This is a genomic window from Vreelandella sp. L-15, assembly GCF_056857635.1.
In genome coordinates, this window is record NZ_JBSXNN010000101.1 from 1 (window position 1) to 99,606 (window position 99,606).

Consider the following 99,606-nt stretch of genomic DNA (forward strand, 5'->3'; position numbering starts at 1 on the left):
GGGGTTAGCCTGTGGAGCGACCGGAGCGGAGGGCAGCGGCCTAGCTGCTATCTAGTGAAGGCGTGTGGAAGCAGGAAGGTTCTGGGGGTGATCTCAGAACCCTCGCCCAAAGCGCGAAGCGCGGCGGGCGGGGAGTGTCAGCGCAAAGATGGCACGCCGTTCTGGAACGACTTATATGTGTCTCCAGTGCGGGATGACCAAGGGCATATCACCCACTTTGTAGGTGTACAGCACGATATCTCACAGCATAAAGCTTATGAGGCACGCCTTGCTTATCATGCCACCCACGATGACCTCACTCGCTTACCCAACCGTATGCAGTTTGAAGAAAAGCTGCATCAACGGTTCGCCCATGCCCAAGAAAGTGGTGAGCGCATTAGCGTGTTGTTTGTAGATCTAGATGATTTCAAGCCAATCAATGACACGCTAGGGCACGCAGTGGGCGACCAAGTATTGATAGAGGTCGCTAAGCGCCTGCATGCTGCCCTGCGGCAAGCGGATACGGTTGCCCGGCTAGGGGGCGATGAATTTGTACTACTGCTTACTAATATCGTTGATAAAGGGCAAGTGATTGACGTGGCGGAGCGTTTATTGCCAGCGCTCGCTAAGCCTTACTGCATCGATGGCCATGAGCTGTATTTGACCGCCAGCGTGGGTATTGCCATGAGCCAGCCCGATACTCCCCAGCCACAAACCCTGATTCAGCAAGCGGATATGGCGATGTACAAAGCCAAGCAGCAAGGCCGTAACGCCTATGCGTGGTTCAGCCACGACATCAACGAAGTGGCCAACGAGCGGGTCAGCCTGCGTAACGACCTGCAGGAAGCCATCGACCACCAAGGCTTTGAATTGCATTATCAGCCGCTGTTTAACCGGCATGGGCGAATCGACAGCGTGGAAGCACTGCTGCGCTGGCCGCACCCTATTAAAGGTTATATTTCCCCTGCCCGCTTTATTCCCTTGGCGGAGGCTACTGGGCAAATTATGCCGATTAGCGAATGGGTGCTGCAGCGGGCCTGTAAGGATATGCTCAAGTTGCAGCGCAGCGGGTTGGGGGAGCTGCGGGTCGCGGTGAATCTTTCGCCTTTGCAGTTCCACCGTGACAGTTTTCTAGCCACGCTGCGTCAAACGTTATTGGATACTGGATTGCCAGCAGAGCAGTTGGCCCTAGAGTTGACCGAAGGCATCCTGATGGATAATACCGACGCAGCAATCAATATTCTTAATGAGTTACACACTATGCAGGTCAGTGTGTCGATTGATGACTTTGGTACTGGCTACTCAAGTTTGAGCTATCTCAAGCACTTGCCGATCAGCACGATCAAAATTGATCGCAGTTTTATCAGTGAGATCACCAACAGCGACGGTGATTCAGCTATTGTGCAGGGGGTGATCTCCATGGCTCATCACCTAGGCCTTAATGTGGTGGCTGAAGGCGTGGAAACCAACGAGCAGCATCAGCGACTGTTGGCGTACCGCTGTGATTTATTCCAAGGTTTTGGGCTAGCGAAACCCATGCCGCTGGCAGAGCTTGAGCGTTTAATGGCCGAACAGGAAGTGTCTACCTCTACGAACAGCTAACGAGCCGCTATGGAAAACACAGCCACTTCTCCATGGTATTTGTACCTGCTTGAGTGTAGGCGCGGTACCTATGTAGGGATTACTAACAACCTCGCCAAACGCTACCAAGCCCACGCGACGGGTAAAGGCGCGCGCTATACCCGGGCAAACCCGCCACTAGCGTTACTGGGCGCGCAACCCTTTGCCGACCGTGCCGCTGCCAGCCGTGCTGAGTATCAGTTAAAGCAGCAGACCCCAGCCCAAAAGCGTCGCTGGGCAGCTGACTGGCCGTATCACGCATAAAGAAGGAAACCGCATGCTAACGTTTTTTTCCGAAGGTAGCCGCCAGCGCCAAGCCCGTAGCGAACTCCACGATGGCGCTTTAGTTACCCCCTTTGAGTGCCCCGAGCGGATGGATTTGGTATTGGCTGCCTTGAGCAAAGCCGCGTTTGAAGTTCGTTCGCCCAGTGACTACGGCCTTGCGCCCGTGCTGGCGGTTCACGATGCTGATTACGTCGCGTTCTTGGAAAACTGCTGGCAGGCATGGCAAGCGGCGGGCCACGCGGGCGAGGCCATCCCCAATATCTGGCCAGCCCGTACGATGCGCGGTGACCGTATTCCCCAGTCGGTGAGCGGCCAGTTGGGCTACTACGCCCTTGCTGCTGAAACTTCGATTACGGAAGGCACCTTTGCCGCTGCCATGGCAAGTAAAGATACCGCGCTGGCGGCAACCGATCATACCCTCGCTACTGGTGAGCCGACCTTCGGCCTGTGCCGTCCGCCGGGCCACCACGCGGCGGTGGATCAATTCGGCGGCTACTGCTTTTTTAATAATGCCGCCATCGCTGCCCAGCGCGCGCTGGACGCTGGCAAGCGCCGTGTCGCGATTCTCGACGTGGATTTTCATCACGGTAACGGCACCCAGCAGATCTTCTATCGCCGTGACGACGTGCTGTTCGCCTCGCTCCACGGCGACCCTGACGTGACCTTCCCTTACTTTTCGGGCTACAGCGACGAAACCGGCGAAGGAGTAGGTGAAGGCTTCACGATCAATTACCCGCTGCCGCCGGGCACCTCCGTTGCGACGTGGATGGCCGCGTTGGATGAGGCGCTGGCGCATATCCATAGAGCAGAGTGTGAATTGCTGGTGGTATCGCTGGGTGTGGATATTTTTGAAGGTGACCCGATCAGCGCCTTTACCTTTCAGCACGTCGACTTTATTGCCCTTGGGCAACGTCTCGCGGCCGCTGGGCTACCCTGCGTGTTTTTAATGGAAGGGGGCTACGCCGTTGAGGATATCGGGGTCAACGTGGTGAACGTCTTACAAGGGTTTGAGGAGGTCATGCAGGGCGCGAAATAAGGCATTAAGGTGACAGTTGCACGAAATTCGGGCAGTCTTATGCCTTTTTGGCCTATGCTATAGGTCGTTTTCTCTTTTTTAATTTGATCGTTCAACGCGGGAGCGGCACGTGGCAGTTTACGGCGGTATTCAGGCACATGAAGTGGAGCGTTGGCTAAATGCCCTCACCAACGCGGCCTATGACCGACGCTGCCCGCTTTCCAAAGTGCACGGGGGAAACGCCCGTGCTCGCACTGCCCGCCAGGATTTGCTTCACCTGGCGACCGCGTTTCGAGGCGGCGAACGCAGTCGCGACGCCGTGGCCGATGGCCTCAGCCGCTGGTGCCAGCACTATCTCACCGAAGCAGAGTGGTATGTGCTGGTCGGCGGGCGCAGGCCAGCTGCCCAAGCGAAGCCTGCCCCGCGCGTGAGCGAGCCATCCTCTGACACACCGAACGCCGACGAGCAAGCCGCTGACGATGCCTTGGAAGTGCTTTACCAACACCGCGTGGGTTAACCCACGACTGCTTGCACTGTTACAATGGATGCATGAACAGTGCCTCTGCCGCTCCGGCGACCGCCTCCCTCGATGATCCTGTCTACTACTTAGCGAATTTTCGCTTTGTAGTCGCGTGGGTGCAGGCGCGCCACGGAGATTTACTCAGTGCCGATGAGCATCACACGCTCCAGCAGTGGTCGCAGCTGCCCCGCGCTTCTCAAGCGCTGTTAGTGCGGATGGTGATGCGTAAGGGCGAGCTGTTTCGCGTGGATAAGCTCAGCTACCCCGAAATTGGCGATACCCATCTGGCGTTGGCACCGCTGATGGCGCTTGGCTGGGTGGATGACGCGCCGCTGTTAAACGTGAAGGAACTGTTTCGGCTGCTGCGCTTAAGCGAGCTGCGCCACGCCTTGCAAGCTCCTATCAGCGCCGCTGGGCTGTCGTCTAATGCCACCAAAACGGCGCTCCAAGCCGCGTTAATGCCGGTGCTTACCGATTCAATACCGCTGCGCCAGTGGTGGCCTGCCGCAACAACGCACATCGTGCGGCTCAACGTCATGGCGCTGTGCGACCGCCTGCGGCTGATGTTCTTTGGCAACCTGCGCCAAGATTGGGCTGAGTTCGTGCTCACCGAGCTTGGCTTGCAGCGTTTTGAACAAGTGCCGCTGACCGCAGAGTCTCGCGCGTTTCAGCGCCGGGAAGAGGTGGATACCTACCTCACGCTGCACCGCCTGCGCGAGCGCCTGGAGAGCGGCGAGCCGCCAGATCGACTGGCCGCTGATGTGCCCGCAGCCTCCGGCAACCGCTGGCTAGACGCACGCCGTTCGCGGCTGCTGCTGACCCTGGGGCAAACGGCGGAACGCAGCGGTGAAGCAGAACAAGCGCTTTTGCTGTACGCCGAATCGACTAACAGCGAGGCACGCATACGCAGGCTGCGAGTATTGGAACGCCTGAAGCGCTACTCAGAAGCTTATGAACTCGCTCAGGCCGCGCGCGAGCAGGCGAGAGAGAGCGAAACCCAAGCGCTTGGGCGCTTGTTGCCGCGCTTGGCGCGCAAGTTGAACCAGCCCGCCCCCCAGGTAGTGAAAGCAGCCGAGGCCCCGACCTACGTGCTGGAGCTTCCTGGCCCTCAATCGGTAGAGCGCGCCGTTGCCGAACACTTATCCACCGCCAGTACTCCGGTGTTCTATGTGGAAAACTGCCTAATTACCGGGCTTTTTGGCCTGTTGCTCTGGCCAGCGATTTTCAAACCGCTGCCGGGGGCGTTTTTTCATCCGTTTCATAGTGGGCCTGCGGATTTGTACCGCGAGGACTTTGTTCGCCAGCGCCAAGCCGAGATCGACGCCTGCCTGGCGCAGCTAGACGACGGGCGCTACCGCGAGACGATGCGAGCGACTTGGCACGCGAAGCAGGGCATTACCTCGCCGTTTGTGCACTGGGGTGTCTTGAGCGAACCGCTGTTAACAGCCGCGCTTAGCTGCCTGCCCGCCGCGCACCTACGCGCCTGCTTTATCCGCTTGCTAAGTGACCTAAAGCACAATCGGGCAGGCCTGCCGGATCTTATTCAGCTAATGCCCGATGCGCCCGCCGGGAAGCCTCGCTACCGTATGATCGAAGTGAAAGGCCCCGGTGACCGTCTGCAGGATAACCAGCGCCGCTGGATTGATTTCTTCTGCCGCCACGACATGCCGGTTGAGGTGTGCCACGTGCGCTGGCAGCCCACTTCATGAGCCGCTATCGGGTCGCGGTGCGTACGCTGTGCGATTTCACCGCACGCCAAGGCGACCTCGACCACCGTTTTACCCCCGCTCCCAGCGCCCAAGAGGGCATTGAAGGCCACGCGCTGGTGGCCAAACGGCGGGAAAACATAGCGGGCTACCTGGCCGAATTACCGCTCTCCGGCGAATATCAGGGGCTACGCGTGGCGGGCCGCGCCGATGGCTTCGATGTGGCGGCGAATTGCGTTGAAGAGGTCAAGACCCATCGCAGCAGCCTAGCGCGCATGGCGGATAACCAGCGAGCACTGCATTGGGCTCAGGTGAGGGTATACGGCGCGCTGCTCTGCGCCGAGCGCGGCCTTTCACACATCACGCTGGCGCTGGTGTACCTGGATATTGCCAGCGGCCAGGAAACCCGGCTGACGCTTGATGCCCGTGCCGAGGAGCTAGCGGCGTTTTTTGCCGACCAGTGCCAGCGCTTTTTAGCCTGGGCCGAGCAGGAGGCCGCCCACCGCGAGTGCCGCGATGCGTGGCTCGCCACGCTGACCTTTCCCCACGTGGACTTTCGTCCAGGGCAGCGGGCGTTGGCCGAAGATGTGTTCAAAGCCGCCAGCACCGGACGCTGCCTGCTGGCCCAAGCGCCCACCGGCATTGGCAAAACCCTGGGCACGCTGTTTCCCATGCTCTCCGCGATGCCCCGCCAGCGGCTCGACCGCATCGCTTTTCTCACTATGAAAACCCCTGGCCGCCGCCTCGCGCTGGATGCCTTGGCGAGCCTAGATGCCCCCGCGCAGCCGTTGAAGGTGCTGGAACTCGTCGCCCGCGATAAAGCCTGTGAATACCCCGGTACCGCCTGTCAAGGCGATGCCTGCCCTTTAGCAAAAGGGTTTTACGACCGTTTGCCTGCCGCCCGCCAAGCGGCGGTGGAAAAAGGCTGGCTAGCGCGCGATGCGCTGCGCGAAGTGGCGCTGGCGCATCAGGTTTGCCCCTACTATTTGGGTCAGGAGCTGGCCCGCTGGGCCGATGTGACGGTGGGGGATGTAAACCACTGGTTCGATAGCCACGCGCTGCTGCACGGGCTTGCTCAAGCCAACGACTGGCGAGTGGGGCTGCTGGTAGATGAGGCGCATAACCTGGTAGACCGTGCTCGCGGCATGTACAGCGCCGCGCTCTCCCAGCAGCGCTTGAGCTTCCTGCGCCGTCACTCCCCGCCCGCCTTAGCCAAGCCGCTGGCCCGCGTAGGCAGGCAGTGGCAGGCGCTCAATAAAGAGGTGGCCGCCCAAGCGCCGGAGCGGCGTTACCACTTGCTAGAAACGCTGCCCACCAAACTGGTGAGCGCACTGCATACCCTGGCCGGGGCTATCTCGGATTATCTCGTGGAGCACCCCGACGGCGCGAATCAGGCACTCCAGGAACTGCTGTTCGAAGCGCTTGCATTCTGCCGCTTGGCGGAATCGTTCGGCGACCACTCGCTGTGCGATTTGGAGATTCAAGGCAAGGGAAGTGCAGTGCTTGGGCTGCGCAATGTGATTCCGGCGGACTTTCTCGCCCCGCGCTTTAAGCGCGCCCACTGTACGGTGCTGTTTTCCGCCACGCTGTCGCCGTTTCACTACTACCGCGACTTACTGGGGTTACCGGAGTGCAGCGTATGGCGCGAGGTGGAATCTCCCTTCGTGGCGCAGCAGCTAGAGGTCCATGTGCGTAGCGATATCTCTACCCGTTACCATCAGCGCACGGCGTCGGTGCCTCCGATTGTTGCGACACTGGCGGCGCACTATCAGCACAAGCCGGGGCACTACCTGGCGTTTTTCAGCAGTTTTGCTTACCTCGAACAGGTGATGGACGCATTCGAGCAGGCGCACCCTGAGATTCCCGTTTTCGCGCAAACGCGCAGCATGCAGGAGCCTGAGCGTGAGGCGTTTTTGGCGCGCTTTGCCCCCGGCGGTAAAGGCATCGGTTTTGCCGTGTTGGGTGGTGCCTTCGCGGAGGGCATTGACCTGCCCGGTGAGCGATTGATCGGTGCCTTTGTGGCAACACTGGGCTTGCCGCCGTTTAACGACTTTAACGAAGCGCTGAAAGCCCGATTGCAGGCGCGCTTTGGCCGGGGAGGCGACTATACCTACCGTATTCCTGGGGTGATCAAGGTGATACAGGCCGCTGGGCGAGTGATCCGCAGCCCCGACGATGAAGGGGTTGTGGTATTAATGGATGACCGTTTTGCCCATGCCCAGGTGCGCGCACTGCTGCCGCGCTGGTGGCAGTTAGTCTGATCCCATCACTGTAAGGAAACCTATCAACGCTATGGCAGATTTACTTTGGTATCAGTACGTGCTGATTGGGCTTATCTTTGCCTGGAGCGGTTTTGTGCGCACCAGTCTTGGCTTTGGTGGCGCGGTCTTGGCGCTGCCGTTTCTCCTGCTCGTCGTCAACGAACCATTGGTGTTCCTGCCGATTATTGCTATTCATCTGCTGATTTTTTCCAGTTGGATTGCCTGGAATGGGCATCGTCAGCTGCAGCAGGCGGGCAGCAGCGCTGCGGTTCAGAGCAACATCGACTGGGGCTATTTAGGCAAAGCGCTCAAGATCATGATCGTGCCCAAGCTGGTGGGGGTGGTTGGGTTGCTCACCCTGCCCGCCAATGTGATGACCAGTATTATCTTCGGTATCGTGATCATCTACGCCATCGGCTATGTGCTAAATAAGCCGTTTAGAAGTAACAATAAGTACGTGGATTATGTACTGCTGGGGCTGGGGGGCTACGTTAGCGGCACGTCGCTGATTGGCGCACCGCTGATTGTGTCCGTGTTCGCCACTCATGTCGCGAAAGAGCAGTTACGCGACACCATGTTTGTGCTGTGGTTTATTTTGGTCGTGATCAAAATGGTGTCGTTTGTGATTGCGGGCGTTGACCTACAGCTCATTCATCAACTGTGGCTGCTGCCCTGTGCCTTTATCGGCCACTTGCTTGGTGAAAAAGCCCACCGCTACTTGCTTAATGCCGATACGGGGCTGTTTTTTCGCGTATTGGGCGCAGTGCTGATTGTGGTCAGTGTGGTAGGGCTGATTCACCCGCCGGGGTAACTTGCACACAAACAAAAACGGCCACTTGCTCTAAAAGCTAAGTGGCCGTTTTCATTGAATTCTTGGTCGGAATAGCAGGATTCGAACCTACGACCTCTGCCTCCCGAAGGCAGCGCTCTACCAAGCTGAGCTATATTCCGAAAGTTGCTGAGGCGTGCCCAACAACGGGACGAATCATACGCAGGCGAAGGGCTTTTTTCAAGCCTCTTTTTTCACGCCCTTTCTTTGTACAACGCGAAAAGCGTTGTCGGTTACGCTTGGCGATCTACGGCTAAGCGGGCAAGTTGAGCCATGCTATCGCGATAAGGGCTAGGGGGCAGGGCATCCAGTTCGGCTAGCGCTTTATCCGCCATCTCTTCTGCCCGTACGCGGGTGTACGCCAGCGCCCCGGTGTCGTGAATAATCGCCAGTACGTCGTCTAGCTGTTCAAGACCGCCTTTGCGAATCACCTGACGAATCAGCTTGGCTTGCTCAGGAGTGCCGCGCTCCATGGCGTGAATGAGCGGTAGCGTGGGCTTGCCTTCGGCCAAGTCGTCGCCAACGTTTTTGCCCATCGCCTCGGCGTCGCCTTGATAGTCCAGCAAGTCGTCAATCAGTTGGAAAGCGAGACCCAGGTAGCGGCCGTAATGCTGCAGGGCGCGCTCCTGCTCCGGCGTAGCTTCGGCGAGCACCGCGCCGCTGTGGGAGGCGGCTTCAAACAGCATCGCGGTTTTACCCTGGATGGTCTCGAAGTAATCCGCCTCGGAAATACTGGGGTTGCCAATGTTGGTCAACTGCAGCACTTCACCTTCTGCGATCACGCAGGTGGCTCCGGATAGGATCGCCATGATGCGCATGGAGCCTACATCCACCATCATCTGGAACGAGCGGGAGTAGAGGAAATCACCCACCAGCACGGAAGGCGCATTGCCCCAGGCGTCGTTGGCGGTTTTCTTGCCACGGCGCATGTGCGACTCATCCACCACGTCATCGTGCAACAGAGTGGAGGTATGCATAAACTCGATCAGCGTGGCGAGGGTAATATGCTTGTCGCCCTCGTAGCCCAACGAGCGCGCTGCCAACAGTACCAGTAGCGGGCGCAGGCGTTTACCGCCGCTTTCGATGATGTACTGGCCGATGGTTTCCACCAGCGGCACGCGAGAATTCAACTGCGTCACAATGGTGCGGTTGACGGCCTCAAAATCGTCGGCCACCACGGCGTGCAGCGGTGAAGGCGAAGGGCTGGCAGGCGGGATTGAGGAGACGTTGGCTGTCATGGGTTCCGTTCATCGCGGCAGGTAAGAGTGGAGCTCATGCTATGGGGCTGCCTGTAAGGCGTCAAGGCATAGCCGCGCTAAGCAGGCCCAGGCCGGCGTTTGGAAGATTGACAAGCCCCGGTGGCCTTGTGGTATGAAGCGATAGTCGTTATAATCCGCGACCCACTCATCATGCTCCCTGTCAGATGGCTGCCAAAAGAGGCGCCACTCGCAGCAGGTCGATAAGAGCGGAAGGCGATGAGCGTTGGTTACGCGGGGCGTAACCGGCATTAACGACAAGTCCGGAGAGCGACATGTACGCAGTTATTAAAAGCGGTGGTAAACAGTACCGCGTTCAAGAAGGTCAAACCCTCAAGCTCGAGAAAATCGAAGTCGCTACCGGCGAAACGATTGAGTTTGATGAAGTGCTGCTGGTTGCAGACGGCGATGACGTAAACATTGGCGCACCTTTCATTAGCGGTGCCAAAGTTTCCGCTGAAATCGTTTCCCACGGCCGTGGCGATAAAGTGACGATCATCAAATTCCGTCGCCGGAAGCACCACATGAAGCGTCAGGGCCACCGTCAGTGGTTCACTGAAGTCAAAATTACCGGAATTTCTGCGTAAGCAGCCAATTCCCTTTAGGAGGATTTTGCAATGGCACATAAAAAGGCAGCCGGCTCCACGCGTAACGGTCGCGATTCCGAATCCAAACGCCTTGGTGTGAAACTCTTCGGTGGCCAAGCGGCAACCGCAGGTAACATCATCGTTCGTCAGCGTGGCACTCGTTTCCACGCAGGCACTGGCGTTGGCCTGGGTCGTGATCACACGCTGTTCGCTCTGAACGACGGCTTCGTGAAGTTCGAGACCAAAGGTCCGAACAACCGTAAATTCGTCAGCATCGTTTCTGCCTAAGCAACCTCGGTTGCTTTGAGTAAGTTGGTTGGTATGACTTATGCAGTGCGAAGATGACGAAAGAAAAGCCCCGCCATGGCGGGGCTTTTTTGTCTTTTCGATCCCTTTTGCCCGCATGAGGCGGGTGGGGATAGTGCAGTGAGGGCGGCGGAAGCGGCCGGGAGAATCCAATGCAGTTCGTCGATGAAGCCTCGATTATTGTTGAGGCAGGTAAAGGCGGCAATGGCTGTCTGAGCTTTCGCCGCGAGAAATATGTGCCCAAGGGTGGCCCCGATGGTGGTGATGGCGGCCACGGTGGCAGCGTTTATCTGATTGGTGATGACTCGCTCAACACCTTGATTGATTTCAAATTTCAGCGCTTCTACAAAGCTGAAAATGGGCAAGGCGGCATGGGCCGCCAGATGAGCGGTAAAGCTGGTGAAGACCTGCACGTCAAAGTGCCGGTAGGCACCACGGTGATTGATGAAGACACCCTTGAGGTGATTGCCGACGTGACCGAAATTGGTCAGGTCGTGCTGGTAGCAGAAGGCGGCCGCCGTGGGTTAGGGAATATTCACTTTAAATCCTCCACCAACCGTGCGCCTCGGCGCACCACGCCGGGCACCGAAGGCGACCGTCGCAACCTGCGCCTGGAAATGAAAGTGATGGCGGATGTGGGCCTGCTGGGCATGCCCAACGCCGGTAAGTCGACGCTGATTCGTTCGGTCTCTGCGGCCAAGCCCAAAGTGGCTAACTACCCGTTCACTACGCTGGTGCCAAACCTGGGCGTGGTGAAGCTGGGGATGCATGAGCACTTTGTAATGGCCGACGTACCGGGGCTGATTGAAGGTGCCTCCGACGGTGCTGGCCTGGGGCTGCGCTTCTTGAAGCACCTGACCCGCACGCGGCTGCTGTTCCACGTGGTTGATGTGGCGCCGTTTGATGAGTCCGACCCGGTGGAAGCCGCGCAGGCGATTATTCACGAGCTTGGTCAGTTCTCTCCGGCGCTCTCCGAGCGGCCCCGCTGGCTGGTGTTGAACAAGTTCGACCTGCTGCCGGAAGAGGAGCGCGAGGCGCGCGCCCAGGCGATCATTGATGCGCTGAACTGGGATGGCCCCGTCTTCCGTATTTCGGCGATCAGCAATGAAGGCACCGATAAGCTGGTGCAAGCCGCTTACCGCTGGCTCACCGAGCAGCAGCGCTTAGAAAACGAAGACGAAGAGGCCCATGCCCGCGAGCAGGAGATGCGCCGTCGCATGGAAGAGGAGTCGGTGGCCCGTACCGAAGCCCGCCTTGGCCGTCGTCGTAAGCGCGATGATGAAGAAGACGATGACGATTTCGACGACGATGATTACGATGTCGAAGTGGAGTACGCCCCGTAAGCCAGCGGCGTACTAGCTAGGATAAATCGCGTGAGCGCAATGGAGTGGGAGAGTCGCGACGTGGAAAGCAACGAGCAGTTGCCGGGCCGTGAGGCGCTGAGTAGCGCCCGCCGGGTAGTGGTCAAAATTGGCAGCGCGCTGCTCACTAATGATGGTCGTGGGCTGGACGAAGCGGCCATTGGCGGCTGGGTGGATCAAATTGCCGCCCTGCATCAGCAGGGTAAAGAGGTGGTGCTGGTCTCCTCCGGTGCGGTGGCAGCTGGCATGGTGCGCCTGGGCTGGCAGGCACGCCCCAGCGCCGTGCACGAGCTGCAGGCGGCCGCCGCCGTGGGCCAAAATGGCCTGACTCAGTGCTACGAGCAGCACTTTGCGCGCCACGGCATGCTCACCGCGCAGATTCTGCTTACCCACGACGACCTCTCTAACCGCAAGCGCTACCTGAATGCGCTCTCGGCATTGCGCACGCTGGTCGAAATGCGCGTGGTACCGGTGATCAACGAAAACGATACCGTCGTCACCGACGAGATCCGCTTTGGCGATAACGACACTCTCGGCGCGCTGGTGGCGAACTTGCTGGAGGCCGATGCGCTGCTGCTGCTCACCGACCAGGAAGGCCTGTTCGATGCCGACCCCCGCCATAATCCTGACGCCACGCTGATTACTGAGGGGCGTGCTGACGACCCCCGCTTGGCCGCCGTGGCAGGCAGCGGCGGAGCGTTGGGCCGGGGAGGGATGAGCACCAAGGTGCGCGCTGCCCAGCTCGCGGCGCGTTCCGGCGCGGTAACCGTGATTGCCAGCGGTCGCCAGCCGCAGGTAATTACTCGGGTAATGAATGGTGAAGCACTCGGCACGCTGCTGCGCCCGGATCAAGCCCCTATGGCAGCGCGCAAGCGCTGGCTAGCGGGTCAGCTTCAGGTGCGCGGTACGCTGGTGCTGGATGCGGGCGCGGTCAACGTGCTGCGTGGTAAAGGCTCTAGCCTGCTGGCCGTTGGCGTGCGTGACGTGCAGGGCAGTTTTAAGCGCGGCGACATGGTGCTGTGTGTGGATGAGCAGGGCACTCGCGTGGCCAAGGGCTTGGTCAATTACGGGGCCGACGAAGCTCGCCAGCTAGCGGGCCAGCCAAGCCACCAAATCGAAGCCATCCTTGGTTACGTGGAAGCCCACGAGCTGATTCATCGCGATAATCTCGTGGTGGTATAAGGCGGGTGGATTAACCACGCCGCTTAGGCGGTAGCGGTACCTGGCGCGGCCAGTCGTTGGGTACCACCATCAACCGCGTTAGCAGTCTCTCCTGGCTACTATTTTCCTGGCAACTCTTTTCCCAGTAGTTCTCTTCCCAGCAGTTCTCTCCTCCCTTCGGGTCGTACAGCATCACTTGCTGCGGCCCGTAGCGGTTGACCTGTGTCATCACGGCCTCCATCCGCTCATTGGCGTTGCCAAATGCGTCGAGCGATGGCGGCGCTAACCAGTGGGGCTTTGCTAGCCACGCGACTTTTAGCGCCGTGCTGTAGCGTTGGGCCACGCTGGGCCAAGCGTGTTGATGGCACCACCACCCCCGCCGATGCTCGGCCGTTGCCCCGACAGGCGGTGGCAAATTGGCCTGCCATGGATAAAACAGTACGCCGGGCATGGCAAGCTGCTGAGTCAGCAGGTTGCTTAGCGTGGTCGCTTCGCCCGTATCTCTGGGCGTTAACCAGTGAGCAATATTCGCCTGCGCCGTGCGAGTACGGGAGAGCGGTAGCTGATGATGGAGCAGGTGGCTGCACTTCAAGGCCAAACTGTCCAAGCCACCGGGCCCAATCCAGCGGCTTTGGCTGTTGGCTTCGCCTGGCCCGTCGGGAAGCCCAAGATAAAACTTGATCGCTACTTCCAAATGCACCGGCACTGGGTTTGTCCGCGTGCGATAAAGCATATCCAGCTCGCCCAGCGTCGTGCGGCGTTGAGTAATACGCAGATTATTGGCCAGCAGGCGGGTATTAGGGGCGTTATCCAGTAACAGCTGCCACAGCCGCTCATGGTAGTGGCCCATGCGCGTCGCTAGCTTGCCATTCAGCGCCTCAACGCCGGGCAGTAGAGCGGTCAGCCACGTATGGTGATTGTCTGTAAGGCCCAGCGTTAAGCCTGTGGGCCGTCCAGGATAAGCGCCAAGGGTGACTAAATCGGGGGTTGCTAACAGCCAAGCGAGATCGCGCAGCACTGTATGGCGTATCGCGTCGCTGACACCTTCGGCGGAGGTCGTCAAAAAGTCTCTCCTATTCGCTAGCTTGAGAGGCGGCTGTGCTAACCGCCGGTGGCTACGCTAACGACATTCATGTGGGATGCCAATCAAATCCTAGTGAATGCGTAGGTACAAAAAAGCGGCGAGCCCGAAGGCCCGCCGCAGAGAGTGTATGAATAGAGTGTATTAACAGAGCGTACTAACAGAATGTACGGCTAGATGTACGAGACGCGAATGCGATTAGTCGCGATCCATCTGGGTGACTTCAAAAGAACCCTGGCGCAGGCTCAGTTCCAGCTCGCGACCGTTTTGCTCGCGGCCTTCAACATCGATGATGCCGCTTTTATCGATATCGATGCTTTCAAATTCGGTCATACCTTCCTGGCTGGCAGCATTGAGTGCTTGGCGAACGTCATCTTCGCTCATACCCCAGGCACCGGTAATCAGGCGCTTACGCTCTTCTTGCAGGGTGTCGCCGTTATCCATGGAGAAGTCCACATCGGCGTACCACTCATCGTCTAACCAGCCTTCTACTTCTACACGGCCACGGTCATCAACATTAATCTCTTCAAGCTGAGTGAACCCGTAGTCGGCAGCGTAGGTCAGAATGTCATCAATCCGGTCGACCGGCTGAGTGTCTGCCTGGGCGCTACCTGCAGCAGCGGCAAGCAGAAGAGCAGAAGTTGGGATCAGCAGCATTTTTTTCATAACGTTCATATCAAATTCCTTCTTTGCTTAGTGAATGCATTGTCGGATGATGCCTAACGAAGGTCAGTTAGCGAATGCGACAGGGTATTTATATCATTGTGGTTCTTTCCTTAACCTGACAAAGCTGTTCATCTAGCGTTCATGTTGCCTTTGGCATCCTACTGTTATGAAAAATACGTCTCTTCTCCCACTCAAGCAGCGCTCCTGGCAACGGCTCCCCTATAAGTTTGCGCTGATGTTGGCGTTGGTGCTCATGCTGATGCTGATGCTGATGGGTAGCGCGACCGGTGACCAACATTGGGAAGCGTTACACAGCGAGGTTCGGCGTGGTGATGTAGTGCCGTTGGAGACCATTCTTGACTGGCTGGACGCCCACTACATCGGTGATGTGTTGGAAGTCGAAATTGATCGTGATGACGGGCTGGTTGAGTATGAAATTAAGCTGCTTGGCCCCCAGGGGCAGGTAGTGGAGTTTGAGTTCGACGGTCACAGTGGCCAGCTTATGCAAATAGAGGGCGTGCGCATCCGCGAGATGCAGCGTTAAGACGTTTGCCTGCGTCCCCCACCTTCCTGCCTCCATTGGGTTTATTGATAAGGTTTTTTTGATGAAGTGTTTACTGGTAGAGGATGACCAGGCGCTTGCCCGTGAGCTGAGTCAAGCGTTGCAAGATGGTGACTGGATCGTTGAGCTGGCGGAAAACGGCCAGGAAGCAGATTTTTTGGTGCGCACGGAGGCGTACGATACGGTCATTTTGGATATTGGCCTGCCCGATGGCGATGGCACTCGCTGGCTCTCTTCTTGGCGGGAGGATGGTATTGATCTGCCGGTACTGATCTTAACGGCCCGTGAACGCTGGGCCGATAAAGCCGCTGGCTTTACCGCCGGGGCCGATGACTACGTCACCAAACCCTTTGAACCCGCCGAAGTGCTGTTTCGCCTGCGGGCCTTGGTGCGCCGTACCCATGGCCATGCGCACCCGGTGCTTAAAGTGGGCGAGCTTAGCCTGGATACTCACACCCAGCATGTCACCTTGGCGGGGCGTCCCGTGAGCTTAACCGCTCAGGAAACCCGCCTATTAAGCTACTTAATGCATGCCGCGCCGCGAGTGGTCAGCCGCAGCGAGCTGTCTGAGCACGTTTACGACCGTGACCACGAGCCCGACTCCAACGTCATTGATGTTCAGGTCAGTCGGTTGCGGCGCAAGCTAGGCGCGTGGCGCATTGCCACGCTGCGCGGTCAGGGGTATCGCCTGTTAGCCGATGAGCCGAGCGATTCATGAGCGCCGATGTGCTCTCTTGGAGTCAGCGCTGGGCTAGCCGCTCCATCAATCTACGCCTGCTGTTGGCGGTGCTGCTCATGGTGCTGCTGGCGCTGCCGGTTGCTGGTTGGCTATTGGCCCACCATTACCGCACCGCTGCGGTCAATGCGTTTGATGAACGGCTGGAAGCGACGCTCAATGTGGTGATTGCTGGGGTCACCTACGACCCGCTGAACCAGCAGCTGAACTATGAGCGCGCCCTGGGCGACTCGCGTTTTGACCATGTCTATTCCGGCTGGTATTGGCAAATCACCGATGAGGCGAACCGCTCGGTCGCATCGCGCTCGTTATGGGATCAGCGTTTGCCGGTGCTGGAGAGCGAGCGGGTGACCGCCCGCACGTTACCAGGCCCAAGGGGACAGCAGTTACGTGTCGTTGAACGCGATATTTATCTAGCGCCTTTAGAAACACCGCTGCACGTGAGCGTGGCTGCGCGGGACGATGATTTACGCGAAGATATTCAGGAGTTTCAGCAGATGCTGTGGCTGGGCCTGCTGGGCCTAGGGGCGCTGCTACTGGGCGTACTGGCGCTTCAGGTACGCTGGGGGTTAGCGCCGCTGCGGCGTATGAATGCTAACCTGCGCGAGGTGGAGCAGGGGCGAGCAGAGCAGTTAGAAACTCGTTTGCCCGACGAGCTGGCCACATTGGCAAAATCCATGAACGCCGTGCTGGCCCGTGACCAGCGGCTCATCGAACGGGGCCGCCACACGGCAGGTAACCTCGCTCACGCCCTAAAAACGCCGATTAGTGTGATGCGGCTGTTGGCCAAACAGCTACCGGGCGAGAGTCGCGATACCTGGGAGGCCGAGCTGTCGCGTATCGACAGTGCCGTGCGCCACCATCTGGCGCGAGCTTCCGCTGCGGGCGAGGGAGTACGCTTTGCTCCGGTGGCTCTCCAAGGCACACTGGCCCCGCTCATCACCGGGCTTGCCCGGCTAGCGCAGCGCCGCCATATTACCCTGCGCCAAACCGTGGATAGCGGCGTGCGGGTGCATATGGATGGTCAGGACCTGCAGGAGATGGTGGGTAATCTACTGGACAACGCCCTGCGCTGGGGCAAAAGCGATGTGCATATCCGCTTGCAGGCTCAAAGCGAGATGCTGTTGCTGGTTGTCAGCGATGACGGCCCCGGCATGACGCCGCAAGAGTGTCAAGCCGCTGTCCAGCGCGGCAGGCGGCTGGATGAGCAGCGCTCTGGCAGCGGATTGGGATTAGCCATCGTGACGGACCTTGTCACGCTTTATCATGGCCAGATGCGTCTTCAGCGCGCCGAGTCTGGCGGTTTAGAGGTAGTCATTGAACTGCCTGTGGTCGCTACTTAACGATCTTAAGAGCGATGCAACACACAGCACAGAGGGTGTGAAATGACACAAATCGCCACGACGTTACCCGACGTACTGGTTGGACCTTTGCTGCGTCGCCTCTCGCCGTCGCGGCTGATTTTATGGCTGGTAGCGACCCGTCCGCTGACCATGCTGCTCGTGCTGAACCCCGAGCAAGAGGAGCAGCAAACCCACGCGTTAGATAACGCCCACCAGCGCGTGGCGATTGGTCGGCATGCTTATATTCACTGTATCGACCTTTCGCTGCCCACCGCGCTGCCCACCGACACCCGCATTGCCTACGACCTGCAGGTACAAAGCACTGATGGCGCGTGGCAGCCCCTGCCGGAGTGGGCGCCGTGGCTATGCCACGATGACTATGACTACCCAGGGTTTGTGTTGGCCTCTCGCCACCACCGTCTGATGCACGGCTCCTGTCGTAAACCCCATCACGATAGCGCCGATGGCTTAGTGCGGGCCGATAACTGGATAGCCGAGCGCCAGGAGTCCCCTACCGAGTGGCCCGCTTGGCTGCTGATGACCGGCGACCAAGTGTACGTGGACGACGTGGCAGGCCCCATGCTGCGGGCGGTTCATGCGCTGATCGCCCGCCTGGGGCTGGTGGATGAGCTGCTTGAGGGCGCTACCGTCGATGACAGCCAAGCGCTGTATAACGCCCCGGAAAGCTACTACCACCGGGAAGCGCTGCTGCCGGATGTCACCAGCAACGCGGCGCTGCGTGAGCGCTTTTTTGGCGGCGTAAAAAAGCCGGTATTCACCTCGGCGAACGCCCAGAACCACCTGATGACGCTGGCCGAGATGCTCGCCATGTACTGCCTAGTGTGGTCGCCCGTGCCGTGGCAGGTGATTGCCTATGACGCCCCGGCGTTAGGCGAAAAAGATGCTGAGGCTTACCAGGAAGAGCAGGCGATCATCGAAGCGTTCGTAGAGGGTCTGCCTCAGTGCGCGCGGCTGATGGCCCACGTGCCCAGCCTGATGATTTTTGATGATCATGATGTCACCGATGACTGGAACCTGACTGCCGACTGGGAGCGCTGTGCCTACGGCCACCCGTTCTCAAAACGTATTATCGGCAACGCGCTGGTGGCGTACCTGCTCTGCCAAGGGTGGGGGAATGCGCCCGATAAACTTAATCCGTTGCTTCACCAAGCGATCACGCTGTTCGACGATGTCGGCCCGCTGAAGCCTGACCGCCAGGACGCGTTTATCGAGCGGCTGCTGCGCTTTCAGGGCTGGGAGTTTCAGGTGCCGGGCACGCCCGTACTCATTGTGCTGGACACCCGTACGCGCCGCTGGCGCAGCGAGCGCAGCCCCAACCGCCCGTCAGGCTTGATGGATTGGGAGGCGCTGATGGAGATGCAGCAGGCGCTGCTGGGTACTAAAAGCGCGGTGATCGTCTCGCCTGCGCCCATGTTTGGCGTCAAGCTGATCGAAAGTATCCAAAAACTCTTCACCCTGGCGGGCAAACCGCTGGTGGTGGATGCCGAGAACTGGATGGCGCACCGCGGTGCGGCCAACGTGCTGCTGCATATCTGGCGGCACTCCAAAACCCCCGGTAACTACGTGATCCTCTCCGGTGATGTTCACTACTCCTTTGCCTACGATATCGTCGTACGCCGCCAGAAGCGGGCTCCAAAGCTATGGCAAATCACTTCGAGTGGGGTGAAAAATACTTTTCCCAAGCAGTTGCTGAATACCTTCGACCGTTTGAACCGTTGGCTCTACGCGCCGTTATCGCCGCTGAACTGGTTCACCAAGCGGCGCAAGCTTAGCATCTACCCCCGGGACCCAGACCAAGCCAGCGCCGGAGAGCGGCTATGGAACGCCAGCGGCATTGGGCTGGTAAGCCTGGATGAGCAGGGCAAGCCCACGGATATTCGCCAGCTCGATGCCAGCGGTGGCGATGTGGTCTTTCCTCCCCCCAAGGTGCCTGTCGACTCGTAGAGAACCGCTGTCTGTCATACAAATGTCATCGCAATGACGCACGCTTGCTGCCCTAGAACCTTCCTCATGGAGCGTTACAAATCATAGGGATAGTGGACGTTTGATAGGGCAGCAGGCATATGACCGCACAAGAAGCGCAGTGGCTAAATAAAATTATTGCGGCAGAAGAGCTGCATGTGCTTTTCCAACCGATTGTGGACGCCAATCAGCAGGCCATTTATGGCTATGAAGCGCTGATCCGCGGGCCAAAAATGTCCCCGCTTCACTCCCCTCTGCGGCTATTTGATGTGGCGACCCAGGCTGGCCTGCTGGTTGAATTGGACTTGCTGTGTCGGCGGCTCGCCATTCGCCGCTTTGCCGAGCTTGAGCTGCCGGGGCTGTTGTTTCTCAACGTGATGCCGTTAACCATCGTGGAGCGTGACTTTCGCGAGGGGCTGACGCTGAGCTTTATTCAAGAGAGCGGCCTGCCCCCTGAGCGCGTGGTCATTGAGTTGACCGAGCACGTGCCCATTCACGACTACGAACTGATGCGTCAAGCGGTGGACCACTACCGCGATATGGGCTTTCAGGTGGCGCTGGATGATTTAGGGGCCGGGCACTCCAGCCTGCGCCACTGGTCAGAGCTGCGGCCCGACTTCGTCAAGTTAGATCGCCACTTTATCTCTGGTATTGATCAAGAGCCTGCCAAGCGCGAGTTTCTGCGCTCCATTTTGGATGTGGCGCGTAGTCTGGATTGCCAGCTCATTGCGGAAGGGGTCGAGACGGCTGCCGAGCATCTCTGCCTATGGGAGCTAGACCGCGGGTTGGCACTGCTGCAGGGGTTTTACTTTGCCCGGCCAAGCCTTCAGCCGCCCATGCAGCTCAATACGCTATTACCCGCGACGACCCAGCTAAAAAGCCCGGCAGGGCGCACTGCGCACTCTATTTTGCGCCCCATTGAGAGTGCATCCGCGACTTACTCGGTGCCAATGCTTGCCGAACGCTTTCGCGAAGACCCGCGTCTGCGCTGCGTGGCGGTGATCGAAGGGGGCGTACCCGTGGCGGTGGTGCGCCGCAATGCCTTCCTCACGCTGTTCACCAATCAGTACAGTCACGCGCTGTACGCCAAGCGCTGCGTGCTGGAGATTGCTGACCCTAAAATGATCGTCGCGGATGCGGATCTCTCCCTGGAGGCGCTTAGCCAGCAGCTCACCGACATCCGCGACATCGAACAGGAAGATTTCGTCATCGTCGATGGCGATGGTCAGTACCTGGGGATGGGGAATATCGTCGACTTGCTGCGAGAAATTACCGCGATTCAAGTGCGCCAAGCGCGCCATGCCAATCCGCTCACCGGGCTGCCCGGCAATATTCTGATCAACGAAACCTTGTCTTCGTATTTATCCCAAGGCAGCGGCTTTGCGGCGGCCTATGTGGATTTAGATAACTTCAAAGCGTTTAACGATGCCTACGGCTACGCCCGCGGCGACCACGTGATTATTTCGCTCTCAAGGCTGCTACAGGCCCAGGTAGAGAGTGCGGGTGGCTTTATCGGCCATATCGGCGGCGACGATTTCATGATGCTGCTACCTCTAGGGCACTGGGAAAGCGTCTGCCAGCAGATTCTCCACTCTTTCGAAGTGATGGCGCCTGGCTTTTACGAGGAGAGTGACCGTCTTCAGGGGGGGATTTCCATTGAAAGCCGCCAGGGCGGCGTGACATTCTTCCCCTTCGTCAGCGTCTCGATTGCCGTCAAGCCGATTACCGACCCCGCCCCTTGCAAGGCGCTGGAGATCGCCGCGCAGCTCTCGGAACTCAAGCGCCAGGCCAAGAAAACCGCGGGTAACAGCCTGTTTGTGGAGCGGCGCGGCTGCTGTGTAGGTGGCTGTCGCTAGGTTGTCACGCAGCCGTAATCAGGGCGTCACGAGAGTGTCCTGCCGCTGTCATATCAAAACATCACTATGGCGTTAACACTTCATAACTCGCTTAGGTGATGCATGCACACTCTCTCTTTCTCTCGTACGCTGTTGAGCGCCGCCGTAGCTGGCACGTTTGCACTGGCAGCGGTCACTGCCTCTGCTGATCTCTCTTCGCGCTACGTGGACAACGACGGCGACATGATCGCCGACGTGCCCAGCGACGAGTCGCAGTGGGTTGACCCGGATACGCTGGTCTTTGCTTATACGCCGGTGGAAGATCCCGCCGTTTATGCCGACGTTTGGGCCGATTTTCTGGACCATCTGAGCGACGCTACCGGTAAAAACGTCCAGTTTTTCCCCGTGCAGTCTAACGCTGCCCAACAGGAAGCGCTGCGCGCCGGTCGTCTTCACGTGGCGGGCTTCAACACGGGCGGTGTGCCGGTGGCGGTCAACTGCGGTGGCTTCCGCCCCTTCGCCATGATGGCGGCGGAAGACGGCAGCTTCGGCTACGAGATGGAAATCATCACCTACCCCGATAGCGGCATTGAGTCGGTGGAAGACCTAGCCGGTCGTCAGCTGGCCTTCACCTCCGAAACGTCCAACTCCGGTTTCCGCGCGCCTTCCGCGCTGCTGCGCTCTGAGTATGGCCTGGAAGCGGGCGAAGATTTCGAGACAGCCTTCTCTGGCTCTCACGACAACTCCATCCTAGGCGTGGTGAACAAAGATTACGACGCGGCCGCCATTGCCAACTCTGTGGCCAAGCGCATGCTGTCACGCGATGTGGTGAGCGAAGGCGATTACAACGTCATCTACACCTCGGAAACCTTCCCCACCACGGCCTATGGCCTGGCGAACAACCTGAATCCTGAGCTTGCCGAGCAGATTCAGGACGCGTTCTTCAGCTACGACTGGGAAGGCAGTGCGCTGGAAGCCGAGTTTGCCAACTCTGGTGAAGCCCAGTTCATTCCGATCACCTACCAAGAGAACTGGTCAGTGATCCGTACCATCGCCGATGCTAACGGTGTGACGTACGACTGCGACTAATCCATCGGTTGGTCCATGATTTTCTCGGCCAGGAGGGCGACCTCCTGGCCGAGCCGCTATGTAGCCATTAGAGAAGTGCTTGTGAACGCAAGCACGAACGCATAAGAGACTGAGGCACCCTCCATGTTGACACTCACCGGCGTTGGCAAACGTTACCCTACCGGCGACCGTGCGCTGACCGATATCCAGCTCTCGCTGCCGAAAGGGCAGGTTATGGCCCTCATTGGCCCGTCTGGCGCGGGAAAGAGCACGTTGATCCGCTGCGTGAACCGCTTGGTAGAACCCACTCAAGGCAGCATTCGCCTGGAAGACGTGGAGCTGACGAAACTCTCTGGCAGCCGCCTGCGCCATGCCCGCCGCTCCATGGGGATGATCTTCCAAGAGTACGCTCTGGTGGACCGCCTGAGCGTGATGGAGAACGTGCTCTCTGGTCAGCTGGGCTATGTAGGTTTCTGGCGCAGCTTTTTACGCCGCTACCCGCAGGAAGCCGTGGCAGAAGCGTTTCGCTTGCTTGAGCGTGTAGGCCTGCCCCACGCGATTGATAAGCGCGCTGATGCGCTCTCCGGTGGCCAGCGCCAGCGGGTGGGCATTGCTCGAGCGCTGCTGCAAAGCCCCAAACTGCTGCTGGTGGATGAACCCACCGCGAGCCTGGACCCTAAAACCTCTCGCCAAATCATGCGCTTGATTCGCGAGCTGTGCGCCGAGCGCGAGCTGGCCGCCATCATTAACATTCATGATGTGGCGTTGGCTCAGCAGTTTGCCGACCGCATCGTTGGGCTGCGTGCCGGGGAGATTGTCTTTGACGGTAAGCCCAGCGATCTGACTAGCGAGATGCTGACCACCATTTACGGCGAAGAGGATTGGGACACGACCCCTGAGCCTGCCGATGATGACGAGGAGGAGAGCAGCGGCGCTACGTTTCATGCCACGCCGCCCCAGGCAGCCACGGCACCACACATGCCGCGCCAGAACCGCTTAGCGAGTGGAGGCGCGCAATGAGCACGACGGACGCTCAAGCTCGCCAGCAGGCCGCCCGCCAAGGCCAGTGGCGGCGACTGCCGCTGATAGAGAGCCGCCGCCTACGTTGGGCGCTGGCGCTGGGTGGCGTGGTGTACCTGATGCTGGCGCTGGCATCGGTGGAAGTGAACTGGGCGCGGGTGGCGGAAGGTGCCGGGCGTGCGCTGAACTTTCTCGGCGCGTTTTTGCAGCCGGACTTCGTCAGCCGCCAGAGCGATATTCTGGCGGGCTTGATGGAAAGCCTGACCATGACGCTGACCTCGACGGTGATCGGCGTTCTGCTGGCCATCCCGGTGGGGCTAGGGGCTGCGCGCAATATCGCGCCTTTACCGATCTACGCGGTGTGCCGGGCCATCATCGCCGTCTCGCGCACTTTTCAAGAGGTGATCATTGCCATTCTGTTTGTGGTGATGTTCGGCTTTGGCCCCTTTGCGGGCATGCTCACGCTGGCCTTTGCCACCATCGGCTTTATGGCCAAGCTGCTGGCAGAAGATATCGAAGACCTCGACTGGAAACAGGTAGAAGCCGTGCGCGCCACCGGGGCGAGCTGGTGGCAAACCATGAACCACGCCGTGCAGCCGCAGGTGATGCCGCGGTTGATCGGGCTTTCTATGTACCGGCTGGATATCAATTTCCGCGAGTCGTCGGTGATCGGCATTGTCGGGGCGGGAGGGATTGGCGCAACGCTCAACACCTCGCTCAGCCGCTACGAGTACGGCACCTCGGCCGCCATTCTGCTGATCATCATCGCCATCGTGCTGATGAGTGAGTACGCCTCCAGCCATGTGCGTCGCTGGACGCAGTAGCGCGCCGTCGCACGCTTGTTGCCAACCCTTTACGTAAAGCCTGAAGGCAAAAGGAATTCTCCATGCCGGTGTCAACTTCCTCAAACGGTATGCCGCAGTGGCAGAGGCGCACCACCCGCGCCCAGTGGCTGCAGTACCTCGCTTGGCTGGCGGGCGTTAGCCTGTTCTTACTCTGCTGGAAAGTGATCTCTGACAACACCATGTGGGTGTTTGTGGAAGACGCTGGCCGCCAGGGTAGTGACCTGATTAGCCGTATGATGCCGCCCCGCTGGGAGTACGCCAGCGAGCTTTGGAAACCCATGTGGGACACGCTCAATATCGCCACCTTGGGCACCGCGCTGGGCATTATAATGGCGTTTCCGGTGGCGTTTTTAGCCGCGCGTAACACCACGCCGCATCCGCTTGTGCGCAGCTTGGCACTGACCATCATCGTCTCGTCGCGTTCGATCAACTCGCTGATTTGGGCGATGCTGCTGGTGACCATTCTTGGCCCTGGCGTGCTGGCGGGCATCATCGCCATCGCGCTGCGCTCGATTGGCTTTGTGGGCAAGCTGCTCTATGAAGCCATTGAGGAGATCCATCCCACACCGGTGGAAGCCATCAGCGCCACGGGCGCTAGCCGCCTGCAGGTGATGAACTACGGCGTGCTGCCGCAAATCATGCCTGCCTTTGCGGGGATCAGCGTGTACCGCTGGGATATTAATATTCGCGAATCGACGGTGTTGGGGCTGGTGGGCGCAGGTGGCATAGGCCTGCAGCTGAACGCCTCCATCAACAGCCTAGCGTGGAATCAGGTCAGCGTTATCTTCGCGTTGATTTTCGCCACGGTACTGGTGTCGGAGTGGGTCTCGGCTCGCGTTCGTCACGCCATTATTTAATCTGTCCGTGAGGGGGAGAACCGCTATGCGCTTTGCCAATGCCGAGATCACAACGATTGACCTGATGCGCCACGGTGAACCGCAGGGTGGGCGAATGCTACGGGGCAGTACCGACCATCCGCTCAGCGATACTGGCTGGCAGCAGGTGACCGATGCAGTGATGCGCCATACGGTGGAGGGTCGGCCACCCTATGATGCCATCGTTAGTTCGCCGCTGGCCCGCTGTCGCGAATTTGCGCTCTGGTTAGGGGAGGAGTTCGACCTGCCGGTGCAGGTGGATGATGATCTGGCCGAGCTGCATCTTGGTGGGTGGGAAGGTAAAACCTATACCCAGGTATACGAGCAGGAAGGCATCGAGCAGATGAGCGCTTTCTGGTTCGACCCCGCCCGCGCCGCACCGCCTGGCGGAGAAACCTACGCCGAGCTGGATGCTCGGGTCAGCGAAGCATGGCGGCGGCTGTTGGCGAATCCGCCCGGCTACCATGTGCTCGTGGTAGCCCATCTGTTCGTCTGCAATGCCTTGTTCCGTCAAGTGTTAGAGCAGCCGTTCAGCAACGGTCTAGTGATGGATCTGCCCTATGCCGCCATGAGCCGCCTACGCCACGAACGCCATGCTATGGGCGAGAGCACATTTATCGAGTGGGTCGGCCGGTAAGCGCGCGTGAAGCAGTATCGGGTCAACGGCGCTTAGGCCATGATAAGAGCAATACGTTTTTTGGAGCGTTGCCATGCCGTTGACTCGCCGCTCATCTCTTTTTGCGCTGCTCATGCTGCTCTTGGCAGGGTGTGCCAGTAACGACGTGGCCATGGCCCCCGCGCCCAGCTCGCCAGCGGGTATGTCGATGGAGCGCGCGTTGATACTCTCCCATGCCCAGCAGGCGATCGGCACGCCTTATCGCTTGGGTGGCAACTCTCCCGACGGTTTGGACTGCTCCGGCCTCGTCGAGATGACCTACCGCGCCGCAGGTATTCGCGTGCCACGCACCGCCGACGGCCAGTTTCGTGCGCTTCCCCAAGTAGATGCCCCACGTCCCGGCGACCTGCTGTTTTTCGGCGATGGCAACAAAGCCACGCACGTTGGCATCTATGGCGGCAATCGTCAGATGATTCATGCTCCCGGCAGTGGCCGAGCGGTGGTCAGCGTGCCGCTGGATATCGACTACTGGCAGCAGCGCTTTTTAGGGGCGGCAGGTCCAGCCCCTTAAATGAGCTGCCAGGGTGATACAGGTCAAGGTATATTTTTCTTATCGCTATACACTCGGACTGTTTTGCCAGCTAATCGTATTTAATTGCCTGGCAAAATGCGGCAAACTTGGTAAATAAAGAGTCTATATAGGCCAATAAAAAAACGAGTACGCCGCTTACCTCCCTGAACGATGTAAATTGAGGCTAAGCAACGCGATGAAAGAGATTCTCCACCGCTTACCGATGCGGTTTAAGTTTGCCCTAGTATTGGTGCTGCCTTTGATAGCGCTGGGATGGTTTGCTGCCAGTGGTGCCATTGCCCGGCAGGCAGCGGTTAACGAGCTGTCACGTATGCAAGCACTAACTGCACTGGCTCAACAGGCAGGGGGCTGGGTACATCAAGTGCAGCGGGAGCGCGGCATGACGGCTGGCTTTTTAGGCAGCCAGGGAAAGGTGTTCGGAGATCGGTTGCGCCAGCAGCGTTCAGATACGGATGCTGCTGCGGAAGCTTTTTTCCAACAGCGTGATCAACTTGATGCAACGCTGCTGACCTCCACGATCAGCTCTCAGTTGGCTGCGGTTGAGCAACAATGGCAGCAAAACCAGTCGCTGCGTGACCAGGTAGACCTGCTTAGTGTGGCAACACCGGAAGCGCTAGGCCACTATACAGGGCTTAATAGCTTGCTGATGGTACTCGTTGGCGAGCTTGCCCACTTAACGGGAGAGGGCGCGATTACCCGTCAACTGGCAGCCTATTATAATTTGTTAGAGGCAAAAGATTTGGCAGGTATTGAGCGTGCGCTTCTTTCAAATGTATTTGCTGCCGATGCGATGCCTGAAGCGACCCTGCAGCGTCTCTTGTCATTAATAGGTGAGGAACGTGCATTTCTAGAAACTTTTCGTGTCTTATCTGGTGCTGCTAACCGTGAGGCACTGGAGGCAGCTTTGAGTGGCCCGGAGGTTGAGCGCGTGCTGGAGCGGCGCGCACTAGCGATTCAGCAAACGGCAGGCTACGGGGTAAACCCAGAAGAGTGGTTCGATTGGCAAACAGTAAAAATTGGCCGCTTAAAGGCGCTGGAGGATAGTGTGTCTGCATCTATCGTGAGCACCGCTGATGAGCTTAAGCGCCAAGCACAGCGAGATCTATGGTGGTACTTAGCGATTGCTGTAGTGACTGCTGTAATTGCCATTGGCATGGCAATACTCATTGTTCGCACCATAACGAGACCGCTTCAGCGAGCGTTAGTAAGCATTGCGGAACGCGGCGATGACTTGACGCAGCGCCTGCCGGTGCCCGGTAGTGATGAGCTTTCTAGGCTTTATCAAGCGGTAAACGATGCGTCAGCGCAAACAGAACAGTTGATTGCTGAAATGAAGCGCAATGCACAGTCGGTAGCGCTTGCCAGCAATGAAATTGCTCAGGGCAACCAAGATCTTGCTCAGCGCACTGAGGAGCAGTCAGCGTCACTCGTGCAGACAGCTTCCAGTATGGAGCAGATGACCGCCACCGTGCGGCAAAATGCGGATAACGCACACCAAGCTCAGCGTATGACTGGTGGCGTTGCTAACCAGGCACAAGAAGCTACTGAGGTGGCAATGCAGGCCCGGCAGGCAATGCAGCACATTCATCAGGCGAATGAGCAAGTGACAACCATCGTAACGGCTATCGATAATATTGCCTTTCAAACTAACCTATTGGCACTGAACGCATCGGTAGAGGCGGCGCGTGCTGGCGAGCATGGGCGAGGGTTTGCAGTAGTCGCTGATGAGGTACGTAAGTTGGCAAGCCGCAGTGCCGAAGAGGCTAGTCAGATCCGCCACTTGGTCAACAATAACGTAGCGCGTATTAACGAAGGTGAAGCGTTAGTTGCCACGACAAGTGACACACTGGAAAAAATTGCTGCGCGTGTGCAGCAGGTGGCGACACTGGTAGACGAGATTGCGACAGCTAGCCATGAACAGTCAGCGGGAGTTGAGCAGATTAGCCATGCGATGGCACAGCTTGAAGATGTTACCCAGCAGAATGCTTCTTTGGTTGAGCAAGTCGCCACGGCAAGCCGCTCGCTAGATGACCAGGCTGAAGAAATGACCACGCTGGTTAGCCGTTTCCGCGTTGCAGAAATATCGCCACGCCATAGTCAGCAGCTTGCCTACAGTTAATGGCGCTAAGTAAAACGCGAAAAAGGGAACCCTGTGTTCCCTTTTTGTGAGGGAGAGGGGCGTTGGCTTATGTCTGCTGAGGCTAAAGTAGCACGTTGATTTAACGCTATTTAATCTAAAACATATGTAGCAAGACGGTGTTAATATAATCGAAAGCCATTAAATTTAACCAGCTTATACGAGGAGAGCAGAGACGTATGCGCCCGCCCTTGAACGACTCGAAGGAGCAGTCTTTGCCTCACCCCGCTGCCCAAGCAGTATCTTGGCCGTTTAGCGCCGCCACAATGTCAGTGACCGATTCTAGTACGCTTTTAGCGCCTGCTGAATCGGCGTTTCGCTACGCTAATGAGGCCATCATCATTACCGATGCTGATAATCTTGTGGTGGATGCTAATCCAGCCTTCTGCGAGCTAACGGGGTTGGCGCTGAGTGAAATTCGAGGCCGGTCGCCGGAAGCGTTTAGCATTTTGCCACTTGATGATAGTCGCACCACGCGTCTGTTACGCGAGGAGCTTCAACTGCGTGACCGCAGTAAAAGTCAGATTAGTTATCGTAGCCACGACGGGCAGTTTTACCCCGGTATGATGTCAATTAACCGGGTACGGGATGAGCAGGGTCGAATTGATCATCATGTGATTGTGCTGGCAGATCTTTCTGCCATTCCTTCCCACGCCCGTCACTTGAACCGTGAAGTCTATTTTGATGCGTTAACAGGGCTGCCAAACCTGCAGCTGCTAACTCAGCTTATCCAAGAGTCTATTCAGCATTCGGAACATCGGCAGCTACCGCTGGCGATTTGTTCTCTGGATATTGATCACTTCCAAGCCATTAATGATCGCCTTGGCCCCCAGATAGGCGATACGTTATTATCAGCATTCGCGCAGCGCATCAGTCATCTGCTGTTTGGTGATGATGTACTTGCTCGTATTGGCGGTGATGAGTTTGTACTGCTGCTTCACCATGGTGTCGAGGACTCGTTTTTTGAAAAGCTGTTGGCCTCCATTCGCCAACCGCTAATCGTTGAAGGCCAAGCAATTTACCTGACTGCCAGTTTAGGCGTTACTTCTTACCCAAGCGATCATGCTCAAGGCGATGTGCTTTTGCGCCATGCCAACCAAGCTATGTATCGCGCCAAGCAGCGCGGCCGGGATACCTACCACCTTTTTGATCCTACCCATGACCTTCTGCTTCAGGTACGCCATGAGCAGCGTCAGCGCTTTATGGATGCACTAAAGCATGGCGAACTACGACTTTTCTATCAGCCGCAGGTAGATATGCGCAGCGGCCAGGTTGTGGGTGTTGAGGCATTAATTCGCTGGCAACATCCCGAGCGTGGGCTGTTATCTCCTGGGCAGTTTTTGTCAACTATAGATGCCACCCCGCTGGAAGTGGATCTAGGCGAGTGGGTGTTAGAGCATGCGCTACAACAGCTGACTCAGTGGCAAAATGACGGTATTGAAATGCCGATTAACGTCAATATCAGCCCTACGCACCTTTTAGTGAGCAACTTTAGCCAACGCTTAGCAGAGCTGCTTGCCCGCTACCCTACGGTGTCGCCTTCACTGTTAAAGCTGGAAGTATTGGAAAGTGCGGCAATGCATGATGTGAAAGCTGCGCTAAAAAATATGGCTAGTTGCCAAGCGCTAGGAGTCAGTTTTGCCATTGATGATTTTGGTACTGGGTTTTCGTCGTTAACTCATTTACGCCAACTGCCTGTCAGTCTAATTAAAATTGATCAAAGCTTTGTGCGCGATATGCTGAGCGACCAGGATGACATGGCAATTGTCGAAAGCGTTATTTATATGGCGAATCGCTTTAAACGTCCAATGCTGGCCGAAGGCGTAGAGACGCTTGAGCATGCCAAGGCGCTAATGGCGCTGGGATGTGAGTTAGCCCAAGGGTATGGTATTGCTCGGCCAATGCCACCAGAAGCCGTATCAGAGTGGCTAACACATTGGACCCAGCGTCATGAGTGGCGAGCGTTAGCCACGCTATAGTCGCTCAAATGATTTAGCGTTTAAGCTGTCTGCTCGGGCGGCTCGTCATTGGCAGGCTCACTATCATGCTCACCACGCGCTTGGTTCATCTCGCTCTGTTTTTGTGCGGCCTCTAGCTTTGCTTCGAGTAAATACTGCCGTGCTTGAGCGGCAACTTGCAGATCCTTTGGCGATGGATCAGCTGGTGCCATGGCGGCTGCAATCACTGTCTGCATCTTTTCGACTGTAGCTTGTGGATCGCCAGGAACCGGACCGTAATCAATCGGCACCTCACCGGCTACTGCATAGCGTTTGCCGTCTGGGCCGACCTCATAATCGTAAGAAGCACCGCCTGTGTAGGGCCCGCCTGCTGTTTGATGAGCCATTTCATGCTGGCGCACTTCTCGATCTGTCTGCTTTAACTGCTCAAGTTGCTGAATCTCTTCCGGGGCTAACGGAGTGCCATCAGGGCGAGTAGGGCCCGCCGTCTTTTCGCTACTCTCTGTACGCTCGTCTGTCTCTTTGCTTGGCTCAGCGTTGGAAAGCGGGCCGTCGGCCTTAGAGCGTTGACTGCTAGCCTCGTTCCGCTCGACCCGCGGAGTAGGCAGGTTGGAAGCCGACCAAGTCGCAGTGGAGCCGGAAAACGCATTTAAAGCAGAAATATCCATAAGCGATTACCGATGTTTAGGCCATTTCAGTTAGTATAGAGTATCTGCGAGCCAGCCGAATTGCGCAACGTTATGCTCTCAATAGACGTCATTATTCATCTAAGTGTCAACGAATGCCTTGCCCACTATGAAGGGCAGTACGACAATGTGCGTACACGAAGTGTAGATGGTCGCTGGGTTGTTTTCCCTGCTCAAGCGCTTAGACGCGTGGTTGGGGAGGAGGGGGTTCATGGTGTTTTTCGGTTAACGTTTACCGAGCAAGGCCGTTTTCACGATATTGTTCCACTTAATCGCCACTGATCCTGCTTATGCCCCAATATAATGCAAAAATGACGCTGAATGAGCTTGTTTACTCCGTCATTCCTAATTTAAACACCGCCGAGCGTTTAGTGTGCAACACCTTAGATAGCTTGATTGAGTCTGCAGAAAACCCTCTTGATGTCTTTAAGCGCACCGAACAGCGCCAAGCATTTAATTTAGAACTACACCGAATCCGCATGAATATTAAGCATTTGCTGGATCGCTATCGCGCCGATGTTGATGAAATAATGCGAAAAAATGGCGGTGTGGATGGGCCGGTGATTGAGCCAGATGCGTTAGAGGCCGATGCCATTCAAAGTGCCATTGATATTTATCAGCATGTTCGAGCGTTTCAGCGTGGCGAGCAGCGTCATCCAATCCCGCGCCGGTGATACATACATGGCATTAATATTGCTTGTATAATGTGGCACGTGCTTCAGGACTACCCGCCTGAATGCTTGCAGCTCGCCTACCCGGCAGCAGCTGCTTACACATTAGGAGATTACCCATGTCTGCCTCACCTGTCACATTGATGGTGGCTCGTCGCGTCGCGAATAGTCGCTACCAAGATTTTAACCGTTGGCTAAATGAAGGTCGTGAACTCGCGGCTGACTTTCCTGGCTACTTGGGGTCCGGTGTATTGGCGCCCCCTAAAGAAGATGATGAGTATCAGATCATTTTTCGCTTTGACAGCCAGGAAACCCTTTCTGCTTGGGAGCATTCGGCCTCTCGCCATGCTTGGCTTGAGCGGGGTAAAGGCCTTTACGATGCGCCCCATGAGCACCGGGCAACAGGCTTGGATGCGTGGTTTAAGGTAAGCCCTGGAGCTACCCCACCACGCTGGAAGCAAGCCGTAGCCGTCTGGCTGGCGTTTTTCCCCATTTCACTACTGTTTCAGTGGACGTTTGGCAGTGTGTTAGCCGAGTGGCCGCTCATTCCGCGGGTGCTGGTGAGTACCATGATGCTGACTCCCGTGATGGTGTTTGTGTTTATCCCGCTTTCAACACGTTTACTAGCGCCGTGGTTACAAGGCAAGTGGTCACCCATGGATCTTTTTGCCCGCTTTCGACAGCAGCATAGAACGTGAGTGTTTATATTGTTCAGCCTCCTTATGATTCGCGTCCACCATCTAGAAAATTTTCGAAGCGTATTAAAGAGCCCGCCCAGTGCACGAGCGCTGGGCGGGCTAGCGTGTTTACCTGCTAAGGCTAGCCAAACAGCGCGAAGCTTTCGGCATTGAGCCACATATGAACCAGGATACTGGCGATATACCCCAGCAAAATCACGGGCGACCAGCGCAAGTGCCCCATAAAGGTATAAGAACCACGCGCTTGACCCATCACGGCCACGCCAGCGGCTGAGCCAATCGATAGCAGGCTACCACCTACGCCCGCCGTCAACGTGATTAGCAGCCAGTGCCCATGAGACATTTCAGGTTCCATGGTAAGTACGGCGAACATGACCGGGATGTTATCAACCACTGCAGACACTACCCCTAGCGCAATATTCGCCCACGTAGCGTTCCAGCCGGTGTAGAGTGCTTCTGAAAGCAGCCCCAGGTAACCCATAAAGCCAAGACCACCGACGCACATCACTACCCCGTAGAAAAACAGCAGTGTGTCCCACTCTGCCCGAGCAACGCGGTTGAAGACATCAAACGGCACGACGCTCCCTAGCTGTTCCAGCTTTTTGTTGTCACCCAGGCGGCTATAGCGTTCCCGCTTGCGTTCCAGTGAGCGGGGTAGGCTCTGGCGTAGGTAGTAACCAAAAAACTGTAAGTAGCCTAGGCCGGTCATCATGCCCAGCACGGGCGGAAGGTGAAGCAGTGTATGACACAGCACCGCTGTGCCAATGGTCAGCAAAAAGAGCGCAATAATGCGTCGCGCTCCGCGCTTGAGCTGTACATCTTCATATACGCTGCTGGGCTTTTGATCTTTAATAAACAGGCTCATTACCATCGCTGGGATCAGGAAGTTAACCAGCGACGGAATAAACAGGATAAAGAATTCCTGGAATTCAATCAGACCGGCCTGCCATACCATCAGCGTTGTAATATCGCCAAACGGACTAAAAGCACCGCCTGCGTTTGCTGCGACCACAATATTGATACAAGCAAGGTTAATAAAGCGTTTGTCGCCTTCGGCTACTTTAGTGATGACGGCACACATTAGCAGCGCAGTGGTTAAGTTGTCGGCAATCGGAGAAAGAATAAAGGCAAGGCCGCCCGTTAGCCAAAAAAGTGTACGATAGTTAAAGCCTTTGCGCAGCATCCAGGAGCGCAGCGCATCAAATACTCGGCGCTCCTCCATGGCGTTGATATACGTCATGGCGACCAGCAGGAACAACATTAGCTCGGTAAACTCCAGAAGCGTCACGCGAAACGCGTACTCGGACGTATCCGACATGCCGTTCTGGACATATACCCAGCCAATGAGTCCCCAAATAATACCGGCGGCCACCAACACAGGCTTGGATTTGCGCATGTGGATTTTCTCTTCGGCCATGACCAAGGAATAGGCCAGGACAAAGATTGCCACCGCGAAGAACCCTACCGCAGAGGTGGTTAAATCAATCTCACCTGTGACCGCGAAAGCGGCTGGGCTAATAAAAAATAATAAGGCCGCTAACAAAAAAGGCCAGCAACGAGTCACTCGAAGCTGGCCTGGGTCATGATGTAACGTCATCATAGTGTGTTTATCCTTATAATGGTTAAAAGAAGGGGGAATAAGCGACGCTAGTTTAGCAAGCGATATTGCGCTGCAATACGGAATAAAACCGAATGAAAGCCTGTGATAAATAAGTTATTGCGTCTTTTTTTTGGAAATTATCCGTTTCGCTAATAGTAAATTTCGCCAGATAATGTAATGAATTTAGGCTGAATTAGTTAGACGATAGTCGGCTATAAGTAACCCTACCATTACCAGTCAATGTGCTAGACACGGCTTATCGGCACAATGAAAGCCACTTCCAGCCGTCTCAGCACTCGTGAGAAATCAAGACGAAGGCCGGTAGGGGGGATCAACACACAGGAGGGGGGGGCGGCATGCACACAGGCATACACGGTGCGCAATGCTGTATAGAGTGATGCGAAAGCATACAGGCACAAAAAAACCCGCACGGGGCGGGCTTTTCAGCGTCATTCAGACCTATATGGGAGCATCTGAATTTAGGTGGGTGGTGGAGGCGGCGGGAATTGAACCCGCGTCCGCCAGCACGCGCCCATTGGCTCTACATGCTTAGATTCCGTCATTTGCTTTAGCGCGACTGACTCCGACGGTCAGGATTCAGCCACGCGAGCCTTCTAAAGTTTAACGGTTGACGAGAAGACACCGCCAACCGCGGTCCTATCAGCTTTAGCTCATATCCCCGCAGTGATGAATAGGCACATCACCTTGGGGCCAGACAAGAAGCTAGCAGGGTTTAAGCTGCCAGCGCGCCTTGAGCGTAGTTTTCGTCGTTTGCGACTATTTTTCGTGATGTGGTATTTACGAGATACATCACGCTCTCGGCATGCACCGCAGGGTTTGTCACCGGCGTCGAAACCATGTCGCCCCCTTAGTCAGAGCCGCATTCTAACGTGCTCATCGCTAATTGACCAGTTATGCCTTGTTATGTTCCCGCATAATTCGACCTTTTTGGCGATTCCAGTCGCGGTCCTTCTCAGTGGCCCGCTTATCATGGATTTTCTTACCGGTCACCAGCGCCAGCTCGCACTTCACCTTGTTGCGCTTCCAGTAGAGCTTGAGCGGTACACAAGTGTGGCCCTTGTCCTGGGTGACCGAAAAGATTTTGGCGATCTCTTTACGGTGAAGCAGCAGCTTACGAGTTCGCGTGGGGTCAGCAATTTCATGGGTGCTGGCCGTGTTCAGCGGCATAATATGGCTGCCCAGCAGGAACGCTTCGCCGTTGCGAATTAAAATGTAGGTGTCGGTGAGCTGCGCTTTACCAGCACGAAGGCTTTTCACTTCCCAGCCAGCCAGCGCTAAACCCGCTTCGAAGGTTTCGTCGATATGGTACTCAAACCGTGCCTTCTTGTTCTGGGCAATGACACTGCTGCCGGGGCCCTTACTGTTACCTTTCTTAGTGGCCATGGAACCTCATCGTTGATCTGTCAGTAGCATCCCCCTTCGTTATGTGGGGAGGCGTGATACCATTCAAGGTCTGAAAAAATGTTTCCCATGATACGCTTTGGGCACTGTGAAGTCAGCGGAGAGGTCAATGCCAACCGTTAATCGTACCGCCTTGGTGCGGCACACCCCCCAACAAATGTTCGATTTGGTCAATGACTTCGAACGTTACCCCGAGTTCCTGCCGGGATGCCGCCGCGCGCGTCTGCTGGAAAAGGACGATCAGCACCTGGTCGGAGAAATGACTCTGGGTCGTGCGGGGGTCGAGCAAACCATCACTACGCGCAACGACCTGCACGCACCAGAGCGGATCGAGCTTTCGCTGGTCAAAGGGCCCTTCAAGCAGCTCAAAGGCCGCTGGCTGTTCATCCCCATGGGGGATGATGCTTGCAAGGTCAGCCTGGAAATGGAGTTCGTATTCGCCAATCGGTTGCTGAGCATGGCGTTTGGCAAACTGTTCCAGCAGATTGCCGGGCAACTGGTCGATGCCTTCACCAAGCGCGCCAACGAACTGTATGGCCGTTGATGACATTGCCGTCGAGGTGGCCTTCGCGCTGCCTCACAAGCAGCGAATCGTCGCGCTGAAGGTACCCAGCGGCACCACTGCCAGAGCAGCCGTTGCCATGGCCGACCTGCCCAGTCTGTTTCAGGAACTGCCCGCCAAGACCTTCGAGCAGGCGCCGCTGGGCATCTTCGGCAAGGCGTTGCGCCACCCCGATAAAGAGCCGCTGCGCGAGGGCGACCGTGTGGAGGTGTATCGCCCGCTGCAGATCGACCCGAAGGTGGCCCGCCTAGAGCGGGCCAAGCGTCAGGCCAAAGAGCAGTAGCCTGGCGCTTACTCGCCAGTGATGATCGGCTGCGGCTCGGGGGCGGTTTCCGGCGTGGGTGTTCGCTGGCTGGGCAGTGCATCTAGCGGGTCGGCACCTTCAACGGCCGGCCCCATACCGCGGTCTGTGCTCACCGGCAGGTCGCGGGATAGGTCTCCCTCCTGCTCAATGTTGACCAGTCGGCTCGCGTCATCAAACGTGAGCGTGACGCGGCGCTGCTCAACATCTCCATAGGCTTTATCGATGCGGTAAACGTAGTCCCATTCGCGGGAGTCGAAGGGCGCTTCCAGCAGTGGGCGGCCCATTACGTAGGCTACCTGCTCTTGAGTCATGCCCGGCTGGAGCTGGCTGACCATCTCCTGGGTGATCAGGTTGCCCTGGGGGATGTCACGCTTATAAACGCCGACATAGCTACAGCCACTGACAATGGTCAGGGCGACGGAAAGGGTAATGATACGAGTCAATTTTTGCATTTGAGCCTGTTCTTCACTATCGTGGTTTCGGTCGATGATACCCGACCTAACCTGTTACTGCGAAGAGCAACCATGGCCGATCAGAACCATGAACTACGCAAAGCCGGGCTGAAAGTGACCCTGCCGCGCGTCAAGATCCTGCAGATTCTCGAAAATGCTTCGGGCCAACACCACCTTAGCGCAGAAGAAGTGTATAAAACACTGATTGATGCGGGCGAGGATGTTGGCCTGGCAACTGTCTACCGCGTGCTGACTCAGTTTGAATCAGCGGGCCTTGTGATTCGTCACAACTTTGACGGTGGCCATGCAGTATTCGAGATGACCCAAGAAGACCACCACGACCATATGGTGTGTCTGGAAAGCGGTGAGATCATCGAATTTGTCGATGACATTATCGAGCGTCGCCAGCAAGAGATCGCCGAAGAGCACGGCTACGAGCTAGTGGACCATGCTCTGGTGCTGTACGTACGCCCTCGCGGGTCTGACGTTACACGCCAGGATAGCGGCCCAACGAATCGCAAATAGTGAATCGTTAAAGCGAATAGCCGCGTAAAAAACGCCCCCAGGGTGCCAGCGAATACTCACTGGCGCTCTGGGGGCGTTTTGTATTCAACGGGGGCTTGGGGTAGGGCGTGCCCGTTTGGTGGAAGTGCGCGCCCGCTTGGTGGATCAGTGAGGCAGGCGCTGGCTGGCGTGAAGCATCTCACGTGCATGGGCCAGGGTCTGGTCGGAAAGTGTCACGCCGCCCAGCATCCTCGCCAGCTCGCTAATCCGGCCGCGTTCGTCCAGCAGCGCCATGTGGGTGAGCGTGGTGTCTCGCTTGGCGCGCTTTTCGATGTGCAGATGCTGGTGCGCCTGGGCAGCCACTTGAGGCAGGTGGGTCACGGTCATTACCTGGCCGTTTTCGCCTAGTTTACGTAGCAGTTGGCCGACGATTTCCGCCGTTGCCCCAGAAATACCCACGTCCACTTCATCGAAGACCAAGCTCGGAATCGTCGAATGCGACGCCGCTACCACCTGAATGGCCAGGCTGATGCGCGACAGCTCGCCACCGGAAGCGACTTTGGTGAGCGGCCGGGCGGGTTGGCCCGGGTTGGCGCTGATCAGGAATTGCACATGGTCCAAGCCCTCGGGGGAAGGCGTTTCGCGTGGGGTGACGTCCACGTCGAAACGTGCTTTGCCCATGGCCAGGAAGGCCAACTGCTGCTGCACCTCTTTGCCCAAGCGAACAGCAGCCTTTTGGCGTGCTTCGGTGAGCTGTTTGGCTTCGCTGCGGTAACGCTCGCGGTACTCGGCCACTTGACTGCTGAGAGCTTCTAAATCATCGTCGCTGGCTTCCAACTGTGCCACTTCCTGTTTGAGCTGGGCGTGCAGCGCGCAAATCTCCTCTGGGGCGACGTGGTGCTTGCGGGCAATGCGATGTACATCGCCCATGCGCTCTTCCACCCATGCCAAGCGCTCAGGATCTAATTCAGTGGTGCTGGCTAAGCGGTGCAGCTCGCTGGCGGCCTCTTCTACCTGAATGCGGGCGTCGCTGAGCATGGTGAGCGTATTGGCAAGCGTGCCTTTATCGCTGCCGGGTAGGGCGCTGAGGTGGGAGTAGGCCTGGTTGAGTAGCGACAGCGCACCGCCTTCATCGCTTTCACAGCAGTCGGCGGCAAACTGGGTTTCGCGCAGTGTTTCTTCGGCGTGGGCCAGCGTGTGCTGCTCCTCTTCGAGGGTTTGCAGCTCTCCTTCTGCCAAGCCTAGCTGATCGAGTTCTTCAACCTGATAGCGCAGCAGCTGGCGTTTGGCTTCTACTTCGCTGCCCTCTTCGCTGAGCTTTTTCAGCCGACGGCGAACGTTGCGCCACTCACGGAATGTTTCAGCAAGCTGGTGGCTGCGTTCGCGTAAACCGGCGTAGTCATCCAGTAGCGCCAAATGCGTTTCTTCGCGCATTAAGGCTTGGTGGGCATGCTGGCCATGAATTTGAATCAGCTGCTCACCCAGGGATTTTAAATCCGCGATAGTCACTGGATGGCCGTTAATCCATGCTTTGGAGCGCCCGTTGGCGGTCACCACTCGGCGCAGCAGGCACTCGTCGGCGGGCAGTTCGCGGGCCACCAGCCATTCGGTAGCGGCGGGCAGGTGCTGGATATCGAAACGGGCGGAGAGGTCGGTTCGCTCGCAGCCGTGGCGCACGCTACCCGCATCGGCGCGCTCGCCCAGGCAGAGCCCCAGAGCACCCAGCAGAATGGATTTACCCGCCCCGGTTTCCCCCGTAATGGCGGTCATGCCACGGGTGAGGTCGAGTTCGAGACGATCAACGATCGCATAGTCTTGGATCGCTAGCTGCGTAAGCATAAGGCCTCCTGAGGCGGTGCGGCACAGAAGCTGGATACTTATCCAATAATTGTTGTTTTATACAGTAGTCGATAACTCACTTCAATGCCCCTCTTGAGATGGCTTTGATGGCCCCCATATAGGCTGCATACGTGGTTAACACCCGCTACTTACCTCAGGTGGCCGCCACCGGCACCGTCACTTATTTCAGGAGCAAGGCATGGCAAAAGAACCGCAAACCCCGTTGGAAGATGAGCTGGCACGCCAAGAGCAGGAAGCAGAGGTCACCGACCAGTCTGCCGAAGAACGGTTGGTGGAAGGCGAACTGGAAGGGCTGATCGATGACGATGCACCGCTGAAAGATAGCGCTGGTAGCCCCGAAGCCGACGTGCTGGCCGCTCAGGTAGAAGAACTCGAGCAGAGCCTGGCGGAAGCCAAAGACCAAGCGCTGCGGGCTGCTGCCGAAGCTCAGAATGTTCGCCGCCGGGCGGAGCAAGAAGCCGAAAAGGCGCGCAAGTTTGCCCTAGAGAAGTTTATCAAAGAGCTGCTGCCCGTGGTGGATAGCTTGGAGAAAGCGCTGGAAAGCATGCAGGACGATGCGTCCGAGGCGCATCGCGAAGGTGTCTCCATGACCCTCAAGATGCAGCTCGACGTGCTGAGCAAGTTTGGCGTCGAAAGCATCGAGCCCCAGGGCGAGCCCTTCGATCCACAGGTGCATGAAGCCATGGCGATGGTGCCGAACCCAGAGCTCGACCCCAACACCGTGATGGATGTGATGCAGAAAGGCTATCTGCTGAACGGCCGCCTCGTGCGCCCCGCCATGGTCGTGGTCAGCCAAAAAGCGAATTAAGCCGCGTTGACGCATTGCCGCAAAAAAAGCCCTTGAAATGCGGCAAGCGGCCCCCAAATAAAGGTCAACCCCGCGGGATAAGCCCGCAACTTGTTTAAAGAGCAAATTTTTTAGTTTTGTAACAACTGAATTCGAGGTTTTTGCTATGGGACGCATTATTGGTATCGACCTGGGCACCACTAACTCTTGTGTGGCCGTGCTCGATGGTGACAGCGCTAAAGTCATTGAAAACGCCGAAGGCGGTCGTACCACGCCTTCTATCATTGCCTACACCGACGACGGTGAAATCCTGGTAGGCCAGGCCGCCAAGCGCCAGGCCGTGACTAACCCGGAAAACACTCTTTACGCCATCAAGCGTCTGATCGGCCGTCGCTTCAAAGACGACGTCGTTCAAAAAGACATCAAGATGGTGCCCTACAAAATCGCCGAAGCCGACAACGGTGACGCGTGGGTAGAAGTAAAAGGCAAAAAAATGGCGCCGCCGCAGGTGAGCGCGGAAGTGCTGAAGAAGATGAAGAAGACCGCCGAAGACTATCTCGGCGAAGCGGTCACCGAAGCGGTCATCACCGTACCGGCCTACTTCAACGACAGCCAGCGTCAGGCTACTAAAGATGCGGGCCGCATTGCCGGTCTGGACGTCAAGCGTATCATCAACGAGCCGACCGCTGCTGCTCTGGCCTACGGCATGGACAAAGCCCGTGGCGACAAAACCATCGCAGTCTACGACTTGGGTGGTGGTACCTTCGATATTTCCATCATCGAAGTCGCCGACGTGGATGGCGAAACGCAGTTCGAAGTATTGGCAACCAACGGTGACACCTTCCTGGGTGGTGAAGATTTCGACCTCGCGTTGATCAACTATCTGGTCGATCAGTTCAAGTCGGACAGCGGTATCGATCTGTCTGGCGACAACCTAGCTATGCAGCGTCTGAAAGAAGCCGCCGAGAAAGCCAAAATCGAGCTTTCCAGCGCGCAGCAGACCGACGTGAACCTGCCGTACATCACCGCCGACAACACTGGCCCGAAACACCTCAACGTGAAGGTGACCCGTGCCAAGCTGGAGTCGCTGGTCGAAGATCTGGTTCAGCGTTCGCTCGAGCCGTGCAAGATGGCGCTGAAAGATGCAGGCCTGTCCGCGTCTGAAATCGACGAAGTGATCCTGGTCGGCGGTCAGACCCGCATGCCGTTGGTTCAGAAGAAAGCGGCAGACTTCTTCGGTAAAGAAGCCCGTAAAGACGTGAACCCGGATGAAGCGGTTGCCGTGGGCGCTGCGATTCAGGGCGGTGTATTGGGTGGCGACGTAAAAGACGTTCTGCTGCTTGACGTTACCCCGCTGACCCTGGGTATCGAAACCCTGGGTGGCGTGATGACGCCGCTGATCGACAAGAACACCACCATCCCGACCAAGAAGACGCAAACCTTCTCGACCGCGGATGACAACCAGACCGCCGTGACCATTCACGTCGTTCAAGGTGAGCGTAAGCAAGTGTCGCAGAACAAGTCGCTGGGTCGCTTCGACCTCGCCGACATTCCGCCGGCACCGCGCGGTGTGCCGCAGATCGAAGTGGCGTTCGACCTCGATGCCAACGGTATTCTGAACGTGTCTGCCAAAGACAAGGCGACCGGTAAAGAGCAGTCCATCGTCATCAAGGCGTCTAGCGGCCTCTCCGATGAAGAGATCGAGCAAATGGTACGTGATGCCGAAGCCCACGCGGACGAAGACAAAAAGTTCGAAGCGCTGGTGCAGCTGCGTAACCAAGCGGACGGCATGATTCACGCCACCCGTAAGACCGTTCAAGAAGCGGGCGATAAGGCCACCGATGACGAGAAACAGGCCATCGAAAACGCCATCGCCGAACTGGAAGAAGCGGTGAAAACCGATGACCAGGACGACATCCAGAAGAAACTGGATGCGCTGACCGAAGTCTCCGGCCAGCTGGCGCAAAAGATGTACGCCGAACAGGCAGAAGCGGCCCAGGCGGGTGGTGAAGGTGCTGAAGAAGCCAACACCAAGCAGGACGATGACGTGGTTGACGCCGAGTACGAAGAAGTCAACGACGACAAGAAGAAGCAGTAACCCACCTCTTTCTGCCAAGGAAAGTGGTGACGCGGGAGGCAACTCCCGCGTTGCTGTTTCCGCGGCCGAGACGCCTATAGTGTGTAGCTAACCAGGAGGCGTAGGACCCATGTCCAAACGCGATTATTACGAAGTCCTGGGTGTCGAAAAAGGGGCCGATCAGAAAGAGATCAAAAAGGCCTATCGCCGTCTGGCGCAAAAATTCCACCCTGATCGAAACCCGGACGATACCTCCGCAGCGGAAAAATTCCGCGAAGTGTCGGAAGCTTACGAAGTTCTGAGCGATGGTGAGAAGCGCGCGGCCTACGACCAGTTCGGCCATGCCGGTGTGGATGGCCAGGGCGGCGGCTTCGGTGGCGGCGGCGCTGGCGATTTCAGCGATATCTTCGGCGATGTGTTTGGCGATATCTTCGGTGGCGGCGGTGGCCGTCGTCGTGGGCCCAACGCACCTGCACGGGGTTCCGACCTGCGCTACAACCTAGAGCTGGATCTAGAGAGCGCAGTGGCGGGCACCACGGTGGATATTCGCGTCCCGCGTCATATTGAGTGTGACCGCTGTGACGGTGGCGGCGCCGAGCCGGGCTCCACCAAAGAGACCTGCCCGACCTGTCATGGTCACGGCCAAGTACGCATGCAGCAGGGCTTCTTTGCGGTTCAGCAAACCTGCCCGACCTGTCACGGCAGTGGCCAGCACATCAAAGTGCCGTGCCACAAATGTAACGGCGAAGGGCGCGTGCGCGAAACCCGCACCCTCTCGGTGAAGATTCCGCCGGGTGTGGATACGGGAGACCGTATTCGTCTCAACGGCGAAGGCGAGAGCGGCGTGAACGGTGGCCCGGCGGGCGATCTGTACGTTCAGGTGTCCATTAAGCCGCACCACATCTTCAAGCGTGACGGTAAGCACCTGCAGTGCGACGTGCCGATCAACTTTGTTGATGCAGCGTTAGGTGGCGAGCTGGAAGTGCCCACGCTAGATGGTCGCGTGAAGCTGAAGATCCCGCCGGAAACCCAAACCGGCAAACTCTTCCGCCTGCGCGGCAAAGGCGTGAAGCCGGTACGCGGCGGTGCCCCCGGCGACCTGCTGTGCAAAGTAGTGTTGGAAACGCCCGTCAACCTCAACGACGAGCAGAAAGACCTGCTTCGCCAGCTGCAAAAGAGCTTTGATGACAGCAATAGTCATAGCCACTCGCCGAAAAAGACTGGCTTCTTCGACAGCGTGAAGAAGTTCTTTGAAGAGATGAAGCCGTAAATTAAACCATCTTAGGAGCCTGTCGTTTGATTATTCGGCAGGCTTTTTTTATGCTTGTCTAAAAATGTATCAGAGTATGCTATGAATATATCTCCGAAAATTACGCCTGATACAGTCAGCAAATACATATATTTCACCACTCCTCGCGAGTTGGATGCTGTCTCAGACGATTGTCAGGGGGTGTACGGATGGTATGCGCCACCACCAAGTAAAATTTCTCCGCCAATTGATGAAAAAACTTACTCACATTATTCTGCTATTTGTAGGTCTGCAGGTAGAGAACTACTAAAAGGCAAGAGATACTCAACTGAAGTTTTTAGACAATCTTTGCCGCAGCAGAGTTATTATGTCAATAAGCTTAGTAATCGTCATGTCATAGAGCTATCAGCTGTGGCCACAGTTTTTTCAGCACCACTTTATGTCGGCAAAGCATGCGGTAAAGAGGGTGTAAAGAGAAGATTGCTTGATGAGTCTAAAAGTGAAGATTTTAAAAGAAAATTTTTAAGACTGGCCGCAGGTAATGATGCGATGCCCAGCTTTAATTTTAAAAATTGTCTAATAAAGTATGTTGACGTAAGGTCTTTGCTTATAGATGGTTTGTCGGTTGAGTTGGAGCAAGTGGATTATATTATCGAAGATGCTTGTAAGTTTCTTGAGCAAGCAGTTTTTTGGGCAGCTTTTCCGCCTCTAAATAAAAAAATGGGAGTATGATATGAATTTTAAAATGTCTTTAGATTCTTTTAAGCAAAAAAAAGAGTCTAGCACTTATTATTGTACGTTTTCTGAGCAAAAATATAATGCGCTACACAAAGTTTATGTTATGTCAGGAGCCACAGAAGTGGCAAATGTCAAGAAAAATAAAGATATAATGCTTGTTGATGATTTGCGCGGCGATGAATTGTGGGGCATGCATCAACTTATACAGCGCAACATATCTCACTCTCGAGTCGATGAAATTGTAGCAAATTATCTTCAAAATTCCACAAAAGCTGTGAAGTTTTTTCCTTCTATTACTGTAGTTTTAGTTCCAAAAGAGGGTAAAAGGCCAGGTAATCGATATGCAAATAGTGATGATAATGGCTTGAATATAGATGGTGTTAGTATTTCACATCCTGGTGCTGAGGATAAAAATAAACTTTTTAATAATGTGCCAGTGGAACTGAAGTGGGACAAAGATAAAATTTCTGCGGTTGTTGTTGATGGTCAACATAGAGTAGAAGCGTTGAGGCGGTTTTACCATGGAGAAGGCTCTGAGGGGGAAAGTAGTATTTCTGTCTCATTTGTTATTTTTGAAAACTCTGATGATTTGCCGGTAGTAGACGCTACTAGACAGCTATTTATTGATGTAAATAATACTCCTAAAAGAGTTTCTGAGCAAAAACTTATTTTTATTGATGATAGAAATCTTCTTAGAAGAATTAGTTCTCGTGCGCTTGGTGCTTTACCACCTGGGGGGAACTCGGAAGAAGATCCTTACCAAAAACTACATAAAAAAGGGTGCTTTTCCTTCACATCACTTGATTATGTGAATAAGTATTTAGTTGGTGAAGATGGTAGTGATGATGAGGATATAAATACAATTTTCAGAAGCCATGAAGGTCTTTTTCCATGGGAAATTACTCACATACTGACATTGCATGATAATTTGATCCAATCAATATTGTTATCAGATAGTGGTGTCGTTGACGGCAATGCTAGCTTAGTTAAAGTATGTCGTATCATTAATGAGAATATCCTTGAGAATTTACTAGATGATGCTCTTTCGGGGTGGCCTGAAAATCTTGATGATTTGCCTGATTTTTTAAGAAATAATGGCTTAGAAGAAGGCGAGCAAGAAGCGTTTATACGCTTAACCGAGCTGCGTTTGAGTTATTTAGAGGCATTAAATGAAATAAACGAATCAGGCGAGTTGAAAAAAGAAAGAGATGAAAAAATTAGAGGCTTGAAGCTACAGTATGCTACTAAGTACGAGTCTTTAAGAGCTTTCGATTTTTCTGTAAAAAGCACTACGAACCTTGTCGGATCTTCGCTGAGTTCAGTTTGTGAAATAGCTTCTAGAGTGTTTAATAGTCTTTGGTTTGTTAGGGAGATACATGATACTTTGACAAATGGAGTAGAGGGTTTTGGCCCAGAAGATGCCTATAAGTTTGTTGTAATGAGTAAGGAGAAGTACTCGTCCTGGAGCCGTAATGGTACGGCTAAGCTAAAAAAAGCTCGTGAAGAGTACGTGAGCATTAATGATTTTAGTGAAGCCAAAAGTTTGGCATTGAAGTCTTTTATACAAAAGCTAGAGTTTCAAACTAGTGGTAATTTATTAAGGACTTTAGTAGGTCAACAAATGCTCTTTGGTTATCTAGATACAAAAGATCGTCTTAAAGATGGTGATTTGTCTTATCTTAATGAGCATTTGGGTGAGCTTGTTCAGCCAATTAATAATTTAGGGTTGGCTGGTTATTTTGATATTAAGAAAGTGGTGAGTTTTACTGTATGTGGATTTGTTTTAGGTTTGTCACCATGGGAAGGATTGATAGTTAAAAATGGTGCTATGAGTCCTGGGCCTAATAATGCTGCAAAAGGTAGTAAATTGTTAAATTTAATTTCTCATGAAGTTAAGATTCGTTCTGATATTTCTAGGAAAAGGGTTGGTATGAGTGATTATAATTCAGTGATTATGTCCTATGGCTCACGCGTGTTTGAAAAGCTTAATGTTGAAATGACCATAGACTCCATATGGAGAGAGCTCATTAATAGTAGTTGTTTGAATTATTTAACGGAAAACGAAGCTAATAACTTTACCTCTCCTGACTTTCCTGATGCCGAGAGTGCATCATACCCTCGGCTGGTTAAAAAAGTTTTAGGCGGCATGTATTATGAGAGGGTCTATGAAGAAATGCTGCCGATAATGAATAATTAGAGGCTGTTTTCAATATGCAGGGCCCATAATAAAGCGGCTTCATCGGGTGATGCAGAGGGGTAGAGGTTCTTTAATGCAACCTCTACCAATGCCTGACACTCACCTAACCAAACTGCTTTATCAAGTTTGATAATCCCCATAGCAGGCCTTTCTAGATCTTTTAAATTTAATATAATGTTGTTTTCTAGTGATAAAAAAAACTTTTCGCTTGCTAACTGGTTAATACTTTCTCCACTGGACTGCTTAATTCGCTTCAAACGATCTTCAGCTTTTTTCGTCAAGGCAATCTTGCGATCAGGAAGCATAGTCAAAATAACCTTCTTTTAACGTTGTGGAGCCAGTAGTTGGGTTGTAAAGCATTTCGTATGTCTTAGAAATGGCCTGGTTGAAGTGCCCAGAGTTATGATGTTCTAACGCTATTTCCGTATCTGTCGAGAGTAAAACGACTTGATGGCTTGCGGTTGGAAAGTAATGATCGATGATCCGTTGGCGATGCTCTGAATCCAGTCGCCCCAGCGGGGTGTCGATAATAATGGGTAAACGCTTGCCAGAGCATTTCCCCAGTGCTTCGAGCATGGCCGTGGCGTAAATTTGCTTTTCACCTGCCGATAACTGGTTACGATCTAGCGTCTTACCGTCAGCGTGCTGCAAATTGACGGCAAAGGTGTGCGGGTTGATTTGCGGCGTAATATGTTCGTAGCTTTTTCGAGATAGGCGTTTGAATGACTCACCGAATGCGTGTTCCAGCTCTTTAACTTTGCTGATTTTGGCCTTCTCGATATAGCTCGACAACATATCCCGCACGTTATTCGCCATCTCTATGGCATGGGCATTATCCGACTGAGACTGATGTTCCGCCTCTAGCTTTCTGAGCTTACGTAGGCAATCCATGGCAGCCCTTAGCTCACGCTTGGCATTTTCACGTTTCTCTTCTATTAGGCTATGTAAGCGGCCTTGTGACAGCTGCGCTTCATGTAATTTTGCATACAGTGGTTTGATACGCTGTTCATCCGGTGCGCGCTCTAAATTGGTCGCGCATTCGCTCAGCTCATGCCGTAAGCGCTCTAGCTTCTCTTCTAAGGTATCTACTTCTTGCTTTTGCCTAGGAGCCTCAACGGTAATTTGGTGCCGTAAGCGCTCAATCTCGCTATCCGATAAGTCGTGAATTAGCTCTATTTTTTCGGGCTCAACTAGGTTTTTACCGAATGCTTTGGCAATCGCTTCATCTAGCTGCTGCTCTTTACCGGCAAGCGCGCTGGCTAGCTCTTTGCGTAGTGCATTAGCCTGACGTTTAGCGGCTTTGTGGGTGATCAACTGCTTACGGTAGTCGCTTTCTTTGTCTAATTGCTCAAGCAGCTTACCTAGCGCGGTAGGTGCAAGGGCCACTGGGTAGAGCGAGCCTTTCAGCGTGCGAATACGTGCTTTAAGACTATGCTGCTCTGCTAGCAAACGCTCCATGCGTTCTTGTTCGGCAGAACGATTTTCATACCAAGCTCCACCGTGCGCTTCGATTTTTTGCTCTTGCTGGGCGATATCAGCTTTTAAGTTATGCAGTTGGTCTTCTAAGGCTTCTTTCGCGTCTCGCTCGATTTGGTAGTTGGTGTAATAGCGTTGGTAATCGCTCTCTAACTGCTCCGCTTCCTTACGAATGGCGTCAGGGAGACGGCCCTTGGCGTGGTTGCGGATATATACGCTCAAGTCAGCCCGTAACTTGCTGACAAGGTCGAGCCCTAGCAAGCGTTCAATAGCGTTCGCCAGTGCAGCATTGCCGTTTGACTCAGCAAGCTCGGCGATTTTTTCGCCATCAAAGAAAAACAGATCCGCAATACCAATAGGGATGAGGTCATTGAGGAAGCTTTGAGCCTGCTCATAGGTTAGTGACTTCAACACTTCATCGTCGCGCGTAATCTGCAGTTTTTCGCTGACCACGCCACTGGTGTCGACGAACCAACTCCGCACGACATCATAGTCATGCGGGTATCCGCCCTTACTGTCGCTAAATTTTAGACGCACGTATGCTCGCCTGTGCGGTGTTTCATTACCGCTAGGCTTATGGATCGAGTCGGCTAGATAGCGATGATAAGTGTCATTGCCTACCTTGTTGCCCAGCGTGCGTCTTCCATACAGGGCAAGTCGCACTGCGGTCAAAATGGAAGTTTTGCCAGCACCATTCAGGCCGCCAAAGAGAATAATCGGCTTTTCCCCACTTAGGCCGTTGGGCCTGAGATCAATTTCGTGGTTGCCGCTATAAACCCTAAAATTGCCTAGCTGGAGTGTATTGAGGATCATTGATCAAGCTCCGCATACTGTAGTTCTAAGCCTGTCAGCAATTCATCATAAACGCTCTTGGCATTACGGGTTTTGCCTTGGTAGGTAGTATTGTCCTGAAACATATCCTGCATCACGCTTTTGGCGTCATGCATGGTAGTCAACGTCATGCTGGCGTCCTGTTTTTTGCTGCGCAGGCTGTCTAAATCACCCCAGTCTTTATTCAGGAGCGTGTCAATGCGTTTAAAAACGCCGTGGCGCTTACTCAATCCATCCAGTGACTGCTCTAGCTGTAACAGCTTGATAGCTAATTCTGTAGGAGTATTGTGCGCACGGCACGCTGAACTGAGGGCTGCTGCATCTTGTTGAGAAAGCACACCCGCTGAATCCTGCATCCATTCCAATTTGTAGCCGTATACGCTGGCATAAATAGAGGGCAGTGTATCAAGAGCATCCGGTTCGTTTGGGTCGTTCAGCCACTCGATGCGGATATGCTTAAGCTCATCTTCATGAATAAGACGGATAGGGTTGCCGTCGTCATTGAGATGTTTTTGAATTTCTAGCAGTTTCTTTACCCATGCTTGGCGATACGACATCCAGTAAGGGCCTGGAATGACCTTTTTTTCGGTAGTGGTGTCGTCGTCAATTTGGCCGCGCGCGTAATGCACCTTACCTGTACGGCGCTTGTGGTTACGGTACTTTGCTTTGTTGTGGGGCTTTGTGGTGCGATAAAGCAGATCCCGAAACGACTTGAGTCGTTTCATCCAAAGCTCGCCTGATTCAATTAACCCTTCCATCGCTCTATCTTTGGTGACAACCGTGCATGTCCAGCAGCCAAAGCGTGAGTTACCACAAGAAGGTGTTTTGGTATCAATCACAATGGGGCATTCGCCCGCATTCGAGTCTTTGTAGAGAGAGAACAGTTGATGGTGTGTTCCACCCCATGGCGTTGGTGCACCCAGTAGGTACATCCACACCTCATCAAAAGACCAATCTTCGATTGGCATGTAGGTGTAGGCGCCAGGAAGTGAGGAGTGTTTAGAGAGCAAAGACCCATCGACTTTGTGTTTGGCAATAACCTGGGCGCGGGAAGCACTTTCTTGGCTGCGGGCCCCCAAAATGACAATCACCTCGCCGTGATGAGTCACCTTATCGAGAATAAAGCTGCTCACCGGATCAATTTTCATCCGCTCCGTACACCACCGAAAATTCTGTGTTGGAGCGGGGTAACCTTTACCTAGTAAATTAACCCAGAAAGTTTCGCTAGCTTTTGGAACGACCTGGTGAGCAGAAAAAGGCAAGTTCTGTTCTTTTGCCCTGGTGTTGATCTGCTCAAGGGTTGTAGAAATCATGTCCACAACGACTGGCGTTTCGACGAGGGTATCCGACGAAACGACGTAAACATGTTTGTGGCGTTCATGAGGCGGTAGCTTTTCTATCGCCGTGTAGATCAGTGACAGCACCGCTGTGGAGTCTTTGCCACCGCTAAAGCCGATGACCCAGGAGCGCTCATCCTCCAAGTATAGAGTTTGAAGCTCTGTAATCAGGTCTGGAAGAGGTCTGCCGGCAAAGCTTTGTGTGGCAAGCATCTCGTCTTGAGAAGCGTAAAGCGTGGCTTCGCTCATGATGTTCTGGCTCCCTCTAGTTCGAGCTGCTTTTCAGACAGGGGGATATCTAGGCGTCGTTTAAAATAACAAGCTAGCAACTCGACAGATGTATGAGATTTAGAAATTCGACCTTCCCGCAGGCAGCGACCTTCCCACTCAGGGTTGGACCTAAGCCAGTTCTCCTCTCTCAAGGGAATAAGCTTTTCTGTGTACCAGTCAGGGTCGAAATTATCTGGTGCTTCATGGCGCAATGAACAACATGCAACCGCAATGGCTTGTAGAAATACGCCATGAGCATGGATGGTGTTTTGACGGAAATGCATAGACTGCTGTCTGCCGTCCATGACAGCCTGCCAATCGCTCATGACGTTACATACCCCCTGCCAGAAGGCGATGCACTGCGAATGCTCAATGGAGCCAACGGCATCACGCTTACGCTTTTCCAAATAGCGCCAGCTAGCATTTTTGATCGCACTCAGCGTAAAAAGCTTCTGTGATTTGAGGGGAAGAGAGCTTTTTTCAACCTCCGTCAGTCGCTTAAAACAGCCTACTTCTTGCATAACGCAGCGTGCCAATGTGGACGCTTCATCGCGCTGGTCAAAAAAGGTATTTAGAGATGGGCTTGGGCGAATTGCATGCCTGTTGAGATCGGCAAACATTTGCTGGCTGCGTCTTAGCCCTTCATCGACAAATAAAAGTACAGGAATGCTGTCATGGCCCAGCTCACGTTTCTTGGTGATCGCGCGTTCAATAGCCGCTCTGCGATGCTGGCCATCGTTGATAAGTAAACGCGCCGAGCGAGGTATGTGTAACGTACCAACTAGTGAAACAATGGTGTTGTCATTGTTCATTGGCTCAAATTCAACTTCCTGATCCAAAGAAGCTGTAATAGCGGGCAGCACGTAGTTATCAGTATTTTGAACCAAATAGTCCGTAATTTCAGGGATGCGCCCTGGATTGATAGCACGCTGAGCACGATCTTCGGCAGGCATGCCGCTGTCGTCATAATGAAACAGCCGGGGTATTAGCCGCAAAGGGCACATGATGGTGTAGCATGCACGCCCTCCTTGCATCCCTCGTAAAGCAGGGAAGTCATGAGTAGTGCTTGCTGGAATCGATGGCTGTCGCATAGTGACGTTTAATTTAACGTAAGTGTACGTTTATTTTAACGTACTGGGCGCTCTATGTGAATCAATTGCACACATAGAATATGAGCTTATATACAGTAATTTATTTTCTTTTATAGAACACGCCGTTGCATCGGATTCTCATTTGCTGCTTGGTTCTTTGCACTGCGAGGATTACGCTAGTGGGTACTTACTCGCTATTGAGATGGAGAGAACACCATGCCGTTATCCCGAGCAGAGATTGCCACCTCGTCTGGTGCGAAATTAATCAACCGCTTGTGCAAGCACTGGTCGCATAAGCTTGAGGTGGAGCACAGTGAGCAGGACGCCAAGATCGTGTTTGCCAGCGGTACTTGCCTGATGCACGCCGAACCTGATTGGCTACTGGTCTCCATCGAAACCCTGGAAGAAGAGCACTTGGACCAGCTAGAGGGCGTAGTCGAGAGCCATCTAATGCGTATGGCGAAAGACGAGTCGCTGGAGATTGTCTGGGAGAATTGAAAGTGCATGAAGGGCGCTGCCGTTAGCGCCGCATCGCTAAGGGTGGTCTGCTATAATTGCGGCCACCTTTTTTGTTTCTAGTTAATGCCAAATAGCGCACGCGTAGGAGTTTCCATGACCCGAATTGCCATTGTAGGCGTAGCTGGCCGCATGGGCCGCACGTTAGTTAACGCTGTTGAGCAACAGGCTGATGCCTCGCTTGCAGGCGGTATTGTGGAGCCGGGCAGCTCCCTGGCGGGCGTAGATATCGGCGAGCTGGCAGGTGTGGGTAAGCGTGGTGTGGCCGCCGTGGATTCGCTCGACGCCATTGTGGATGACTTCGACGTGCTGATCGACTTCACTGCGCCCCAAGTCACCTTGGCGAATCTGGCATTCTGCGCTGAGCACGGTAAGTGCATCGTGATCGGCACCACCGGTATGAACGATGAAGAGCTGGCCGAGCTAGATAGCTACCGCGATAAGGTGGCCATGGTGTTTGCTCCCAACATGAGCGTGGGCGTGAACCTGACGCTCAAGCTACTGGAAACGGCGGCCAAGGCGCTGGGTGATGAAGGCTACGATATTGAGGTGATTGAGTCCCACCACCGCTATAAAGTCGATGCGCCTTCCGGCACGGCCATTAAAATGGGTGAAGTGGTGGCCGAAAGTTTGGGCCGTACCTTGAAAGAGCACGGCGTGTTTGAGCGGGTTGGGCAGTGCGGCCCGCGTACCGATAAAGAGATCGGCTTCGCTACCGTGCGGGCGGGCGATATCGTCGGTGAGCACACGGTGATGTTCGCCACCGAAGGCGAGCGCATCGAAATCACTCATAAAGCTTCCAGCCGTATGACCTTCGCCAAAGGGGCCGTGCGGGCGGCACGCTGGGTGGCCGCTCAGCCGCATGGCCGTTATGACATGCAGGACGTGCTGGCGCTGAGCTGAGCCGTGGGCTTGTGTTAGACCAAGGTCGGCATAAAGCGCTGGCCCTGATGCGCTAAATGCTGTAACATTCCAAAAATTTTGGCCCAGTGGCTGCAAAGAGCAGCAAAATATCTACAGTGAAGAGCTGTAGAGAGAGCACCGCGCTTGTTGCACTGGCCGTTAAGTGGGAAAAGTAGTCAGCTAAATGCTGCGCCATGGCTAACACCGTTATGAAGGCCAAGGAAAGAGAACAACAAGCGGGATGAAACCGATTTTTTATTATCGGCTTCGTCCCGCTTTTTTACGACCCGACGTTTGCACGCAAACGCCGACAACCGGATCGCCGAGCCTGCGCCCACAGGCTCCCACCAGCATGGGAGAACTTGTCTTGAATAACCCCGCATTGAGCAAACCCGCGATATTGGCCCTGGAAGATGGCAGTGTGTTTCATGGAACTGCCATTGGCGCGGATGGAGTCACAAGCGGTGAGGTGGTGTTCAATACAGCCATGACCGGCTACCAGGAAATCCTCACCGACCCCTCTTACACCCGCCAAATCGTCACCCTGACTTACCCGCACATCGGCAACACTGGCATTAACTCTGAAGATGTAGAGTCCGCCTCGATTGCGGCAGCTGGCTTGGTAATTCGCGATCTCCCCCTGCTGGCCAGTAGCTTCCGTTCTGAGCAAACCCTCTCTGATTACCTGAAAAGCCACAACGTGCTGGGTATTGCGGATATCGATACCCGCCGCCTGACGCGTATTTTGCGCGATAAAGGTGCCCAGAACGGTGCGATTCTGGCGGGTGTCGATGCAGAAGGTGAGGATGCCGTCGAGCGGGCGCTGGCGGCGGCGAAGGCATTTCCGGGCTTGAAGGGCATGGATTTAGCCAAGGAAGTCTCCTGCAAAGAGGCTTACGAGTGGTCGGAAGGCGAGTGGGCCTTGGGCGAAGGCTACGCGGATACCACCCAGGGCGAGCGCCCTTACCATGTGGTCGCGTTTGATTACGGCGTGAAGTTCAACATCCTGCGTATGCTGGCGGCGCGCGGCTGCCGCTTGACCGTGGTGCCGGCGCAAACGCCTGCGGCAGAGGTGCTGGCGATGAACCCGGATGGCGTGTTCCTGGCTAACGGCCCCGGCGACCCCGAGCCCTGTGACTACGCCATCAAAGCGATCCAGGAAGTGTTGGAAACCGACACGCCGGTGTTCGGCATTTGCTTGGGCCACCAGCTGCTGGCGCTGGCCTCCGGTGCTAAAACCGTCAAGATGGGCCACGGCCACCACGGTGCCAACCACCCGGTGCAAGACCTGGATACCGGCACGGTGATGATCACCAGTCAGAACCACGGCTTTGCCGCCGATGAAGCGACTCTGCCCAGCAACGTGCGTGCCACGCACCGCTCGCTGTTCGATGGCACCCTGCAGGGCATTGAGCGTACCGACCGCCCGGCGTTTAGCTTTCAGGGCCACCCGGAAGCCAGCCCTGGCCCGCGCGATGTAGCGCCGCTATTTGATCGCTTTATCGCGATGATGCAGGCGCGCCGCTAAGTTAGCCGCGCTGCCTCTCATTGCCTAGTTACGCCGTTTTGATGCTCATCGTCACCACTTTTTGCGGGAACCGTTATGCCTAAGCGTACCGATATCAATAGCATTCTTATCATTGGCGCTGGTCCGATTGTCATCGGCCAGGCCTGCGAATTCGACTACTCTGGCGCTCAGGCGTGTAAAGCGCTGCGCGAAGAGGGTTACCGGGTTATTTTGGTCAACTCTAATCCGGCCACCATCATGACCGACCCTGCCATGGCCGATGCCACCTACATCGAGCCGATTACCTGGCAGGCCGTTGAGAAAATTATCGAAGTCGAGCGCCCGGACGCCATTCTCCCCACCATGGGCGGCCAAACCGCGCTGAACTGTGCGCTGGATCTTGAAAAACATGGCGTACTTGCTAAGTACAGTGTTGAGATGATCGGCGCCAACGCCGACGCCATTAATATGGCGGAAGACCGCGACCTGTTCGACCAAGCCATGAAGCGCATTGGCCTGGAGTGCCCGAAAGCCAAAGTGGCGCACACCATGGACGAGGCGTGGGAAATTCAGGCAGAGCTAGGTTTCCCAACAATTATTCGTCCTTCCTACACCATGGGTGGCTCTGGCGGCGGTGTGGCGTACAACAAGGAAGAGTTCGAAGAGATCTGTACCCGCGGTTTCGAGCTTTCCAATAACCACGAGCTGCTGATTGATGAGTCGCTGCTGGGTTGGAAAGAGTACGAAATGGAAGTGGTGCGCGACAAAAACGATAACTGCATTATCGTTTGCGCCATCGAGAACTTCGACCCCATGGGCGTCCACACCGGCGACTCCATCACTGTCGCGCCGGCACAAACGCTGACCGATAAAGAGTACCAGATCATGCGGGACGCGAGCCTCGCGGTACTGCGTGAAATCGGCGTGGAAACCGGCGGCTCCAACGTGCAGTTTGGTATGGACCCGAAAACCGGTCGTCTGGTCGTGATCGAGATGAACCCGCGTGTGTCGCGCTCGTCGGCGCTGGCATCGAAGGCCACCGGTTTCCCGATTGCTAAAATCGCCGCGAAGCTGGCGGTGGGTTACACCCTTGACGAGCTGCAGAACGATATTACTGGCGGTCAAACACCAGCGTCGTTTGAGCCGTCCATCGACTATGTCGTGACCAAAATTCCGCGCTTTACGTTCGAGAAATTCCCCCAAGCGAACGACCGCCTGACCACCCAGATGAAGTCGGTGGGTGAAGTGATGGCGATTGGCCGCACGTTCCAAGAGTCGCTGCAAAAAGCGCTGCGCGGTATGGAAACCGGTAACGACGGCCTCGACCCGATCATTACCGAGTTCACCGATGAAACGATGGCCCAGATTAAGGGCGAGCTGCAGGCCGCGGGTGCCGAGCGTATCTTCTTTGTGGCTGATGCTATGCGCGCTGGTATGAGCGTGGAAGAGATCTTTGCGCTGACCAACATCGACCGCTGGTTCCTGGTGCAAATGGAAGACCTGATTCTCACCGAAGCCGCCGTGTCCAAGCACGCCCTGGCAGAGTTCTCGGCGCGTGAGCTGTTCCAGCTCAAGCGCAAGGGCTTCTCCGATGCGCGGCTGGCGAAGCTGCTGGGCGTCTCCGAGAAGGAGTTCCGCAAGACGCGTCAGGCAGCAGGCATTCGCCCGGTGTACAAGCGCGTGGACACCTGTGCCGCCGAGTTTGCTTCCGATACCGCCTACATGTACTCCACCTATGAAGAGGAGTGCGAAGCGGACGTGTCGGATCGCCAGAAGATCATGGTGCTGGGCGGTGGCCCGAACCGTATCGGTCAGGGTATCGAGTTCGACTACTGCTGTGTGCACGCCGCCTTCGCCATGCGCGACGACGGCTATGAAACCATCATGGTCAACTGCAACCCGGAAACCGTCTCCACCGACTACGACACCTCCGACCGTCTCTACTTCGAGCCGGTGACGCTGGAAGACGTGCTGGAAATCGCCGACAAGGAGAAGCCGGTGGGCGTCATCGTCCAGTTCGGTGGCCAAACCCCGCTGAAGCTGGCTCGCGAGCTGGAAGCCGCAGGCGTGCCGATCATCGGTACCACGCCGGACGCCATCGATCGCGCCGAAGACCGTGAGCGCTTCCAGGTGATGATCGACAAGCTCGGCCTGAAGCAGCCGCCCAACGCCACGGCCCGGAGCTTCGAAGAAGCCTTCACCAAGGCCGAGAAGATCGGCTACCCGCTGGTCGTGCGCCCCAGCTACGTACTAGGTGGCCGTGCCATGGAGATCGTCTACGATGCCTCCGAGCTCGAAAACTACATGACCAACGCGGTGAAGGTCTCTAACGACTCTCCGGTACTGCTGGATCACTTCCTGAGCGCGGCGGTGGAAGTGGATATCGATGCGGTCTCTGACGGCCAGCAGGTCGTGATTGGCGGTATCATGCAGCACGTCGAGCAAGCGGGCGTTCACTCCGGTGACTCCGCCTGCGCGCTGCCGCCTTACTCGCTGCCTGCCGACGTGCAGGACGAGATGCGCGAGCAGGTCAAGAAAATGGCCGTGGAGCTGGGCGTAAAAGGTCTGATGAACGTGCAGCTCGCGTGGCAGGATGGCGAGATCTACGTGATCGAGGTCAACCCCCGTGCATCGCGTACCGTGCCGTTTGTTTCCAAGTGCATCGGCACCTCGCTGGCCCAGATTGCCGCGCGCTGCATGGCTGGTAAGACGCTGGCCGAGCAGGGCTTCGAACGTGAGATCGTGCCGCACTTCTATAGCGTCAAAGAAGCGGTCTTCCCGTTCAACAAGTTCCAGGGCGTTGATCCAATTCTCTCGCCGGAAATGAAATCCACCGGTGAAGTGATGGGCTCGGGCGATACCTTCGCGGAAGCCTTTTTCAAGGCGCAGCTGGGCGCGGGCGAGGCGATCCCGGCGCTGGATGGCGACCGTAAAGCGTTCCTGTCGGTGCGTGAGCCTGATAAGCAGGGGATTATCGAAGTGGCCCGTTCTCTGCTAACATTGGGCTTCACGCTATGTGCAACACGCGGTACCGCTGCGGCCCTCGAAGCCGCCGGGCTGCCCGTGGAGCACGTCAATAAAGTCTACGAAGGCCGTCCCCATATCGTCGATCTGCTGAAGAACGACGAAATCGCCTACATCGTGAATACCACCGAAGGTCGTCAGGCAATCAACGACTCTTCGATCATTCGCCGTACTGCTCTCGCGCGCAAGGTGCCCTATGCGACCACCTTGGCGGGCGCTAATGCTGTTTGCATGGCGCTAGAGTACGGTAGGGAGATTACGGTGCGGCGCCTTCAGGATCTGCATGCAGGAGCAAGTCAATGAACAAGGTCCCGATGACGGTAGCGGGAGAAAAAAGCCTTCGCGAAGAGCTCAACCACTTGAAGGGCGAAGCTCGCCCTCAGGTGATTGCGGCCATCGCTGAAGCGCGTGAACACGGCGACCTAAAGGAGAACGCCGAGTACCACGCCGCCCGTGAACAACAGGGGTTTATTGAAGGCCGTATTCAGGAAATCGAGAGCAAGCTCTCTGGCGCCCAGGTGATTGATGTCACCAAGCTGCCGAAAACCGGCAAGGTGATTTTTGGGGTGACTGTGTCGCTCTTGAACCTGGATAGTGATGCCAGCGTTACCTATCGCATTGTTGGCGAAGATGAAGCCGACATTAAAGCGGGGCGTATTTCGGTCACTTCACCCATTGCGCGCGCGCTGATTGGTAAAGAAGAGGGCGATGTGGTGGTGGTGAAAACGCCCGGCGGCGACGTTGAGTACGAAATTGAGAGTGTTGAACACCTCTAATGTTGTGCGGATAGCGCCATAAAAAAGGCCCGATGCAGGTAGCTGCTTCGGGCCTTTTGACTTAGCGGCGCTTGGCGCCGTGTCAGCATAGTACTGTGTGCGTTAGTGCCGCCCGTGATGGTTCTCGAAGCGGGTAACGTTGGAGAGCTTGGGGTTAGCCTTTGGGTTGCGGCGATAAAGCAGCGCCATTTTGCCAATGGTTTGCACCAGCTCGGCGTTGCTGTCAGCCAGCAGCTCGTTGATCATCGCAGCGCGGTCATCCCGTTCGGGCAGAGCGAGTTTCACTTTAATCAGCTCGTGATCATTGAGCGCGCGGCTGAGTTCTGCGAGCAAATTTTCGGAGACGCCGTTCTCAGAAACGGTGACCACTGGGTTCAAATGGTGGCCAATGCTACGAAATGCTTTCTTTTGTGCCTGTGACAAGCTCATGGTATCTTGCGGTATCCCGGTTAGCGCTTAACGTTCCATCTTACGGTGAAATGCCGCTAAGTGAAAGCAATCACGTGAACGCGCCCATCTCTTATTCCAGTGTCAGATTCCCACATGCAGCAAAAGCCTCCAAGCCGTAAACATTCAGTGAGCAAAACCAGCAACAACTGGAAGAAAGAACATTTCGACGACCAGTACGTGAAACAGAGCTGGCAGGATGGCTACCGCTCCCGGGCGAGCTATAAGCTGCTAGAGCTGGATGAGAAGGATAAACTGTTTCGTAATGGTATGACGATCATTGATCTGGGGGCAGCCCCCGGTGGATGGAGCCAAATCGCTGCCGAAAAAGTCGGGCCAGAGGGCGTGGTTATCGCCTCTGATATTCTGGAGATGGATGCGCTGGCAGGGGTGGACTTTATTCAGGGCGATTTTACCGAGGAGAGCGTACTTAACGCGATTCTTGAGCGCCTGGGAAATCGTCCGGTAGACCTTGTTATGTCGGACATGGCCCCCAATATGAGTGGTATGGCAGCCATCGATCAGCCACAAGCGATGTATCTTGTCGAGCTGGCGTTGGAGTTGGCCCGTGAAACGCTCTCGCCCAAAGGGCGGTTTTTGGTAAAGGTCTTCCAGGGGGAAGGCTTTGACGCCTACCTAAAAGAGCTGCGCGGCAGTTTTGACCGCGTGGTTACCCGCAAACCGGATGCCTCCCGGGCGCGCTCCCGAGAAGTCTATTTTTTGGCGGAGGGTTTTCGCGGTTAAACCAGTGCTGGCAAGGCCCTGGTGTTATGGCAAAGTGCTATAGCAAAGATTTATCACCACGATTGCCAGACAGGCAAGCGTAAGGTGTGTCACATTATGTACATTGGACGAACGTGACACAGATGGCCCAAAGCCAAATGTGCTTTGGCAATGGTTGAACGTTAAGCTCTAGTGTAAGGTCAGAGTATTAGCGGTTAACTGACGGATTCTTGTAATGAGGGTAGCCCCTTGAACGATATGGCGAAGAACCTGATTCTGTGGTTGGTCATCGCGGCCGTTCTACTGACAGTGTTCAATAATTTCAGTACGGAAAGCGCACCGCAAACCACTAACTACTCCCAGTTTGTGCAGCAGGTGCAAAATCAGCAGATCCGCAGCGTCACCATCGATGGGTATACCATCACCGGTGAGCGGATCGATGGTTCGCAGTTCCAGACCATCCGCCCTGCCGCAGAAGATCCCAAGCTGATCGACGACCTGCTGAGCAACAATGTCACGGTGGTCGGCAAGGCGCCGGAGCAGCAAAGCATCTGGACGCGGCTACTGATTGCCAGTTTCCCGATCCTGCTCATTCTGGCGATCTTCATGTTCTTCATGCGCCAGATGCAAGGCGGTGCCGGTGGTGGCAAGGGTGGCCCGATGAGCTTTGGCAAATCCAAGGCGAAGCTGCTCTCCCAGGATCAGATCAAAACCACCTTTGCCGATGTCGCAGGCTGCGACGAAGCGAAGGAGGAAGTAGAAGAGCTGGTCGACTTCCTGCGCGATCCCACCAAGTTCCAACGCCTGGGTGGTACCATTCCCCGCGGCGTACTGATGGTGGGCCCGCCTGGTACCGGTAAAACGTTGCTGGCCAAGTCCATTGCGGGCGAAGCCAAAGTGCCTTTCTTCTCTATTTCAGGCTCTGACTTCGTTGAAATGTTCGTTGGTGTGGGTGCATCCCGCGTTCGTGACATGTTCGAGCAGGCCAAGAAGCAGGCGCCCTGCATTATCTTTATCGACGAAATCGATGCTGTTGGCCGCTCGCGCGGTACCGGCATGGGTGGTGGTAATGATGAGCGTGAGCAGACGCTGAACCAGCTGTTGGTGGAAATGGACGGCTTTGAAGCCAACGAGGGCATTATTGTCATCGCCGCCACCAACCGCCCGGACGTTCTTGACCCCGCGCTGCTGCGCCCGGGCCGCTTCGACCGTCAGGTAACCGTGGGCTTGCCGGATATCCGTGGCCGTGAGCATATTCTGGGCGTTCACCTGCGCAAGGTGCCGCTGGCGGATGACGTGAAGCCGCAGCTGATTGCCCGTGGTACGCCTGGCTTCTCCGGTGCCGACCTGGCCAACCTGGTGAACGAGGCTGCCCTGTTTGCGGCGCGTCGTAACAAGCGCCTGGTAGGCATGGAAGAGCTTGAGCTGGCCAAGGACAAGATCATGATGGGCGCTGAGCGCAAATCCATGGTCATGACCGATAAAGAGAAGCTCAATACCGCTTATCACGAAGCAGGCCACGCGATTATTGGCTTGGTCATGCCTGAGCACGATCCGGTCTACAAGGTGACGATTATTCCCCGTGGCCGCGCGCTGGGTGTGACGATGTTCCTGCCGGAAGAGGATCGCTACAGCCTGTCGCGCCAGCAAATTATCAGCCAGATCTGCTCGCTGTTTGGCGGTCGTATTGCCGAAGAGATGACGCTGGGTGCTAACGGTGTGACCACTGGTGCATCTAACGACATCAAGCGTGCCACTGAGCTGGCTCACAACATGGTGGCCAAATGGGGTCTCTCGGATGAGATGGGCCCGATCATGTACGATGAGGACGAGTCTCACCAGTTCCTCGGTGGCCCTGGTCAGGGCGGTGGTAAGCTGAAATCTGGAGAAACCACCGCGCGTCTTGATAAAGAAGTGCGCAAGATTATCGATGAGTGTTACGAGCAGGCGCGTCAGATTCTGCATGACAACCGCGACAAGCTGGATGCCATGGCAGAAGCGCTGATGAAGTTTGAAACCATCGACGCCAGCCAGCTTAAAGACATCATGGAAGGACGTGACCCGCGTCCGCCGGAAGGCTGGAACGACGGTGACTCCTCCGGTGGTGGAATGCGCATCAGCGACGATAAGCCAGAAGCGAAAGCGGATGAGCAAGCGCCTAACGCGTCAAGCGATGAAGGCGAAGAGGATGACGATGAGCCTCGCCGTCGCCCATCTGACCCGCTAGGTGGTCCGGCAGGTCCTTAATCAAGCCATACTGCTGGTGTTAGCAAAGGCGTCCCATATTGGGGCGCCTTTTTGTTATGCTGTGGGCCAATAGCAGTTACGTTTCTTTTCTATTTTTAGGCGGTAGCATGACACCGAACGTTGACCCTTCATCGCCTTCGCGCCAAGCAGAGAGTGCTTTGCAGCTGCGCTGTGGGCGCCATACGCTTGATCTTTCGTTTCCACGGGTGATGGGTATTTTGAACGTCACGCCTGATTCGTTCTCCGATGGTGGTCAGCATGTTGCCTTAGACGATGCGCTACGCCACGCCGAGCGCATGCTGGCCGAAGGCGCTGCCTTGATTGATGTGGGCGGCGAATCGACCCGTCCAGGCGCTATGGCGGTTTCTGAGCAGCAAGAGCTAGACCGTGTTGCACCCGTAGTGGAAGCGCTGGTGCGCGAACTAGATGCGTTGGTATCGGTGGATACCAGCAGCGCCACGGTAATTCGTGAAGCCAGCGCCTTAGGGGCGGGGATGATTAACGATGTGCGTGCGCTAGAGCGCGAGGGCGCACTGGCAGCTGCCGCCAGCAGCGGTTTGCCTGTGTGTCTGATGCACCGCCAGGGTGAGCCGCAGAACATGCAGCACTCTCCTGAGTACAGCGAGCCCGTAGAGCGTGCGGTCGCGGCGTATTTATCCGAGCGTATCGATGCTTGTGAAGCGGCAGGGCTGCGCCGTCATCGTCTTTTGATCGACCCTGGCTTTGGGTTTGGCAAAACCGTCGAGCATAACCTGCGTTTGCTCAAGTATATGGAGTCGCTGCTCGCGCTTGATCTGCCGATATTGGTAGGCATGTCACGTAAAAGCATGATTGGCAAAGTACTGGGTCGTCCGGTAGAAGAGCGGTTAGCTGGCGGCTTGGCTTTGTCGGCTATGGCGGTTGAACGTGGGGCGAGCATTCTACGAGTGCATGATGTTGGGCCTACAGTGGATGCTGTGAATATGGCTTGGGCGGTACTACAAGAGGGCTGTGAGCCGCCCGTTGATAAGGAACTCTCGTTATGACACGACGCTATTTTGGTACTGACGGTATTCGCGGTACCGTGGGTCAAGCACCGATTACCGCTGATTTTATGCTCAAGTTGGGGTGGGCCGCTGGGCAGGTGCTGCGCCGTGAAAAGGGCCGCACGCGGGTATTAATTGGTAAAGACACGCGTATTTCTGGCTATATGTTTGAGTCGGCGCTGGAAGCGGGGCTTTCAGCCGCCGGTGTGGATGTTTCCCTGTTAGGGCCGATGCCCACGCCTGGGATCGCTTATCTCACACGTACCTTCCGGGCGGATGCGGGCATTGTGATTTCAGCTTCTCATAATCCGTTTGACGATAACGGCATTAAGTTTTTCTCCGCAGAAGGCAAAAAGCTGCCGGATGACGTGGAAGGCCGCATTGAAGCGATGCTGGAAGCCCCGTTGACCACCGCCGATGCAGCGCAGCTAGGTAAGGCGGCACGCATTGACGATGCCGCAGGCCGCTATATTGAGTTCTGTAAATCTACCCTGCCGGACCGACTTAGTCTGCACGGACTGAAAGTGGTATTGGATTGCGCCCACGGTGCCACTTACCATATCGCGCCCAGCGTTTTTCGCGAGCTAGGGGCGGAAGTGAGCGTGATTGGCGCCGCGCCAGATGGATTAAATATCAACCACCATGTGGGATCGACACACCCAGCAGCGCTGCGGGCGGCGGTAATTCAGCAAGGGGCGGATTTAGGCATTGCTTTCGATGGCGATGGCGACCGTGTACTGCTCGTTGATGCGGATGGTCGTGAGGTCGATGGCGACGATATTTTGTACTTAATCGCCCGTGACCGTTTTGAGCGCGGCCTTCTGGAAGGCGGAGTGGTCGGCACGCTGATGAGTAACTTCGGCCTGGGGATGGCATTAGACCGGCTCGGTATCCCGTTCCAGCGTGCCAAAGTAGGCGACCGCTTCGTGATGGAAATGATGGCAGCCAACGGCTGGGAGCTGGGCGGCGAAGCGTCGGGACACATTGTCTGTGGCCACGTACAAACGACCGGTGATGGTATTGTGTCAGCCTTGCAGGTGCTGGGGTTAATGGTGCGGGAGCAAAAACCGTTACCATCGCTGCTGAAAGGGCTGGAAAAAGTGCCGCAATCACTGGTTAATGTGCGCTTGCCCGCAGGGTTGAATGCCAAAGAGGTTATGGCTGCCCAACCGCTGTTGGATGCTGTGGCTGCATTAGAGGCTGAATTAGGGGACCAAGGGCGGGTACTGCTGCGCCCATCCGGCACCGAGCCATTAATCCGCGTAATGGTGGAAGGACGCGCTCATTTGGATGTGGATCGCTTAGCTAATAAGCTGGCAGGTCAAGTGCAGGCGCTACTCGGCTAGCATGCTGGGTCGTGAATAGCCGTCCTTGCTTGGCAGAGCGCGTCCTGCTTGTCACTGGGCTTGCAACAGCGGTTGTCTTGACAAGGCGGCTCCTATACCATTTTGCTCCACCTTGAGTGAGGATTATCCATGCGTACGCCATTAATCGCCGGTAACTGGAAAATGAACGGTTCTGCGGCGTTGATTGAGTCGTTTGGCAAAACGTTTGCTTCTGCTGCGCTGCCCGCCAATATCGACGTGGTGGTCATTCCGCCGTTTCCCTATCTAGACGCTGCGCGCCATGCGTTCAGCAACACGCCGCTGCAGTTAGGGGCGCAAACGCTTAATCCTCATCACTCCGGGGCACATACCGGGGAAGTGAGCGGTAGCATGCTCAAAGAGTTTGGTGTGGCCTACGTGTTGGTGGGGCATTCTGAGCGCCGCCAGCTTTACCGCGAAAGCGACGAGCAGGTGTTTGACCGTCTGTTGGCAGCCCTTGATACTGGGCTGACGCCTATTCTATGCGTGGGTGAAACGCTGGAAGAGCGCGATGCAGGCCGCACGATGGACGTTGTGTTGCGCCAAGTAGGCTATATCATGGCTCGCTTAGCACCAGAGCAGCGTCTGCAAATCGTTATTGCCTACGAGCCTGTGTGGGCGATAGGTACCGGCCGTACGGCCACGCCAGAGCAGGCGCAAGAGGTCATGGCAGGCATTCGTGCCTATCAGGCAGGGTTTGATGCGTCGCTTGCCGAGCAGCTGAAACTGCTTTACGGCGGTAGCATGAACGCAAGTAACGCGGCTGAGCTGCTCGCCCAGCCGGACATCGACGGCGGTTTAGTGGGCGGTGCCTCGCTTAAAACCGACGATTTCTACGCCATTTGTCAGTCAGCAGGATAACTCCATGCAAGTTGCAATTCTTATGGTTCACGTGGTGATTGCGGTCGCCTTGGTTGTACTCATCCTGCTCCAGCAGGGAAAAGGTGCCGAAGCAGGCGCAGCCTTTGGTGGTGGTGCGTCGCAAACGGTTTTCGGCTCGCGGGGCAGTGGTAACTTCCTGTCGCGTACCACCGGTATTTTAGCCGCTGGCTTTTTTGTGACCTCGATGGCTCTAGCATACTTTGCCACTCAGGCAGGCCAAGCGCCGGAAGCCGGTATTCCTGATGCGCGGCTGATCGAACAGCAGCAAAACATTCCAATGCTTGACGACTCCCCTGCAAGTATGGATAATACCGCGCCAGTGCTAGAGGAAAGCAGCGAGTAACTTCTTGATGTCGCTTTCTTTAGCCTCCCCTGATGCCGAAGTGGTGGAATTGGTAGACACGCTATCTTGAGGGGGTAGTGACCGTATGGTCGTGCGGGTTCAAGTCCCGCCTTCGGCACCATCTGTTTCGCTGGTTTACCAGCTTCCCAGAATGTCAGGATTGGCACCTGAGGCGAAAGACGCATTTGAAAAAGTTTTTGAAACAAGTTCTTGGAATGAGTTCTTGACGTAAGCCTTTCAAGTGTCTATTATCGTCGACCTAGATTGATGCGGGGTGGAGCAGTCTGGTAGCTCGTCGGGCTCATAACCCGAAGGTCATCGGTTCAAATCCGGTCCCCGCTACCATTTATCTAGTAGCATGGTTTAGGATCAATGGCATGTATTAAGGTGCTTTTGAGCTGCGAAAAATTCGCGACATGTTGCTAAAATGGTACTACAGGTTTCTTTTGAAAAGCCCCTTCCTGTGAAGGGGCTTTTTGTTAGTAGCTTTTTGTAACTGGTTTTTTGTAAACAGCTTTTATGAAGAGCTTTTTGCGAGCCAAGCGTGTCTCAAGAGCGGATGTTGTTCGAGTAGCCAGAGACACATTCCCAGGTAATGCCAATCAGCCACCTAGCTTTTCTTACGACTCCTGGCCAGGTGCCTGATGCAACGGCTATAGGAGCTTTGTCTGTGGCCACAAAACACGCTGCGCTTCACGCGCTGATCGAACCTGTCGTTGCCGCCATGGGCTTCGAGCTATGGGGTATCGACCATATTTCCCAGGGCAAGCATTCGCGGCTGGTGATTTACATCGAGCGCGAGAGCGGTGTCAACGTGGAAGACTGCGCTGATATTAGCCGCCAAGTCAGTGCCGTGATGGATGTGGAAGACCCCATTCCCGGCGAATACCGCTTGGAAGTCTCGTCGCCCGGCATGGCACGTCCCCTTTACTCCCTGGATCACTTTATCCGCTATCAGGGCCACCAGGTCGCTCTGAAACTACGCGTCGCGTTCGATGGGCGACGCAAATACCAAGGGCTCCTCGCAGGTGTCGAGGGCGATGAAGTGCTACTGCAACTGGAAGGCGAAGAGTACTGCTTTCCTATCGAAAGCATCGATTCTGCGCACGTTGTCCCGCAGTTCGACGAATAACACGGGTCGCGGCTTCCGGCAGGCGCCGGGATGATGCACAAAAGGACAGGTTTTCTGGCGAGGCAAACGCATGAGTAAAGAAATTTTAATGGTCGTGGACGCGATCTCTAATGAAAAAGGCGTCCCCCGCGATGTCATCTTCGAAGCGGTAGAAGCCGCGCTGGCCAGCGCGTCGCGTAAGCGTTTTGAGCACGAAGAAGCCAATGTGCGCGTTCATATTGATCGCCGCACCGGTGACTACGATACGTTCCGCTACTGGACCGTGGTCGAAGATGACGAATTCGAAACGCCAGACTATGAAATCAAGCAGAGCATTGCCGAGCAGCGCGACCCGCCGCTGAAGCTGGGCGATGTGGTCGAGCAAAAGATCGAAAACGCCGTGTTCGGGCGTATCGCCGCGCAAACTGCCAAGCAGGTCATCGTGCAGAAAGTGCGCGAAGCCGAGCGTGCCGAAGTCGTGCGTCAGTACGCTGACCGTGAAGGCGAACTCGTTGCGGGTATCGTTAAGAAGACCACCCGTGACGGCCTGATCATTGATCTGGGAGAAAACGCCGAAGCGTTTTTGCCGCGTAACGAGATGATCCCCGGCGAGCGCTACCGGATGAACGAGCGTGTTCGCGCGCTGCTGGTCAAGGTTGACCCGGACGCTCGCGGTGCGCAGCTGCAACTCTCACGCACCTGCCCTGAATTCATCATTGAGCTGTTCAAAATTGAGGTGCCGGAAATCGCCGAGCAGCTGATTGAAATCAAAGGTGCTGCTCGCGACCCCGGCTCACGTGCCAAGATCGCAGTGAAAACCAACGACCGCCGCATTGATCCGGTCGGTGCCTGCGTCGGTATGCGTGGCTCACGGGTTCAGGCGGTATCATCTGAGCTGCAAAACGAGCGTGTAGATATCGTTCTGTGGGACGACAACCCGGCTCAACTGGTGATCAACGCCATGGCGCCGGCCGACGTGGCCTCGATCTTGGTGGACGAGGATGCGCACGCTATGGACGTCGCCGTGGCACAGGACAACCTGGCACAGGCCATTGGCCGTAGCGGCCAGAACGTGCGTTTGGCGTCTGAATTGACCGGCTGGCGGATCAACGTCATGACCGAAGATGAAGCGGAGTCCAAGCGCGAGCAGGAAATCGACAGCCTGGTGGATTCCTTTGTTCATCATCTGGGGGTCGATGATGAGGTCGCTCGCCTGCTAGTGGAGGAAGGGTTTACCACCCTGGAAGAAGTTGCCTACGTGCCGCTGGAAGAGATGCTCGAAATCGAAGAGTTCGACGAAGAGCTGGTGGAAGAGCTGCGTGCACGCGCAAAAGACGAGCTGCTGACGATGGCGATTGCCTCGGAAGAAGCGCTGGACGGTGCCCAACCAGCGGATGACCTGCTGGAGATGGACGGTATGGAGCGCCACCTGGCCTTCATTCTGGCCAGCCGCGGTATCGTCACAATGGAAGATCTCGCCGAGCAGTCTGTCGACGATCTGGTCGATATCGAGGAGTTGGACGAAGCGCGCGCAGCGGCACTGATCATGACTGCCCGTGCGCCCTGGTTTGAAGTCGATGACACATCGGATTCAAACACACAGTAAACAGGTCACGGGCTGAGGAGGGTCACTATGTCAGATATGACAGTTAAAGATTTTGCAGTAAAGGTGGGCCGCGATGTGCCCCGCCTATTGGAACAGATGAAAGAAGCTGGCTTGAAGCATGCTTCAGAAAACGACGCCGTGTCTGAAGATGACAAGCAGACACTGCTAAGCTTTTTGAAGAAAAGCCACGGCGGCGGCGACAGCGAACCGAGCAAAAACCGTATTACGCTGACCCGTAAAACCCGCAGCCGCATCAAGACCGGCGAGCGCGGTAAAACGATCGAAGTACAGGTTCGTAAGAAGAAAACCTACGTTAAGCGCGAAGAAGATGAGAAGCCGAAGGCGCCTGAACCCAAGCACTCTGGCCCGCGTCAGTTGGTAGGCGATATGGCGGAAGCAGAAGCAGAGCGTAAAGCGCGCGATGCCCGCGTCGCTGAAGAGAAAGCCGCCGCTGCGAAAGCCAAAGCTGCCGAAGACGCCGCGCGTAAAGAAGCGGAAGAGAAGGCCAAAGCCAAAGCCGCTGCAGTGCCGGATATCGAAGTGCCCGAGCTTGAAATCGACGACACGCCGGTAGCCGATGATCTGCCGCCGGCACCGCCGAAAGAGGGCCGTACCGATCGTCGTACTGCGCCGCCGAAAAAGGCAGCCGCGAAGAAGAAAGGTCGTGACGACGACGATGATCGTGGCGATCGCGAAGAGCGTAAGCGCGGCGGCGGCAAGAAAGTGAAGCGTGCCGAGCGCCGTGGCGGACGTCGTGGTGGTGCTAGCCAAAGTGGTAATGGCAAGCACGGCTTCCAGAAGCCGACGCAGCCGATCGTTCGTGAAGTCTCGATCCCTGAGTCGATCAGCGTTGCTGAGCTGGCCGACAAGATGTCGATCAAGGCCAACGAAGTCATCAAGGCCATGTTCACCATGGGTGCTGCGGTGACCATCAACCAAACAATCGACCAGGATACAGCGGCGATTGTGGTGGAAGAGATGGGCCACAAGGTCAAACTGGTGAAAGATGACGCGCTGGAAACGGAAATGCTGGAAGGCATCTCCTACGAAGGCGAAGAGATCACCCGCTCACCGGTCGTCACCGTCATGGGTCACGTTGACCACGGTAAGACCTCGCTGCTGGACTATATCCGTCGTGCGAAAGTCGCCACTGGCGAAGCGGGCGGTATTACCCAGCACATCGGTGCCTACCATGTGGAAGATGACCACGGTGGCGTGACCTTCCTGGATACCCCGGGTCACGCGGCGTTTACCGCCATGCGTGCTCGCGGTGCGAAAGCCACCGACGTGGTCATCCTGGTGGTGGCGGCCGACGACGGCGTCATGCCGCAAACCATCGAAGCCGTCGAGCACTCGAAAGCTGCTGGTGTACCGATGGTCGTGGCCGTGAACAAGATCGATAAGCCCCAGGCCGATCCTGATCGTGTCAAGAACGAGCTGTCGCAGCACGGCGTTATCTCGGAAGAGTGGGGCGGCGATACGCAGTTCGTTCACGTCTCTGCGAAGAGCGGTGAAGGCATCGAAGATCTGCTGGAAGCCATCCAGCTGGTATCTGAAGTACTCGAGCTCAAAGCCGTTCCGTCGGCACCGGGTAAAGGTGTGGTAGTTGAGTCGCGCTTGGATAAAGGGCGCGGTCCGGTCGCTACCGTGCTGGTTCAAAACGGTACGCTGAAGAAGGGTGATATCGTCCTGGCTGGCCTGCATTACGGTCGCGTACGTGCGCTGACCAACGAGCTAGGCAAGCAGGTCGATACCGCTGGCCCCGCCATGCCGGTCGAGATCCAAGGTCTCGACGGCACACCAGATGCTGGTGACGACTTCATGGTCGTGGCCGACGAGAAGAAAGCCCGCGAAGTAGCTAACTTCCGTCAGGGTAAATACCGCGAAGTACGCCTGGCGCGTCAGCAGAAGGCCAAGCTGGAGAACATGTTCAGCCAGATGGGCCAAGACGAAGTGGCCAAGGTCAACATCGTCCTCAAAGCCGACGTACAGGGCTCGCTGGAAGCGATCAAAGGCGCCTTGGAAGAGCTCTCCACCGAAGAAGTGCAGGTGGCCGTGGTCTCCTCTGGTGTGGGGGGGATCACCGGTACCGACGCCAACTTGGCGCTGGCCTCGGAAGCCATCGTGGTGGGCTTCAACGTCCGTGCCGATGCCGCTGCTCGTGAGATCATCGAGCGTGAAGGTCTGGATCTGCGCTACTACAGTGTCATCTACCACCTGATCGACGAAGTCAAACAGGCGATGAGCGGTATGCTCGCCCCCGAGTGGAAAGAAGAGATCGTGGGTGTGGCCGAAGTACGCGACGTGTTCCGCGCGCCGAAGATCGGTGCGGTGGCTGGCTGTATGGTCGTCGAAGGCACCGTGTCGCGCAGCAAGCGTATCCGCGTTCTGCGTGACAACGTGGTCATCTACGAAGGCGAGCTCGAATCGCTGCGCCGCTTCAAAGACGACGTACAAGAAGTGCGTAACGGCATGGAGTGTGGCATCGGCGTGAAGAACTACAACGATGTCCAGGTCGGCGACAAGATCGAAGTCTTTGACCAAGTGAAGGTCGAGCGCAGCCTGTAAGGCCGCGAGGAGCAAGCATGCGCGAATTTAAGCGTACCGACCGAGTAGCCGACCAGCTCCAAAAGGAGCTGGCGGTACTGATCCAACGCGAAGTGAAAGATCCGCGCTTGGGCATGGTCACGGTGAGCGGGGCCACCGTTAGTCGTGACCTTGGCTACGCCGATATCTACGTCACCCTGCTGGGTGAACAGGATCCCGAGCGTATCAAGGAGAACCTGCAGGTACTGAAACGTGCAGCAGGGTTTCTGAGAAGCCAAATCGCCCAGCGCATCAAGCTGCGTCACGTACCCGAACTGCGCTTTCATTTCGATGAAAGTGTGGTGCGCGGCCAGCACCTCTCATCGCTGATCGACGAAGCGGTCTCTTCTGACCGTGCCCGTCAAGCGGAAGACGAGGGCGGCAGTGAAGAGCAAGGTGAGGAGGCGCGCTAATGCCCCGTCGCCGTCGCGGATTACCGGTCAATGGCGTGGTGCTGCTGGATAAGCCGAAAGGCCTCTCCAGCAATCACGCGCTGCAGCGTGTGCGCCGTCTCTTTGAGGCGCAAAAAGCCGGGCATACCGGCACGCTGGACCCGATGGCGACAGGCTTGCTGCCTATCTGCCTGGGGGAGGCCACCAAGTTTTCCGCGCATCTGCTGGAAGCCGACAAGATGTATCGCACCCGGGTCGAACTGGGGGTGATCACCGATACCGGCGATGCCGAAGGCACTGTGCTGGAGCGGCGCGAGGTGCCAAACCTTGCGGTCGAGGACATCGAATCTGTCTTGACGCGTTTTCGCGGCGAGATCGATCAGGTGCCGCCCATGTACTCGGCGCTCAAGCATCAGGGTAAAAAGCTCTACGAGTTGGCCCGCGAGGGGAAACAGGTTGAACGTGCAGCGCGGCGGGTAAGCGTGTATGATGCGCGCCTGCTTTCGTTCGAGGGCACGGCGTTCGAGCTGGAAGTCAGCTGCAGCAAAGGCACGTACATCCGCACGTTGGCGGAAGACATTGGCCACGCGCTGGGCTGTGGTGCCCATATCAGTCAGCTACGTCGGCTCAAAACCGGGCCGTTCGATGGTGATGCGATGTGGACACTCGAGGCACTGGAAGCACTGGCTAGCCAAGCCGACCGCGAGGCGGAACTGATGCCCGTGGATGTGCTGGTCGATCACCTGCCGTCGCTTAGCGTCGATGACACCTCGTTTGGCCGACTGGCCCACGGACAGTCAGCCGAGCTCACCGTCGATGAATTGGCACCCGATGCGTTGGCACGACTTTATCACGCCGAGACGTTTATCGGCCTTGGCGTTGTAAAAGGGCCGCAGGAAGTGGCCCCCAAGCGGCTGTTAAGTACGGTCGCTCGTTCGTAATATCGCGGTAAAACGTTGCAAGGATGTGGCGATTTGCGCGAAAATGGTCGCCTGAGACTGCAAATATGCGTGGTCTCACCCATTCATTTTTAGGCATATTGCTTACTGGAGAGACAGATGGCATTAACCGCTGAGAAAAAGGCCGAGATCGTCAACGAATACGGCCGCGGCGATAACGATACCGGTTCCCCTGAAGTTCAGGTTGCACTGCTGAGCGCCAACATCAACGGCCTGCAGGACCACTTCAAGACCAACAAGCAGGATCACCACTCTCGTCGTGGTCTGATCCGCATGGTAAACCAGCGTCGTAAGCTGCTGGACTACCTGAAGCGTAAAGATTTCGAACGCTATCAGTCTCTGATTCAGCGTCTGGGTCTGCGCCGCTAAGTTCTTAACGGCAATGATTCGAAACGGGCAGCTCCTTGTGGGCTGCCCGTTTTTTTGTTTCTGGTAGCCGTACGGCGCGTCAACGCCTAGAATGGTGGCGAGTCAAACGACCCAAGCGAAAAGACAAGTAGCTATTAATGTTAAAGGAAGTAGCCGTGAATCCGGTCAAAAAAACGTTCCAATACGGTCGCAGCACCGTCACCCTCGAAACTGGGCGTATCGCTCGCCAAGCCACTGGTGCCGTGATGGTCACCATGGACGAAACCGTCGTGCTGTGTACGGTGGTGGCGAAGAAAGATGTGAACCCAGGCCAGCCCTTTTTCCCGCTCTCGGTACACTACCAAGAGAAGACCTACGCCGTGGGTAAAATCCCCGGCGGCTTCTTTAAGCGTGAAGGTCGCCCGACGGAGAAGGAGACCCTCACGTCGCGTTTGATCGACCGCCCGATTCGCCCGCTGTTTCCGAAAGGCTTCATGAACGAAGTGCAGGTGATCTGTACCGTTCTATCCACCGACCGTAATCACGATCCGGACATCGCGGCCATGCTGGGCACCTCGGCGGCGCTGAGCATTTCTGGCGTACCGTTTAACGGCCCGATTGGCGCTGCTCGCGTTGGTTTCAACGAAGAGCAAGGCTACTTCCTGAATCCCACCGTCGAAGAGCTGACCACCTCCGAGCTGGACATGGTGGTGGCCGGTACCGAAAACGCCGTGCTGATGGTGGAGTCCGAAGCGCAAGAGTTGCTCGAAGACGAAATGCTGGGTGCCGTACTGTTTGGCCACCAGGAGATGCAAGTCGCGATCGACGCCATTAAAGAATTGACTGCCGACGCTGGTAAGCCGCGCTGGGAGTGGCAGGCGCCGGCAGAAAACGTTGCCTTGAAAACGGCCATGGCCGATGCTTTTGAAGCCAAAGTGGGTGAGGCGTACCGCATCACCGATAAAATGCAGCGCCAAGATGCACTCGCAGCGCTGAAAGACGCGGCCGTCGAACAGTTAGCGGCTGCCGAAGGCGAAGAGGAAGCGGAAGGCAAGTTCAGCAAGGATGACGTGAAAGGCGCGTTCGCAGCGCTTGAGAAGCGTGTGGTGCGCTCCCGCGTGGTCAAGGGCGAGCCGCGTATCGATGGCCGCGACAACGTCACCGTGCGTCCGCTGAACATCGAAGTCGGCGTGCTGCCGAAAACTCACGGCTCAGCCATCTTCACCCGTGGTGAGACCCAGGCCATTGCGGTCGCAACACTCGGCACGCTGCGCGATTCGCAGCTCATCGAGTCGCTGGAAGGCGAGCGTAAAGACCGCTTCATGCTGCACTACAACTTCCCTCCCTACTCGGTGGGTGAAGCGGGCTTCATGGGTGGCCCAAAGCGCCGTGAAATCGGCCACGGCCGTTTGGCGCGTCGCGGTGTCCAAGCGATGCTGCCATCCGAAGAAGAGTTCCCCTACACCATCCGTGTGGTGTCGGAAATCACCGAATCCAATGGCTCTAGCTCCATGGCGTCCGTGTGCGGTTCCTCGCTGGCGTTGATGGATGCGGGCGTTCCGCTGAAAGCCCCGGTGGCGGGTATTGCCATGGGCCTCGTCAAAGACGAAGACGGCTACGCGGTGCTGACCGATATCCTGGGTGACGAAGACCACCTGGGTGACATGGACTTCAAAGTGGCCGGTTCTGAAGAGGGCGTCACTGCCCTGCAGATGGACATCAAGATCGAGGGCATCAACGAAGAGATCATGGAGACTGCGCTGCAACAGGCCCACGATGCGCGCATCGGTATCCTGGCGCAGATGAACGCCGTGATCAGCCAGAGCCGTAACGAGGTGTCGGAAAACGCCCCTTCCATGGCGACGATCAAAATCGATCCGGACAAGATTCGCGACGTCATCGGCAAGGGCGGCGCCACCATTCGTAAGATTTGCGAAGACACCGGCGCATCGATCGATCTTGATGACGATGGCACCGTTCGCATCTACGCCGAAGACAAAGCCGCTGCCAAGAAAGCGATCGATACCGTACTGGCGATCACCGCCGAAGCGGAAATCGGCAAGCTGTACAAAGGCAAGGTCGTACGTATCGCCGACTTTGGTGCGTTCGTGAACATCATGCCGGGAACCGATGGCCTGGTGCACATCTCGCAAATCGTCCAGGAGCGCGTCAATAACGTGCGCGACTTCCTGAACGAAGGCGACGATGTCATCGTGAAGGTGTTGGATATCGACAACCGCAACCGCGTGAAGCTCTCGATCAAAGAGATCACCGAAGAAGAGAAAGCAGCGTTTGAAGCTGCCGAGGCGGACGTCGCTAGCTAACGAGTGCTCAGCGTAGGATTTACCGCCCCCGCAGCCCTTGGCTGTGGGGGCGGTGTCGTTTTGATAGGTCAGGAATGTGAGGACATAGCATGGAGCAGCAGGAATCGCCGCGTTGGTGGGCGGTGGTGGCCGTGATGATCGGCATTTTTTTGTTGGTGACCGCAGAGCAACTACCCATCGGTTTGCTCTCTCAGGTGGCAGAATCGATGGGCGTGACCCCAGGTATGGCAGGGTTGATGGTGACGGTGCCCGGCGTCGTGGCGGCGTTTTCAGCGCCGCTGCTACCGGTGGCGGTAGGGCGTCTCGATCGCCGTATCATGCTGACGCTGATGATGGCAGTGATGGTGCTGGGCAGCGTGCTCTCCGCCATGGCCAGCAACTTTGCCCTACTGTTGGCGGCGCGAGTGTTGGTGGGGATCAGTATCGGCGGTTTTTGGGCCATTGCGGGCAGTATTGCGCCACGTCTGGTGCCTAGCGATCAGGTGTCGCGGGCCATGACCATCATTTTTGGCGGCGTGGCGGCGGCCTCGGTGCTCGGCGTACCGTTGGGCACGCTGCTGGGTGATATCAGTAACTGGCGCGTGGCCTTTGGTGCCTTGGGGGGCTTGAGTTTGCTCACGGCGTTGGCGCTTTGGCGCTGGCTACCGCCACTGCCGCCCCGCGAGCCAGTAAGGTTACGGATGCTTGCGCAACAGCTAAAGAATCGTGGCGTGCGGGTAGCGGTGCTGACCACGGGCTTTGTGGTGGTTGGCCACTTTGCCGCTTATACCTTTATCAGCCCGATCCTTCAGGAGATTAGCGGTATTGCCCAGCGTCACGTCGGAAGCTTGCTGTTGCTCTACGGGGCGGCGGGGATTTTGGGCAATATCGCGGCGGGTGTCTTTGCTGGGCGACATCCCTACCGTGCGGTGCTGGCGATTCCCAGCCTACTGCTGGTAGTCGTGGCGCTATTCCCACTATTAGGTGTTCAGCCCACTAGCGGCGTTATGCTGCTGATGGTGTGGGGCGCAGTCTTTGGCAGTGTGTCGGTGAGCATTCAAACTTGGATACTGCGCACCGCGCCTAACACGGAAGCCGCCACGGCGCTGATGGCATTTGTCTTTAATATGTCGATTGGCCTGGGAGCTATGGTAGGTGGCCAAGTGGTTGATACCACCAGCCTGCCCATGGCCATGTGGGCGGCATCAGGGCTGTTTCTGTTGGGGATGCTATTGGTATGGCGCACACCCTCGCGCATTGTGGGGGAGAAGCGTCGCTAATGGCTTGGCAAGACCAGTGAAAAAAATGCCCCCGCGTGGCGGGGGCACTCTCTCTACGTTCCGCTTAAGAGGTGTTACGGACGCTCAATCGCCAGTGCAACCCCTTGGCCACCGCCAATACATAGCGTCGCCAAGCCTTTTTTGGCATCGCGGGCGATCATTTCGTGGAGCAGTGTCACCAGCACGCGGCAGCCCGACGCACCAATAGGGTGACCTAGCGCGATGGCGCCGCCGTTGACGTTCACCTTCGACGTGTCCCAGCCCAGCTCTTTATTGACCGACAGCGCTTGAGCAGCGAAGGCTTCGTTGGCTTCAACGAGGTCCAGGTCATCCAAGCTCCAGCCTGCTTTTTCCAAGCAGCGGCGTGTTGCCGGGGCTGGGCCAATACCCATAATGGCCGGGTCGACGCCTGCGTTGGAGTAGGCGGCAATGCGGGCTAGGGGCTCCAGGCCAAGCTCTTTGGCTTTTTCCGCCGAGCAGAGCATAACCACGGCCGCGCCGTCGTTCAGCGACGAGGCGTTACCCGCCGTCACGGTGCCGTCTTTCTTGAACGCAGGACGCATCCCGGCCAGCTTGTCTGCCGTGACTTCACGAGGGTTTTCGTCGGTATCGAAGACCACCGGGTCGCCTTTACGCTGCGGCACCTCGACCGGGACAATCTGGCTTTTGAATTTGCCCTCTTTGATGGCGGCAGCAGCTTTTTGCTGGGAAGCGGCGGCAAATTCGTCCATGGCTTCTCGCGTGATACCGTACTTCTCTGCCAGGTTCTCGGCCGTGATGCCCATGTGGTAGTTATTGAACGCATCCCACAAGCCATCGTGCACCATGGAGTCGATAGCCTTCCAGTCGCCCATGCGCTGGCCGTTGCGCGAGTTCGGCAGAATATGGGGAGAGGCGGACATGTTCTCCTGACCACCGGCCAGCACGATCTCGGCATCGCCGCAGCGGATGGCTTGAGTCGCCAGGTGCAGCGCTTTGAGGCCAGAGCCACACACTTTGTTGATCGTCATGGCCGGTACGGTGTCTGGCAGGCCTGCCTTGATGGCTGCTTGGCGCGCCGGGTTTTGGCCAACGCCTGCGGTGAGCACTTGGCCCAGTAGCACTTCATCGATTTGCGCAGGAGCCACCCCAGTGGAAGCCATAATATCTTTAATCACTAGTGCGCCCAGGTCGCTGGCAGGAATACCAGCGAGTGATCCACCAAAGCTACCTACGGCGGTGCGGCGTGCCGCCACAATGACCACGTCTTGCATACGATGACTCCTTGAGTAAGTGTTGCATCGTTCCTATGGCAGATAGACGTCGCTGCCTATCCGTTGTTATTAACATCGTTATTAGCGTGTATTGACAGGCTTGGCTATCAGCATAGGGGAAGATTGTGCATTGCGGCAATACGCTTTTTTGGCAAATAAAAACAGGCCGATCAACGGCCCGTTAAATAACAACGCATTCTCAGATGATTAGCTTATGCCAATTGGACCGGAATGGCGTTGCTGGTATGGCTAACGTGGTTGCCTTCTTGGAGATACACCAGCGCAGGCTGATGGTTTTCAAGTTCGGCTTCTGAGTAGTGGGCGTAGCTGCAAATAATGATGCGGTGCCCTGGCGAGGCTAGGTGCGCCGCTGCGCCGTTGATCGAGATCAAACGTGACCCCTCTTCGCCACGAATGGCATAAGTGGTGAAGCGCTCGCCGTTCTCCACGTTATAAATCTGAATCTGTTCATTTTCGCGGATACCGGCCATATCCAGCAGTTCGCCGTCGATGGCGCACGAGCCTTCGTAATTGAGAACGGCGTGGGTAACGCGGGCCATGTGCAGCTTGGCTTTGAGCATAATGGTATGCATAGAAACTCCTGGGTAAAGAGCTAGCCTGACGGGCTAGTCAGTGGCAGCGCTAGGAAGCTGCACGCTGAGATTGTCGATAAGCCGGGCTGGGCCGAGCTTGGCGGCGGCTAAGAGCACGGCATGGCGCGTGGAGACCGCCACAGGTTTTAGGGTGGCATCCCGCAGCTCAAGATAGTCCGGCGTAAAACCGGCATCATACAGCGCGGTTTTACCCCGTTGTAGTACCTGTTCGGCGGATTCGCCTTGGGCCAGCGCATCACGTAGCTCGCACAGCGTACGGTAGAGCGTGGGCGCTATGGCGCGCTCCTGCTCGCTGAGGTAGCCATTACGTGAGGAGAGCGCCAAGCCATCGTCGGCGCGCACAATCGGCACGCCAATAATCTCGATGGGCATGTGCAGATCAGCCACCAGCTTGCGGATCACCGCGAGCTGCTGGTAATCCTTTTCACCAAAACAGGCGACGTCTGGCTGCACTAGGTTAAACAGCATGCTCACTACGGTGGAGACACCGTCAAAATGCCCAGGGCGTGAGCCACCGCAAAGCCCTTCGCCGACCTCAGGTACGTGAACACAGGTTTGAGCTGCCAGCCCGTTGGGGTAGAGGGCGCTGACTGAGGGGGCAAACAGAAGGTCACAGCCTGCTTCGGTGAGCTGGCGCTGGTCAGCTTCAAACGTGCGCGGGTAGGCGTCTAAATCTTCGCCAGGGCCAAACTGCATTGGGTTAACAAACAGACTGGAGACGACCACATCTGCATGCTGGCGGGCGGTCGCAATGAGTGCCAAATGCCCAGCGTGCAGGTTGCCCATGGTAGGCACCAGCGCAATGCGCTGGCCCTTTAGGCGATAGTTGCGCAGAGTGGCGCGTAGCTCGTTAATATCTTGCAAAGTGCGCATAGGGGATTCGCTGTCACTCACTTAAAAACAGTGTTCCAGAGCGGGAAACGTGCGGGTTTTGACCGCTTCATGGTACTGCTCAAACGCACCTTGAATAGAGTGTGCGTCCGCCATAAAGTTCTTCACAAAACGCGGTGTGCGGCCATGGGTAACGCCTAGCACGTCGTGCATTACCAGAATCTGGCCGTCGGTATCCGGGCCTGCGCCGATCCCGATGACGGGGACGTCCAGCGCCTCGGTCACCGCTTTGCCCAAACTGGCGGGTACGCACTCCAGCAAAATGACCGATGCTCCTGCCTCGGCCAGCACTTTGGCATCATTAATGATTTTTTCTGCTTGCTCGGCCTCGCGGCCCTGCACTTTATAACCGCCCAACTGGTAAACGGTTTGCGGCGTCAAGCCTAAGTGGGCGCACACTGGTACGCCACGGCGCGTCAGTTCGCGTATGCCGTCGGCCATCCACGCCTCGCCCTCTACCTTCACCAGCTCCGCACCTGCGCGCATGAGTGCCGCGCCATCTTCCAGCAGGCGTTCGGTGGTGGCGTTGCTCATAAACGGCAGGTCGACCATTAGCAGGCTGTGGCCTTTGCCACGTGCTGCACAGCGGGTGTGGTAGCAGATGTCGTCGATGGTCACAGGGAGAGTGCTGCTATGGCCTTGCAGAACCATGCCCAGGGAGTCGCCTACCAGTAGGACATCAATACCTGCCGCGCTAGCGGCATGGGCAAAGGAGGCATCGTAAGCAGTCAGGCAGCTGAACGTTTCACCGGCGCGCTTATACGCCTGCAGAGTGCTCAGGGTGACGGTTTTCATGGCGTGCTCTCATTCAATCTTTATGGGGCCGATGCGGCAGGGGGGTGTGACACGCCTGCTTTGCTCGGCCATTATTATCGCAGCGTCCCTGCCTGCGCGATGTGGCGTAACCGGCAATTGTTACCTGATTGGGGGCGTGGTGTCGAGATTTGTGTCAGATGGTAGCAGTCGCGGTGACGCCGGTATCATTTAAGTGCCGAATATCGCTCATATTTACAGCTGTTAGCCAGTGATTAAGCGGCTGCTGATGTAGGGTGATGGGGTGCTGAAGCGCTGTGGCCACTTCCACCAGTGGGACTAACACGAAAGCGCGGGCGTGCATCTGCCCATGGGGAACGGTCAAGCGTGGCTGATGAAGCGTGAGTTCGCCGTAGAGCAGCAGGTCTAAATCCAGCGTGCGCGGCCCCCAGTGGCGCAGCCGCCGCCGGCGATGGCGCTGCTCCAGCGCCTGCAGTTGATCCAACAGTGCCAAAGGCGAAAGATGCGTCTCGAGGCAGGCGACCGCGTTGATAAAGTCAGGCTGGTCTTGAGGGCCTACAGGGGGGGTGGCGTAGAGTGACGAGCTAGCCACCAGCCGAGACAAGGGCAGGGCAGCTAGCTCTTGAAGCGCCTGCTGCACCTGACCTTTGGGGTTCTCCAAATTGCTACCAAGGCCGATGTAACTGCGAATGGCGTTATTCACTGTTCGCCTTCCGCGGCTTGCGGCGTTTTTTGCGCCGGCGGTCACCTTGGCTGGCAGGATCGCTGCCGACTTTTTGCAGTAGGCGGAGCTGTTCGTGCTCATCGCCTTTCTGAAATGCCGTCCACCAGTCGCCCAGCCCACGGGGAATTTCACCCGCCTGCTCACGTAGCAACAGGAGGTCATAAGCAGCACGGAAGCGCGGATGCTCGCGGGTTTGGAAAGCCCGTTTGCCCCGGCGCATCGGCAAGCGTGCTTGCAGCTCCCAGATTTCGCGCATGGGGATACCAAAGCGCTTGGGAATGGAGGTGTGCTGAAGCTGGCGCGATACGACCTGCTGAGCTGCGGTTTGCAGGGCGGGCACGGCAGGCATGCCCTCGCGCTCGAGCTCGGCCTGGCGGTGAACGACCGGCGCCCACAGAAATGCTGCCAGCAAAAACGCGGGCGTGACGGGCCGGTCTTCGGCGATACGCTTATCGGTATTGGCGAGTGCCTGCTCAATGAGCTCTTCTGCCCAAGCGGCATCGGCCATGGCTTCTTCTGATTCCGGGAAGAGCATGCCAAACAGATTGTAATGGCTGAGCAGGCGGAAAGTGATTAATCCGTGGCCCGCCATAAACAGCTTGAGCACTTCATCAAACAGGCGCGCAGGTGGAATTTGCAGCAGCAGCGGCGCCAAGTCGTACATCGGCGCTTCGGTGGCGGGCTCGATGGTGAAGTCGAGCTTGGCTGCAAAGCGAACCGCGCGCAGCATCCGTACCGGGTCTTCACGGTAGCGGGTGGCGGGGTCGCCGATCAGCCGCAGCGTGCGCGACTCAATATCCCGCACGCCGTTGGCAAAGTCGTGGATCGTGAAGTCAGCAATATTGTAGTAGAGCGCATTGACGGTAAAGTCACGGCGCAGTGCGTCCTCTTCGATATTGCCCCATACGTTGTCCCGCAGCAGCAAGCCATCGTCCGATTGGTGAGCGATATGGTCGCCGTGCTCGTCCTGGGGTTTGCCGCGGAACGTCGTTACCTCGATGACTTCGCGGCCAAAGCGTACATGCACGATTCGAAAGCGGCGGCCAATCAGGCGTGAGTTGCGAAACAGGTCGCGCACCTGCTCAGGCGTTGCGTTGGTGGCAACATCGAAATCTTTCGGCATTTTGCCCAGCAGCGCGTCGCGAATGCAGCCACCGACAAGATAGGCATCGAAACCAGCCCCATTGAGGCGGTATAGCACCTTGAGCGCGGCTTCACTGATTTGCTGACGAGAGACGGGATGCTCGGAGCGCGGAATAATACGAGGACTGAGCGCATCAGAGGCGCTCTCAGGGGAATCGAGCAGGGATTTCAAGTGCTCTCCCGGGCTATGTAATAAACGGGTAAATCCTTTAAACATGCGGCGATATCGACTCGCAGTGTATCGAAAACAGTTTCGAAAAACGTGACCGTATGGAGGACGGTAAAGGGTTGAGTGTATCCGACCCCCTGGGGCTTGCAAAGAGCGGTTTGCAATGAGCCGTCGGACCTGACGTCAATGCCACCCGTAAACGCGGAAAGGGGAGGCTACGTGAGCCTCCCCTATAAAGCAGACAATCAGCGTCCATGCTGCTGTTTTTATTCATGATGGCACATCGCCCTGAATACGCACCGCAGTCGGCAGGCGTAAAGAATCACTCTGATTCCGACCGCCTCGTATTCAAAACAATAATCCAACCGCGAACTTTTCTCTCCCGGCGAGTTGTTATTGGCTCCGGGGGTGTACACCTATGCTGCTATTGTTGTTGTTTGGGTGCAGACCTTGTGTACGTCGCGTCCTTATTTGGGCACTTGCTGTGTATTGTTATTGTTTGCTGCGCGTTTGCTTGGCTCCGCTAGGTAACCCTGTGCTGCGCGTGCAAGTCATGAGACTCAAGCCTGTTGTTCTTGTTCGTGCCGTTATCTCTACCTGGCCTTGTTGTTTTTGTTTTGGCTCAGGTCGGGGCGGTGTCATGTTGTTTTTGTTAGCGACTAACCGCGCTGCCCAGTTTGTTCTTCTTACCCAGTAATATTGCACTCGCCGTGCCACTCATTTGATACGTTATGTATTTCAATGGTTTGGCGATTTTTTGGTAGGCCGGGGAACTAATTGGAAGGGAAAGTGTTACCCGTTTTTGACCCTATTTTTCGCTTCGTTGTGTGGGAAGGTAACAGTGTCTGGGTAACGATATTTTGAGTATTTCTTATGAAAATCAATCTATTGGACGTTAGTCTTATGATCAGGGGGTAGCCCCTGCAAAAACAGCCAATCGGTACGCTAATTCTGGCGGCGGGCAGTTTTTTTCCGCGGAATGCCCAGTCGCTGGCGACGTTCCCATAAGTTTTTACGGCTAATACCTAGTTTCTGGGCCAGCTCGGTTTCGCTCATTTGGTCCTGGTGTTCCAGCACAAAATGCTGGAAGTAATCTTCGAGGGAAAGGTCGTCTTCGTCAGCCGTCGTGGCGTCGTCATTTGTGGAAGCCCCAGGGCTAACGGCAGGTGGGTGAGGTCGGTTAGTCGCCGGGCCAAGTCCCAAATCATCGGGGTGAATCAAATGCCCTTCGGCGAGAATAACTCCGCGCTCCAGAGCATTTTCAAGCTCGCGCACGTTACCGGGCCAGGGGTAGTCGCGTAGATCCTGACGAGCCGCTCTAGAGAGCCGCAGCCCGGGGCGCTCGTGGCGCTTGCAGGCCTTTTCCAGCAGGATGTCGGCGATTTTAAGTACGTCATCTTCGCGCTCGCGTAGCGGTGGCAGGGCAATCTGCATCACGTTCAGCCGGTAGTACAAATCAAGCCGGAACTCGCCGCTTTTGGAAAGCGCGCGCAGGTCACGGTGAGTGGCGGCAATCAAGCGAACGTCCACATGGCGGGTTTCCACGGAGCCAATTTTGCGGATTTCGCCCTCTTGCAGTACCCGCAGCAATCGCGCCTGGGCGTCCAGGGGCAGCTCGCCAATTTCATCGAGAAAAAGCGTGCCGCCGTCGGCGGCTTCGACCAAGCCGGTGCGCGCCGCGCTGGCACCGGTAAACGCTCCTTTCTCGTGACCAAACAGCTCGGATTCAATCAGCGTTTCGGGGATCGCCGCGCAGTTCACGCAAATCAGCGGCGCTTTGGCGCGCTTGCTTTGTTGATGAATGGCGCGGGCGACCAGCTCCTTACCGGTGCCGGACTCGCCCTGGATCAGCACGGTGACATCGGCAGGCGCGGTTTTGCGAATGCGCGTGTAAACCTCCTGCATGGCGGTGCAGTCGCCAATCATGGTTTGACGGCCGCCGCCTCCGTCGGTGATATCAGGCGGCGTGCCCTGCTGCATCGACTGCTTATGCAGAATGCGTTCAACCGTTTCCAATAGCTCGGTGTGGTCGAAGGGCTTGGCAACATAATCAACGGCGCCCTGCTTGAGCGCATCCACCGCCGAACGCATGCTGGCGTAGCTGGTCATGATCAATACCGGGGCGGGGGCCGCTAGCTCAATGAGCGTCGTGCCCGGCTCCCCCGGCAGGCGCAGGTCGCTGATGATGAGGTCAAAGTCGCTGAGCGGCTGCGTACGGGCCTCTTCGGCGCTGGCCGCTTCGCTGACGCTGTAGTGATGACGTTCCAGTAAGCGCTTTAGCGCGCTGCGAATAATCGCTTCATCTTCAACAATCAGTATCCTGGGCATGGGGCAAGTGATCATCCTGTTGGTAAAGCGGTAGCCATAGCGTAATGGCCGTGCCGCGAGGCTTTCCGGGAGGTGGTGAAGCGACCTCTATTTTGCCTTGGTGCTCATTGATAATTTGATACGCCAACGATAACCCAAGTCCGGTGCCTTCACCCGCCGGTTTGGTGGTGGTGAACGGTTCGAACAGCCGGTGTTTAACGCTGGGATCAATCCCATGGCCGTCATCGACGACGCGCCACCAAGCGTGGCTGGCCTGGGTGCCTGCCTCAATACGTACCGTACCCTGTGGCTGGCAGGCGTCCTTGGCGTTGCTCAGTAAATTTACCATGACTTGGGTCAGGCGCTGTGCATCACCGCGCACCACAATGTCACTTGGGCAGGCGTTGGTAAAGGTGACATCCTCGCCTGAGCGGGCTAAATGGATCAAGTGAAGCGCATCTTCGCTGACCGTTTTCAGCGATGCTGGCGCGGCGGGAAGCGGTAGTGCGGGCCGTCCGCCATGGGCAAACCCCACCAGGGAGTTGACGATTTTAGTCACCCGCTGAGTGAGCTGCTGAATTTGGTCGGCGGTTTCCAGCAACGCCGGGTTTTCGGTGTCGTAGCGCAGGTTTTGCGCCAGCGATGAGATGCCGGTAATCGGGTTGCCAATCTCGTGGGCTACACCAGCGGCGAGCTGGCCAATGGAGGCGAGCCGCGCGGCGTGCACTAGCTCCTCTTCCAGCCATTTCATCTCGGTGTGATCCTCTACCAGAATGACGCTGCCGCCACGACTATCGTGGCCGCTGAGCACCGCTTTGTGCAGCGTCAAAAAGTAGTCTTTGCCGTGCAGCGTGACCGCCTGTTTGTACAGCGGCGTCTGGCTGGCATTCAGCACGCTGCCCAGCAGCGTGGGCCAGGGCGGGGGCAGGCTGTCGCGTCGGGAGCCGATCACGCTTTCGCCGCTGATGCCAGAGAGCTGGGAGAGCGCTTGGTTCCACATCAGCAGCTCATCGTCGTCGCCCAACACGCACAGCCCTACCGGCAGATAGGCCAGGGTTTGCCGATGGTGGCGGCGCAGCCCGTCGAGTTCTCGGGCAAGCCCGGTGAGGCGCGAGCGATAGGCTTCTAAGCGGCTCTCGACAAAGTGGATATCATCGGTAACAGGAGCATCGTCGTGGCGATAGGGCAGGTATCGATCCACAATATCCCGCGCCACCGACGGCCCCATCAGCCCTGATAAGTTGGCCTGAATACGGTCGCGTAAACGGCGCAGCGCATAGGGGCGGCGCTCTTGCGGGGTCAGGTTGAGCGCTTTCAGGGCGCGATCCACTTCTCGGCTGGCGGCTTCATCGCCCAGCGCCTGGGCCAGGTGAGCGGGGAAATCCCCCGCCGTAGCGGCTTCCAGCGGTAGGCGTTTCGAGCGGATGACCGCATCCACCGAGCAGGCTTCTGCCGCCGAACGCTCGCCCTCTGAGATGCGCGTAAACAGCGACACCACGATCAGCAGGACGATATTCACCGCTAGCGAAATCAGCGTGGCGTTGTACCACGCGGGGGCATCGGCGGGCATCAGCAGAGTGAACGGGAGCGCGGGCATGGTGATGTCGAATAGCAACGGCAGCCACAGCCCCCATAGCCAGACGCCAATACCACCGATAAGGCCAGCAATCATGCCTTTGCGGTTCGCGCCCGGCCAATAGAGCAGCGCTAGAAGGCCCGGCAAACACTGCGCCATGCCCACGAACGCGGCTAACCCTAGGTTCGTCAGGGAGTGATAGCGCCCGACGCTTTCGGCAAACAGCCAGCCACCGAAAATGACGGCCCCGACTAGCGCCCGGCGCAGCCACAGCAGCCAGCCATAGAGGTCACTACGCGCCTCCGGCGGGCGGGCGACCAGCACGATATGGTTCAACACCATGCCGGAGAGCGCGAGCGCAATCATCATCATGGTGCCGCTGGCGGCCGCCAAACCGCCAATGAACGCCAGCGTGCCGACCCACCAGTGCTCGGTCATCAGATACGCCGCGTAAGCGGCGAGCGGCACGCTCTCGTTGGCCGACTGCGCCGCCCATAAGATCAGCGGCACCGGTAGCGCCATCAGTAGCAAAAAGAGCGGCAAGGTCCAGCTCGCCTGCAGCAAGGTATGGCGAGAGAGGCTTTCGGCAAAGGTGATCTGAAATAGGTGCGGCATCATAAAGGCCGCCGCGAAAAACAGCAGCAGAAGCGTGCGCCACTGGGGGGCTTCTAGCTGTGGGGTGGCGCTCTGGAGTGCCGCGCCCGGGCCTTCCAGCCAGCGCTGTAAATCTTGAGGGCCGTCAAACACCCACCATAAGGCAATGGCACCGAGCCCGAGCATGGCCAGCAGTTTGATCACCGATTCGAAGGCGATGACGCTCAGCAGTGTATCGTGGCGGTGCCGATGGCTGTGGCGTGCGCCAAACAGCACGGCGCAGCCTGCAATGACCGCGCAAAACAGCAGCGCTACCGCTGAGCTGTAGCGGCTGCCGGTTAGCAGTTGCACGGCGTCGCTCAAGGTGTGTACTTGAATGCCCAGCAGCGGTAGTACGGCAATCAGACTAAGCAGCGTGACAAGCGTTCCCGCCCAGCGGGAGCGGTAGCGAAAGGCGAACAGATCCGCCAACGAAGAGAGCTGGTAAGTGCGGGTAATGCGCTGAATCGGTACCAGCAGCACAGGGGCGAGTAAGAAAGCTCCCGCTGGCCCTAGGTAGTAAGCGAGGTAGCCAAACCCGGCATTCGCGGCTAATTCGATGCTGCCATAAATTGCCCAGGCGCTGGCGTATACGCCGAGCGCTAGGGTATACACCATCGGGTGGCGAGTAATACGCACTGGCACCCAGCCCCGCTCGACGGCCATGCCGCAGCCAAACAGCAGCCCCAGGTAGCTAAGCCCCAGTAATACAACGCCTATCAGCTCAGCGTTCATCTAACTTCCTCTTCTGCTCAAGCCATAGCGTCAGGGCAATCAGGACGCCCCAAATCGCAAAAGGGCGGTACCAGGCCACGCTCGGGTCGCCCCAGCCATCCATAAACAGCGGTGATAGCAGGTAGCCGCCAAACACAAGAAATAGCATGATGCGGTAGATGTACATCTTACTGCTCCGGTGGAGTGGGGCGATGGGCAAGCGGTGCCAGGCGTGACACCGACCAGTTCTCTATTGCCCAGCGTAGTTGCGCTTCCGGCGATTCATCGACAAGCGCTGGCGGTGGCGCTTGGTCGAGTAGCTGCAGCGCCTGAAAGAGCTGGCGGCGTATCCCGGTGCTCTCTTCGGCTAGGGCGGGTGCTAGGTTCTGCTTGGAGAGCTTTTGGCCATCCGTAGTTACCACTAATGGTAGGTGCAGGTAACGAGGTGTTGGTAGGCTTAGCGCTGCCTGTAACTGCTGCTGCCAAGGCGTGTTATCCAGCAGGTCGTACCCGCGCAAGATATTGGTAATGCCCTGGTGGGCGTCATCCACCACCACCGCGAGCTGGTAGGCCCATAATTGATCTTTGCGCTTTAATACTACGTCGCCCAGTTCGGCGGGGTCGAAGTGCTGCTCGCCGAACAGCCGATCATTCCAACCTACGGGGCGTTTGGCGAGGTCGCTGCGCAAGCGCCATGCGACCGGCTTGGTGGCATCGCACACGCCGTTTCGGCACCAGCCGGGGTAGATGTCAAAGGCCTGCCACTGCTTGCGCGAGCAACTGCATGGATACGCCAGCCCCTGTTCAACGAGCTGATCCAGCGCGTGCTGGTAGGCATCATGACGATGGCTTTGCCATATCACTTCCCCATCCCACGTTAGTCCAAAGGCCTCTAGCTGGCGCAAAATAGTGCTGTCCGCGCCTTCTGGGCAGCGTGGCGGGTCGATATCTTCGATGCGTACCAGCCACTGGCCGCTAGCGGCGCGGGCATCCAAATAGCTGCCTAAAGCGGCAACCAGCGAGCCAAGGTGCAGCGGCCCGGAAGGGGTGGGGGCAAAGCGCCCTCGATAGTGAGCGGTGGCGGTCATGGCAACCCGTCGTTTGGAAAACTGCGTAGCGATGAGAAGAGCACAAGATGACAAACAAAAACGGGCACCTCAAGGGTGCCCGTTGGCTGTCATCTTAGGATGACGAGGCGTTTGGTACTTAACCGCCCAGTTGCTTCTCTTTCAGCTCGGCCAGGGTTTTGCAGTCAACGCAAAGCGTGGCGGTGGGGCGTGCTTCCAAACGGCGGATGCCAATTTCCACGCCGCAGGCTTCGCAGAAGCCGTAATCGTCTTCGTCGATCTTCTCGATGGTTTCGTTGATCTTCTTCAGCAACTTACGCTCGCGATCCCGGGTGCGCAGTTCAAGGCTAAAGCCCTCTTCTTGCGTCGCGCGGTCAGCGGGGTCGGCGTAGTTGTTAGCATCTTCCTGCAGGTGGCGTACGGTACGATCCACCTCTTCCATGAGATCCTGTTTCCAGTCCAGAAGCAGCTGGCGGAAGTGCGCGAGCTGCTTCTCGTTCATATACTCTTCACCCGGTGCCGGCTCATACGGGATGAAGGACTTGGACGCTTCCGGTTTCTTTTCCGCTACTGGCATGGGAGTGCCCCTTACGTATGTGACTGCTGATCGACCATGAGCGTGTGTCACGATCTCACGCCAAAGGGATGCTTGTTTAGCTGAAAATTGCACGTGATGCAAGCATAATAGTGCATTTTGGACCATGGTCCCACATCGTGTGCGGCCAGGGTCATGATTAATCTACTATTTATTAGTTGAAGGAGCCATGATGGCCTGGAATTCGCGTGTTGATCACGTTGCGCCTTTTCGCGTGATGCACTTACTAGAAATGGCTCAGGCACGTGAGGCGGCTGGGCATGACGTGATTCATCTGGAAGTGGGAGAGCCCGATTTTGCCACTCCCGCACCCATTGTGGCGGCGGGTCAGCAGGCGCTTGCCGAGGGAAAAACGCGCTACACCCCCGCTGCCGGTTTGGCGTCGTTACGTGAAGCCATCGCTGGGCACTATGCCGAACACTTTAATGCCAAGGTGGACCCTGCGCGTATTCTGGTCACGCCCGGCGCTTCTGGCGCGCTGTTGCTGGCTAGCCAACTGTTGGTCGAATGCGGCGACCGGGTATTAATGGCCGACCCTAATTACCCCTGTAACCGCCACTTTATGGCCCTGGCGGGCGCGGAAATTGATACCGTGCCCGTTGGGCGTGACAGCGGTTGGCAGCTTACCGCGCCGCTGATTGAGCGGCACTGGCAGGCCAAGACGCGGTTAGCGATGTTGGCCAGCCCCTCCAACCCCACCGGGCATACGCTGGATGCCGAGGCGCTCACGAAGGTGATCGACACGGTGGCGGCCAAGGGCGGCGATGTCATCGTCGATGAGATTTACCAGGGGCTGAATTACGACGACGCACCACTCTCAGCCACCTCGCTGTCGGAGGATGCCTTTGTGGTGAACAGCTTCTCCAAGTACTTCGGCATGACCGGCTGGCGCTTGGGCTGGCTGGTGGCGCCAGAACAGGCTGTCGAGCCGCTCACCCGGCTGGCGCAAAACGTGTTTCTGGCTGCTCCGACGCCTTCCCAGCATGCGGCGCTGGCAGCGTTTACCCCGGAGTGCCGGGATATTCTGGAAACCCGTCGCGCCACCCTCAAACAGCGTCGCCAAGTGCTGCTGGATGGCCTGGCCGAGCTAGGGCTTGCGCCTGATCTACCCCCCCAGGGGGCGTTCTATCTCTGGCTGGATATCTCCCGCTACAGCCGCGACAGTCAAGCGTTCTGCGAGCGCCTGTTGGTGGAGGAGAACGTCGCCATCACCCCCGGCATCGACTTTGCGGTTCAGGGCGGCGAGCATCATGTGCGCATCGCGTTCACCAACGACGTGGCTCGGCTGCAGGAGGCGGTGGTGCGCATCGCGCGTTTTGTGAGCCGCTTATGATGACCTATCCAGGGCTGGTGCCCGGCATGCTGCTGCGCCGCTATAAGCGCTTTCTGGCCGATGTCCGCCTGGACAGCGGTGAGGAAGTGGTGGCCCACTGTCCGAATACTGGCTCGATGAAGGCGGTGAACGTACCCGGCTGCCGTGTATGGCTCTCGCCCAGTAATAACCCTAAACGCAAGCTTGGATGGACCTGGGAGTGGATAGAGCTGCCCGAGCCAGATGGTGGAACGGCGCTGGCATCGGTGCACACAGGCCGTGCTAATCGATGGGTCGAAAGTGCCATTGAGGCCGGAGATATACCGCCGCTGTCGGGCTATCGAACGTTAAAGCGCGAGGTAAAGGTCGGCGAAGCGCGGCTCGATTTTCGCTTGGATGACCCTGAGAAGGGGGTTGCCTATGTGGAGGTCAAACAGGTCACTTTGAAAGAGGCGGACGGGCATGGCTACTTTCCCGACTCCGTGAGCGTGCGCGGCACCAAGCATTTGCACGCGTTGGCTGCGCTGGCTGAGCAGGGTAAGCGGGCGGTGCTGCTGTTTTGCGTGGCCCATGAGGGGATTGCGGATGTGGCACCGGCGACGCATATCGACCCCACCTATGCGGCGGCGCTGAGTGATGCGGTGAACGCGGGTGTGGAAGTAGTGGCGTATGGCGTGATGGTGGAGTGGCAGCAGAGTGTACCGGTAGCGGCCCGCCTGGCGCGGGCGCTACCGGTACGGGCTTAGCGCTCGATTTAGCGTTCGATATAGAAACGCTGAATAAAGCTCACCGGCTCGGGGTTTTCATTGCGGTCGTAGCGCACGTCGAGATTGAAGCGCATCGGCTCGTCTTGGCGCAGCGTGAACGTGGCCAGATGGTAGGTGGCATCGCCATCGTGCACGGTGCGAAAGCTGAGCGGTTCGCGGGTGTCGGTGAGGTCGCTAACGTAGCCTTCAACGCTAGCGTTGACCGGTCGCGTGGTGCCATCTGGCTGACGCTCGCGCACGCTGACATTCACTAAGCCGTGCCCGATGCTGCGCTGGATACTGTTCGCCTGCGCCACTTCTGACGTTAGAAAGCGCGTTTCAATGGCGTTGTAGTGGATTTCGTACTCGCCCACTCGCACCATCTGCTCGGCCGCTGCCTGGGTGGCGCTGAGCAGCGTCCCCATTAGCAGCGTTAGCAGTGAAAAGCGTCGCAGTGTCGCGATAGCCATAGCGTGTCTCCTCTCATGGGTGAGGTAAGTGCGGTATTAGGCGCGTCGGCGCACTCGGAAAATGGCGATTTCACCAAACAGGTTCGGCCACCACTTCGAGGTCCAGTGCCCCTTGTGGTCGCCCACTCCTACGGCACGGTCAACAATCACCAAGCCTTTCTCTTTGCATAGATGCTCGAAGTCGTTAAACGTCGAGAGGTGGATATTGGGGGTGTCGTACCACGCGTGGGGCAGCGATTTCGATACCGGCATGTAGCCGCGCAGCCCCAGGTGAATGCGGTGACGCCAGTAGGCGAAGTTAGGGAAGGTGATGATGCCCTCCTCGGCTACTCGAAGCATTTCATCAAGCATCTTATCCGGGCGGCGCAGCGCCTGCAGTGCCTGGGTCATGATGACTTGGTCATAGCTATTGTCGCAGAAGCTACTCAGGCCATCGTCCAGGTTGTGCTCGATGACGTTGACGCCGCGCGCCACACACTGGGTGATACCGTCTGGATCGATCTCCAACCCGTAGCCGGTCACGCCTTTCTCTTGGGCCAGCCGCTCCAGCAAAACGCCGTCGCCGCAGGCGAGGTCAAGGATATGTGCACCTTGGGGAACCCAGTCGTAAATCAGTTCAAGATCCGTGCGCATTAGCGTGTCTCCTCCGCGCCTGCGGCGTCGATGTGCTGCTCTCGTGCGACGCGGCCCATAAAGGCGCTGAACAGCGCTTGGTAACGCGGTTCTGGCAATAAGAAGGCATCGTGCCCGTGGGGCGATTCAATGTTGGCATAGCTCACCGATTTGCCCGCGCGCGTTAGTGCATCCACCAACTCCCGGGAGCGCGACGGCGGGAAGCGCCAGTCTGTGGTAAAGCTGACGATCAAAAAGGGGCACTGCGCTGGTGCCAAGGCGCAGGCAAGATCGCCGTCGCAGCTGGCCGCCGGGTCGAAGTAGTCCAGCGCTTTGGTCATTAGCAGGTAGGTATTGGCATCAAAGGCGGTCGAGAAGGTATCGCCCTGATAGCGCAGGTACGACTCCACCTGAAACTCGACGTCGAAGCCAAAGCTCAAGTCGTCGCTGCGCAGGTCGCGGCCAAACTTGCTGCCCATGGCATCTTCGGAGAGGTAGGTGATATGCCCGACCATGCGGGCCAGCTTCAGCCCCCGTTTGGGTGCGGTGTCGTGCTCGGCGTACCAGCCGTCGAAGAACTCCGGGTCTGAGCGGATGGCTTGGCGGGCGACCTCGTTGAAGGCGATGTTCTGCGCCGAGAGGCGCGGCGTGGCCGCAATGACGACGGCATTGGCGACCCGTTCGGGGTAGGTGATCGTCCACTGCAGCACCTGCATGCCGCCCAAACTGCCGCCCACTGCCGCTGCCCAGCGCTCAATGCCCAGATGATCGGCGAGGCGCGCTTGGCTGGTGACCCAATCGCTCACCGTGACCACGGGGAAGTCAGGACCCCACTGGCGGCCGGTGTCCGGGTTATGGCTCGCCGGGCCAGTACTGCCGTGGCAGCCGCCTAGGTTGTTCAGCGACACCACGAAAAAGCGATTGGTGTCGATGGATTTGCCGGGGCCGATATGGGCATCCCACCAGCCAGGTTTGCGATCCTCGGCCGTGTGGTAGCCCGCAGCGTGATGATGCCCCGACAGTGCGTGGCAAATCAGCACCGCGTTAGAGCGCTCGGCGTTCAGCGTGCCGTAGGTCTCATAGATCAGTTCGTACTCCGGCAGCGTTTTGCCACAGGCAAGCGGCAGCGGCGTCTCGAACTTAACCACGTGAGGGGTCACAAGGCCAACGGAGTCCGCCGGCCGGTCGTCATAAGCAAGAGTGTCTGAATCAGGCATCGAAAGCGCTAGTCCTGCAAAAATAAGTCCTGCAAAAAGTAAGCTCGGGGCGATAGTCGAGTCGATAGGGCCTTTATAGGCCTACGAGTGCGCCCGAGATGCCCGCCGCGCGGATCAGCGAGCCAACCACTAAGCCGTCTACTAGGTTAATGGCGATAAAGACCACGATCGGCGAAAGATCAATCATGCCTAGCGGCGGAATCACCTTTCTCACCGGAGCCATGATCGGCTCGACCAACTGCATCACCAGCAGCGCGCCGGGGTGGCTGGCATTCGGCGCGACCCAGCTCAGAATGATCATCACGATCATGGCAAAGAAGTAGATCTTCAAGATGGCGTTGGCCAGCGCGGCCACCCCAGCAATCACCAGTCCTGCAATGGGCGGCATACCCACGCCGATCACCATGAAAATGGCAATCATACTGACCACTTTGAGCACGAAACCGGCCGCCAGCGTGGCGAGGTCAAAGCGCCCACCCACGGGGCCGAGGAAGCCTTGAAACAGACCAACAACAGGCTGGGTGATTTTCACCACCGACTGGCTGAGCGGGTTGTAGTAATCCGCCCGGGATGCCTGCAGCAAAAAGCGCAGCACTAACAGAAACAGATAAATATTGATCAGCGAGTTCACCAGCATTAACCCGGCGCTGCCTAATTGACTTCCCATTGCGGCTTCTCCTAAAAAATGTCGTTCTTGAGATGAGCGGCGTGCCTGCAGTTCATCCCGTTCTTATGGCGTGATTCACGGTCGGTTGCCTACGTAAGACTCAATCGTTACCGCTTAGCTCTTTGGACATGGCATCGGCGCGCGCGGCGCAGGCCTGCATGGCGTCGGCAATGATCGTGCGCAGGTGCGCATCTTCCATATGCGCAATAGCGCGCTCGGTGGTGCCGCCCGGTGACATCACGTTCTGCTTCAGGGTGGCCGGGTCTTTGTCGCTGCGCTGGGCCATAGTGGAGGCCCCCAAGGCGGTTTGAATGGCCAAGCGGCGGGCGGTTTCGGCAGGCAGGCCGAGCTTCACGGCGGCCTCTTCCATGGCTTCAAACATTAAGAAGAAGTAAGCCGGGGCGCTGCCGGAAACCGCGGTCACCGCATCTAGTAAACGCTCTTCCTCGACCCACTCGACAATACCCACGGCTTCCATTAGCTGCGTGGCGAGGGTGCGCTGGGCATCGCTGACCGCCGCGTTGGCGTACAGGCCGCTGGCGCCGATACCGACCAGTGACGGGGTGTTGGGCATGCAGCGCACCAGGGCGTTGCCGCCGCCCAGCCACTGGTCGATGGTGTTGGCATCCAGGCCTGCAGCAATGGAAATTACCAGCGGCGCCTGCTGCTGAACGCTTTCACGCAGGGCTTCACAAACGCCGCGCATGATCTGCGGTTTGACCGCCAGCACGACCACATCTGCACCGTTAACCGCTGCACTGTTGTCGGTGTGGGTATGAATACCCAGGCGCGCCTTCAGCGGAGCCAGTTCGCTTTCGTTGGGGGCCGTGGCGGTGATGTCGCTAGGTGAGACACCGCTTTCGATCAGGCCGCCGATAATGGCACCGGCCATATTGCCTGCGCCAATGAAGGTGATCTTGCTCGCCATGGGGGTATCCTTTTTCGCAAATGGCTGCGTCTTGCAGCGTGTAAAGTAAACCGTGAGTTGTGTGAGCCGCGTGCTGTGTGAACCGTAGTTAGCCCCGAGCGCCAAAAATGGCGGTGCCTAAACGTACCAGCGTGGCGCCTTCTAAGACAGCCGCTTCTAAATCGTCGCTCATACCCATCGAGAGCGTATCCAGCGGTGCTTCAGGCAGTGCCGCTTGGAGCTCTTCTAATAGCTGGCGCAGCGCTGCCAGCGGCTGGCGTTGTGCTTCTAGCGTCTCCGTCGGGGCGGGAATCGCCATCAGCCCGCGCAGGGCGAGGCCTGGCAGGGCGGCAATCTCTTGGGCCAGTGCCAAGGTACCCTCGGGCAGCACGCCGGATTTCGTGGCCTCGCGGCTAATATTGACCTGCAGGCATACGTTTAGCGGCGGTAACGCTGCCGGGCGCTGTTCGCTCAGGCGTTTGGCGATCTTTAACCGGTCAACGCTGTGTACCCAGGCAAACTGCTCGGCCACAGCGCGGGTCTTGTTCGATTGCAGTGGGCCAATGAAGTGCCACACAATGCCGTCAAGATCCTCAAGCGCCGCTTGTTTATCCAGCGCCTCTTGCAGGTAGTTTTCACCAAACTCGCGCTGGCCGTGCTGCCACGCTTCGCGCAGCATCTCGGCGGGCTTGGTTTTGCTCACCGCCAGCAGGGTGGCGCTGGTGGGCGAGCGTCCGGCATCCTCAAGCGCCCGGCGCAGGCGTTCACGCGCAGATGCAAGTGACTCGGGGAGCGCGTTGTCTGTCATACTCAAGCACCTTACCGCAGCTGGGAAAGAGAGATGGATATTACCGAACTGCTGGCATTCTCGGCAAAGCAGAATGCATCCGACTTGCACCTTTCGGCGGGTCTGCCTCCCATGATACGTGTTGATGGCGATATTCGTCGGCTTAATGTGCCCGCCATGGAGAACAGCGACGTTCGGCGGCTGATCTACGACATCATGAACGATCGGCAGCGCCGCGACTATGAAGAGCACTTAGAAGCGGACTTCTCGTTTGAAGTGCCGGGGGTGGCGCGCTTTAGGGTCAATGCCTTTAACCAGGCACGCGGGGCGGGGGCGGTGTTCCGTACCATTCCCAATAAGGTGCTTTCCATGGAAACCTTGGGCATGGGCGAGGTGTTCCAGCGCCTTTCGATGCTACCCAGGGGATTGGTGCTGGTGACCGGGCCCACGGGGTCGGGCAAAAGCACGACCTTGGCGGCGATGATCGACTACATCAACGAACAGCGCTTCGAGCATATTCTGACCATCGAAGATCCGGTGGAGTTTGTGCACACCAGCAAGCGTTGCCTGATTAATCAGCGGGAGGTTCACCGCGATACCCATAGCTTCTCTGGGGCGCTGCGAAGCGCGCTGCGCGAAGACCCGGACGTGATTTTGGTCGGTGAGTTGCGGGATCTCGAAACGATCCGTTTAGCGCTCACCGCTGCTGAAACGGGGCACCTAGTATTTGGTACGCTGCACACGACTTCGGCGGCGAAAACCATCGACCGGATTATTGATGTCTTCCCCGGTGAAGAGAAATCCATGGTGCGCTCAATGCTGTCTGAATCGCTCCAAGCGGTCATCTCGCAAACGTTGTTGAAGCGCCAGGGCGGCGGTCGCGTGGCGGCCCACGAGATCCTGATTGCCACGTCTGCGGTGCGTAACCTCGTTCGCGAAGATAAGGTGGCGCAGATCTACTCCGCCATCCAGACCGGCGGCGCACTGGGAATGCAGACCCTGAATGCCTCGCTCGCTAAGCTGGTTAAAGAGGGCGTGGTGAGTATGGAGGAAGCCCAAGTAAGAGCTAAAGGCACGCTGACGTTAAAAGATGAGTAAGGCGGCAAAAGGATAATAGACGCGATGAGTGAGCCAGCCAGCGGTATGACCGCGACCCAGTGGCTGCACCAACTGCTGGGCATCATGGTCGAGCAGCAGGCCTCTGACCTGCTTATTTCGGTGGGCGCGCCGCCCAGCCTTAAAACGCCCCAAGGGCTGGTGCCGCTGGGGCGTCAGCCGCTCTCCTCTAGCCAAGTGCGCAGCCTGGTGCTGAATGCGGTTCCTGAGAAGCAGCGGGAGCGATTTCAAGAGGAGCACGAGGCGAACTTTGCCCTAAGCCTGGAGAGTGCGGGGCGGTTTCGGGTAAGCGCCTTTCAACAGCGCAACGAGCCCGCCATGGTGGTGCGCCGCATTGCGCAGACCATTCCGACCCTTAGCGCGCTGGGCGTGCCTAGCCAGTTGGCGACGTTGGCCAATGCCAAACGCGGGCTGGTGCTAGTGGTAGGCGGCACGGGAACGGGGAAATCCACTACGCTGGCGGCGATGATTCAGGAGCGCAACGCCTCAGTCGGTGGGCATATCATCACCATTGAAGACCCCATCGAGTACCTGCATCCGCATCAGCGAGGCATCGTTAATCAGCGCGAAGTGGGGGTGGATACGGAGTCCTTCGAGGTGGCGCTGAAAAATACGCTACGCCAAGCGCCGGATGTGATCTTGATTGGTGAAGTGCGTACCCGCGAGACCATGGAGCACGCCCTCACTTTCGCGGAAACCGGGCATCTCTGTTTGGCGACATTGCACGCCAACAACGCCAACCAAGCCTTAGAGCGTATCCTTCACTTCTTTCCCCATGAGCGGCACGAGCAGGTTCTGATGGATCTGTCGCTGAATCTGCGTGCCGTGGTCGCGCAGCAGCTGCTACCTACTCAGCAGGGCGGCCGCTGCGCGGCGATCGAGATTCTGCTCTCATCGCCGCGGGTGGTGGATCTGATTCGTAAAGGGCGTATTGATGAATTGAAGCAGGCCATGGCAGGCTCCCGCGACGCGGGGATGCAAACCTTCGATCAGGCGCTTTATGCGCTTTATCAAGCGGGCCAAGTCAGCCAGCAAGTGGCGCTGGCCCATGCGGATTCCGCCAACGACCTGCGGCTGATGATCAAGCAGGGCGACGCCGTCGCCAGCGGTAAGCCGTTAGATGCGCAGGTGCCGTCTCATCTTGCTCTGCGCGACGGTGACGATTATTGACGGTCGCCGCTAGGGGGCGTAAATGCCGCCCAGTACCCGCGGGCCGCTGGCGCCGGTCACGGAAGACAAGTTGCCGGGTAACCCGTGCAGGCGCTGATGGGCGAGCCAAGCAAAGGCTCCTGCTTCAATCCAATCTTCCGGCCAGCCCAGCGTAGCGGGGGAGAGTAGCGTGACCTTAGGAAGGTGCGCGGCTAACCTTTCCATCAAATAGGCATTGTGAGCACCGCCACCGCCTACCAGTAGCGTGGCGCTGGGTTGGCTTAGCGGCAGTTGGGTCACCCCTTGCGCGACACTCACCGCCGTCAGTTCGACCAGCGTTGCCTGAACATCCCGGGGGACTTCGTCGCCAGTGAGGTGGTCGCTCAACCACGCTAAGTGAAACAGCTCGCGCCCGGTGCTGCGCGGCGGCGGCTGATGAAAAAAGGGTTCTTGCAGCAGGCGGGCGAGCAGCGCTTGGTCGATTTGCCCGCTGGCCGCCCAAGTGCCGTTCTCATCAAATCGCTCGGTGTGATGTTTGGCAAACCAGGCATCAAGCAGCACGTTCGCCGGGCCGGTATCGAAGCCCACCACGGCGCGCTCCTGTTCTTGAGGAAGCCATGTAAGATTGGCAAAGCCGCCCAGATTCAGCACGAGCTGTTCGCCTTGGCGCTGCCCAAACAGCGCTTGGTGGAACGCGGGCGCTAGAGGCGCTGCTTGGCCGCCAGCGGCCAAGTCCCGGCGGCGAAAGTCGGCCACCACCGTGCATCCCGTCAATTCTGCCAGCAGGCTCGGGTTGTCTAGCTGTAGCGTATACGCCGGACCACCCTGGTGACCTTGCGGCGCGTGCTCAATCGTCTGGCCGTGGCTGCCAATCGCCGTAATCTGAGCCGGGACAAGCCCCTGTTCCGTTAATAGTGCTGTAACGGCCTGGGCCTGGAGGCGGCAAAAGGCATCCTCGGCGGCGGCCAGTTCGGCAAAGTGCGCTGCTGGCGCGTGGCAAAGGTGCAGTAGCTGCGCGTGCAGCGTATCGGGCATGGCAACGGCAGCCGTGGCTAATAGCTTAGGCGGCGTGCCAGGAGTGATAGAGACCAGGGCGGCATCAATACCGTCCAAGCTGGTGCCTGACATGAGCCCGATATAGTAGGCCGTCGGTGTGGAGGAGGCGGTTTTCATCATGCGAGTCATCCAAAACGGGGTGAAGGCTCAACCAAGGCGGTGGAGCGTGATAACATCGCCCACTATTGATTATTTAAACGCCTTTAACGGCACATAGTACATGGAGATCGGCAATGAGTGAGGTGGATCAGGCGTTAGCGCTGCTGTCGCGGGGGACGCATGAAATCCTGGTAGAAGACGAGCTGCGTAAAAAGCTCGCGTCTGGTCGCAAGCTGCGTATTAAAGCAGGGTTCGACCCTACAGCACCTGATTTGCACCTGGGCCACAGCGTACTGCTGACCAAAATGCGCCAGTTCCAAGATCTCGGTCATACCGTCATCTTTTTGATTGGTGACTTCACCGGCCGTATTGGTGACCCGACCGGTAAAAACGTCACCCGTAAGCCGCTGACCGAAGCCGACGTCAAGGCGAATGCGGAAACTTATAAAGAGCAGGTGTTCAAAATCCTCGATCCGGAAAAGACCGAGGTGCGCTTCAACGCTGAATGGTTTGGCGAGTTAACGGCTGCCAAAATGATTGAGCTGGCAGCACAAAGCACCGTGGCTCGCATGCTGGAGCGTGATGACTTCGAGAAGCGCTACAAAGCGAATCAGCCGATTGCGATTCACGAGTTTCTTTACCCGCTAGTGCAGGGCTATGACTCCGTCGCACTAGAAGCTGATATCGAACTGGGCGGCACCGATCAGAAATTTAACCTGCTCATGGGGCGCGAGATTCAAAAGCACTTCGGCCAGGAGCCTCAGGTGGTCATCACGATGCCCCTGCTAGAAGGTTTGGACGGCGTGCAGAAAATGTCCAAGTCGCTTGGCAACTACGTGGGCGTGGATGAAGCACCGGGCTCCATGTTCAATAAGCTGGTCTCCATGCCCGACAGCTTAATGTGGCGTTACTTCGAACTGCTCTCGCTGAAATCGAACGAAGAGATTGAGGCGTTGAAGCAGAGTGTCGAGCAGGGTGCGAATCCTCGCGATGTGAAAATGGAGCTTGCCCGCGAACTCATCGCCCGCTACCACGGTGATGAAGCCGCCGTGAATGCGCACAAGTCGGCGGGTAACCAGTTGGCCGATGGTGAGTTGCCGGAAGACCTGCCAGAAGTAGACGTCGATTTTGAAGGCAGCGAGCAGGCCCCGGTTGCGACTGTTCTGAATCGCTCAGGCTTAACCAAGAACAGCGCACAAGCCAAAGACATGCTGAAAAATGGCAGTGTCAAAGTGGATGGTGAGGTCGTTGCTCAAGACACCATGCTCGCCACTGGTAAAGTGTATGTGATTCAAGCGGGCAAGAAGCGTTACGCTCGCGTGACCCTGGTGTGAACTTTCTGAAAACTTTTTCACATTAGCTCTTGCCAACCCGGCCGCGAATCCGTAAAGTACGCATCCGCTGCCGGGGACGCCCAGCGTTACCAGCGGTGAAGGAGGTTGAAAAACCTCTGGTTTGTCAGGAAGTTAGAGCCGTCTTGTTGTTGTTTAGATCACTCGCTTCACTCGCTAAAACAGCGGTTGACAAACACCAGGAAATGCGTAGAATACGCCTTCCTCGCTGAGGCAACACGGGTCAGGTCATCGAGCCCGTCGCAGCGAACTTAAGAAAGTTGCTCTTTAACAATTTGATCAGGTAATTCATGTGGGCG

90 protein-coding genes, 3 tRNA genes and 1 other RNA gene are annotated in these 99,606 nt (G+C 56.8%); 61 read left to right on the plus strand and 33 right to left on the minus strand.

All coding sequences use genetic code 11. The features are described from left to right. Window positions 1-87 precede the first annotated feature (87 nt). The 7 genes from AC13CY_RS16070 to AC13CY_RS16100 all read left to right on the plus strand — a co-directional run bounded on the left by AC13CY_RS16070 (window position 88) and on the right by AC13CY_RS16100 (window position 8,197). Complete coding sequence (locus AC13CY_RS16070; protein WP_287836689.1) at window positions 88-1,581, plus strand: putative bifunctional diguanylate cyclase/phosphodiesterase; 1,494 nt, start codon at window positions 88-90, stop codon at window positions 1,579-1,581. Between the two features lie 9 nt (window positions 1,582-1,590). Further along, window positions 1,591-1,863, plus strand: a complete 273-nt coding sequence (locus tag AC13CY_RS16075; RefSeq protein WP_062360488.1) for a GIY-YIG nuclease family protein — start codon at window positions 1,591-1,593, stop codon at window positions 1,861-1,863. Between the two features lie 13 nt (window positions 1,864-1,876). Beyond that, the gene (locus AC13CY_RS16080; RefSeq protein WP_483052800.1) at window positions 1,877-2,920 is read left to right on the plus strand and encodes a histone deacetylase family protein; all 1,044 of its coding nucleotides are present in this window, start codon (window positions 1,877-1,879) and stop codon (window positions 2,918-2,920) included. A 109-nt stretch (window positions 2,921-3,029) separates the two neighbouring features. After that, entirely contained in the window at window positions 3,030-3,416 is a 387-nt protein-coding gene (locus AC13CY_RS16085) for a hypothetical protein (RefSeq protein ID WP_483052801.1), read from the plus strand. A 32-nt stretch (window positions 3,417-3,448) separates the two neighbouring features. Continuing rightward, window positions 3,449-5,128 carry a VRR-NUC domain-containing protein gene (locus AC13CY_RS16090; protein ID WP_483052802.1) on the plus strand — a complete coding sequence of 560 codons (1,680 nt, stop codon included), beginning with the start codon at window positions 3,449-3,451 and terminating at the stop codon, window positions 5,126-5,128. Continuing rightward, window positions 5,125-7,386: an ATP-dependent DNA helicase gene (locus AC13CY_RS16095; protein WP_483052803.1), complete on the plus strand. Its 2,262-nt coding sequence runs from the start codon at window positions 5,125-5,127 to the stop codon at window positions 7,384-7,386. Before AC13CY_RS16090 ends, AC13CY_RS16095 begins: the two co-directional genes overlap by 4 nt. Window positions 7,387-7,417: 31 nt before the next feature. Next, window positions 7,418-8,197, plus strand: coding sequence for a sulfite exporter TauE/SafE family protein (locus AC13CY_RS16100; RefSeq protein ID WP_044628782.1), 780 nt, complete (start codon window positions 7,418-7,420; stop codon window positions 8,195-8,197). 63 nt (window positions 8,198-8,260) lie between these two features. Here the strand turns inward: AC13CY_RS16100 and AC13CY_RS16105 are convergent. Together AC13CY_RS16105 and ispB are read right to left on the minus strand one after the other, a co-directional pair. Continuing rightward, window positions 8,261-8,337: transfer RNA gene (locus AC13CY_RS16105), tRNA-Pro, on the minus strand. Between the two features lie 111 nt (window positions 8,338-8,448). Beyond that, window positions 8,449-9,453, minus strand: coding sequence for an octaprenyl diphosphate synthase (ispB, locus tag AC13CY_RS16110; protein WP_062360498.1), 1,005 nt, complete (start codon window positions 9,451-9,453; stop codon window positions 8,449-8,451). A gap of 293 nt (window positions 9,454-9,746) precedes the next feature. On the opposite strand from ispB, the gene rplU reads away from it, so the two are divergent. The 4 genes from rplU to proB all read left to right on the plus strand — a co-directional run bounded on the left by rplU (window position 9,747) and on the right by proB (window position 12,907). Beyond that, window positions 9,747-10,058, plus strand: a complete 312-nt coding sequence (gene rplU, locus AC13CY_RS16115) for a 50S ribosomal protein L21 (RefSeq protein ID WP_016915863.1) — start codon at window positions 9,747-9,749, stop codon at window positions 10,056-10,058. 30 nt (window positions 10,059-10,088) lie between these two features. Next, on the plus strand, window positions 10,089-10,346 hold the full coding sequence (rpmA, locus tag AC13CY_RS16120; RefSeq protein ID WP_030071394.1) for a 50S ribosomal protein L27: 258 nt from the start codon (window positions 10,089-10,091) through the stop codon (window positions 10,344-10,346). 170 nt (window positions 10,347-10,516) lie between these two features. After that, window positions 10,517-11,707: an Obg family GTPase CgtA gene (gene cgtA, locus AC13CY_RS16125; RefSeq protein ID WP_062360500.1), complete on the plus strand. Its 1,191-nt coding sequence runs from the start codon at window positions 10,517-10,519 to the stop codon at window positions 11,705-11,707. Window positions 11,708-11,746: 39 nt separating this feature from the next. After that, window positions 11,747-12,907, plus strand: a complete 1,161-nt coding sequence (proB, locus tag AC13CY_RS16130; RefSeq protein WP_483052812.1) for a glutamate 5-kinase — start codon at window positions 11,747-11,749, stop codon at window positions 12,905-12,907. Window positions 12,908-12,917: 10 nt separating this feature from the next. On the opposite strand, the gene AC13CY_RS16135 is transcribed toward proB, so the two are convergent. Together AC13CY_RS16135 and AC13CY_RS16140 are read right to left on the minus strand one after the other, a co-directional pair. After that, a complete protein-coding gene (locus tag AC13CY_RS16135) occupies window positions 12,918-13,949 on the minus strand; it encodes a DUF1853 family protein (protein WP_058579733.1) in 1,032 nt (343 codons plus the stop codon). A gap of 216 nt (window positions 13,950-14,165) precedes the next feature. Next, complete coding sequence (locus AC13CY_RS16140) at window positions 14,166-14,642, minus strand: PepSY domain-containing protein (protein WP_054640965.1); 477 nt, start codon at window positions 14,640-14,642, stop codon at window positions 14,166-14,168. A 226-nt stretch (window positions 14,643-14,868) separates the two neighbouring features. Between AC13CY_RS16140 and AC13CY_RS16145 the strand changes: the two genes are divergently transcribed. The 13 genes from AC13CY_RS16145 (at window position 14,869) to AC13CY_RS16205 (ending at window position 30,224) form a co-directional block, all read left to right on the plus strand. Continuing rightward, window positions 14,869-15,177, plus strand: a complete 309-nt coding sequence (locus AC13CY_RS16145) for a PepSY domain-containing protein (protein WP_058579742.1) — start codon at window positions 14,869-14,871, stop codon at window positions 15,175-15,177. Between the two features lie 61 nt (window positions 15,178-15,238). Further along, on the plus strand, window positions 15,239-15,913 hold the full coding sequence (locus AC13CY_RS16150) for a winged helix-turn-helix domain-containing protein (protein ID WP_058579734.1): 675 nt from the start codon (window positions 15,239-15,241) through the stop codon (window positions 15,911-15,913). Then, on the plus strand, window positions 15,910-17,274 hold the full coding sequence (locus AC13CY_RS16155; protein WP_172415833.1) for a sensor histidine kinase: 1,365 nt from the start codon (window positions 15,910-15,912) through the stop codon (window positions 17,272-17,274). The genes AC13CY_RS16150 and AC13CY_RS16155 overlap by 4 nt, the downstream gene beginning before the upstream one ends. 42 nt (window positions 17,275-17,316) lie before the next feature. Continuing rightward, window positions 17,317-19,239, plus strand: a complete 1,923-nt coding sequence (locus AC13CY_RS16160; RefSeq protein ID WP_058579736.1) for a metallophosphoesterase family protein — start codon at window positions 17,317-17,319, stop codon at window positions 19,237-19,239. Window positions 19,240-19,358: 119 nt separating this feature from the next. After that, complete coding sequence (locus AC13CY_RS16165; RefSeq protein ID WP_058579737.1) at window positions 19,359-21,113, plus strand: bifunctional diguanylate cyclase/phosphodiesterase; 1,755 nt, start codon at window positions 19,359-19,361, stop codon at window positions 21,111-21,113. Between the two features lie 102 nt (window positions 21,114-21,215). After that, window positions 21,216-22,181, plus strand: a complete 966-nt coding sequence (gene phnD, locus AC13CY_RS16170) for a phosphate/phosphite/phosphonate ABC transporter substrate-binding protein (protein WP_483052804.1) — start codon at window positions 21,216-21,218, stop codon at window positions 22,179-22,181. Between the two features lie 123 nt (window positions 22,182-22,304). Then, a complete protein-coding gene (phnC, locus tag AC13CY_RS16175; protein ID WP_058579739.1) occupies window positions 22,305-23,180 on the plus strand; it encodes a phosphonate ABC transporter ATP-binding protein in 876 nt (291 codons plus the stop codon). After that, window positions 23,177-24,004, plus strand: coding sequence for a phosphonate ABC transporter, permease protein PhnE (phnE, locus tag AC13CY_RS16180; protein WP_044628760.1), 828 nt, complete (start codon window positions 23,177-23,179; stop codon window positions 24,002-24,004). Before phnC ends, phnE (AC13CY_RS16180) begins: the two co-directional genes overlap by 4 nt. A gap of 62 nt (window positions 24,005-24,066) precedes the next feature. Then, window positions 24,067-24,882, plus strand: a complete 816-nt coding sequence (phnE, locus tag AC13CY_RS16185) for a phosphonate ABC transporter, permease protein PhnE (protein WP_044628759.1) — start codon at window positions 24,067-24,069, stop codon at window positions 24,880-24,882. Window positions 24,883-24,907: 25 nt separating this feature from the next. Further along, complete coding sequence (locus AC13CY_RS16190) at window positions 24,908-25,537, plus strand: histidine phosphatase family protein (protein ID WP_044628758.1); 630 nt, start codon at window positions 24,908-24,910, stop codon at window positions 25,535-25,537. A gap of 73 nt (window positions 25,538-25,610) precedes the next feature. Beyond that, the gene (locus AC13CY_RS16195; RefSeq protein ID WP_044628757.1) at window positions 25,611-26,087 is read left to right on the plus strand and encodes a C40 family peptidase; all 477 of its coding nucleotides are present in this window, start codon (window positions 25,611-25,613) and stop codon (window positions 26,085-26,087) included. 178 nt (window positions 26,088-26,265) lie between these two features. Further along, a complete protein-coding gene (locus AC13CY_RS16200) occupies window positions 26,266-28,227 on the plus strand; it encodes a methyl-accepting chemotaxis protein (RefSeq protein WP_232059477.1) in 1,962 nt (653 codons plus the stop codon). Between the two features lie 284 nt (window positions 28,228-28,511). Further along, the gene (locus AC13CY_RS16205; protein WP_240312625.1) at window positions 28,512-30,224 is read left to right on the plus strand and encodes a putative bifunctional diguanylate cyclase/phosphodiesterase; all 1,713 of its coding nucleotides are present in this window, start codon (window positions 28,512-28,514) and stop codon (window positions 30,222-30,224) included. 20 nt (window positions 30,225-30,244) lie between these two features. Here the strand turns inward: AC13CY_RS16205 and AC13CY_RS16210 are convergent, their stop codons facing one another. Further along, complete coding sequence (locus tag AC13CY_RS16210; RefSeq protein WP_044628754.1) at window positions 30,245-30,871, minus strand: putative metalloprotease CJM1_0395 family protein; 627 nt, start codon at window positions 30,869-30,871, stop codon at window positions 30,245-30,247. 72 nt (window positions 30,872-30,943) lie between these two features. Here AC13CY_RS16210 and AC13CY_RS16215 point away from each other — a divergent pair, with 72 nt between their 5' ends. The 3 genes from AC13CY_RS16215 to AC13CY_RS16225 all read left to right on the plus strand — a co-directional run bounded on the left by AC13CY_RS16215 (window position 30,944) and on the right by AC13CY_RS16225 (window position 32,258). Beyond that, window positions 30,944-31,171, plus strand: coding sequence for a DUF2835 family protein (locus tag AC13CY_RS16215; RefSeq protein WP_483052805.1), 228 nt, complete (start codon window positions 30,944-30,946; stop codon window positions 31,169-31,171). An 8-nt stretch (window positions 31,172-31,179) separates the two neighbouring features. Beyond that, window positions 31,180-31,563 carry a hypothetical protein gene (locus AC13CY_RS16220; protein WP_044629454.1) on the plus strand — a complete coding sequence of 128 codons (384 nt, stop codon included), beginning with the start codon at window positions 31,180-31,182 and terminating at the stop codon, window positions 31,561-31,563. Between the two features lie 116 nt (window positions 31,564-31,679). Beyond that, window positions 31,680-32,258, plus strand: coding sequence for an antibiotic biosynthesis monooxygenase (locus tag AC13CY_RS16225; RefSeq protein WP_044629455.1), 579 nt, complete (start codon window positions 31,680-31,682; stop codon window positions 32,256-32,258). A 121-nt stretch (window positions 32,259-32,379) separates the two neighbouring features. On the opposite strand, the gene nhaD is transcribed toward AC13CY_RS16225, so the two are convergent. The 3 genes from nhaD to smpB form a co-directional block, all read right to left on the minus strand. After that, window positions 32,380-33,858 carry a sodium:proton antiporter NhaD gene (gene nhaD / locus AC13CY_RS16230; RefSeq protein ID WP_054640970.1) on the minus strand — a complete coding sequence of 493 codons (1,479 nt, stop codon included), beginning with the start codon at window positions 33,856-33,858 and terminating at the stop codon, window positions 32,380-32,382. 488 nt (window positions 33,859-34,346) lie between these two features. After that, window positions 34,347-34,726, minus strand: a transfer-messenger RNA (tmRNA) gene (gene ssrA / locus AC13CY_RS16235). A gap of 44 nt (window positions 34,727-34,770) precedes the next feature. Continuing rightward, complete coding sequence (smpB, locus tag AC13CY_RS16240; protein ID WP_062360527.1) at window positions 34,771-35,262, minus strand: SsrA-binding protein SmpB; 492 nt, start codon at window positions 35,260-35,262, stop codon at window positions 34,771-34,773. Window positions 35,263-35,389: 127 nt separating this feature from the next. On the opposite strand from smpB, the gene AC13CY_RS16245 reads away from it, so the two are divergent. Both AC13CY_RS16245 and AC13CY_RS16250 read left to right on the plus strand, forming a co-directional pair. After that, the gene (locus tag AC13CY_RS16245; protein ID WP_039181434.1) at window positions 35,390-35,824 is read left to right on the plus strand and encodes a type II toxin-antitoxin system RatA family toxin; all 435 of its coding nucleotides are present in this window, start codon (window positions 35,390-35,392) and stop codon (window positions 35,822-35,824) included. Beyond that, entirely contained in the window at window positions 35,814-36,125 is a 312-nt protein-coding gene (locus AC13CY_RS16250) for an RnfH family protein (protein ID WP_054640972.1), read from the plus strand. Before AC13CY_RS16245 ends, AC13CY_RS16250 begins: the two co-directional genes overlap by 11 nt. A gap of 8 nt (window positions 36,126-36,133) precedes the next feature. Here AC13CY_RS16250 and AC13CY_RS16255 read toward each other — a convergent pair whose 3' ends face one another. After that, window positions 36,134-36,598, minus strand: a complete 465-nt coding sequence (locus AC13CY_RS16255; protein WP_054640973.1) for an outer membrane protein assembly factor BamE — start codon at window positions 36,596-36,598, stop codon at window positions 36,134-36,136. A gap of 72 nt (window positions 36,599-36,670) precedes the next feature. On the opposite strand from AC13CY_RS16255, the gene fur reads away from it, so the two are divergent. Then, window positions 36,671-37,123: a ferric iron uptake transcriptional regulator gene (gene fur / locus AC13CY_RS16260; RefSeq protein WP_016915905.1), complete on the plus strand. Its 453-nt coding sequence runs from the start codon at window positions 36,671-36,673 to the stop codon at window positions 37,121-37,123. Between the two features lie 144 nt (window positions 37,124-37,267). Here fur and recN read toward each other — a convergent pair whose 3' ends face one another. Beyond that, on the minus strand, window positions 37,268-38,941 hold the full coding sequence (recN, locus tag AC13CY_RS16265; RefSeq protein WP_483052806.1) for a DNA repair protein RecN: 1,674 nt from the start codon (window positions 38,939-38,941) through the stop codon (window positions 37,268-37,270). Between the two features lie 199 nt (window positions 38,942-39,140). Here recN and grpE point away from each other — a divergent pair, with 199 nt between their 5' ends. From grpE to AC13CY_RS16290, 5 genes are all read left to right on the plus strand, one after another. Then, window positions 39,141-39,770: a nucleotide exchange factor GrpE gene (gene grpE / locus AC13CY_RS16270; RefSeq protein WP_483052807.1), complete on the plus strand. Its 630-nt coding sequence runs from the start codon at window positions 39,141-39,143 to the stop codon at window positions 39,768-39,770. A gap of 145 nt (window positions 39,771-39,915) precedes the next feature. Next, window positions 39,916-41,847 carry a molecular chaperone DnaK gene (gene dnaK, locus AC13CY_RS16275; RefSeq protein ID WP_062360542.1) on the plus strand — a complete coding sequence of 644 codons (1,932 nt, stop codon included), beginning with the start codon at window positions 39,916-39,918 and terminating at the stop codon, window positions 41,845-41,847. 109 nt (window positions 41,848-41,956) lie between these two features. Then, window positions 41,957-43,096: a molecular chaperone DnaJ gene (gene dnaJ / locus AC13CY_RS16280; RefSeq protein WP_044629463.1), complete on the plus strand. Its 1,140-nt coding sequence runs from the start codon at window positions 41,957-41,959 to the stop codon at window positions 43,094-43,096. An 81-nt stretch (window positions 43,097-43,177) separates the two neighbouring features. Further along, window positions 43,178-43,807 carry a hypothetical protein gene (locus AC13CY_RS16285; protein WP_483052808.1) on the plus strand — a complete coding sequence of 210 codons (630 nt, stop codon included), beginning with the start codon at window positions 43,178-43,180 and terminating at the stop codon, window positions 43,805-43,807. A gap of 1 nt (window position 43,808) precedes the next feature. Then, window positions 43,809-46,010, plus strand: coding sequence for a DNA sulfur modification protein DndB (locus AC13CY_RS16290; RefSeq protein ID WP_463005105.1), 2,202 nt, complete (start codon window positions 43,809-43,811; stop codon window positions 46,008-46,010). On the opposite strand, the gene AC13CY_RS16295 is transcribed toward AC13CY_RS16290, so the two are convergent. The 4 genes from AC13CY_RS16295 to dndB are packed head-to-tail and all read right to left on the minus strand — an operon-like array spanning window position 46,007 to window position 51,015. Further along, the gene (locus AC13CY_RS16295) at window positions 46,007-46,315 is read right to left on the minus strand and encodes a DndE family protein (protein ID WP_463005106.1); all 309 of its coding nucleotides are present in this window, start codon (window positions 46,313-46,315) and stop codon (window positions 46,007-46,009) included. The genes AC13CY_RS16290 and AC13CY_RS16295 overlap by 4 nt on opposite strands. Continuing rightward, a complete protein-coding gene (gene dndD / locus AC13CY_RS16300; protein WP_463005107.1) occupies window positions 46,305-48,299 on the minus strand; it encodes a DNA sulfur modification protein DndD in 1,995 nt (664 codons plus the stop codon). The genes AC13CY_RS16295 and dndD overlap by 11 nt, the downstream gene beginning before the upstream one ends. Next, on the minus strand, window positions 48,296-49,903 hold the full coding sequence (gene dndC / locus AC13CY_RS16305) for a DNA phosphorothioation system sulfurtransferase DndC (protein WP_463005108.1): 1,608 nt from the start codon (window positions 49,901-49,903) through the stop codon (window positions 48,296-48,298). Before dndC ends, dndD begins: the two co-directional genes overlap by 4 nt. Beyond that, a complete protein-coding gene (dndB, locus tag AC13CY_RS16310; RefSeq protein ID WP_269061851.1) occupies window positions 49,900-51,015 on the minus strand; it encodes a DNA sulfur modification protein DndB in 1,116 nt (371 codons plus the stop codon). The genes dndC and dndB overlap by 4 nt, the downstream gene beginning before the upstream one ends. 216 nt (window positions 51,016-51,231) lie before the next feature. Here dndB and AC13CY_RS16315 point away from each other — a divergent pair, with 216 nt between their 5' ends. From AC13CY_RS16315 to greA, 5 genes are all read left to right on the plus strand, one after another. After that, entirely contained in the window at window positions 51,232-51,513 is a 282-nt protein-coding gene (locus AC13CY_RS16315) for a DUF2218 domain-containing protein (protein ID WP_483052809.1), read from the plus strand. A gap of 114 nt (window positions 51,514-51,627) precedes the next feature. Then, window positions 51,628-52,434 (plus strand): 4-hydroxy-tetrahydrodipicolinate reductase, encoded by an 807-nt coding sequence (gene dapB / locus AC13CY_RS16320; RefSeq protein ID WP_044629465.1) that lies wholly within the window; start codon window positions 51,628-51,630, stop codon window positions 52,432-52,434. A 382-nt stretch (window positions 52,435-52,816) separates the two neighbouring features. Then, the gene (carA, locus tag AC13CY_RS16325; RefSeq protein WP_483052813.1) at window positions 52,817-53,962 is read left to right on the plus strand and encodes a glutamine-hydrolyzing carbamoyl-phosphate synthase small subunit; all 1,146 of its coding nucleotides are present in this window, start codon (window positions 52,817-52,819) and stop codon (window positions 53,960-53,962) included. Window positions 53,963-54,037: 75 nt separating this feature from the next. Then, on the plus strand, window positions 54,038-57,268 hold the full coding sequence (gene carB / locus AC13CY_RS16330) for a carbamoyl-phosphate synthase large subunit (RefSeq protein ID WP_483052810.1): 3,231 nt from the start codon (window positions 54,038-54,040) through the stop codon (window positions 57,266-57,268). Continuing rightward, window positions 57,265-57,741: a transcription elongation factor GreA gene (gene greA / locus AC13CY_RS16335; RefSeq protein WP_044629467.1), complete on the plus strand. Its 477-nt coding sequence runs from the start codon at window positions 57,265-57,267 to the stop codon at window positions 57,739-57,741. Before carB ends, greA begins: the two co-directional genes overlap by 4 nt. 102 nt (window positions 57,742-57,843) lie before the next feature. Here the strand turns inward: greA and yhbY are convergent, their stop codons facing one another. Further along, window positions 57,844-58,170, minus strand: coding sequence for a ribosome assembly RNA-binding protein YhbY (yhbY, locus tag AC13CY_RS16340; protein WP_062360548.1), 327 nt, complete (start codon window positions 58,168-58,170; stop codon window positions 57,844-57,846). A 114-nt stretch (window positions 58,171-58,284) separates the two neighbouring features. On the opposite strand from yhbY, the gene rlmE reads away from it, so the two are divergent. From rlmE to AC13CY_RS16420, 16 genes are all read left to right on the plus strand, one after another. Continuing rightward, a complete protein-coding gene (rlmE, locus tag AC13CY_RS16345; RefSeq protein ID WP_044629468.1) occupies window positions 58,285-58,932 on the plus strand; it encodes a 23S rRNA (uridine(2552)-2'-O)-methyltransferase RlmE in 648 nt (215 codons plus the stop codon). 228 nt (window positions 58,933-59,160) lie between these two features. After that, on the plus strand, window positions 59,161-61,158 hold the full coding sequence (ftsH, locus tag AC13CY_RS16350; RefSeq protein ID WP_253556958.1) for an ATP-dependent zinc metalloprotease FtsH: 1,998 nt from the start codon (window positions 59,161-59,163) through the stop codon (window positions 61,156-61,158). Between the two features lie 107 nt (window positions 61,159-61,265). Then, complete coding sequence (folP, locus tag AC13CY_RS16355) at window positions 61,266-62,183, plus strand: dihydropteroate synthase (protein ID WP_253501985.1); 918 nt, start codon at window positions 61,266-61,268, stop codon at window positions 62,181-62,183. Further along, window positions 62,180-63,529: a phosphoglucosamine mutase gene (gene glmM, locus AC13CY_RS16360; protein ID WP_253556959.1), complete on the plus strand. Its 1,350-nt coding sequence runs from the start codon at window positions 62,180-62,182 to the stop codon at window positions 63,527-63,529. Before folP ends, glmM begins: the two co-directional genes overlap by 4 nt. A 129-nt stretch (window positions 63,530-63,658) precedes the next feature. Continuing rightward, on the plus strand, window positions 63,659-64,408 hold the full coding sequence (tpiA, locus tag AC13CY_RS16365) for a triose-phosphate isomerase (RefSeq protein WP_074211096.1): 750 nt from the start codon (window positions 63,659-63,661) through the stop codon (window positions 64,406-64,408). Between the two features lie 4 nt (window positions 64,409-64,412). Next, complete coding sequence (gene secG, locus AC13CY_RS16370) at window positions 64,413-64,772, plus strand: preprotein translocase subunit SecG (protein ID WP_044629472.1); 360 nt, start codon at window positions 64,413-64,415, stop codon at window positions 64,770-64,772. A 34-nt stretch (window positions 64,773-64,806) separates the two neighbouring features. After that, window positions 64,807-64,893, plus strand: a tRNA-Leu gene (locus AC13CY_RS16375). Window positions 64,894-65,040: 147 nt separating this feature from the next. Continuing rightward, a tRNA-Met gene (locus AC13CY_RS16380) sits at window positions 65,041-65,117 on the plus strand. A 325-nt stretch (window positions 65,118-65,442) separates the two neighbouring features. After that, window positions 65,443-65,904, plus strand: a complete 462-nt coding sequence (gene rimP, locus AC13CY_RS16385) for a ribosome maturation factor RimP (RefSeq protein ID WP_474790823.1) — start codon at window positions 65,443-65,445, stop codon at window positions 65,902-65,904. A gap of 70 nt (window positions 65,905-65,974) precedes the next feature. Then, window positions 65,975-67,489: a transcription termination factor NusA gene (nusA, locus tag AC13CY_RS16390; RefSeq protein WP_044629474.1), complete on the plus strand. Its 1,515-nt coding sequence runs from the start codon at window positions 65,975-65,977 to the stop codon at window positions 67,487-67,489. Between the two features lie 27 nt (window positions 67,490-67,516). Then, window positions 67,517-70,057, plus strand: a complete 2,541-nt coding sequence (gene infB / locus AC13CY_RS16395; protein WP_058578290.1) for a translation initiation factor IF-2 — start codon at window positions 67,517-67,519, stop codon at window positions 70,055-70,057. A 17-nt stretch (window positions 70,058-70,074) separates the two neighbouring features. Continuing rightward, window positions 70,075-70,488 carry a 30S ribosome-binding factor RbfA gene (gene rbfA / locus AC13CY_RS16400; protein WP_044629476.1) on the plus strand — a complete coding sequence of 138 codons (414 nt, stop codon included), beginning with the start codon at window positions 70,075-70,077 and terminating at the stop codon, window positions 70,486-70,488. Further along, window positions 70,488-71,408, plus strand: coding sequence for a tRNA pseudouridine(55) synthase TruB (gene truB, locus AC13CY_RS16405; RefSeq protein ID WP_062360559.1), 921 nt, complete (start codon window positions 70,488-70,490; stop codon window positions 71,406-71,408). Before rbfA ends, truB begins: the two co-directional genes overlap by 1 nt. A gap of 117 nt (window positions 71,409-71,525) precedes the next feature. Further along, entirely contained in the window at window positions 71,526-71,795 is a 270-nt protein-coding gene (rpsO, locus tag AC13CY_RS16410; protein ID WP_009723734.1) for a 30S ribosomal protein S15, read from the plus strand. 137 nt (window positions 71,796-71,932) lie between these two features. Next, the gene (gene pnp, locus AC13CY_RS16415; protein ID WP_137094224.1) at window positions 71,933-74,098 is read left to right on the plus strand and encodes a polyribonucleotide nucleotidyltransferase; all 2,166 of its coding nucleotides are present in this window, start codon (window positions 71,933-71,935) and stop codon (window positions 74,096-74,098) included. 89 nt (window positions 74,099-74,187) lie between these two features. After that, window positions 74,188-75,357: an MFS transporter gene (locus AC13CY_RS16420; protein ID WP_137094226.1), complete on the plus strand. Its 1,170-nt coding sequence runs from the start codon at window positions 74,188-74,190 to the stop codon at window positions 75,355-75,357. 74 nt (window positions 75,358-75,431) lie between these two features. Here AC13CY_RS16420 and AC13CY_RS16425 read toward each other — a convergent pair whose 3' ends face one another. From AC13CY_RS16425 to dksA, 11 genes are all read right to left on the minus strand, one after another. After that, entirely contained in the window at window positions 75,432-76,610 is a 1,179-nt protein-coding gene (locus AC13CY_RS16425; protein WP_044629480.1) for an acetyl-CoA C-acetyltransferase, read from the minus strand. Window positions 76,611-76,822: 212 nt separating this feature from the next. Beyond that, window positions 76,823-77,203 carry an aspartate 1-decarboxylase gene (gene panD / locus AC13CY_RS16430; RefSeq protein WP_009723730.1) on the minus strand — a complete coding sequence of 127 codons (381 nt, stop codon included), beginning with the start codon at window positions 77,201-77,203 and terminating at the stop codon, window positions 76,823-76,825. A gap of 33 nt (window positions 77,204-77,236) precedes the next feature. Further along, complete coding sequence (gene panC, locus AC13CY_RS16435; RefSeq protein WP_230834821.1) at window positions 77,237-78,097, minus strand: pantoate--beta-alanine ligase; 861 nt, start codon at window positions 78,095-78,097, stop codon at window positions 77,237-77,239. Between the two features lie 21 nt (window positions 78,098-78,118). Beyond that, window positions 78,119-78,910: a 3-methyl-2-oxobutanoate hydroxymethyltransferase gene (gene panB / locus AC13CY_RS16440; RefSeq protein ID WP_253556962.1), complete on the minus strand. Its 792-nt coding sequence runs from the start codon at window positions 78,908-78,910 to the stop codon at window positions 78,119-78,121. Window positions 78,911-79,064: 154 nt separating this feature from the next. Next, window positions 79,065-79,592, minus strand: a complete 528-nt coding sequence (folK, locus tag AC13CY_RS16445; RefSeq protein ID WP_062360566.1) for a 2-amino-4-hydroxy-6-hydroxymethyldihydropteridine diphosphokinase — start codon at window positions 79,590-79,592, stop codon at window positions 79,065-79,067. Beyond that, window positions 79,585-80,973, minus strand: coding sequence for a polynucleotide adenylyltransferase PcnB (gene pcnB, locus AC13CY_RS16450; RefSeq protein WP_058578296.1), 1,389 nt, complete (start codon window positions 80,971-80,973; stop codon window positions 79,585-79,587). Before pcnB ends, folK begins: the two co-directional genes overlap by 8 nt. 897 nt (window positions 80,974-81,870) lie before the next feature. Further along, window positions 81,871-83,253, minus strand: a complete 1,383-nt coding sequence (locus AC13CY_RS16455; RefSeq protein ID WP_058578297.1) for a sigma-54-dependent transcriptional regulator — start codon at window positions 83,251-83,253, stop codon at window positions 81,871-81,873. Then, on the minus strand, window positions 83,231-86,176 hold the full coding sequence (locus AC13CY_RS16460; RefSeq protein WP_483052811.1) for an ATP-binding protein: 2,946 nt from the start codon (window positions 86,174-86,176) through the stop codon (window positions 83,231-83,233). The genes AC13CY_RS16455 and AC13CY_RS16460 overlap by 23 nt, the downstream gene beginning before the upstream one ends. Then, window positions 86,166-86,342, minus strand: coding sequence for a hypothetical protein (locus tag AC13CY_RS16465; protein WP_044629487.1), 177 nt, complete (start codon window positions 86,340-86,342; stop codon window positions 86,166-86,168). Before AC13CY_RS16465 ends, AC13CY_RS16460 begins: the two co-directional genes overlap by 11 nt. A 1-nt stretch (window position 86,343) precedes the next feature. Continuing rightward, window positions 86,344-87,243, minus strand: a complete 900-nt coding sequence (gene gluQRS / locus AC13CY_RS16470; RefSeq protein ID WP_289143235.1) for a tRNA glutamyl-Q(34) synthetase GluQRS — start codon at window positions 87,241-87,243, stop codon at window positions 86,344-86,346. Window positions 87,244-87,361: 118 nt separating this feature from the next. Next, complete coding sequence (dksA, locus tag AC13CY_RS16475; protein ID WP_044629489.1) at window positions 87,362-87,799, minus strand: RNA polymerase-binding protein DksA; 438 nt, start codon at window positions 87,797-87,799, stop codon at window positions 87,362-87,364. A gap of 190 nt (window positions 87,800-87,989) precedes the next feature. Between dksA and AC13CY_RS16480 the strand changes: the two genes are divergently transcribed. Both AC13CY_RS16480 and sfsA read left to right on the plus strand, forming a co-directional pair. Beyond that, window positions 87,990-89,150: an aminotransferase class I/II-fold pyridoxal phosphate-dependent enzyme gene (locus tag AC13CY_RS16480; RefSeq protein ID WP_074211085.1), complete on the plus strand. Its 1,161-nt coding sequence runs from the start codon at window positions 87,990-87,992 to the stop codon at window positions 89,148-89,150. Beyond that, a complete protein-coding gene (gene sfsA, locus AC13CY_RS16485) occupies window positions 89,147-89,875 on the plus strand; it encodes a DNA/RNA nuclease SfsA (RefSeq protein WP_074211084.1) in 729 nt (242 codons plus the stop codon). Before AC13CY_RS16480 ends, sfsA begins: the two co-directional genes overlap by 4 nt. Window positions 89,876-89,883: 8 nt before the next feature. Here the strand turns inward: sfsA and AC13CY_RS16490 are convergent, their stop codons facing one another. The 6 genes from AC13CY_RS16490 to AC13CY_RS16515 all read right to left on the minus strand — a co-directional run bounded on the left by AC13CY_RS16490 (window position 89,884) and on the right by AC13CY_RS16515 (window position 94,556). Continuing rightward, on the minus strand, window positions 89,884-90,345 hold the full coding sequence (locus tag AC13CY_RS16490) for a DUF4426 domain-containing protein (RefSeq protein ID WP_074211083.1): 462 nt from the start codon (window positions 90,343-90,345) through the stop codon (window positions 89,884-89,886). A gap of 36 nt (window positions 90,346-90,381) precedes the next feature. Further along, window positions 90,382-90,978 carry a methionine biosynthesis protein MetW gene (gene metW / locus AC13CY_RS16495; protein WP_044629493.1) on the minus strand — a complete coding sequence of 199 codons (597 nt, stop codon included), beginning with the start codon at window positions 90,976-90,978 and terminating at the stop codon, window positions 90,382-90,384. Then, window positions 90,978-92,174 carry a homoserine O-succinyltransferase MetX gene (metX, locus tag AC13CY_RS16500; protein WP_074211082.1) on the minus strand — a complete coding sequence of 399 codons (1,197 nt, stop codon included), beginning with the start codon at window positions 92,172-92,174 and terminating at the stop codon, window positions 90,978-90,980. Before metX ends, metW begins: the two co-directional genes overlap by 1 nt. A 73-nt stretch (window positions 92,175-92,247) precedes the next feature. Beyond that, entirely contained in the window at window positions 92,248-92,841 is a 594-nt protein-coding gene (locus AC13CY_RS16505; protein ID WP_044629495.1) for a YggT family protein, read from the minus strand. A gap of 100 nt (window positions 92,842-92,941) precedes the next feature. Beyond that, on the minus strand, window positions 92,942-93,769 hold the full coding sequence (proC, locus tag AC13CY_RS16510; protein WP_044629496.1) for a pyrroline-5-carboxylate reductase: 828 nt from the start codon (window positions 93,767-93,769) through the stop codon (window positions 92,942-92,944). An 88-nt stretch (window positions 93,770-93,857) separates the two neighbouring features. Beyond that, entirely contained in the window at window positions 93,858-94,556 is a 699-nt protein-coding gene (locus tag AC13CY_RS16515) for a YggS family pyridoxal phosphate-dependent enzyme (RefSeq protein ID WP_074211080.1), read from the minus strand. Window positions 94,557-94,589: 33 nt separating this feature from the next. Here AC13CY_RS16515 and AC13CY_RS16520 point away from each other — a divergent pair, with 33 nt between their 5' ends. Both AC13CY_RS16520 and AC13CY_RS16525 read left to right on the plus strand, forming a co-directional pair. After that, window positions 94,590-95,633: a type IV pilus twitching motility protein PilT gene (locus AC13CY_RS16520; protein ID WP_044629498.1), complete on the plus strand. Its 1,044-nt coding sequence runs from the start codon at window positions 94,590-94,592 to the stop codon at window positions 95,631-95,633. A gap of 24 nt (window positions 95,634-95,657) precedes the next feature. Then, a complete protein-coding gene (locus AC13CY_RS16525; RefSeq protein WP_082051446.1) occupies window positions 95,658-96,821 on the plus strand; it encodes a PilT/PilU family type 4a pilus ATPase in 1,164 nt (387 codons plus the stop codon). Window positions 96,822-96,830: 9 nt separating this feature from the next. Here the strand turns inward: AC13CY_RS16525 and AC13CY_RS16530 are convergent, their stop codons facing one another. Further along, the gene (locus AC13CY_RS16530; RefSeq protein ID WP_213262350.1) at window positions 96,831-97,973 is read right to left on the minus strand and encodes an anhydro-N-acetylmuramic acid kinase; all 1,143 of its coding nucleotides are present in this window, start codon (window positions 97,971-97,973) and stop codon (window positions 96,831-96,833) included. Between the two features lie 116 nt (window positions 97,974-98,089). On the opposite strand from AC13CY_RS16530, the gene tyrS reads away from it, so the two are divergent. Further along, window positions 98,090-99,289: a tyrosine--tRNA ligase gene (gene tyrS / locus AC13CY_RS16535; RefSeq protein WP_062363647.1), complete on the plus strand. Its 1,200-nt coding sequence runs from the start codon at window positions 98,090-98,092 to the stop codon at window positions 99,287-99,289. Window positions 99,290-99,606: the final 317 nt, after the last annotated feature.

Coding starts and splice junctions, on each gene's coding strand:
- AC13CY_RS16530 (WP_213262350.1), bottom strand. CDS start 97,973: ATGAAAACCGCCTCCTCCACACCGACGGCCTACTATATCGGGCTCATG.
- AC13CY_RS16255 (WP_054640973.1), bottom strand. CDS start 36,598: ATGCAAAAATTGACTCGTATCATTACCCTTTCCGTCGCCCTGACCATT.
- dndD (WP_463005107.1), bottom strand. CDS start 48,299: ATGATCCTCAATACACTCCAGCTAGGCAATTTTAGGGTTTATAGCGGC.
- cgtA (WP_062360500.1), top strand. CDS start 10,517: ATGCAGTTCGTCGATGAAGCCTCGATTATTGTTGAGGCAGGTAAAGGC.
- gluQRS (WP_289143235.1), bottom strand. CDS start 87,243: ATGACCGCCACCGCTCACTATCGAGGGCGCTTTGCCCCCACCCCTTCC.
- dnaJ (WP_044629463.1), top strand. CDS start 41,957: ATGTCCAAACGCGATTATTACGAAGTCCTGGGTGTCGAAAAAGGGGCC.
- metX (WP_074211082.1), bottom strand. CDS start 92,174: ATGCCTGATTCAGACACTCTTGCTTATGACGACCGGCCGGCGGACTCC.
- grpE (WP_483052807.1), top strand. CDS start 39,141: ATGGCAAAAGAACCGCAAACCCCGTTGGAAGATGAGCTGGCACGCCAA.
- phnC (WP_058579739.1), top strand. CDS start 22,305: ATGTTGACACTCACCGGCGTTGGCAAACGTTACCCTACCGGCGACCGT.
- phnE (WP_044628760.1), top strand. CDS start 23,177: ATGAGCACGACGGACGCTCAAGCTCGCCAGCAGGCCGCCCGCCAAGGC.
- greA (WP_044629467.1), top strand. CDS start 57,265: ATGAACAAGGTCCCGATGACGGTAGCGGGAGAAAAAAGCCTTCGCGAA.
- panD (WP_009723730.1), bottom strand. CDS start 77,203: ATGCATACCATTATGCTCAAAGCCAAGCTGCACATGGCCCGCGTTACC.
- secG (WP_044629472.1), top strand. CDS start 64,413: ATGCAAGTTGCAATTCTTATGGTTCACGTGGTGATTGCGGTCGCCTTG.
- dndB (WP_269061851.1), bottom strand. CDS start 51,015: ATGCGACAGCCATCGATTCCAGCAAGCACTACTCATGACTTCCCTGCT.
- AC13CY_RS16205 (WP_240312625.1), top strand. CDS start 28,512: ATGTCAGTGACCGATTCTAGTACGCTTTTAGCGCCTGCTGAATCGGCG.
- AC13CY_RS16520 (WP_044629498.1), top strand. CDS start 94,590: ATGGATATTACCGAACTGCTGGCATTCTCGGCAAAGCAGAATGCATCC.
- AC13CY_RS16285 (WP_483052808.1), top strand. CDS start 43,178: ATGAATATATCTCCGAAAATTACGCCTGATACAGTCAGCAAATACATA.
- AC13CY_RS16420 (WP_137094226.1), top strand. CDS start 74,188: ATGGAGCAGCAGGAATCGCCGCGTTGGTGGGCGGTGGTGGCCGTGATG.
- AC13CY_RS16525 (WP_082051446.1), top strand. CDS start 95,658: ATGAGTGAGCCAGCCAGCGGTATGACCGCGACCCAGTGGCTGCACCAA.
- AC13CY_RS16515 (WP_074211080.1), bottom strand. CDS start 94,556: ATGACAGACAACGCGCTCCCCGAGTCACTTGCATCTGCGCGTGAACGC.
- fur (WP_016915905.1), top strand. CDS start 36,671: ATGGCCGATCAGAACCATGAACTACGCAAAGCCGGGCTGAAAGTGACC.
- panC (WP_230834821.1), bottom strand. CDS start 78,097: ATGCGCACTTTGCAAGATATTAACGAGCTACGCGCCACTCTGCGCAAC.
- rplU (WP_016915863.1), top strand. CDS start 9,747: ATGTACGCAGTTATTAAAAGCGGTGGTAAACAGTACCGCGTTCAAGAA.
- rbfA (WP_044629476.1), top strand. CDS start 70,075: ATGCGCGAATTTAAGCGTACCGACCGAGTAGCCGACCAGCTCCAAAAG.
- proC (WP_044629496.1), bottom strand. CDS start 93,769: ATGGCGAGCAAGATCACCTTCATTGGCGCAGGCAATATGGCCGGTGCC.
- rlmE (WP_044629468.1), top strand. CDS start 58,285: ATGCAGCAAAAGCCTCCAAGCCGTAAACATTCAGTGAGCAAAACCAGC.
- AC13CY_RS16195 (WP_044628757.1), top strand. CDS start 25,611: ATGCCGTTGACTCGCCGCTCATCTCTTTTTGCGCTGCTCATGCTGCTC.
- AC13CY_RS16190 (WP_044628758.1), top strand. CDS start 24,908: ATGCGCTTTGCCAATGCCGAGATCACAACGATTGACCTGATGCGCCAC.
- rpsO (WP_009723734.1), top strand. CDS start 71,526: ATGGCATTAACCGCTGAGAAAAAGGCCGAGATCGTCAACGAATACGGC.
- AC13CY_RS16490 (WP_074211083.1), bottom strand. CDS start 90,345: ATGGCTATCGCGACACTGCGACGCTTTTCACTGCTAACGCTGCTAATG.
- AC13CY_RS16160 (WP_058579736.1), top strand. CDS start 17,317: ATGACACAAATCGCCACGACGTTACCCGACGTACTGGTTGGACCTTTG.
- tpiA (WP_074211096.1), top strand. CDS start 63,659: ATGCGTACGCCATTAATCGCCGGTAACTGGAAAATGAACGGTTCTGCG.
- phnD (WP_483052804.1), top strand. CDS start 21,216: ATGCACACTCTCTCTTTCTCTCGTACGCTGTTGAGCGCCGCCGTAGCT.
- metW (WP_044629493.1), bottom strand. CDS start 90,978: ATGCGCACGGATCTTGAACTGATTTACGACTGGGTTCCCCAAGGTGCA.
- AC13CY_RS16505 (WP_044629495.1), bottom strand. CDS start 92,841: ATGGGAAGTCAATTAGGCAGCGCCGGGTTAATGCTGGTGAACTCGCTG.
- phnE (WP_044628759.1), top strand. CDS start 24,067: ATGCCGGTGTCAACTTCCTCAAACGGTATGCCGCAGTGGCAGAGGCGC.
- AC13CY_RS16290 (WP_463005105.1), top strand. CDS start 43,809: ATGAATTTTAAAATGTCTTTAGATTCTTTTAAGCAAAAAAAAGAGTCT.
- AC13CY_RS16480 (WP_074211085.1), top strand. CDS start 87,990: ATGGCCTGGAATTCGCGTGTTGATCACGTTGCGCCTTTTCGCGTGATG.
- AC13CY_RS16165 (WP_058579737.1), top strand. CDS start 19,359: ATGACCGCACAAGAAGCGCAGTGGCTAAATAAAATTATTGCGGCAGAA.
- dapB (WP_044629465.1), top strand. CDS start 51,628: ATGACCCGAATTGCCATTGTAGGCGTAGCTGGCCGCATGGGCCGCACG.
- AC13CY_RS16140 (WP_054640965.1), bottom strand. CDS start 14,642: ATGAACGTTATGAAAAAAATGCTGCTGATCCCAACTTCTGCTCTTCTG.
- infB (WP_058578290.1), top strand. CDS start 67,517: ATGTCAGATATGACAGTTAAAGATTTTGCAGTAAAGGTGGGCCGCGAT.
- proB (WP_483052812.1), top strand. CDS start 11,747: ATGGAGTGGGAGAGTCGCGACGTGGAAAGCAACGAGCAGTTGCCGGGC.
- AC13CY_RS16090 (WP_483052802.1), top strand. CDS start 3,449: ATGAACAGTGCCTCTGCCGCTCCGGCGACCGCCTCCCTCGATGATCCT.
- AC13CY_RS16080 (WP_483052800.1), top strand. CDS start 1,877: ATGCTAACGTTTTTTTCCGAAGGTAGCCGCCAGCGCCAAGCCCGTAGC.
- AC13CY_RS16425 (WP_044629480.1), bottom strand. CDS start 76,610: ATGCAAGACGTGGTCATTGTGGCGGCACGCCGCACCGCCGTAGGTAGC.
- dksA (WP_044629489.1), bottom strand. CDS start 87,799: ATGCCAGTAGCGGAAAAGAAACCGGAAGCGTCCAAGTCCTTCATCCCG.
- AC13CY_RS16455 (WP_058578297.1), bottom strand. CDS start 83,253: ATGCCCAGGATACTGATTGTTGAAGATGAAGCGATTATTCGCAGCGCG.
- ispB (WP_062360498.1), bottom strand. CDS start 9,453: ATGACAGCCAACGTCTCCTCAATCCCGCCTGCCAGCCCTTCGCCTTCA.
- AC13CY_RS16465 (WP_044629487.1), bottom strand. CDS start 86,342: ATGTACATCTACCGCATCATGCTATTTCTTGTGTTTGGCGGCTACCTG.
- pnp (WP_137094224.1), top strand. CDS start 71,933: ATGTTAAAGGAAGTAGCCGTGAATCCGGTCAAAAAAACGTTCCAATAC.
- panB (WP_253556962.1), bottom strand. CDS start 78,910: ATGAAAACCGTCACCCTGAGCACTCTGCAGGCGTATAAGCGCGCCGGT.
- glmM (WP_253556959.1), top strand. CDS start 62,180: ATGACACGACGCTATTTTGGTACTGACGGTATTCGCGGTACCGTGGGT.
- tyrS (WP_062363647.1), top strand. CDS start 98,090: ATGAGTGAGGTGGATCAGGCGTTAGCGCTGCTGTCGCGGGGGACGCAT.
- recN (WP_483052806.1), bottom strand. CDS start 38,941: ATGCTTACGCAGCTAGCGATCCAAGACTATGCGATCGTTGATCGTCTC.
- sfsA (WP_074211084.1), top strand. CDS start 89,147: ATGATGACCTATCCAGGGCTGGTGCCCGGCATGCTGCTGCGCCGCTAT.
- AC13CY_RS16095 (WP_483052803.1), top strand. CDS start 5,125: ATGAGCCGCTATCGGGTCGCGGTGCGTACGCTGTGCGATTTCACCGCA.
- nusA (WP_044629474.1), top strand. CDS start 65,975: ATGAGTAAAGAAATTTTAATGGTCGTGGACGCGATCTCTAATGAAAAA.
- AC13CY_RS16155 (WP_172415833.1), top strand. CDS start 15,910: ATGAGCGCCGATGTGCTCTCTTGGAGTCAGCGCTGGGCTAGCCGCTCC.
- AC13CY_RS16220 (WP_044629454.1), top strand. CDS start 31,180: ATGCCCCAATATAATGCAAAAATGACGCTGAATGAGCTTGTTTACTCC.
- dnaK (WP_062360542.1), top strand. CDS start 39,916: ATGGGACGCATTATTGGTATCGACCTGGGCACCACTAACTCTTGTGTG.
- AC13CY_RS16215 (WP_483052805.1), top strand. CDS start 30,944: ATGCTCTCAATAGACGTCATTATTCATCTAAGTGTCAACGAATGCCTT.
- nhaD (WP_054640970.1), bottom strand. CDS start 33,858: ATGATGACGTTACATCATGACCCAGGCCAGCTTCGAGTGACTCGTTGC.
- carB (WP_483052810.1), top strand. CDS start 54,038: ATGCCTAAGCGTACCGATATCAATAGCATTCTTATCATTGGCGCTGGT.
- AC13CY_RS16315 (WP_483052809.1), top strand. CDS start 51,232: ATGCCGTTATCCCGAGCAGAGATTGCCACCTCGTCTGGTGCGAAATTA.
- AC13CY_RS16460 (WP_483052811.1), bottom strand. CDS start 86,176: ATGAACGCTGAGCTGATAGGCGTTGTATTACTGGGGCTTAGCTACCTG.
- truB (WP_062360559.1), top strand. CDS start 70,488: ATGCCCCGTCGCCGTCGCGGATTACCGGTCAATGGCGTGGTGCTGCTG.
- AC13CY_RS16245 (WP_039181434.1), top strand. CDS start 35,390: ATGCCAACCGTTAATCGTACCGCCTTGGTGCGGCACACCCCCCAACAA.
- pcnB (WP_058578296.1), bottom strand. CDS start 80,973: ATGTTTAAAGGATTTACCCGTTTATTACATAGCCCGGGAGAGCACTTG.
- folP (WP_253501985.1), top strand. CDS start 61,266: ATGACACCGAACGTTGACCCTTCATCGCCTTCGCGCCAAGCAGAGAGT.
- AC13CY_RS16225 (WP_044629455.1), top strand. CDS start 31,680: ATGTCTGCCTCACCTGTCACATTGATGGTGGCTCGTCGCGTCGCGAAT.
- smpB (WP_062360527.1), bottom strand. CDS start 35,262: ATGGCCACTAAGAAAGGTAACAGTAAGGGCCCCGGCAGCAGTGTCATT.
- AC13CY_RS16295 (WP_463005106.1), bottom strand. CDS start 46,315: ATGCTTCCTGATCGCAAGATTGCCTTGACGAAAAAAGCTGAAGATCGT.
- rpmA (WP_030071394.1), top strand. CDS start 10,089: ATGGCACATAAAAAGGCAGCCGGCTCCACGCGTAACGGTCGCGATTCC.
- yhbY (WP_062360548.1), bottom strand. CDS start 58,170: ATGAGCTTGTCACAGGCACAAAAGAAAGCATTTCGTAGCATTGGCCAC.
- AC13CY_RS16150 (WP_058579734.1), top strand. CDS start 15,239: ATGAAGTGTTTACTGGTAGAGGATGACCAGGCGCTTGCCCGTGAGCTG.
- AC13CY_RS16100 (WP_044628782.1), top strand. CDS start 7,418: ATGGCAGATTTACTTTGGTATCAGTACGTGCTGATTGGGCTTATCTTT.
- AC13CY_RS16210 (WP_044628754.1), bottom strand. CDS start 30,871: ATGGATATTTCTGCTTTAAATGCGTTTTCCGGCTCCACTGCGACTTGG.
- AC13CY_RS16075 (WP_062360488.1), top strand. CDS start 1,591: ATGGAAAACACAGCCACTTCTCCATGGTATTTGTACCTGCTTGAGTGT.
- AC13CY_RS16250 (WP_054640972.1), top strand. CDS start 35,814: ATGGCCGTTGATGACATTGCCGTCGAGGTGGCCTTCGCGCTGCCTCAC.
- dndC (WP_463005108.1), bottom strand. CDS start 49,903: ATGAGCGAAGCCACGCTTTACGCTTCTCAAGACGAGATGCTTGCCACA.
- AC13CY_RS16145 (WP_058579742.1), top strand. CDS start 14,869: ATGTTGGCGTTGGTGCTCATGCTGATGCTGATGCTGATGGGTAGCGCG.